Raw genomic sequence first — 113,184 nt, forward strand, 5'->3', positions numbered from 1 at the left:
CCGTGCAGGTGCGCGACGCGCTGGGCCGCGCCGTGAGGCCGGAGCAGCGCCTGACGGTGGCGCCCGACGGCACCGGGGCCGCCCGCCTGCCCCTGGCCGGGCTGGCGCCCGGCGTGTATGCCGTGCGCGTGCAAGTGGCCGGCACGTCTTTCACCAAAAAGCTGGTGGTGGAGTAGGCCTGGGGCAGCGTGCCCGCAGGACGTAAAAAACCACAGAACGTCCTACTGAGCGCAGCCGAAGCATCTCGCGGGTGGTAGTAATCCAATCGTCAGGAATACCATTGCACGCGAGATGCTTCGGCTGCGCTCAGTAGGACGTTCTATTGTTATAGGCCTGTTCTGACGCCGCCGGGCTACGGCTTAGGCCTGGGGCGGCGAGCCCGCGGGGCCCTGGTCGCCGCCCTTGCCTTTGCCCTTGCTGCCTTTGCCCTTGCTGCCCTTGCCGCCGCTGCTGCCCACGCGGCGGGCGCGCTTGTAGGCGTCGTAGAGGGGGCGGTTGAGGAAGCGAAAGACTTCCATGGGCTTGTCGAGCTCGTAGACTTGCTGCATGAGGTCGGCCAGCAGGTCTTCGGCCGATTGATTGCCCTCGCTGCGTTGGTCGATGAGGCTGGCCGTGCTGCGCACGGTGCCGGCAAAGGCCGTGTGCAGGCCCCGCATCTGGGCCAGCACGGCCTTGCTCAGGCCGTAGGGGGCCAGCGCGGCGGCGCGGGCGTCGGCGGCGGCAAAGAGGTCCCGGCTCACGTCGCGCAGCTCTTCGGGCTTCATTTTGTCGAGCTGGCGGGCGCTGAGGGTGGCGTGGGCCAGCAGGGCGGTGTCGTGGGTTTTGGTGGCGATGCTGCGCAACGGGCCCAGCAGGGCCGGCAGCACGGCCAGCAGGTCGGCGCGGGCGGTGGTGGCCTGCTCGGTCACGGGCTTGGTGTTGACGGGGGTGCCGCCCACGGCCGCGGTGAGCAGGGCGTAGGCCGGGGCGATGTCGGCGGCTTCGGCGGCGGCCACCTCGCTGGCGCCAATGGCTTCGCCGTTGTCGTCGATGAATTTGACCAGCACCGTGGTCATGGCGTATTGTTTTTCCTGGGGGGCATCCATACAAACAAAAGAAAGAGGTGGCGTCGGCCGGCCTGGCGCTTCCAGGCGGCGCACAAGTGTACTGATTTTCCGGCACTTTCCACCTAGGCTTGCAAAAAGCACGCAGACCCGGCTTCGGACGCTCACGACCCAGCTTCGGACACTCACGACCCGGCTTCGGATGCTCACGACCGCGCTTCGGACACCTGCGACCGGGTTTCGGACGCTCACGACCGGGTTTCGGACGCTTGCGACCCGACTTCGGACGCTTACGACTCGGCTTCGGACGCTCACGACCGGGCTTCGGACGCTTGCGACCGGGCTTCGGACGGCTCGGGCTAGGTTTCGGACGTATCGTAGCCGCGCGCTGGTCCGGCGTCCCGTTCGTTCCGCCGCGCCCAACCCTTTGCCTCCGCGCGCGGTTTCTTCCCGACCTTTGCCCCCACTTATGGACCCCACCACTTCCGCCACCAAAACCGGCCAGGTCTTCGACTGGGCCGTGCTGCGCCGCCTGCTGGCCTACGTGCGCCCCTACCGGCGCGTGTTCATCGGCCTCATTGTGCTCACCATCGCCACGGCGGTGCTGGGCACGCTGCGCCCCTTCCTCATCCAGCGCATGGTCGACGTGAGCATCGAGCAGGGCGACATGCAGGGACTGAACTTCATGTTTCTCTTGCTGCTGGTGTTGCTGGTGGCCCACGCCGGCGTGAGCTATTTGCAGACGTACTACGGCGGCTGGCTGGGCCAGTACATCGTGCGCGACATCCGCACCGACCTCTACCGCCACCTGCTCGGCCTCAAGCTCAGCTTCTTCGACCGCACCCCCATCGGCGTGCTCGTGACGCGCAACATCTCGGACGTGGAAACCCTGTCCGATGTGTTCAGCGAGGGCTTGGCGGCCATGGTGGGCGACATCCTGCAGCTGCTCTTCATCATGGCCTTCATGTTTTGGATAGACTGGCGGCTGACGCTGGTGAGCCTGTCGGTGATTCCGCCGCTGCTGTTCAGCACCTACGTGTTCAAGGAGAAAATCAAGGGCTCGTTTCAGGACGTGCGCACGGCCGTGGCCAAGCTTAATAGCTTCGTGCAGGAACACCTCACGGGCATGAACGTGGTCCAGATTTTCAACAACGAGGAGCGCGAGTTCCGCAAGTTTGAGCAGATAAACAAGGAGCATACCGACGCCAATATCCGCTCGGTGCTCTACTACAGCATTTATTTCCCGGTAGCGGAGGTGCTGGCTGCCATCGGCGTCGGTTTGCTGGTGTGGTACGCGGCCCAGGGCCAGATTGAGGGCACCATCTCAAAGGGCGCGCTCATTGCCTTCATCATGTACAACGCGCTGTTCTTCCGCCCCATCCGCCAGATTGCCGACCGCTTCAACACCTTGCAGCTGGGCCTCGTCAGCACCGAGCGCCTGCTCAAGCTGCTCGACAACCAAGACATCATCGCCACCACCGGCACCTACGCCCCGGCCGAAATCCGGGGCGACGTGGAGTTCAAGCACGTCCGGTTTGCCTATAATGAGCCCGAGTGGGTGCTCAAAGACATCAGCTTCCACGTGAAGCCCGGCCAGACCATTGCCTTTGTGGGCGCCACCGGCGCGGGCAAAACCAGCATCATCAACCTGCTGAGCCGCTTTTACGACATCCAGGAAGGCAGCATCTGCATCGATGGCCGCGACCTGCGCGAGTACGACCTGAGCCTGCTACGCCGCCAAATCGGGGTGGTGCTGCAGGATGTGTTCCTGTTCGCCGGCTCCATCCGCGACAACATCACGCTGGGCAACAAAACCATTACCGACGCGCAAATCTGGGAAGCGGCCGACCTTGTGGGGGCGCGCCGCTTCATCGAGCGCCTGCCCGACGGCCTCGGCTACCCCGTGATGGAGCGCGGCGCCACGCTCTCGGTGGGCCAGCGCCAGCTCATCAGCTTCGTGCGGGCCATGGTGTACCAGCCCCGCGTCATCGTGCTCGACGAAGCCACCTCCTCCGTCGATTCCGAAACCGAAGAGCTCATCCAGTCGGCCATCGAAAAGCTCATGCAGGGCCGCACCTCGCTCGTCATCGCCCACCGCCTGAGTACCATCCAGAAAGCCGACAACATCATCGTGCTCGACAAGGGCGAAATCAAAGAAACCGGCACCCACGAGGAGCTGCTGCGCATCGAAGGCGGCTACTATGCCCAGCTGTACCGCATGCAGTACGTGGTGGCGAACGAGTCGTAACCCCTGCGCAAAACCACCGTCATGCAGAGCGGAGCGAAGCATCTCTACCTCGATAGTAATTCTCTCGATTGAGTTAGTATCAAGGTAAAGATGCTTCGCTCCGCTCTGCATGACGGCCTATTATCCACCCAGATACCATGACCCGTTACCTTTTTCTGGCCATCATCCTGCTCACCCTCCTGGCGGCCGGCACCTACGCCTACCTCGGCGGCACCCGCAGCCCCCAAATAGCCCTCGAAACCAGCGCGGCGCCGCTCTACCTGGCCGGCCAGCCCTACCACGGCGCCGTAACGGGCGACGCCTTCGGCCGCCTGTTTCGCCAGGCCAAAGACGCCCAGGCCCGCCTCGGCGGCGACCTCGCCAACCTCTACCTCAACGACCCCGAGACGGCCCACGACACCATCACGGCCTTCATCGGCCTGGCCGTGGCCGACACCGCCCGGCCCCTGCCAGCTGGCTTCCGCTACCGCTTTGTGCCGGCCGGGCAGCGCGTGGTGGCCGCCCGCCTGCAGGGCGTGAGCTACCTGCTGGCCCCCAACAAGCTCTACCCCGCTGCCCTCGACGCCATCAAAAACCAGAAACTCACCCAGCGCGGCAATTTCTACCTGGAGCGCTTCGGGGCCAACGATGCCTCCGAAGTCTGGATTGGGGTGAAGTAGCCCGGCCTACTTCCGGCGGGGTGGGGCGTCGGGCAGCGAGACGCCCAGGCTCAATGTGTAGGCCGAAAACTGGTTGAACGTACCAAAGGAAGCCCCGCCGTTCCACTGCCGGTAGCCGCCGCGCAGGGTCAGCCAGGGCGCGTTTTTGCTTTTCAGCTTGTAGGTGGCGGCCAGCCCCACCTCGCTGACGGGCGCCGCGGTCATCGCAATGCGCTCGGCATGGGTGCAGCCGCAGCCCCCGCCTTTCACCGACACCTGCCGGGCGTTGTCGTAGAGGTTGGCGCCGCCCAGGCCGGCCCCGGCCTGCACCGCCAGCCGCCAGCGGGTGTTGTCCTTCAGCAGCAGGTTGGTGCTAAAGGTGACGCTGTAGAGCATTACCCGGGGCTGGGCGGCGCCGGCGTACACCTCGGCCGGGGCGCTGGCCACCGGCATTTCCGCCGTTAGCGTGCCGCGCAGCCCCGCGCTCCAGCGGGGCCCCACCCAGTAATACCCTTCCAGGTCGAAGCCCGCGTAGGGCGTGCCCCGGCGGTCAGTGGCGCCTAGCAGGCCCGCGTAGCCGGCCCAGCGGCCCGGCACCAGCGGCTTGTCCACCGCGCAGGAGTCGCGCTTCTGATGGCAGCTGTGGTAAAAAGCCGGCGAATAAAACGCATGGCATTGGGCCCGCGCGCGGGGCGCTCCAAGAGCGGCGCCCAGCAGCGCCAGTAGCGTAAATGTGGTTTTCATGGGCTCTGGGGTAAATGATTTCCTGAAAATACGATTTAAAATGATTTTCTGAACTCATAAAAAAGCTCTGGCTGCTTTCGCAGCCAAGACTCTGCGCCAAGGCCCGGATTCCCTATTCGCGGCCGAAATAGTACGTGCCGCCGAACTGCAACTGGCTGAAGCCGAAGGTGGCGCCGAAAGTACTCGTTTCAGACTGGTGTCCGGCCGGCGTTACAATGTTGAGGCCAGTAGGGAAATTGTAATCGAACTGGCTATAGCCGAGCGAACCAATAGAAGCGCTGAGGCCAAGTTTCGCGATGGGAAAAAATACGATAGCAGGCGTGACGCTAGCATAGATGCCGGAGCCCTTTAGTTCGAGTACGGTCGTGCCGTTGCCCCCATTATCGTACCCATACGCGTTGGACTTCTGATAGCCCGCGCTCAATGTGCCTAATATGCCAAATTGCGCACTCAGCAGTTTATAGTATTGAAAGTACGGGCCTATTTGCAACGTTATAGTAGCGGGAAGCGCTTCCCGTGGTGGGCTCGGGGCGGAAGTAGTGGATACATCCTTAGATGCCTGATAGCCAAGATTAACCCCGACCGCTATATTGTCAGCAATGAAGTACCCCACTACTGGCGAAAAAATAAAGCGCGTATTTGTCGTTTCAAATGAATATGTGGTTGTGGAGATGGGAATGGTGTTGACATTATTGGAGGTATTGGTCGTATTTGTAGTAGTGCGGCTGTAGCCCACACTGCCACCCAGCGAAACAGTGCCGGCCTCGATGCTTTGGCCCCATGCCGCTTGGATGCTGGCAGCTAACAGGACAAGGAACCCTATTTTTTTCATGCGAAAAAGGTAGAAAATCGGTGATGCTATAAAAGTACAGCCTGTTGCACCGGCTAATCGGGCCCTCTCTTTATTTCTCCGTATTAAAACGGAGCCGCACGTACGCATCTGCCGAACAAGTACTGAATTCCGCCGCAACGGCCGCCCAAACAGAAACCCTGCCCGGCGCAGGCAGTACAGCTTGAAGTCCTGCCGGACTTTCGAAAAGAAAATGCTTTTTTTCCAGAGCCGGCTCTTTCCACATTTATTTAAAGGAGGTCACCATGCTAGCAATGGAATTCAGGGGTCCCAAAAGGGTCCGCGCCGTTCAAAAACCCATGCCCACCATCATGCATCCCGAGGATGCTATTGTGAAGGTGCTGCGCTCGTGCATCTGCGGGTCCGACCTGCACCTGTACAACGGCAACGTGCCGGACACCCGCGTCGGCACGACGTTCGGGCACGAGTTCATCGGCGAAATCGTGGAAGTCGGTGCCGAGGTGACCGAAGTAAAAGTGGGCGACCGCGTGATGGTGCCCTTCAACATTGCCTGCGGCCGCTGCATCTTCTGCAAGGAAGGCATGTACGGCAACTGCCACGAATCCAACTCCGAAGCCACGGCCGTGGGCGGCATTTTCGGCTACTCGCACACCGCCGGCGGCCACAACGGCGGCCAGGCCGAGTACGTGCGGGTGCCCTACGCCAACTTCGGCCCCACCATCATCCCGCCCACCATGGACCTAGATGATGCCGTGATGCTTACCGACGTGACGCCCACCGGCTACCAGGCCGCCGAAATGGCCGGCATTCAGAAGGGCGATACGGTGGTAGTATTCGGCGCTGGCCCCGTGGGCATCATGGCGGCGCGCTGCAGCTGGCTGTTCGGCGCGGGCCGCGTCATCATCATCGACCAATACGACTACCGCCTGGAGTTTGCCAAGAACTTTGCCAAGTGCGAAGCCTATAACTTCCGCACCGACATGGACGACCCGGTCGAGTTCATCAAAAAGCAAACCGACTGGATTGGGGCCGACGCCTGCATCGACGCCGTGGGCGCCGAAGCCGCCGGCAACGCCATGCAAACCATCACCGGCCGCAAAACGCTGTTGCAGGCCGGCTCGGCCACGGCCGTGCACTGGGCCATCAACTCGGTGCGCAAGGGCGGCGTGGTGTCCATCGTGGGCGTGTACGGCCCGACGGACAACCTCGTGCCCATCGGCAACGTGCTCAACAAAGGCCTCACCGTGCGGGCCAACCAGGCCTCGGTGAAGCGCCACCTGCCCCGCCTCATCGACCACGTCATGAACGGCATCCTCAAGCCCAGCCTGCTGCTCACGCACCGCATTCCGCTGGAAGAAGTGGCCGACGGCTACCGCATTTTCTCGGCCAAGCTTGACAATTGCATCAAGCCCGTGCTCATCCCCCCCACCGCCAACAGCTAAGGCCCCGCTATCATGGAAAAAACCGCCCAAGACTTCGCTCACATCCCCGGCTGGGGCATCGATAACGACCCTCGCAACGAGCCCACCTATCCCATGCGCCAGCGCAACGGCCAGGAGCACGAGGGCTACACCTGGCAACGGCCGGAGCAACAAGTGCCCGACCGCGAAATCCTGCACTCCACCGAGCGGCCCAATCTGGCCGCCGTCACCGGCAACTCCCCGGCGCCTTCCGGCCTGAGCGGCATGATTCGGCGCTTCGCCTTCAAGTACAGCGAAAACGAGTACCTGCACTGGCTGCCCCTGCTCATGGCCGACAAAGTGAACGTGGTGGAAGGCATCATTGAAGACCTAACCCACGGCACCGTGCCCAACATCTGGGCCGAAAAAGGCTACCCCGCCGAGTGGAAGCACGACAAAAAGGGCATGATTGTGAAGCTGGCTACCTTCGCGGCCGTGGTGGGCGGTGGCATCTTCCTGCTCACCCGCAAAGGCGACAAGCCGCGCCGCCGGGAGCTAGGCCGCCGTTACGCTTCGGCCAGCCGCTAGCGGGTAGCCAAGCGGTTTTTGGAAGAACGTCATGCTGAGCTTGTCGAAGCATCTCGCGTGCTATGGTAATCATTTACTAAAGCGCGCGAGATGCTTCGACAAGTTCAGCATGACGTTCGATTACAAACCCATATTAATCTGCTTAAAAGCCAAAAGGCCCGCTGAACTTCTGTTCAGCGGGCCTTTTCAGTTTGTTTTCGAGTCGGGGTGGCAGGATTCGAACCTACGGCCTCGTCGTCCCGAACGACGCGCGCTACCGGGCTGCGCTACACCCCGAAAGCCGGCCGATGGGGCGACCGGTTTTCTAGTTTCCAATTTGCGGCCGAAAAAAGCCCCCGAACCCGAAAGTTCGGAGGCTTTGTGAGCGGCTGCTCTTCCGTCGGAGTGGCAGGATTCGAACCTACGACCTCCAGCACCCCATGCTGGCGCGATACCAGGCTACGCTACACCCCGATTGGTAATTGGAGCGACAAAGGTAAGACTTTTTTTGAGAGCGGTGCAAGCCGCGCCCAAAGAAAGTTTCGTAAATAATGCCTCGGCGGTTATTGCCGCCGCCATCTAGAAGCTCTGTGCCCTTGAAGCGGCCCCAGAATTGCTTAGCTTTACATAGGTCGTTTTACTCCATCCTGCTCTTATCCTACTTATGAAAAAGTTATTACTATTTGTGCTTGCCAGCGCCCTGGGTTCGGGGGCTGCCTACGCGCAAACTCCTGCCCCGACCGCCGCTCCCGCGGCCAAAGAAGAAGCCATTTTGCCTAATGGTGCAGTGGCCGCGCCAGCCCCCGCTGCGGCTCCCGTAGCCGCTGCCAATCCGGGCCTCATCGCCCCGGCCCCCGAAACGCCCGCCGCCAACCCCAACGCCATTAAAGTAAAAGCCGAGTCGGCGGCGGGCAAGCTCACCGTGAAAACGGACAACCCCGGCCCCACCCGCGTGGAAGTATCCGACGCCGGCGGCCGCCCCGTCATCACCCACACCATGCTCAATGGCCAGATAGCCGCCGTGCTCAACGTGAGCCAACTGCCGGCCGGCGCCTACATCGTGCGCTGCACCGCCTACGAGAAAACCGGCATGCGCCGCGTGATGATAGGGCAGTAACCAGCTAGCCCCGCGGCTGCAGCAAGTCCCACTTGTTGCCGTAGAGGTCCTCAAACACGGCCACGTGGCCGTACACTTCGCTGCGCGGGGTTTCCAGAAAATGGAGGCCCCGCGCTTGCATTAGGGGGTAGTCGCGCCAGAAGTCATCGGTATGCAGGAACAGCCACACGCGGCCGGCGCCCTGCTGCCCACGCCGCGTTTTTCTTCCTCGGTTTTGGCTTCGGCCAGCAACAAGCCGCAACCAGCCGGACCGGGCGGAGTGACAACTACCCAGCGCTTGCCTCCGCCCAGGTTTTGGTCGGCCGTTAGCTCGAAGCCCAGCACGCTGGTGTAGAAGGCAATGGCCTCGTCGTAATCACGAACGAGTAGGGTGACGTGGGCCAAACGTTGGTTCATGAGATGTAGCCTGGACTCTGTGAGTCCGGGCATAAAAGGTTGGTCATGCACAGACAAGCGCGGACTCGCAGAGTCCACGCTACGACCCTACGCTTCTTCCGTTTGCAGCTGCCGCTCGTACAGTGCCCGATACAACCCATCAGTTTCCGCCATCAAAGCATCGTGGGTGCCGTGCTGCACAATCACGCCATCATCGAGCACCAGGATTTCATCGGCCAGCTTTACCGAGCTCACGCGGTGCGAGATAATGAGGCTGGTGCGCGCCGCCATGATGCGCTGCAGGCTGCCGAGAATGGCGTTTTCGGTTTTGGTGTCAACGGCGGACAGGGAGTCGTCGAGAATCAGGATTTTCGGCTCTTTCACCAGGGCGCGGGCCATGCTCACGCGCTGTTTCTGGCCGCCGGAGAGCGTGATGCCGCGCTCGCCCACTTTGGTGTCGAAGCCCTCAGGGAAGGCCAGGATGTTTTCGTACACGTCGGCATCTTTGGCCGCTTGCAACATCCGGGCTTCGTCGGGTTGGTCGAGGCCGAAGTTGATGTTGTTGCGGATGGTGTCGGAGAAAAGGAACACATCCTGCGGCACGTAGCCCACCTGACCGCGCAGAGCCGTGAGGGAGTAGTCGCGCACGTCGGTACCGTCCACGCTGATGGCGCCTTCCGACACGTCGTAGAGGCGGCAGAGCAGCGCGGCCACCGTGCTTTTGCCCGAGCCCGTGTTGCCGATGACGGCCAGCGTCTGGCCCGGCCGCACGCGGAAGCTCACGTCTTTCAGGGCCTGAATGCCGGTGTCGGGGTAGGTGAAGGACACGTGGTCGAACACGATGTCACCGGCCAGCTCACGCGCCACATTCTGGCGCGAGACGATGTCGGTTTTCTGGTCCAGAAACTCGTTGATGCGCGCCTGCGAAGCTTCGGCCCGCTGCACCAGCGAGGACGTCCAGCCCAGGGCCGTGACCGGCCAGGTCAGCAGGTTCACGTAAATCAGGAACTCGGCGATGGTGCCCGTGGTGATGGTGCCGCGAATGACTTCCTGCCCGCCCACCCACACGGTGATGAGCGTGCTCAGGCCGATGAGGAACAGAATGAGCGGAAAGAACAGCGAGTTAACGAAGTTCAAACTCAGCGACTTCTCCTTGTACTCGTTGCTGGCTTTGGCAAACTGCTCGTGCGAGTCGGCCTCCCGCACGAAGGATTTCAGCACCCGGATACCCGAAAAAGCCTCCTGCACGAAGGTGGTCATGCCCGACAGCGCCTTCTGGATTTCGTCGGACTTCCGCTCAATCAGGTTGTTGACGTAGAAGATGCTGACCGACAGAATGGGCAGCGGCAGCAGCGTGTAGAGCGTCAGCTTCACGTTCACGAGGAGCATGAGCGGCACGATGAGCAGAAACAGCAGCACCAGCTGCAGGAAGTACATGATGGCTGGCCCGAGGTACATGCGCACGCGGCTTACGTCCTCGCTGATGCGCGACATGAGGTCGCCGGTGCTGTGGCGGCGGTAGAAGCTGAGCGGCAGCGACTGGTAATGCAGGAAAATCTGGTTCTTCTGGTCGTTCTCGATGTGCCGCGACATCACGATGAGCGTCTGGCGCATGAAGAACAGGAAGATGCCGCGCAGCAAGGCCAGGCCGATGATGAGCAGGCCGTAGAACAGCACGTTGCGGCCGAACAGCTGGTACACGCCGCTCTGGGCCTGCGTGCCGGCGTAGAGGTGGTAGAGGTCGATGCCCTCGTTCACCAAATCGAAGGCGTAGCGCACGAGCTGGGCCGGAAAAATGGCCAGCAGCGTGCTCAACGCCACAAACAGCACCCCGGCGAGGAAATGCCACTTGTAGCGGTAAATGAAGGGATTGACAGCGGAGAGGGCGCGCACGGGCTGGGTGGGAAAGGGGCCGGTTCGGGAAAATTGGGGTACTTTTGCGGCCTGAAAGAGAAACTAGAACGTCATACCGCGTATGGTCATGCAGAGCGGAGCGAAGCATCTTTACCGCGGTAGTAAAATGAATTACGTTGCGCGGTAAAGATGCTTCGCTCCGCTCTGCATGACGTTCCGGCTTTTGCGTATAAGACCCAACAAAGTTACGCTGCACTGTTCCCAACCCATCCCACAATTCCCACCAACCCCATTCACTCATTCCCATGATTGAAGCCCAAACCCTGGCCCCCGAGGCCATTTTCGGCCAGATTGCCGAGCACCAGCACGAGCAAGTCGTGTTTTGCCACGACCACGAGACGGGCCTGAAGGCCATTATCGGCATCCACAACACTGTGCTGGGCCCGGCCCTGGGCGGCACCCGCATGTGGCACTATGCTTCCGACATGGAAGCCCTCAACGACGTGCTGCGCCTCTCGCGCGGCATGACCTACAAGGCCGCCATCTCGGGCCTCAACCTGGGCGGCGGCAAGGCCGTCATCATCGGCGACGCCAAAACGCTGAAGACCGAAGCCCTGCTGCGCAAGTTTGGCCGCTTCGTGAAAAACCTGAACGGCAAGTACATCACGGCCGAGGACGTGAACATGACCACCAAGGACATGGAGTACATCCGCATGGAAACCAAGCACGTGGCCGGCCTGCCCGAAAGCATGGGCGGCTCCGGCGACCCCTCGCCCGTCACGGCCTTCGGCACCTACATGGGCATGAAAGCCGCCGCCAAAAAGGCCTTCGGCTCCGAGAGCCTGGCCGGCAAGCGCATTGGCGTGCAGGGCGTGGGCCACGTGGGCACCTACCTGCTGGAGCACCTGCAGAAGGAGGGCGCCAAGCTCATCGTGACCGACTACTACGAAGACCGCGCTTTGGAAGCCGCCGCCCGCTTCGGCGCCAAAGCCGTGGGCCTGGACGACATCTACGACCAGGACATGGACATCTACTCGCCCTGCGCGCTGGGCGCTACGCTCAACGACGACACCATTCCGCGCCTGAAGTGCCAGGTGGTGGCCGGCTGCGCCAACAACCAGCTCAAAGTAGAAAACCAGCACGGCCCCGAGCTGGTGCGCCGCGGCATCGTGTACGCCCCCGACTTCCTCATCAACGCCGGCGGCCTCATCAACGTGTACTCTGAAGTGACGGGAGCCAGCCGCCAGGGCGCCCTCACCCAAACCGAGAAAATTTACGATTTCACCCTCCAGGTGTTGGCGAAAGCCGAAGAAGAGCACTCGCACCCGCAGGCCGCCGCCATCAAGCAGGCCAAGGAGCGCATTGCCAACGTGGGCAAGGTGAAGTCGACCTACTAAAGGAATTATGAATTATGAGTTGGCTGGGGCAGATTCTCGGTCAACTCATATTTAGTTGATTCATAGGCTTAACTCATAATTCCTAACTCATAATTCATAATTAACACCCCATGCTCAACCGCCGCCTCCTCCGTATCAAAGTCATGCAGTCGCTCTACTCCTACCACCAAGCGGTGGGAGCCGATTTAATGCTGGCTCAGGACCGTATTGCGGCTGCTTTCGAGCCCGACCTGACCGCCAAGGAAGCCCCCGACCGCCGAAAGCTGGAAGGCCAGCGCAAGCTGGGCGAAGCCCAACTGCGCGACTGGTACCGCACCGGCGTGACGCTCGAAAAGACCGATGATAAGGCCGTGGACAAAGCCGTGACGGACGCCATCAACTCCTTCCAGAACCAGGTGAAGAAGGACGCCGAACTCTACGCCGGGCAGCTGCTGGTGGGCGCCGAAAGCATTCACGACCAGTACCTGCACCTGCTCAACCTGCCCGCGGCGTTGCTGGGCGTGATTGAAGAAGAGCAGAGCCGCGAGGAGCGCCGCCGCCTGGGCCCGCGCGAGGATGCCTTGGACGCCAACCGCCTGCACCAGAACAAAGCCATTGCCAAGCTGATGGCCAACGAGCAGTTGCAGAGCACCACCATCCGGCGCAAGCTGCAGTGGGAAGGCGCCGAGGAAACCGAAGCCCTGCGCGCCGCCTGGGAAGAAATGAAGGCCGACGAAACCATCCGGACTTACCTGGCCGGCAAGGACACCGGCGCGCCCGAGCTGGACTATAACACCGACCTGGAAATCCTGCGGCACCTCTACAAAGACTTCGTGTTCAAGGGCGACGCGCTGCCGCGCCAATTAGAAGCAGCCGACCTGAACTGGGAGGAAAACCGGCCCATCGTGCGCAACTTGGTGCTGAAGACGCTCAAGATGCTGCCCCACGGCGCCGACGAAAAGCAGGAGCTCATGAACCTCTCGGCCAACTGGGCCGATGACCGCGAGTTTGCCGAAACGCTTTATAAGCAAACGCTCATCGAGGACGACAAGATGGAGAAGCTCATTGCCGGCTCGGTGCAGAACTGGGACGTGGAGCGCGTGGCGTTGCTCGACAAAATCATCCTGAAAATGGCCCTCACCGAGATGCAGCTCTTCCGCGGCATTCCGGTGAAAGTGACCATCAACGAATACATCGAAATCAGCAAGCTCTACAGCACGCCCAAGAGCAAGCAGTTTGTAAACGGCATTCTGGATAAGCTGGCCACCGATTTGGCGGCCAGTGGCGACATTCGCAAATCGGGCCGCGGCCTGCTGGACAACCAGTAAGATTGCGAGAACAACACCTAAACGTCATGCCGAGCGCAGCGAAGCATCTTTACCTCAATGGTAATCAATGCTAACCGCAGCGAAGCAGTAAAGATGCTTCGCTACGCGCTGCATGACGCCGCGTTTGTCAGTTCTGGGCGTTCGCAAATTCGGCCCAATTAGCCACCTTTGCACCCACGGCCGGGTTTCTGCGTACTCAGGCTCGAACTCATTTCCCACCTTCTCCCTCATCCCGACGACCATGGCCAGCAAAACCACCACCGGCATCTTGTGCTTCGCGGGCGGCGCCCTCACCGGCGCGGCCCTTGGCTTGCTCTACGCCCCCGAACCCGGCAGCGAAACCCGCTCCTGGCTCAGCTACCAGCTCGAAAAATACCGCTCCGTGCTGGCCGACCTCACCGACAGCCTGGTGACCAGCCGCGAAGGCGTGGGCCAGTCCTCGGCCAAAAGCGAAGGCCAGCGCGTGATTTCCGACGCCAAATCGAAAGCCGAACAACTGCTCGGCGACGTCGACCAACTCATCAACCAAATTAACTCCCGCAAGGGCAATTAATTTGCTGATTTCATGATGTGCTGATGTGCTACGCCAGACCTTTGCAGCCGCTTTCGGCTCATCGGTACCGCCATTCCGGCATGGTAGGCTAGCCGGCAGCACATCAGCACATTAATCCATCAGCACTTTAACCAGATGCACGTAGTAACCCTCATTCCCGGCGACGGCATAGGCCCCGAAATCACGAAATCGGTCACCGATATTTTTGCCGCGGCGCAGGTGCCTGTGCAGTGGGAAGAGCAGAACGCCGGCCAAACCACCTTCGACCAATCGGGCGAGCTGATTCCCACCGCGCTGCTTAAGTCACTTGAGAAGAACAAAGTAGGCCTGAAAGGCCCCTTGACCACCCCGGTCGGCAAAGGCTTCCGCAGCATCAACATCACGCTGCGTCAGAAGTACGACCTTTACCAGAACGTGCGCCCCGCCAAAACCACGCCGGGCATCAAATCCCGCTACGAGGGCATCGACCTGGTGCTGTTCCGCGAAAATACCGAAGGCCTGTACTCGGGCCTCGAAGTGTACGACGAGCGCCTGGGCATTGCCGATTCCTTCAACCGCATCACGGTGGAGGGCTCGCGCAAAATCTGCCGCGCGGCCTTCGCCTACGCCGCCAAGCACGGCCGCAAAAAGGTGACCCTGGCCCACAAAGCCAACATCCTGAAAATGGCCGGCACCCTGATGCTCAACGCCTGCAAAGAGGCCGCCAACGAGTTTCCGCACATCGTGTTCGAGGATAAAATCATCGACAACATGTGCATGCAGCTGGTGAACAAACCCGAGCAGTTCGACGTGGTGGTGACCACCAACCTGTTCGGCGACATCCTTTCCGACCTCTGCGCCGGCCTCGTGGGCGGCCTGGGCGTGGTATCGGGCGCCAACATCGGCGACAACATGGCCATTTTTGAAGCCGTGCACGGCTCGGCCCCCGACATTGCGGGCCAGGGCAAAGCCAACCCCACCGCCCTGCTCCGCTCGGCCCTGATGATGCTGCACTACCTCGGCGAGCACGCCAAGGCCGACCAGATTGAAAAAGCGCTGGAAGCTACCCTGCTGCACCCCGAGCAATGCACCGGCGACCTCGGCGGCCGCGCCAGCACCAGCGAGTTTGCCCAGCACATTATCGATAAGCTGTAATTGTTCAGCATTAGTTTGTCATCCTGAGCGCAGCGAAGGACCTCTCACCCTGGAACAACTCGTTCTAACTTGATAAGGTCCTTCGCTGCGCTCAGGATGACAAATGCCCCTCCTGTCTCCGCATTATGAAATACCAGATTATCCTTGCCACTGCCCTCCTGCTTGGTGCCTGCAACCGCGACAAAAACGAGGTGGGCACCGAAGGCATGAACGCGGCTGCCACCGAAGCCTCCGACGCCGCGGCCAATCCCACGGTGGACAACCCCAACGTGGTGAGCGAAAACGAAGCGGTGAACCCCAACGCCCCGGTGATGAAATTCGCCGAGGAGGAATTTGACTTCGGTGACATTCAGCCCGGCACCAAGGTGCACCACACCTTTACGTTCACCAACACCGGCAAGTCGGCGCTACTGATTGAGGACGCTACCGCTTCCTGCGGCTGCACCACGCCCAGCTGGACGCACGAGCCCGTGGCCCCCGGTGCCCAGGGCAAGATGGAAGTGCAGTTCGACAGCCACGGCAAGCAGGGCATCATCAGCAAGCAGGTGGCCATCCGGGCCAACACCCAGCCCAACATCACGACCATCCTCATCAAAGGCAACGTGTTGACGGCCAACGAGCAGAAAGCCCTTTAACGCATCCCTTTTAATTGTAAGCCATGCTGTTGACCTTGCTTTTACAGGCCGCCGGGGGAATGGATTTGACCTCGTTGATTTTCCCCATTGCCATTGGCCTGGTGATTTATTTTTTCATGATTCGGCCCCAGCAAAAGCGCACCGCTGAAGCCAAGGCCTTCCGGCAGGCGCTGGCCAAGGGCGCCCGCATCGTCACCATTGGCGGCCTGCATGGCCTGGTGGTCGACCTAACTGAAGACACCGTGGTGGTGGAAGTGGACCGTGGCACCAAGCTGCGTTTCGACCGCTCGGCCATTGCCCGCGAGGTGGGCAGCAAGGCCACCACCGGCACCGAGGCGGCCACCAGCTAGTCATGGACGGGCCCCTGAACCGGGCAGGCCGGCTGCTGCGCTGGTTCGTGCGCCCCTTCGCGGGCCAGGAGCCCAGCTTCTACCGGGCCGTGACGGCCTGCCTGCTGGCCGCGGGCCTGTTCTGGCAAATGAATGCCCTGAACAAAACCTACACCACCCGCCTGAGCTGCCCCTTGGCCTGGCACTACGATTCGGCCCGCTACGTGCCGCTGCGGCCCCTGCCCACGGCCCTGCCCGTGACCGTGACGGGCCAGGGCTGGCGCCTGCTGCGGGCCAACATGGGTTGGGGCGTCCGGCCGGCCGACTTGCGCCCCGTTCCTCTGCCCGGCACCCGCTACCTGCCCCCCGCGGCATGGCGCCGCGGCCTGCAAAACGCCCTGGAGAACGTGCAGGTAACCGAGTGGGCCGGCGACACCCTGCGCCTCACCTTCGACCGCTTTGCCACGCGCCGCCTGCCGCTGGTACTGGTTTCTGACACGGTTCCCGCTCCGGTCGTGCGCTTTAGCCCGGCGGTTGTGGCGTTTCGGGGGCCGGCCACTTTGATAAATTCACTGCCCAACCCCTACCCCGTGGCCCTCCCCCCGGGCTCGAACGACCCCGAAGGCACCGAGATAGAGCTGGTTGTTCCCGCACGGGTGCGGGCTTCGGCATCGGTGGTGCGGGCGCAGCGCGCCGGAGCGCCCGTGGCGCCTGCGCAACGGGGCCGGCGCCGCGCTTCTCACACTTCCCCTCATTGATTATGCTACGCATTGGCATCACCGGCGGCATTGGCTCGGGCAAAAGCATTGCCAGTCGCTTGTTTCAGGCCTTGGGCGTGCCCACCTACGACGCCGACTCCCGCGCCCGCTGGCTGATGGAAAACGGTCCCGCGTTGCGCCAGCAGCTCGGCGCCGCCTTCGGCCCGGATACGTACGATGCGGCCGGCCGCCTCAACCGCCCGGTGCTGGCGGCCACGGTTTTCAACAACCCCGGCCTGCTGGCCCAGCTCAACGCCCTGGTGCATCCACACGTGGGCACCGACTTTGAAACCTGGGCGAAAACTCAGGAAGCCGCCGGGCACGCGTACGTGCTCAAGGAAGCCGCGCTGCTCTTTGAGGCGGGCTCTTATAAGCAGCTCGACCGCATCATCACGGTGTTTGCGCCGCTGGCGGTGCGCGAGGCGCGGGTGCTGCGCCGCGACGCCCACCGTTCCCGGACCGACGTGCAAGCCATCATGGCCAAACAGCTGAGCGAGGACGAAAAGCGGCAGCGCGCCGACTACGTCCTCACCAACGACGACGTGCTGCCGCTGCTGCCGCAGGTGCTGGCCCTGCACGCCGCGTTCAGCGCTCCGCAGGGCACGTAAAAAAGGCTGCCTCTTGCGAAACAGCCTCCTTCTGGTAGATTGATGAGCTTGCTCCGGTTACAACCGGCCCGAATAGTCCTCCAGGGTATCAATTACTTTCAGCAGTTGGGGAACGGCCAAGGAGTAATAAATCTTGGTACCCACTTTGCTCGACTTCAGCACGCCCCGGTCTTTGAGGGTGATGAGGTGTTGCGAAGCAATGGCCTGCGGCAGGTCGAGGGCTTGGTAGATATCGGTAACGGACATTTGGCTGTCTTTGCCTTTGGTTTTGCCCAGCAGGTCAACAATAGCCAGTCGTTTGGGGTGCGAGAGAACCTTGAGCATAGCCGCGGCACGGTCCAACTGTTGCGCTTCAACACGCGAATGCAATGGTTTCATGAAATCAATAAAAAGTGAACGGAAAAATGGAAGCGTAGAATAAGTGCAATACAGTTGTACTACTCAGGTAGTTCCTAAGCAGCCCGCAAAATAGGGAAGAAAGAACCTATTTTGCGCTGCAATACTTGAGTATCTAAAGATTTTATTTCTGCGCCAAATGCAATTCGGTTTTCGGGACCGGCCGTGGGCTGGGCCTTACCTTTGCGGCTCTGCTTTTGGAGACGCTTTTTTGTGCCCCGCCGATGCTTGACCTGCTTACCAAGTTTGAAAACAAACGCCCCGAAATCGTTTTCGAGTGGCAAGACGCCGAAACCGAAGCCGAAGGCTGGGTGGTCATCAATTCCTTGCGCGGCGGCGCGGCCGGGGGCGGCACGCGCATGCGCAAAGGCCTGGACAAGCGCGAGGTAGAAAGCCTGGCAAAGACGATGGAGGTCAAGTTCACGGTATCGGGGCCGGCAATTGGCGGCGCGAAATCGGGCATCAATTTCGACCCGCAGGACCCGCGCAAGCGCGGGGTGTTGGAACGCTGGTACCGGGCCGTCATTCCGCTTCTGAAGAACTACTACGGCACCGGTGGGGACCTTAACGTGGATGAGATACATGAGGTTATCCCTATCACTGAAGAATACGGTCTTTGGCACCCGCAGGAGGGCGTCGTAAACGGCCACTACCGCGCCACCGAACCCCAGAAAATCCAGAAGCTGGGCCAGCTGCGCCAAGGCGTGGTGAAGGTGGTGGAAGACGCCGCTTTTTCGCCTGACCTGGCCCGCAAATACACCGTGGCCGACCTCATCACCGGCTACGGCGTGGCCGAAGCCGTGCGCCACTACTACCGCCTCTGGCCCGGCACCGACGTGCGCGGGCAGCGGGCCATCATCCAGGGCTGGGGCAACGTGGGCGCGGCGGCCGCCTACTACCTGGCCGGCCAGGGCGTGCGCATCGTGGGCATCATCGACCGGGCCGGCGGGCTGCTGAGCCCCGAAGGCTTCGGCCTGGAAGAAATCCGGGCGCTGCTGCTGGCCCGCCAGGGCAACGCGCTGACGGCCGACAACTTACTCTCGTTCGAGGAAATCAACGAGAAGGTGTGGTCCGTGGGGGCCGACATTTTTATTCCCGCCGCGGCCTCGCGCCTCGTGGCGCGGGCGCAGGTGGAGCAGTTGCTGGCCGGCGGCCTGAAGGTGATTAGCTGCGGGGCCAACGTGCCCTTCGCCGACCCCGAAATTTTCTTCGGTCCCACCGGCGTCTACGCCGACGAGCGCGCGGCCGTCGTGCCCGACTTCATCGCCAACTGCGGCATGGCCCGCGTGTTTGCCTACCTCATGGAAACCGGCGCTGAAATCACCGACCAAGCCATTTTCGCCGATACGTCGCGCATCATCGGCGCGGCCTTGGAGCGCACGCACGCCGAGGATGCGCAGCCCACCGGCATTGCGCAGCGCTCGTTTGAAATGGCACTGCGGCAGCTGGTGTAAGGCAAAATGCACTCAGGAGAATAGCAACCAGTCAGGTCGAGCTTGCCCGCAGTATTGCTTTGGCCCGCTGCAATCGATTGTAGCGGACCGGCAGCCCGGGCAGGCTCGGCATCCGGCTCTTATTCAAGCGCTGAAACTTCGCCCACGCGTGTTTATTTGCCAACAAATCGATATCTTTGACGCCCTACTTTTGATTCGCCCCGGTCCGGGGCGATTTTGTTTTGGTAGGAATTCCCACTTGTACTTATGTCTACACTCAAAAAACCCAAGACCAGCAAAACCAAAGTCGCCGACGAGATGCTGAACGCCGGCAGCGGCAAAACCATCAAGCAGCCCAACGTCAACGACGACAAACTGACCTCCATCACGGAAATGCGCCAGACGCACGGCGAGCCGGCCATGGCCCTCGAAGACGAGCAGCGCCTGCGCAAAGCTTTCGTGGACAAGGACTGGAACGAAATTAAAATCGCCGACAGCTGGCAGATTTTCAAGGTGATGGCTGAGTTTGTGGAGGGCTTCGAGAAGATGTCCAAAATCGGCCCGTGCGTGAGCATCTTCGGCTCGGCCCGCACCAAGCCCGACAACCCGTATTACCAGATGGCCGAGGAAATTGCGGCCAAGCTGGTGCGCCACGGCTACGGCGTCATCACGGGCGGGGGCCCCGGCATCATGGAAGCCGGCAACAAGGGAGCCCGCTCCGAGGGCGGTAAATCGGTGGGCCTCAACATCGAGCTGCCCTTCGAGCAAACCCACAACATCTACATCGACCAGGACAAGTGCATCAACTTCGACTACTTTTTCGTGCGCAAGGTGATGTTTGTGAAGTACGCGCAGGCCTTCGTGGGCATGCCCGGCGGCTTTGGCACGCTCGACGAGCTGTTTGAGGCCATGACGCTGATTCAGACCAAGAAAATCAGCCGTTTCCCCATCGTGCTGGTGGGCTCGGCCTACTGGAACGGCCTGTTTAAGTGGGTGAACGACGTGATGCTGCTGGAAGAAAAAAACATTTCGCCCGAGGACATGAATCTCGTGCAGATTGTGGACGACGCCAGCGAGGCGGTGAAAATCATCGACGACTTCTACCACAAGTACCTGCTGTCGCCGAACTTCTAAACCGGCCCGGCAACATCGTGGTTACCCAAAGCCGCTTCTTCGGAAGCGGCTTTTTTGTGGGTAGCTTTCGCCTTCCGTTGCCGTTGCCTATGCCCTCCCCCGCTTTCGCCGCTGATGTTGACTTCGACTACCTCGTTGTGGGCGGCGGCGCGGCGGGCCTCAGCCTGGCCTTTCACATCGCGCAGGAGCCGCGCCTGGCCGATAAAAAAGTGCTGCTCATTGAGCCCGAAGCCAAAGAGCAGAACGACCGGACTTGGTCGTTCTGGGCCGATGCGCCCACGGTGTTCGACGGCATTGTGGCGCACGAGTGGCGGCAGATTGCCTTCCGCAGCCCCGGCTTTGCGCGGGTCATCGACCTTGGGCGCTACCGCTACAAAACCATCAACGGGCTGGATTATTACCGCTTCGTGCGCCGGGCGCTGGCCGATAATCCGCAGTTTACCTTGGTGCGCGGCGCCGTGACCGGGCTGGAAAACACCCCCGCCGGTGCCCGAGCGCACATGGAAATAGCCGGGCAGTCTTTCACGGCCCGCTACGCCTTCGACAGCCGCCCGCCAAACCTGGCCAAGCAGCAGCCCACGAAGCACCGCTACCTGTTGCAGCACTTCGTGGGCTGGGAAATTGAAACCGAAACCGATGTTTTCGACCCAGCCACGGTGGAGTTTATGGACTTTCGCGGCGAGCAGCATCATGAGGCGCGGTTTATCTACGTGCTGCCCTTCTCGGCTCGCAAAGCGTTGGTAGAGTACACGTTATTTTCAGAAAAAGTATTGCCTAAAGCGGAATACGAAGCGGCTATTCGCGACTATCTAAGCCACACGCTCGGCTTGAAATCTTACCACATTGTGGCCGAGGAAGTGGGCGCCATTCCGATGACGGACCACCCGCTGCCGGCCCGCAACGGCCCGCACATCCTCAACCTGGGCACCCGCGGCGGGCGAGCCAAGCCCAGCACCGGCTACGCCTTCAAGCGCATCCAGCAGCACTCGGAGCGGCTGGTGGCGGCGCTGGCCAGCACCGGCCGTCCGCCCGCCGACCCCACCGGCGACAAATGGCAGTTCCGCCTCTTCGACACGCTGCTGCTCGACATCATGAAGCGCCGCGGCGAAACCACGCGGGACATTTTCCGCCAATTGTTTGAGCGCAACCCGGTGGAGCGCATCTTCCGCTTTCTGGACGAGGAAACGTCGTGGGCCGACAACCTGCGGGTGATGAACTCGGTGTCGGCGGGCCCGTTCATGCGGTCCATTGCGCAGGTGCTGCGGGGCCGGCCGGGCCAGCGCGAGTAGCCTCCAAGGGCTTTCTACCGTTGCGGGGCCAATTCCAGGCAGGTGCGGGCGGCTTGCACGGTGGCGGCCGAAATGGGCCGCAGCTGCGGCTCGGCTTCCGAAAGGTTGAGCAGGTAGCCGGACAGCTCGGGCAGGTTGTCGAGGTCGTGGGTGCTGCACAACACGGTTTTTCCCTGCGTGGTGGCCCACTGATGCACCAAGCCGAACACTTGGCGCCGGTAGTACACGTCGAGCTGCTGGGTGGGCTCGTCCAGCAAATACACCTGGGCATCCTGCAGGCTGAGCTGCGCCAGCCACACCAGCTGCTGCTCGCCGCCGGAGAGCTGGGTAAAGTCGCGCGCGGCGAGGTGGGCCATGCCTACCTGGGCCAGCGCGGCATCGGCCAGCGCGTAATCGGCCGGAGCATAAGCGCTTAGCAGGCCGTGGTGGCGGTAGCGGCCCATCACCACCAGCTCGCGCACGGCAACGGAGAAATCAATGCTGCCGCGCTGGGGCAGGTAGCCCAGCAGGCCGGCAGCGGCAGCCCGGCGCAAGCTGCGCACTTCCTGCCCCAGCAACTGCACGCTGCCCTGGTAGGGCAGCTGCCCCGTGAGCACCCGAAACAGCGTGGTTTTGCCGCTGCCGTTGTGGCCCACCACGGCCACGAAAGCGGGCGCGGGCAGGCACAAAAAAAGGTTGCGAACCAACACCCTTCCGGGGTAGCCCGCAACCAGATTTTCTATTTGAAGTGCTTGGTGCTTGGTTATCAGTGCTTGGCTCATTGCTGGCAGTTAATCCTGGAAATAGCCAAGCACCAACAACCAAGCACCAGACACCATTAATATTCGTCCTCGTTGAACATGAAGTCCTCCTTGGTGGGGTAGTCGGGCCACACTTCCTCGATGTTTTCGTAGGGCTGGCCGTCGTCTTCCAGGGCTTGGAGGTTTTCCACCACTTCCATGGGCGCGCCCGAGCGGATGGAGAAGTCAATCAGTTCGTCTTTGGTGGCGGGCCAGGGAGCATCTTCCAGGTAAGAAGCCAGTTCGAGTGTCCAATACATAGGAGTCGGATAAAAAAAGGTGGGCGAAGGTAACTATTTCCGGGCAAGATACAAGCCCGAAACGAGGGCCTTGTGGGCGGTATTTCCGGCAACGCAAAACGCGGCCCAAAGTTTTAGCCAGCCGCCTGTGCCTGCTGGGTAAACAAGGCAATCAGGTCGTTTTTCGTGCGAATTTTGCGTTCAAACGACCGGATTTTGGTTTGCAGCAGCTGCCGGAACGAGTCATTGGCGGCGCTGGGGCTCAGCTTGTCGAGGTTGTCGCGCAGGGTGGCCAGTTCGGCGTGGTCGTCGGTGAGCATCTCGCGCAGGGTGCTGGCCCGGAAGCGCGCCCGCTCGGCCGGGGCCGTGGGCAGGGTTTCGGTGGCGGCGCGCTTGCGCAGGTGGTACTCCAGGGCACTGAGCTCGAATATCTTGTCGCAGGCCACCATGAAGCGCTGCCAGATGCGGTCGGACTCTTCGCCGCGCACGGTGCCGACCTGTTTCCATTCGGCCTGCAGGGCTTTGGCCTGGTGAATGGCTTCCTGGGGCGGTACGGCCATCAGGGCTTCGGCACGCTCGGCGAGGACGCGCTTGCGGGCCAGCAGCTGCTCGGGGGTGGCGGCGGCACCGAGGCCGGCGGCCTGCTGGGCGGCAATGTGGGCTTTGAGGCGCTCGAAGAAATGATTGTTGGCCGCGCGGAAGCGCGTCCAGAGCTCGGAGGCCTGCTTTTTGGGCAGGGTGCCGTTTACTTCGCGCCAGGCCTGCTGCAGCAGCTTGAGCTGGCGGGAGGTGGCTTCGAACTGGTCGGAGTTTTTTAGGTTTTCGGCCTGCTGAATGAGGTCGCGGTAGCGATTTTGCACGCGCGCCGCCATGGCCTTTTTGTCGGACTGGAAAGCCTTGCGCCGGTCGAAAAATTCCTGGATGGCGGCCTGGAAACGGGTTTCCAGTTCGTCGGTCAGGGCTTTGTCGATGGGGCCGGTTTTGAGCCAGCCCTGGCGCAGGTCCTTCACCTTTTCGCTGGCCGACACCCACTCCACGCTGTCGCGCAGGGCTTCGGCCTCCTGAATAAAGCCCAGCTTGGTGGCCAGGTTTTTCTCCCGGTTTTGGCTCACGGTCACGCCAATGGCCTGCTCGGTCTCGGTGAGGCGGCGGTGCAGGCTCTCGAAATCGCCGAGGCCGTCGAAGGTCAGCAGCTGCTCTTTGAGGTGCAGCGCCTTCATCAAAAACGACCCTTTGTTTTCGCTGGCGTCCATTTTGGCCAGCAAGGCGTCTACTTTCGCGCGTAGCGTCTCAAAGCGGTGAGCGAAGTAGAGGAGGGCGGCTTCGTCGGTTTCTTTGACCAGGCCAATCTGGCGGGCGGGCTGGGCAAGCACGGGGCGCAGCCACACGCCGCCGGCTTCCACGTAGCCGTAGCGCTGGGCTTCGGCCAGCAAGTGGTCGGTTGGTTCCATACTGATGTGTAAGCTCGTGGGTAGGAGGGCGAGGGGGAAGAGGGAAAAGGAATGAAGTGGCTGAAAAGGGAAGGGGAAGGGAATACAAGTTTACGGTAAAAAGGTGATGTAATGATGTAGGCCCCGGGAAACGGGCCCGAAAGCGGGTTCGATGTCGCCCCGCGGCCGACGCATGGGCCGCAAAACCCGGCGGCCGAGGCATGGCCCACAAGCCGGGGTTGTCGTTCTTTGCGGCTGCAATTCTTTCATTCGCCCTTTCCCCACGATTTCCCATGAGCGACCAGACCATCATCTTCAGCATGGCCGGCGTGAGTAAGATTTACCCGCCCCAGAAGCAAGTTCTCAAAAACATCTACCTCTCGTTTTTCTACGGCGCCAAGATTGGCGTGCTCGGCCTCAACGGCTCGGGCAAGTCGAGTTTGCTGAAAATCATTGCCGGCGTCGACAAGCAGTTTCAGGGCGAAGTGGTGTTTTCGCCGGGCTACTCGGTGGGCTACCTGGAGCAGGAGCCGCAGCTCGACCCCACCAAAACCGTGCGCGAAGTGGTGGAGGAAGGCGCCGCCGAAACCGTGGCCCTGCTGAAAGAATACGACGAAATCAACGAGGCCTTCGGGGCCGAAGACGCCGATTTCGACAAGCTGCTGGACCGCCAGGGCAAGGTGCAGGAGCGGCTGGACCAGCTCGACGCCTGGAACCTCGACACCAAGCTGGAACGCGCCATGGACGCCCTGCGCACCCCGCCGCAGGAGGCCGTCATTGGCAACCTTTCGGGCGGCGAGAAGCGCCGGGTGGCTCTGTGCCGCCTGCTGCTACAGGAGCCCGACGTGCTGCTGCTGGACGAACCCACCAACCACCTCGACGCCGAGAGCGTGCTGTGGCTGGAGCAGCACCTGCAGCAATACAAAGGCACGGTCATCGCCGTGACCCACGACCGGTACTTCCTCGACAACGTGGCCGGCTGGATTCTGGAGCTGGACCGCGGCTCGGGCATTCCGTGGAAGGGCAACTACAGCAGCTGGCTGGAGCAAAAAACCGCCCGCCTGGCCCAGGAAGAAAACCAGGAAAGCAAGCGTGCCAAGACGCTGCAGCGCGAGCTGGAGTGGGTGCGCATGTCGCCCAAAGCCCGCCAAAGCAAGGGCAAAGCACGCCTCGCCAACTACGACAAGCTGGCCAGCGAGGAAGCCAAAGACAAGGAGCAGAAGCTGGAGCTGTTCATCCCCGACGGCCCGCGCCTGGGCGCGCAGGTGATTGAGGCAGAGGGCATCACCAAAGCCTTTGGCGACAAGCTGCTGTTTGAGAACCTGAGTTTCTCGCTGCCGCAGGGCGGCATCGTGGGCATCATCGGGCCGAACGGCGCGGGCAAAACCACGCTGTTCCGGCTGATTACGGACCAGTTGCAACCCGACGCGGGCACGTTCGAAGTCGGCCCCACGGTGCAAACCGCCTACATCGACCAGCAGCACGACACGCTGGACGGTAGCAAGTCGGTGTTCGACACCATCACGGGCGGCACCGAAACCATGCTGCTGGCCGGCCGGCCGGTGAACTCGCGCGCCTACGTGAGCAAATTCAACTTCGGGGGCGGCGACCAAGAGAAGAAAGTGGCCATGCTCTCGGGCGGCGAGAAAAACCGCGTGCACCTGGCCATGACCCTCAAGCAAGGCGCCAACCTGCTGCTGCTCGACGAACCGACCAACGACCTGGACGTGAACGCCATCCGGGCCCTGGAGGACGCGCTGGAGAACTTTGCCGGCTGCGCCGTCATCATCAGCCACGACCGGTGGTTTCTGGACCGGTTGGCCACGCACATTCTGGCGTTTGAGGGCGACTCGGAGGTGGTGTGGTTCGAGGGCAACTTCTCGGACTACGAGGAAGCCAAGCGCAAGCGCCTGGGCGACGTGGAGCCGAAGCGCGTGCGGTACAAGAAGCTGGGGTAGGCAAATGTGGCGGCAGTGATGTAGCTTGGCGCGTCCCTTCAGCCCTGCCATGAACACTGCCGACCATTATGACCAGGAAGCCGATGGTTTCGGCGAACAGGCCCGCATTGCCGAGGAAACCGAAGCCCGGCTGGCCGCCGACCCGGCCGTGCAGGCGTGGCTGACGCAGTTCTACGGCGATGGCAGTGGCCTGCTCGCTCATTATGCCGAAAAAAAAGCCAGCTACCTCGTGCACGGCCCCGGCTGGCTGGCGGCTGAGGAAAACCGCGCCCTGCGGCCGCTGACCGAAGCAAACGAGCGCCTGTGGGAAATTCAGCAGAAAAAGCTGTTTAACCTGCAATGCGAGTGGCGGGCAGGCCTGCTCGACCTGCCCGGTGTGGAAACCGGAGCGGAATTTGCCGAATGGGGCCGCGACATTACCCGCTGCCCGCTGCTGTCGCCCATCAGCGCCGAGGACGTGGACCTGTACCGGGCCTACCTGCTCAGCGACGACTGCGTGGACGTGGGGGCGGGCGTTACCGGGCAGCTCGTCTGGCAGGAATACGACATGTTCCGGCAGTGGCACCGGCTGGAAGAGGCGGGCTCGGACTCGCCGGGCCACGACATGGGCCGGGCCCTGCCCGAGGGCCTGCAAGACTCCTTCGGCAACCTCTTCAACCTGCTTTTTCGCTACCCGGAGTGGTACGCTTACTACGACCTGTACAGGGGCACCGGCCCACTGCTACGCCTGCCCGACGAGCGTAGCCCGGCCCCGAGCCCGGCCTTGCCCGCCGCGCCTGTGCCGCCCGAAACCCCAACGGAACCGCCGGAACCGCCGCTGCGCCACCTAAGCGCCACCGATTTGGCGTTGTCGGAAACCCTCATCAAGCGGTTTGAAAGCCGGGAGGTGCTGCGGTATATGCGCGTCATGGAGTTCCGGCCGGAGCAGGACGCCGAAACCGAAGCCATGTACGGCGTGTACGAAGAGCTGAGCGAAGCCCGCGAACCCGTGCCCGTGGCGGCCGGCCCCGACTGGCGCGAATGCCTGCGCCGGGCCCAGGTGGCCCACGGGAAGCGGACCCTGGCCGACGCCCTGCCGGCGGCCTACCGCGACTACTGCCTGCGCGAACAGGCCGGCATTGCCCACCCGCCGCTGGGATAGCCGGGGCTGAGAGTTCGAGCCGTTCCTTTTATACCGCTGTCCATGCCCTCTGAAATCACCCGGAAGCTGGCCGCCGAGCGCCGCCAATTGGCCCAACTGGTGCGCGACACCGAACACGAGCTGCGCACCAACCCCGACTACCAGTCGTATTTCGCCGGCTACACCCCGGCCAGCGTGGCGGCGTTCATCGAAGCGTATGCCCAGCGCAAGGCCCGCTATGTGCTGCACGGCCCCGTTCAGGCGCAGTGGCGGGAGCGCCACGCCGCCGAGCTGCACACCGAGGCCTACCAGCGCCTGTGGGACATTCAGCAAAAAAAGCTGTTTGACCTGCAGTGCCGCTGGCGGGCCAAAGAAATCGACTTGCCGGGCGTGAACATCTACCAGCAGTTTGGCGAGTGGGAGGGCCACCCCGAGCGCTGCGAGTTCCTGCCCCCCATTGAGCCCGACGAGGTGGAGCTGTACCGGGCCTACCTGCTCAGCCCCGAATGCCTCGACGCGGCCGACCACTACAGCGACTGGCGGCCCGACAACTGGCAGAACTACGCCGACGCCCACCTGACCGCGGAGCCGGACTACGACCCTGACGACTTTTATGCCGACGACGAGGCCAGCCAGAACAACTTCCACCCCGGCTACCTGCCCTGGTACCGCTACCACGACCGCCACCACGGCACCGACATGCTGGCCCTGCCCGACCTGCGCGGCGCGCGCCAGAAGCACTACGCCACCCTGTACCTGAAGGCCGCCCACGCCCGGCAGGCCGCCGAAAAAGCCGCCGCCCTTGGGGGCGCCCCGGTGGCGGACACCCTGCCCGCCGTTATCGCGGCCATCGTGGCCGACCCGGCTGCCCCGGTGCCCGACCCCGCGGCCGGCCACGACCGGCGCACCATGTGGGGGCATTGCGACTGGGACGAGCTGTTTGACGAAATCGCCGAAGCGTTTGACCCCACGCCCCGCCTCCGGCAGCTCAAGCAAGCCATGGATGCCGGCCTGCACCACCGCGACACCGACAACGACGAAGTGAGCAACGCGTTTGACGTGCTGATGGAGGCCGAGGAGCTGGTGCCGCTCGAAGCCGGGGCCGACGACTGGCGCGCGGCCCTGGTGACGGCCGCCACCGACCTGCGCAAGCGCTGGCTGGCCGAGGCCCTGACCACGGTGTACGAGCAGTACCGCCAGCGCCTGGCGCTGGGCCTGCGCCCCACCCCGCCGGCCGAACACGAGGGGATGAGCCGCGAGGACTACGAGAAGCACGTGCTGAACGTGCAGCGCGAATGGGTGCTGGGCGGCCGGGCCCTGTGCGGCGAACCCCAGGATTTCAACTACTAACCGCTCTTTCCTGCCCCAACCCATGCCCGACGACGACCCATCCCTCCGCTACCTGCCCTACCACGACCCCCGGCGCGCGGCGGCCCGCCACCGCGAAATGGTGCGCCTGCAGGCCGAAACCCTGGCCCGGCACCAGGACAACCCCGCCGTGCAGGAATGGCTGCGGCAGTTCCGCGACGACGGCCGGGGGTTTCTGGAATCCTACGCCGACAGCCGGGCCAGCAGCCTCACCGCCGGCCGCAACCAGTTGGAGTACGAGCAGCGCCTCGACCAAGAACTGGCCCGCGAGGCCAAGCACCGCCTGCGGGAAATTCAGCAGCGCAAGCTGTTTGCCGAGCAGGTGCGCTGGCGGGCCGGCGAGGCCACGGCCGCCGATGCCCACGTGCACACGGCCGCCGACTTCCGGCATTGGGGCTATAAGATAAAAAAGTGCCACTGGCTGCCGCGCATCACTGCCGAAGAGGTGGAGGACTACCTCACCTACCTGGCCAGCCCCTACTGCGCGGACGCCGACCCGGAGGCGGTGCAGCCCGATGACTTCCAGGACTACGACGCTTTCCGGCGCTACCTGCTGCTGCGGGGCGACGACTATGACCCCGCCGGGGTGTTGCGCCGGCGGCGCCCCGCCCCCCTGGCCGGGGAGGCACTGTGGTACCCCGGCTGGTACGCTTGGTGCGACCAGCGCGACGGCCCGCCCAACCTGGTGCTGGCCCGGCCCAACCTACGCGGCTTCGCTAATGGCCCCGACGACGACGACGCGGAGGAGGGCGACTTCTCCGGCCTTTTTCGGCCCGCCTTGCCGCCGCCGCCGCCGCCCACCCCCGAGCCCACCGGGCCCGCGCCCCTGCCCTGGCTGGGCTACGCCGCCTACGCGGGCCTCACCGCTACCCTCATGCGCGAGCAGGAAACCGCCGAGCTGCAACGCTACCACCAGGCCTGCCTGCCCCCGCCCACCGAGCCGGAAGCCCCGGCCGTGGCCGAAGTGGAGCGCCTGCTCAACAACGCCGGGCACGAGGCCGGCCGGCGGCTGACCGAGATTCCCGAGCGCCTGCCCATCGCGGCGGCCGAGGACTGGCGCGAAGCCCTGCACCTCACCTGGCTCGACCACCGCAAGCGCTGCCTGGCCACGGCCATTCGCGCGGCCTTCGCCACGTACCAGGCCCGGCAGCCGGGCCACTAGCGCGGGCGCTTTCCGTTGTTTATTCTCTATCTCACGGCTTTTTTTGGTTACCGTATGGCTACTAATTATCACCTCAACGCGGCCGAAGAAGCAGAACGGTTTGCCCGGCAGCAGCGCGACTTCGAGCACGAGCTGCGCACCGACCCGCGCTACCAGCCCTACCTGGCGGGCTACGAGCCGGCCAGCGTGGAGGCGTTCATTAAACACTACGCGGCCCACAAGGTGAAGTGCCTGCGCACGGGGCCGGGCATGGTGAAGTTTCGCTTCCACCAGGTTATCGAGTACCAGGAAAGCGCCTACGAGCGGCTGTTCGACATTCAGCAGAAGAAGCTGTTTGACCTGCAGGTGCGCTGGCGGGCCGGTGAAATTGCCCTGCCCGGCGTGCTGGTGGGCGAGCAGTTCAACCGCTGGAGCCGCTACATTCACGCCTGCCCCTGGCTGCCGCCCATCACGCCCGCCGAATTTGAGCTGTACTGCGAGTACCTGGCCAGCCCCGCCTGCCGCGACGTGGGCGACCACCCCGACCACCGCCGCTTCGACAACTGGCAGGAATACGACTGGATGCGGGCCGGGTGGCGGCAGCAGCAGCCCCACCCGCCCACCCTGGAAGCGCACGACGATTATTGCGCCTACCCCGACTGGTACGCTTACTACGATGCCCGCCTGGGCGCGCCCGCGGGCTACCCCTTCGCCACCCACCCCAACCACAAAGGCGAGCGCCAGGAGTACTACGAAGACCTGTACTTCGCCGACAAGCACACCCGCGAGCCCCCAGCGCCCTACGTGCCCGACCCGCGCCCGTCTTACTACGACCACGCCCCCGAAACCGCCGACAGCGCGCCCGACGAATACATCGAGCAGGACCCGGCCCGGTTCGAGGCCTTCGCCCGCGCCTTCGAGCCCGACCCCGAACCCCTCATTGCCTACCGCCGCGCCTGGCTGCGGCTGCAGGGCAGCCACCACAGCCACTACACCGAACGGGCCGACACCAGCCGCGAAAACCTGTGGGCGGCCCCCAACCCCTGGCCCGTGGCCGCGCACGCCGACTGGCGCCTGGGCATCGTGGCCGCCGCCCAGGAGCTGGACCGCACCCGGCTGCTGGCCGCGCTGCCGGCCGTGTTCGATGACTACCAGTTCCGGCTGGCCACCGGCCTCGCGCTGGCGGCTCCCGACGCGTACCGCGCCTACCACGATGCGAACGGCCCCGAAGACGACGATATGGAGGAATATTGCGCCACGCCCACGTACCTGACCACAGCCATCCTGGGCGGCCGGGAGCTGGCCGGCGAACCGCGGGATTTCAACTATTGAGGCGGGGCGGCTGGCGCGGGCTGGTCAGGCCCCGGGTTCCAGCGTCAGGGTCAGCGCGTCCACCGTCACCAGCACTTGGCCGGGGCCGGCGGGGCGCTGGGCCTGCACCTCCAGCCACACCGCTTGTCCGCCGTGGGCCAGCCTGAGTGGGGCAAGCAGGGCAAGAAACTCTTCGCCTTCGCTCACTGCTTCCTCGCGCAGCAGCAGCGCCTGCGTGGTGCCGGCGGCTTTGAGCTGCACGGTGACGCGCGCACCGGCTGGCTTGTACACGAACAGCCGCAGCTCGTGCCGCACGGTGGCCGCCGCGCCCGCGGGCAGCGCCAGCGGCTGGTGCAGCCCGAAACGCCACTTCCCTTCCAGTTCCGGGCCGTGGGGGCGCAGCTCGCACACCAGTTCGCGGCCGAAAGTGAGGCGGCAGGCGGGGCCGGTGAAGGAGCAGGAGACGGGGAAGGTTTCGGGCGGGGTGGTGCCGAGGCGGAAGAGGGTGGCGGGGCCCCAGGCGGGGAGGAAAGCAGATGGCATCGGATGCGGTCGGGTGAAATGATTGGCAAGCTAGCCGGGTACCAGTTCCCGAATCGAAAGAGCTACAAAAGAAACTGATAGCGCAGCTTCGCGCCGCCCGCGCCGCCGCCCACGAGCTTAGGCGGGAAGCCGCTTCGCGCACGGCGGCGGATGCGGCGTTTGTGGGGCGGTGTTTGGGGGGCTTGAAAAAAGCCCCGGCCGCGTGGGGCGCGGCCGGGGCATGGGTTTACCAGGAAAAGGGGGTTGCGAGAGGAGGTAGCTACTTTTTCACTTTCTGCTTGTTGCCCTTGACCTTCTTTTTAGCAGGTGCCGTTTTAGCCGACATTTCCAGCTTAAGCGTCATCTCAGTGGCGGTGGTGGAATCGCTCGGAGTGCTTGGCTTGGGAGTAGGGGCAGCATCTGGGGCGGGCTTGGGTTTCGCTTTTTCGGCTTCGGCTTTCGCCTTTTCGGCTTCGCTCTTGGCTTTCTCAGCTTCGGCTTTTGCCTTTTCGGCTTCGGCTTCGTCTTTTACGGCGGCGGCATAGGTTTTCAGGGTGGACTGAAACAGTCGTTCGTACATGGTGCTGCCCGACGTTGTTGCATCGGGCTTGCCATCGGCCGGACAGCCGCAGGTATAGAAAGCGTCCGGCTTATTGTTGGCTCCCTCGGCTATTCGATATAGGGCGTCCCGTAGCATATTCACGTTGGCGGTTCGCTGGCCAAGCTGGGCGATGGTGGAGGCCGTTTTCAACTGGGCCTCTGCGTCTACCTTGTCCAGTACTTTCGCTTTGGACAGCAGGTCCAACGATTTTTGCACAGCGGCATCCGGCGTTACTTCGGCCAACACCGTCGTAGTGCCGTCGGCTTTCGCGTTGATAATGGAGGAGCGTTTGGTGGCGTCGAAGTGAGACCAAAAGAGCGTGCCGTCTTTGGAGTCGTCGCTGACAAATTTTCTAGCGCGAACAATTCCTGCCCGACTGTTTGCCGTTGAGCCTCTAAAAACATTCCCCGCTATTGTGCAGCCCGTCAACAGGCCAACGCTGGGTAGCAGCAGGAGCAGCAGCAACTGCGGAAGAGGGAGCTTTGTGAAATGTGACATGGCGGTTTGGTCTTTGCAAAAATTGGCGTTTGGTTAAGCAGTTGTGTTGTCCTGGCCTGTCTCCCTCCCCACCAGCCGCTTGGCCTTCTTCTTTTGATACGCCGCGTCATCCACCTGGCTGGCCTCGCGCAGGGCCTTGTAAGCGTCCTCGTGCGTGTCTTTGAGCAGCTCCATGCCGGCGCGCAGGTCGTCTTTGAGGAAGACGTTGAGGGCGCTGAGGGTGGATTTGGCGGTGGCGCCTTTGATTTTGGCGGCGTCGATGGCCAGCTGGGGGGCGCTGAGCTGGGCGGCGAATGCTTGGGCAGCGTCGGCCAGGGCCGTGGTGGCGTCGGTATCCCAGTTATATTCTTTTTTGAGCACCGACGCGTGGGCTGCCGCGCGCCGGGCCAGGTCGGTGGCTTCGGCGGCCAGGGCCTGGTCGGTCATGGCGGTGTAGTCGCTGGCGCGGCGGTGCAGCCCGGCGGCCTCGGCGACGTTGGCGGGCTCCTCGGCTTTGTAGAGCAGGTAGAGGGCGTTGGCGGCTTTCACGAGGCGGGCGATGAGGGCGGTGCCGACGGCGGATTTGGCCAGGGTGGCGCCTTCGGAGGCCACGCCCTTTTTGCGGGCCGTGCCGTCGAGCAGCCCCAGCTGCGCCTGGTACTGCGCCGCGAGCCTGGCGAAGGCGGGCACGGCGGCCACGGCCGTGGCATTATCGGCGAGCACCTGTTGCACCTTGCGGTGGCGGGCGAGGCGGGCAAGCTGGTCTTTGTTCATGGGGCTGGGGGGCGAAAAGCCGGTGGGAGAATGATGTTTTTACAAGAAAGCGGGCCAGAAAGGGCCTGGGTTAGGCCCCGGAGGGCCCGGAGCGGTTGGGGCAGGCTTCGGAGTAGCCGGCCCGCCGTCCGGCGCGGCACACGGCGGGCCCGGAGCAGGACAAAAGGGGTCGGGAGTTGGATACTAACGGTCCGGAGCGGCTGAGAAACGGTCTGGAACTGCGGGCGGAATGTCCGGAGCAGGATAAAAGCTGTCCGGAGGTGGACGCCGACGGTCCGGCGCAGTGGGAAAGATGGGCGGAGTAGGACAACAGGCATCGGGCGGGGCGCAGAAGCCGTCCGACGCGGCGTTCAGGTCACGGGCGGGTCCGGCGCGTGTTCGCCTTCGTGGCGTTTCACCAGCAGGGCCTGCACGGCGTCCCTGAAGTCACCCTTTTTCACCGGGCCGCCGGGCCGCTGCGCCAGGCTGGGCACGGCCGCGTTGTGCAGCACCCCGAAGCTGGGCCGCCACGCCAGCCAGTGCAGCCGATGGCAATATTGGTCGAACGCATCCGGCGTGAAGCTGGCCCCAATGATGCCTTTCCAAGTACCCATTGCATTACAGAAAAAAGGGTGAAGGCCACCGGCCTGCCATTGCCGGACCCTGGTGTAAAGCACGGCATTCCCGCTGCCCACCGCATCAGTGCCAGCACTGAACTTTGCCCCTCACACCCAGCCCTCGCGCACGGCCCGGGCCGCCAGCCCCACCACCGTGCGTGCGCCCGTCTTCTGCAGCAGGTTGCGGCGGTGGCTTTCCACGGTGCGCACGTTGATGAACAGGCGGGCCGCAATTTCCTCGTTGCAGCAGTCTTCCACCACCAGGCGCAGCACCTCCAACTCGCGGCGGCTAAAACGGCCCACAACGGCATAAGGCGGCACTATCTGGGGCGGCCCCGGGCTGTAGTTCCCGGTCGGGGCGTGCAGCCAGGGCGCCAGCGCCGCCGCCAGGGCGTGCGGCGGCACGTGCGCGGGCATGAGCAGGCGGGTGCCCGGCCAGGCCCGCGCGTCGGCGCGCTGGGCCGGCGTGCCCGGGTCGGCCAGCACGAGCAGGCGCTGGGCAGGCCGGGCGCGGCGCAGGCTGGCGAGCAGCGCCGTCAGGTTGAGCCCCGGCAGGGCGCCGTCGAGCACCAGCAGCCCAAAGGCGTGTTGGGTCATCAGTTCGGCAGCCTCCGCGGCGTTGGCCGTGAGGGTTAGGCGCAGGGCGGGGCATTGCTCCCGTAGCACGGCCAGCAACCCCTGCCGAAACAGGGTAGGCATGGCGGCCACCAGGGCCGTTGGGGTAGAACTAAGCATGGCGGGCAGAAAAGAGGTTCAACCCCACCGCGCCGCCGCGCCGCAAAGCGCCAGCCGAAGCGAAGGGTTAGTACAGGAAAGGTCTGCGCAAAATATGCATCATAATTTAATTATCAATAATTATTATTTTATATGTACTAATTTTAAGAATTGTCTGTTGCGGGCATATTTGAGTGGGTTGAAAACAACCGGACACAAAAAACGCCGCCCTGCAAGCAAGGCGGCGTTTTTTGTGCCCAGGAGAGCGAATGAGCTAGTTGCGGCGGCTGCCGCCCAGGAAAATGCTGACGTAGTACAGCAGCGTGGCCAGCGAACTGATGGCCGCCACCACGTAGGTCATGGCAGCCCACCAGAGGGCGTCTTTGGCCATGGCGTGCTCCTGGGTGGTCACCACGCCGCGCTGGTCCATCCAGGCCAGGGCGCGGCGCGAGGCGTCGAACTCCACCGGCAGGGTCACGAACGAGAACAGGGTGGTGAGCGAAAACAGCACAATGCCCACGCCCAGCGGAATTACGGAGCGGTTGACCATGTACACGCCGGCTATCAAAATCCAGGGCATCCACTTCGACACGGCGCTCAGGGCCGGCACCATGGCCGAGCGGAACTGCAGCATGGAATACGCCGTGGCGTGCTGCACGGCGTGGCCGCACTCGTGGGCCGCAATGGCCGCCGACGCCGCGCTGCGCTCGGCGTACACGCCCTCGCTCAGGTTCACGGTTTTGTCGGTGGGGTTGTAGTGGTCGGTGAGGCGGCCCTCGGTGCTGATGATGCGCACGTCGGTGATGCCGTGGTCGGCCAGCATGAGCTCGGCCACCTGGGCACCTGTCAAATTGGCTTGCAGGCCTACTTGGGCGTACTGCCGGAACTTGCTGCGCAGGCGCCACTGAATGCCCGCGCTCACCAGCATCAGCAGAATCAATAGGATAATCATGACAAAAAGGGAGAAGGTGAGAAACGCTACGAGGAGTGCAAAATGCGCTCCACGATGCGGGACGTGCTGTAGCCCGGCACCAGGGGCACGGTCAGCACTGCGCCGCCCCTGTTCAACACCACTTCGTGCCCCACAATTCCTTCAATGCTGTAGTCGTCGCCCTTCACCAGCACGTCGGGCTGCACCAGCTCGATGAGGGCCAGCGGCGTGGGCTCGCCAAACAGCACTACCGCGTCCACAAACGCCAGGGCGGCCAGAATCCGGGCCCGCGCATCTTCGTCCTGAATGGGCCGGCCCGGCTTGAGGGCGCCCACCGACGCATCGGTGTTCAGGCCCACCACCAGGGCGTCGCCCAGGTGCCGGGCCCGCTCCAAGTAGTCGACGTGGCCGAGGTGCAGCAGGTCGAAGCAGCCGTTGGTGAACACCACTTTGCGCCCGGCAGCGCGCCACGCGGCCACGGTGGCCGGCAGCTGCTCACGGTTCAGAATTTTATCTTTGGTCCACATAGGAATTGAATTATGAATTATGAGTTAGGAATTATGAATTGAGTCCTGAGCACCTTGACGCAACAGTGGCACAACTCATAATTCATAATTTTCAATTCATAATTCTGTTGTCAGCGGTTCGTCGGCAATGGCTTCGGCTTCGGCGGCTACGCTGCCTTTGTCGGCCGCGGCCACGGCGACGAAGCTGATGCCGCCCATGAGCACCACTAGCAGCGTTTGGGCGCCGTGCACCACCAGGGCATAGGCAATGCCGGCCTCTTTGCTGATGCCGTACACAATGAGCACGCCCTGCACCAGCACGTGGAAAGGCCCGATGCCGCCCGCCACCGGCGCCGCCATCCCAAACGCCCCGAACGTGAGCACGGCCAGCCCGGCGCGCATGTCGAGGTTGTAGGTTTCGGGAAAGCAGAAGAACGCCAGGTAGTCCATCAGGTAATATATGCCCCAGGTGAAGAGGGTGTGGAAGATGAACAACCACTTGTTTTCCAGCTTCAGCACGCTGAACACGCCGGCCAGCAAGCCCTTCACAAACAGCACCGCTTTGTTGAAGAAGGCATTCTGCCGCAGCCGCTCCAGGTTGCGAAACAGCGCAAAGCCCGCCACAATCAGCAGAATGAAGCCCACCACGGCCGCGATAACGAGCGGCAGCGGGTTGCGGGCCAGCGTCTCGTAGCGCCCGCCCAGGATTTCCACCGTCACGAATTTCCAGAAGGTTTGGAAATCAAGCAGCAGCAAGGTGCTCAGCAGGCCCAGCAGCACTAGCACGTCAATCACGCGCTCGGTCACCACCGTGCCGATGGCCACCTGCACCGGCACGCCGCTCGTGCGCCGCAGCACCGAGCAGCGAATGACTTCGCCCATGCGCGGCAGCACCAGGTTGGCCAGGTAGCCCACCATCATGGCGTGGTACACGGGCCAGTAGGGCGCTGGGGTTTGCGAAGCCTTGAGCTGCATCTGCCAGCGGTAGGCGCGGCTGAAGTAGCCCAGCGTGGACAGCGACAGCGTGAGGGCCAGCCAGAAATAGTTGGCCGTGGCGATGTAGTGCCCGATGCGCGAAAGGTCCTGCCCTCGCACCGCGTACCACATCAGCGCGCCCGAAATGCTCAGCAGCAGCGCGTATTTGAGAATGTTTAGAAACGCTTTCAATCGAAAATCAGAATAACCAATGGCGCAAATGGAGGAACAGGAATCGCCGCAAAGGTAAAACGCACTTGCCCCGGCACCGCGGCCCTCTCTATTCCACCACCACGTTGTCAATCAGCCGCACGCCGCCCAGGTGCGCCGCCAGGCACAGCACCACGGCCCGGCCGGCGGCGTAGTCGGCCAGCGGCTGCAGGGTTTGGGCGTCGGCCACTTCCACGTACTCGGGCGTGAGCAGGGGCTCTTGGGCCAGGGCGGCTTCGGCGGAGGCGCGCACCTGGGCGGGCGGCACGCCCTGGCGCACCTGGGCGGCGGCGGCCTGCAGCACTTGGTGCAGCAGCGGCGCGGCGGCGCGGGCGGGCGCATCGAGCCGGCGGTTGCGCGAGGACATGGCCAGCCCGTCGGCCTCCCGAATGGTCGGGCAAGTCACGATTTCGAGGTCAAAGGACAAGTCGGCCACCAGCTGGCGGATGACGGCCACTTGCTGCCAGTCCTTCTGCCCGAAATACGCCCGGTGCGGCCGCGCCATGTGGAACAATTTGCTCACCACCGTGGCCACGCCGTTGAAATGCCCGGGGCGGTGCGCCCCTTCCATCACCCGCTCCAGGTCGCCAAAATCGAACCGCAGCACGGCCGGCTGCGGGTACATTTCCTCCACCGAAGGCACAAACAACGCCGTGCAGCCGGCGGGCTCCAGGAGGGCCGCGTCGGCTTCGGGCACGCGGGGGTAGAGGCGAAAGTCTTCGGCGTTGTTGAACTGCGTGGGGTTGACGAAAAGGCTGACCACCACCACGTCGCAATCAGTTCGGGCGGCTTGCACCAGCTGCAGGTGGCCGTCGTGCAGGGCCCCCATGGTGGGCACCAGGCCGATGCGTTGGCCGGCCCCGCGGGCGTGTTCGGTGTAGGCGTGCAACCCGGCGGCGGTCGTGAGTATCTGCATAGAAGAGGAAGGCTATTGGACAGGCCCCCGGCATGATTTATGTTGATTTTCCGCCCAAAATTGTTTAATTTTGTGCACCCATAGCATGGCCTTGTCCCATTCTCTTCAATAATCCATTATGTCGAAGCTACGAATCCTCTACGCGGCCACCGAAATTGACCCCTTTCTGCAGACCACGAAAGTGGCTGAAATGCTCCGGCGCCTACCCGCCAGCATGCAGGAGATGGGCTGCGAAATTCGGATTTTTGTGCCCCGTTTCGGCATCATCAACGAGCGCAAAAACCGGCTGCACGAGGTAGTGCGCCTCTCGGGCATCAACATCGCCGTGGGCGATGACGAAAAGCCCCTGGTCATCAAGGTGGCCTCCATTCCGACGGCCAAGTTGCAGGTTTATTTTATCGATAACGAAGACTATTTCCACCGCAAGTCGGCGCTGGTCGACAAAAATGACAAGTTTTACGCCGACAACGACGAGCGCGCCATTTTCTTCTGCAAAGGTGTGTTGGAGACGGTGAAGAAACTAGGCTGGTCGCCGAATATTGTGCACTGCTCGGACTGGATGACCGGTTTGATTCCGCTGTACCTGAAAACGACCTACAAGAAGGACCCGGTGTTCAAGGACGCCAAGTCGGTGTTCTCGATTTACAACAACGAGTTCAACGACAAATTTGAGGGCAACATCTTGGAAAAAGCGAAGATGCTCGACATCGACGACCAGATGCTGGCCTCGCTCAAATCCGCTGATTTCAGCGGCTTTATCAAAATGGGCATGGAGTACGCCGACACCGTGGTGCGGTCCGACGAGGACTTCAGCGAAAACATGAACGGCATGTTCCACGAATACGCCCTGCACAACAAGCTCAGCCAGGTAGCCACCGACGAAAACCTGCACACTTCCTACCTAGCGCTTTACAATGAATTGGCTAACTAGCCGCAGTGCCCCCCTCGTGGCTTTGGCCGCCTTGGCGCTGGCCAGCTGCGACACCGGCACGGACTTGAACGTTGACCTGCCCGACACCACGGCCGTCAGCACCGAATACAAAGACATTCCCCTGGAGGTGAGCACCGTGCGCTTGTCGCCAGTGGAAACCATCAAAACCAATCAATTTCTGGTGGGCCGCCTGGCCGACAACGTGGCCGGCCTGACCACGGCGGGTGCGTATTTCAACGTCATCGACGCGCGCGATGTGAATACGGCGTTGGCGGTCACCGGCATTGTTCCCACCGATTCGTTGCCCTCAGTGTTTACTGCACCGGCGCTGGACTCGGTAGTGCTGGTGATGGGCTACGACCGCGTGTATGGCAGCGCCGTTACTCCGGCCCGCTTCGACCTGTTCAAGCTCGCGGCACCGCTCGACGAGCGGGAAGTGTACAACAGTAGCAGCACGGCAACCCGCGGGGCAACCATCGCGCAGGACCTGCGCAGCCGCCTCGACCGGACCCAGACGGTGGCCACGGCCGCCGTCGACGCTACCACCACCACGCCGGCCATTCCGGCGGGCACCACCGTGGTGCCCGACCCCACCGTGCGACTGTTATTGCAACGCACGGCGGTGCCGGCTTCGGGAAGCACCCCGGCGATTCCGGGCGTTACCTCGGGGTTCTCCAGCGATTTGTTTGACCAACTCAAAGTGGCCGGCTTCAACCAGACCAAGCTGGACGCCCTTCTCGGCGGGCTGGCCGTGCTGCCCAATGCCAACCACACCGGCAGCATTATCAGCTTCAGCAAGGCGTATAAACAGCGCATTCTGCTGTATTACCATCACAGCAAATCCCCTCCTACGTATTCCAGCACGTATTCCATCTACTTTGGCCCGGCGTACAGCAGTATAAGCTCCGGCTACACTTCCTCGCGCGACCCGCGCTACTTCACCAACATCGAAACCATGCTGCCGCCGGCCCTGTCGGTCCTGTCGGCGCGCTCGGGGGCGGTGCCTCCTGCCGTGCTGGGCGGCACCAGCTACGTGCAGGAAGGCACCGGCCTGGCCACCCGCGTGCTGATGCAGGGCCGCGTGACACTGAAACGCCTGGTGGGCTCGGCCGATACCACGGGGGTCATCATCAACCGGGCCGAAATCCTGGTGCCCATCAAGCCCTTCACCAATGCCTTGTACGGCAACCCTAGCCAGCTGTATGCGGTGGAAGTAGACGCCAACAACAACGTGTTGCAGCGCATCATCAACTTCCTGCCCACCGACCGGGTTGTGCAGGCCGACGGCGCCGACCCGCAGTCGGCGGGCGCCCCCACATTGGGTGTGCTCAACGCCACGGGGGCGCAGTCGTACTACGCGGTGCCGGTCACGTCCTACATGCAGGCTTACTTCTACAACAAGTTGGGCACCGTGCCCGCCGCCCTGGTGCTGGCGCCCAACATTCGGGCGTCTACGGGGCTGGCACTGAACCGGGCGGCACTCGACGCGGCCAACATCCGGCTCCGCGTATATTATTCAAAGAAACAGTAAGTGCCCGGCAACGCCGGCACGGCGCAGGCCCGCTTCGTTTTAATTTTTACCCTTACTTAATCCCCATTTGCCATGTGCGGCATTGTCGCTTACCTGGGCCATCGCGAGGCCTGCCCCATAATTCTCAAAGGCTTGCACCGGCTCGAATACCGGGGCTACGATTCGGCGGGCGTTGCGCTGCTCAATGGGGAACTCAATGTGTACAAGAAAAAAGGCAAGGTCAGCGACCTCGAAGCCTTTATTGCTGAGAAAGACACCCACGCCAAAGTAGGCATGGGCCACACCCGCTGGGCCACCCACGGCGAGCCCAACGACGAGAATGCCCACCCGCACTACTCCACCTCGGAGCGCATTGCCATCATCCACAATGGCATCATTGAGAATTACGCGGCCCTGAAAACGCACTTGCAGCAGCAAGGCCACGTGTTTCATTCGGACACCGACACCGAAGTTTTCGTTAACCTGATTGAGGAAATTCAGAAGCAGAACTCCTGCTCGCTGGAAGAAGCCGTGCGCCTGGCCCTGCACGAAGTGGTGGGCGCCTACGCCATCGTGGTGCTCAGCAAGGACGCCCCCAACCAGCTCATTGCGGCCCGCAAAGGCTCGCCCATGGTCATCGGCATCGGTGAAGGCGAGTTCTTTATTGCCTCCGACGCGACGCCCATCATCGAGTACACCAACGAGGTGGTGTACGTGAACGACTACGAGATTGTGGTCATTCGCGAAGGGCAGCTCGAAATCCGCTCGAAGGAAGACGTGAGCCAGACGCCTTACATCCAGAAGCTGGAAATGGAGCTCGACAGCATCGAAAAGGGCGGCTACGAGCATTTCATGCTGAAAGAGATTTTTGAGCAGCCCCGCTCCATTCTCGACTCCATGCGCGGGCGCCTGGAGCTGGCGTCGGGCCACCTGAACATGGGCGGCATCCGGGCCTACGAGCAGAAGTTTGTGAATGCCCAGCGCATCATCATCGTGGCCTGCGGCACGAGCTGGCACGCCGGCCTGGTGGCCGAATACCTCATTGAGGACCTGGCCCGCATTCCGGTGGAAGTAGAGTACGCCTCGGAATTCCGCTACCGCAACCCGATTATCACGGAGCGCGACATCGTGATTGCCATTTCGCAAAGCGGCGAAACGGCCGATACCCTGGCCGCCATCGAGCTGGCCAAGAGCAAGGGCGCGACCATCTTCGGCGTGTGCAACGTGGTGGGCAGCAGCATTGCCCGCGCCACCGACGCCGGCGCCTATACCCACGCCGGCCCCGAAATCGGGGTGGCCTCCACCAAAGCCTTCACGGCCCAGGTGACGGTGCTCACGCTGCTGGCCATGATTATGGGGCAGAAGCGCGGCACCATCACCGATACCAAGCTGCGCGAGTTGATGGTGGAGCTGGACACCATTCCGGCCAAAGTGACCAAAGCCCTGGAGCTGGACACCCAGATTCGCGAGATTGCCGAGGAATTCAAAGACGCCACCAATTTCCTGTACCTGGGCCGCGGCTACAACTTCCCCGTAGCCCTGGAAGGCGCGCTGAAGCTTAAGGAAATCAGCTACATCCACGCCGAGGGCTACCCCGCCGCCGAGATGAAGCACGGCCCCATTGCCCTAATTGACGAAAACATGCCGATGGTGGTGATTGCCACCCGCGACAGCTCGTACGAGAAGGTGGTGAGCAACATTCAGGAAGTGAAAGCCCGCAAGGGCCGCATCATCGCGGTGGTGAGCGAAGGCGACAAAGTAATTCCGGCCATGGCCGAGTTCGTGATTGAAGTGCCCCACACCAGCGAAGTGCTGATGCCTTTGGTATCGGTGGTGCCGCTGCAGCTGCTGAGCTACCACATTGCCGTGCTGCGCGGCTGCAACGTGGACCAGCCCCGCAACCTCGCCAAATCGGTGACGGTGGAGTAAGCGGTGAGTTGGTGAAATAGTGAAATGGTAAGCTTTTGATGCTTGCCTCAGGAAGCCGCTTCTGGAAACAGAAGCGGCTTCTCGCGTTATTTGCGCTGCCTAAACTCACCATTTCACTATTTCACCGACCCACCGCATGTCTCATCAGATTATCCTTACCGACCAGGCCCCCGCGCCCATTGGCCCCTACTCCCAGGCCGTGAAAGCGGGCAACACGGTCTACGTTTCGGGCCAGATTCCGCTGGATGCCGCCGGGCAGTTGGTGCCCGGCGACGTGGCCGCCCAAACCCACCAGGTGCTGAAAAACCTGACCGCCGTGCTGGCCGCCGCCGGCCTGAGCCTGCCCGACGTGGTGAAGTGCAGCATTTTCGTGAAGGACCTCGGCAACTTCGCCACCATCAACCAAGTGTACGGCTCCTACTTTGACGACGCCACCGCACCGGCCCGCGAAACGGTGGAAGTAAGCCGCCTGCCGCGCGACGTGGAAGTGGAAATTTCCTGCATTGCCGTCGGGGCATAATAAGCCGGCGAGGGACGCGTTGTGCGGGATTGTTTCACCCCATTTCCCTTCCCGCATGAAAGAACTTGGACTCGGACTGCTCATCATTGGGCTGATTTCGTTGGTGTTGCCGCTCGTCAACCCCAACCTGCACTACGTTTTTCTGACCTGGATTGACAAGGGGGGCCCGGCCGTGGCGTGGGGCATCCGGGGCGGCATCACGCTGCTGGGGCTGGTGCTCTGGCTGGGCTTTAAGAACCGGGATTAGCGCGGGCATTTTGGGATGCTGATGGAAACAGGGGCAGCCGTCATCCTGAGCGCAGCGAAGGACCTTCTCCTGTTAGAATGATGCATTCATCGGTGAGAAGGTCCTTCGCTGCGCTCAGGATGACAGACGCTTGGTTTCTCCGTTCTATTATCTCCTTGATAAGCAATAGGTAGCGCCGTCAAAATAAGCTTACTACCAAAGCTGGGCATTAACCCCGTGGCGGGCGAAGGCGTAGGTGGCAACAGGCTTTTCGGGTAAATCCGAGGCCGTTTTGCCACCTGTTCTTTCGCCCGCTTCCATGGAAAACAAGCCCACCACGCTGCCCCCGCAAACCCAGGACCAACAACCCGGCCTCGAAGCCGAAATGACGCCGGCCCCCGAATACATCCGGGCCAATTACCGCGGCAGCGGCAAGCTGCAAGACAAAGTGGCCCTCATCACGGGCGGCGATTCCGGCATTGGCCGGGCCGTGGCCGTTCACTTTGCCCGCGAAGGCGCCGACGTGGCCATCACCTACAAGCCCGAGGAAGAGGAAGACGCCTACGCCACCCGCCAGCTGGTGGAAGCCGAAGGCCGCCGCTGCCTGACCCTGCCCGGCGACCTGCGCGACGCGCACTACTGCGAGCAGCTAGTGGAGCAAACCGTGCAGGAGTTGGGCAAGCTCAACATCGTGGTGAGCAACGCAGCCGAGCAATTCGTGAGCACCGACGTGGCCCAGCTCTCGAACGAGCAGTTTGAGGACACGTTTCAGGTCAATTTCTTCGCCATGGTGCGCGTGGTGAAGGCCGCGCTGCCGCACCTGCACGCGGGCGACTGCATCATTGCCACGTCGTCCATCAACGCCTACCGCGGCAACCAGCAGCTGGTGGATTACACCTCCACCAAGGGCGCGATTACGGCCTACATCCGGTCCATTGCGCAGCAGCTGGCCGAGAAGAAAATTCGGGCCAACACCGTGGCGCCGGGGCCCATCTGGACGCCGCTCATCCCGGCTAGCTTTCCGCCGGAAAAAGTTGCATCTTTCGGCAAGGACACCACCATGAAGCGCCCCGGCCAACCGTCGGAAGTGGCCCCGGCCTTCGTGTTCCTGGCTTCCGAAGATGCCTCTTACATCACCGGGCAGGCCATTCACCCGAATGGCGGCGAGGTGCTGAACACCTGATTTGAGCTACTTGAGCTGAGCGCTGCGAAGCTGAATTTCCGTTCTGGGCGGCGTTTTATTTTTTGCCTTTCACCGTTTTTTCTCCCGGTTATGGCAGCTCCGTTTTTGACCCATCCGCTGCGCAGCGCGGCCGACCTTAGCCTGGTTATGGCCGCCATTGGCAATGCCCGCGTGGTGCTGCTGGGCGAAGCGTCGCACGGCACGCACGAGTACTACGCGTGGCGCGCGGCTCTCAGCAAGCGCCTTATCCAGGAAAAAGGTTTTCGGTTCATCGCCGTGGAGGGTGACTGGCCCGACTGCTTTGAGGTGAATGCGGCCATCAAGCAGGATGAAGTGAGCTACGGTTCGGCCGCCCAACTCCTGCAAACCTTCAACCGCTGGCCCACTTGGATGTGGGGCAATTGGGAAACCGCGGCGCTGGTCGACTGGCTGCACCAACACAACCAAGCCCAGGCACCCGAGCAGCGCGTAGGTTTCTACGGTCTCGATGTGTATAGCCTCTGGGAATCGTTGCAAGCCGTGCTGCACTATGCCGAGCAGCGGGGCGACGGCGCCATTTCGGCGGCCCGCCAAGCCTTTCGCTGCTTTGAGCCCTACAGCGCCGACCCGCAGGAGTACGCCCGCGCCGTCGCCTTCGTGTCGGAAGACTGCCAGGACGAGGTGAACGCCGTGCTGCGCGCCCTGCGTCGCCAGGCCGCTGAGCGCTTCCCCGCCAACCTCCCCGAGCGCGAGCAAGCCTTTGCCGCCGAGCAAAACGCCCTGGTAGCCGTGAACGCAGAGCGCTACTACAAGGCAATGCTGCGCGGCGGCGGCGCCTCTTGGAACGTGCGCGACGAGCACATGATGGAAACGTTGAATCGCCTGCTCGACCTGCATGGGCCTGAGAGCAGAGCTATTGTGTGGGCCCACAACACCCACATCGGCGACGCCCGCTACACCGACATGCGCCGCGAAGACATGGTGAACCTCGGCCAGCTGGCCCGCGAGCAGCTAGGCCGGCAGCGGGTGTTCAGCATCGGCTTTGGTTCCTACCAAGGGGCAGTGATTGCGGGCAGCGAATGGGGCGCGCCAATGGAACGCATTACGGTGCCCGCCGCCACCCGCCGCTCCTGGGAAGACCAGCTGCATGAACACACCAACGGCACCGATGCGCTGCTGCTGTCGGCTGAAAACAAGCAAATTCCGCGCCTGCAGCAGCCGCTGGGGCACCGCGCCATCGGGGTGGTGTACCGGCCGCAGTTTGAGCAATTTGGCAACTACGTGCTGTCGGACATTCCGGAGCGATACGACGCGTTTCTGTTCATCGACCAGACCCGGGCGCTGCACCCACTGGCCATTCACCCCGAAGCAAGCGGCCCGCCCGACCTGTACCCCTGGGGCGAGTAGCGTAGCGTGGACTCTGCGAGTCCGCGCTTGGGCGAACGGGCTGCAATGCGCGGACTCGCAGAGTCCACGCTACAGTTCATGCCCTTACCTTTGCGGCGCGTTCCGAGAACCGGGACGCGCTTTTGCATGCTTATGACTGAAAGAGAAGTTCGGGTGCGCTTTGCGCCCTCGCCCACCGGGCCGCTACACATCGGCGGCGTGCGTACCGCGCTGTATAACTACCTGCTGGCCCGCAAGCTGGGCGGCAAGATGCTGCTCCGCATCGAGGACACCGACCAGAACCGCTTCGTGCCCGGCGCCGAGGAATACATCCTCGAAGCCCTGGCCTGGTGCGGCATCGTCATCGACGAAGGAGTGGGCGTGGGCGGCCCCCACGCGCCCTACAAGCAGAGCGAGCGCAAGCCCATGTACAAGCAGTACGCCGACCAGCTCATCGCCGACGGCCACGCCTACTACGCCTTCGACACGCCCGAGGAGCTGGACGCCATGCGCGCCCGCCTGCAGGCCGCCAAGGTGCCCAACCCGCAGTACAACAGCATCACGCGCGCCCAGATGCGCAACTCCCTCACCCTGCCCGAGGACGAAGTGAAGCAGTTGCTCGACAGCGGCGCCCAGTACGTCATTCGCCTGAAAGTGCCTCGCAAAGAGGAAGTTCGCTTTCAGGATTTGATTCGTGGCTGGGTGGTGGTGCACTCTTCAGCCATTGATGACAAGGTGCTGATGAAGTCGGACGGCATGCCGACCTATCACCTGGCCAACATCGTGGACGACCATTTGATGGAGATTTCGCACGTCATCCGGGGCGAGGAGTGGCTGCCGTCGGCGCCGCTGCACGTGCTGCTCTACCGCTATTTGGGCTGGGAGAAGACCATGCCGCAGTTTGCCCACCTGCCCCTGCTGCTGAAGCCCGACGGCACCGGCAAGCTGAGCAAGCGCGACGGCGACCGCCTGGGCTTCCCGGTGTTCCCGCTGGAGTGGCGCGGCATCGACGGCGAAACCGGCGAGCCCACCGTGAGCCGCGGCTATCGCGAAGACGGCTATCTGCCCGAAGCGCTGGTGAACTTCCTGGCCTTCCTGGGCTGGAACCCCGGCACGCAGCAGGAGATTTTCTCGATGGACGAGCTGATTCAGGCCTTCTCAATTGAGCGCGTGAGCAAGTCGCCGGCCAAGTTTGACCAGAACAAGGTGAAGTGGTTCAACGAGCATTACCTGCGCGCCAAATCCGACGCCGAACTGGCGCCCTACCTGCTCACGGCCCTGCAGGAGCACGGCATTGCCTGCGACCAAGCCAAAGCCGAGCAAATCGTGAGCGTGATGAAGGAGCGGGTGAGTTTCCCGAACGACTTCTGGCAGGAAGCCAAGTACTTCTTCCAAGCGCCGACGGAGTACGACGAGGCCGTCGTCAGCAAGAAGTGGAACACCCAGGTGAGCGCTGCGCTGGCCGCTTACGCCGACGGCTTGCCCGACAATTCGGAGCCTAGCGCCAACGCCGAAGTGCTGAAAAGCATTTTCAACCAGATTGTGGAAGCCCAGGGCATGAAGCCCGGCCAGGTGCTGCAGGCCCTGCGCGTGGCCGTGACCGGCGCGGCGGCCGGCCCCGACTTGTTCGAGACGCTGGCCATTTTGGGCAGCGGCGAAGTGGCCACGCGCCTGCGGGCGGCCGTGGAGCGGCTCGCGGCTCGCGCCTAACGGCGACGGCAAGGGCAAAGCTGGCGCTTCGGTTTATGCACCAATGGAAAAAGGCTGGCCTTCAGGCCAGCCTTTTTTTATGCCCGAATGGTTTACCCGAAAGCATTAATTCGCGTAGAGCGGTAGAAACTGCCCCACCTTCCCGTCATGGCCAAGAAACCCGTCAAACCCAAAAAAGCCGCTGCCGACCCCGAAAAAAAAGCCCGCGTCCACAAAGAGCTGGAGGGCTTTGAAATCGGCGTGAACCCGCTCGGCGAAATCACGTCCAACTACAGCATCGAGCAAATCAACCAGTTTCTCGGCCGCCACGTGCGCGACAAAAAGCTGGTGGACCGCGCCGGGCAGTTCGGCGAAAAGCCCGCCCCTGGCGAAACCGAAGACGAAGCCTTCCCCATCGCCGACGCCGAGCACTCGCCCGAGCCCGAGGAAACCGACGAGGAATTCATGAAGCGCACCAGCCGCGAGGCCAAGCGCAAAAAAGCCGTAGAAGACCCCGACAAAGAAGCCGCCGAAACCCGCAGCGAGCTGCCGCTGGAAGAATAGTCTGCTGGCCTAAAGCGTGTTGGTGGTGCCCGTGCGAAGGCCCTTCTCAAAGGTTTCGACTTTGAGCAACTGGCCGTCCTGGTAGGTTTCGGTGCGGGTGGCCTTACCGGGCTCGTAGGTTTCTACCTCGGTCAGCTTCCCGTTTTCGTATTTCTCGGCTCGCGTGATGGTGCCGTCGGTGTAGGTTTGCACGGCCGTAATCTGGCCATCCTCGGCGTAACTCGTCCAGGGGCCATACCAGTAGAAGCGGGGCAGCTTGTCTTTGCCGGTCACCCACTGCGCGGCGCCGCGACGGGCCACCTTGCCACCAGGGTACCAATAAGTTACTTCACAGAATCCCTCGCGGGCGTACGACTCAGTGCGGTCCAGGGCACCTGTCGGCGCGTAGTAGCGGAAAGTGCCCACGGGGCGCCCGTGGCGGTAGCGGCCCGAGGTGTACAGCAGCTGAGTGGCCGAGTCCTGGTAGGTGCGCCAGCGCCCTTTCGCCAGTCCGTTGCGGTCGGAGCGATTGGCCTTGGACGCGCTGCGCGAACCAGCGCAAGAGCCCAATACGGCGGCCAGGCAAACAACTAAAAACAGCGAAGGGAGACGCATGAACTGAGAGCGTTAGGGCCAACGGTACAATTGGTTGACCAAGGCTTTTCAACGCAACTCCCGAAAAATATTGTGTGTTCCGCGCCGCGGCAAAAATGTAGCAGGGAATATGTCAAAGGCCCTATCTTTGGCAGCATCTTCCGCCTTTGCTTCGCCCCATGCCCATGCACTCCCACGACGTTGACTACCGCATTCTTGGCTCCGACATTCAGGTTCTGGAAATCGAGCTCGACCCCAACGAAACCGTGATTGCTGAAGCCGGCGCCATGGTGTACATGGAAGAAGGCATCGCGTTCGAAACCAAGATGGGCGACGGCTCCGAGCCCGACCAAGGCTTTATGGGCAAGCTATTTTCGGCGGGCACCCGGCTCATCACCGGGGAGTCGTTGTTTCTCACGCACTTCACGCACCGCGGCGGCTATGGCAAAAGCCGGGTGGCCTTCTCGGCGCCCTATCCCGGCACCATCATCCCCGTCAACCTGGGCGACATGCCCGCCGGGCTCATCGTGCAGAAAGACGGCTTTCTGGCCGCCGCGCGCGGCACCAAAATTAGCCTGCACTTCAACCAGAAGCTGGGCGCCGGGCTGTTTGGCGGCGAGGGGTTCATCCTGCAAAAGCTCACCGGCGACGGCAAGGCCTTCGTGCACGCCGGCGGCACCATCATCGAGAAAAAGCTGAACAACGAGTTGCTGCGCGTGGACACCGGCTGCGTGGTGGCCTTCGAGCCCGGCATTGATTTCAGCGTGGCGCGGGCCGGCGGCCTCAAGTCCATGATTTTTGGGGGCGAGGGCCTGCTTTTGGCCACGCTGCGCGGCACGGGCCGCGTCTGGCTGCAGTCCATGCCCGTGAAAAAGCTCATCCGGGCCCTGGCGCCGGGCGGCGGCAATGCGCAGAAGGAAAGCGGCACCGTGCTCGGGGGCCTGCTCGGCAATATACTCGACGAGTAGGGCCTTACTCGGCCATGCCCTTGATGGCGAAGGCCACGGCTACCAGCAGCAACAGGCCCACGCCAACGGCCACGCGAACCAGAAATTTGACGTCGCCGTTTTCGTCGTGCTTGCGGCGGGCGGCTTCCCGGCGCTGGCTCCGGGTTTTATAGGGGCGCTGATAAACCTGTTTCTTGGTCACAGGTGCTTGAGTCGTATAGGACATAGGCGGGAATGTTAGGGTAATATTACTACATATCCCGCAATTGTTTCCTTTATTATTTCAGATAGTCGGCTAAAAGTCGGGGGCGATTCGCCGAATCGCGCCTTTTTATCGACCATCACGGCTTTTGAACTTACCAGCAGCGGGTTATCGGCTTGGTTCGGGCGCCACGGCCGTGCGCAGCACGGCTTCCAGCACCTCACGGGTGTTGAGCAGGCGCGGCACTTTGTGCTGGCCACCCAGCTTGCCCTGGCTGGCCAGCCATGCCTCGAAAGTGCCCGCGGGCACGGCCCGCAGCCGCGGGGGCGCCAGCGCCAGGCTGCGGTGGCGCTTGGCGGCGTAGTCGGAGTTCAGTTCGCACAGCGTGGCGTCGAGCACGGCGCTGAAATGCGCCAGGTCGGGCGGGATGGCGGCGGGCGCAAACTCCACGGCCCACTCGTGCCCGCCGCGCGAGGTGGCACTATCGGCCGAGAACCAGACCGGTGCGGCCGTGAAGTCGCGCACGGCGGCGCCGGTGGCCTGGCTGGCTGCTGCCACCGCCGCTTCGGCATTTTCGATGACGACCTCCTCGCCAAACGCGTTGAGAAAGTGCTTGGTACGCCCCGTAATGCGCACCCGGTAGGGCCGCAGTGAGGTGAAGCGCACGGTGTCGCCCACGAGGTAGCGCCACAGGCCTGCATTAGTGCTAATGACCAGAGCGTAGGGCCGATGCAGTTCCACCTCGGCCAGCGGCACGGGGCGCGGCTCGGGCGCGTCCCATTGGTCGGCGGGCAGAAATTCATAATAAATGCCGTGGTCGAGCAGCAGCAGCAAGTCTTCGCTGTCGGGCTGGTCCTGCAGAGCAAAGTAGCCTTCCGAGGCGTTGTAGATTTCGAGGTAGCGCATGCGCGCGTCGGGGATGAGCTGGCGAAACAGCTCGCGGTAGGGCCCGAAGGCCACGGCGCCGTGCAGAAACAGCCGCAGCCGGGGCCACACCTGCGTGATGTCGTCGGCGCCGGCCAGGACCACCACGCGACGCAACAGCACCACCATCCAGGTGGGCACGCCGGCCAGGGTGCGCACGTCCTGCCGAAGCACGTGCCGGGCAATGCGCTCTATTTTCTCCTCCCACTCGTCCAGCAGCGCCAGGCGCAGCGGCGGGGTACGCAATTGCTCGGCCCACCACGGCAGTTGCTGCATGATGACGGCCGACACGTCGCCGGCCCGCGAGGCGGGCTCCGCTGGCCGGAACGGGTTGTGGGCGTGCGCGCCGCCCAGCGAGAGGGTTTTGCCGGCCAGCAGCCGCTCCTGGGGGTAGAAATGCGTGCTCAGGGCCAGCATGTCGCGGCCGGCTCGGTAGTGGCATTCGTGCAGCGCCTCGGTGGTGACGGGGATGAACTTGCTGCGGGCGTTGGTGGTGCCGCTGCTTTTGGCAAACCAGCGCGGCCGGCCGGGCCACAGCACGTCGGGGCGCCCGCGCAATACTTTTTCCAGCTCGGGGTACAACTGCTCGTAGGTGCTCACGGGCACGCGCCGGCCAAACTCAGCCGCCGTCGGCGCCTCCCCAAAGCCGTAGCGCCGCCCCCATTCAGTGCTTTGGGCCCGGTGCAGCAACTGCGCCAGCAGCCGCGCCTGCAACGCTTCGGGCTGCTCCCGGATGCGGGCCAGCCGGGGCAAGCTCCCAAGTTGAACGGCGCGGGCGAGTAGCTGGTCGAGCATAGGCAAGTGAAATGAATGGACAAGCAGAAAACTAAAGAACGTCATGCTGAGCTTGTCGAAGCATCTCTACCGGGTGCGTAAATGATTACTCTTCGCGGCAGAGATGCTTCGACAAGCTCAACATGACGTTCAAAACCATTCCATATTACACGTTGCGCTTGAGCTCGAAATTTTTGCCCAGGTACACGCGGCGCACGGTTTCGTCACCGGCCAGCTCTTCGGCGGTGCCGGCTTTCAGGAGCTTGCCCTCGAAGAGCAGGTAGGCGCGGTCCACGATGCTGAGGGTGGAGTTCACGTCGTGGTCGGTGATGAGCACGCCGATGCCGCGGTGCTTGAGCTTGGCCACGATGCCCTGAATTTCTTCGGTAGCGATGGGGTCAACGCCCGCAAACGGCTCGTCTAGTAGCACAAATTTGGGGTCGACGGCCAGGGCGCGGGCTATTTCGGTGCGGCGGCGCTCGCCGCCACTCAGCACCTTGCCCAGGTTTTTGCGCACGTGGCCGAGGCTAAATTCTTCCAGCAGCTCTTCCACTTTGGCCTGGCGGGCTTCTTTTTTCATGGCAGTCATTTCGAGCACGGCCATGATGTTTTCCTCCACGCTCAGGTCGCGAAACACGCTGGCTTCCTGCGCCAGATAGCCCACGCCCAGCCGCGCACGCTGGTAGATGGGCATGGTCGTGATTTCGGTGCTGTCGAGAAAGATGCGGCCGGCGTTGGGCTTCACCATGCCCACCATCATGTAGAAGCAGGTGGTTTTGCCGGCGCCGTTGGGGCCCAACAGCCCCACAATTTCGCCCTGCTCCACGGTCACCGACATGTCGTTGACGACGGTGCGGGCTTTGTATTTTTTGATGAGGTGCTCGGCGCGAAGAATCATAAAGCAAAGGTAAGGCCTTGCGGCATGGCGGATGAACCGGCGAAACCAACGATTGCCGGACCCCAATTATTCGGCTTGCCTAACAATTGACTTGAATTTTTCCGTTACTTTTAACCCCACAACTCAACCCACCCCAAATTTTACTTTATATGACGGTAAAAACCCTACTCCTCGCGGGAGGCGCGCTGCTGGCCAGTGCCTCGGCGGCATCCGCCAGTGGCTTCCAAGTGAACCTGGGCGGCCAGAAAAACGTGGGCATGGGCGGCGTCGGCGTGGGCTTATCGCTCGACCAGGCCGCCATGTTCTACAACCCCGGCGCCCTGGCCATGGTGCGCGACAACGGCGTGCAGGTTGGCGTGAACGCGGCGATGGCCCGCATCAGCTTCCGCAGCGAAAACGGCGGCGACCAGCGCGCCCTGCAGAACAGCGTGGTGACGCCCTTCAACTTCTACGCCGGCTTCGGGCCCAAAGACGCCAAGTACAAGTTCGGCGTGGCCGTGTACACGCCCTACGGCAACAAGGTGAAGTACGCCGACGGCTGGGAAGGCCGCTACGCCCTCACCGAAATCAACCTGCAGTCCATCTACGTGCAGCCCACCTTCTCGTACGCCATCACGCCGCAGCTGAGCGTGGGCGCCGGCCTGATGATTCTGGCCTACGGCTCGGTGAACCTGCAAAAGGACCTGCCCCTGCCCACCGGCCCGGGCCACATCGAACTCGACGGCAAGGCCAAAACGCAGTTTGGCTACAACGCCGGCGTGTTCTTCAAGCCCTCCGACAAGCTGAGCGTGGGCGTGAGCTACCGCTCGCAGATTAACGCCGACGTAGAAAACGGCAAAATCACTTACACCGGCCTGCCCACCGGCGCCAGCGCGGCCCTCATCAATTCGCAGTTCACGGCCAACAAGTTTGCGGCCACGCTGCCCCTGCCGGCCGTGGCCAGCCTGGGCATCGGCATCATGCCCACCGACAAGCTGACCCTGGGCTTCGACGCGGCCCTGACCTTCTGGAGCAAGTACCGCACCCTCGACTTTGCCTTCAGCAGCGACAACGGCGGCACTGGCCTGGTGGGCAACCGCCCCACCAGCACCTCCGTGCGCAACTACCAGGACGCTCTGGCCTTCCGGGTGGGCGGCCAGTACCTGGTGAGCGACAAGCTGGCCGTGCGCGCCGGCGCTTCCTACGACTTCTCGGCCGTGCGCGACGGCTACGTGAGCCCCGAAACCCCCGACGCCAACCGCGCCATTGGCACGCTGGGCCTCTCCTACCAGGTGACGGACCACCTCGGCGTGGACGCTTCGTTCCTGTTTGAAGCCCTGATGCAGCGCAGCCAGAGCCAGCAGGACCTGCTGAACGTGGGCACCACCGACCGCGTGGCCGGCACCTTCCGCACCAATGCCTACATCCCCGGCATCGGCCTGCACTACAAATTCTAATTTCCCACCCGAACCTAAGTCTTTGCTTTTATGAAACTGTTTATCAAACGTTCGGCGCCCGTGCTGGGCTTGTTGGGCCTGGGACTGGCGGGCTGCCAGCCCAATATTGACGAACCCAAAGCCAGCGCCGGGCAGGCCAACTTTGCGACGTACATCGCGGTGGGCAACTCGCTCACGGCCGGTTACAGCGACAACGGACTGTACCTGGAAGGCCAGCAAAACTCCTATCCGTCCATTCTGGCACAGCAGTTTGCGAAAGTAGGCGGCGGCCCCTTCGTGCAGCCCCTTTTCGACGGGGCCAACCAGTCGAACGGCAGCGGCTACCTGAAAATTGCGGGCTTCGTGAACGGTTCGCCCTCTTTGGCTCTCGAAACCAGCAGCTTGGCGGTGATAAGCGGCAGCCAAGCTGCCGGCACCAACCTATTGGCCAAGGCGACGGCCAGCGCACAAAACCAGAACCTCGGCGTGCCCGGCATCCGCGTGGCCGACGTGCAAACGGCGGGCTACGGCTTCAACAACCCCGCGGGCTTCAACAACTATTTTGAGCGCCTGCTCGGCAGTGCCAATGCCACGGCAAGCTACCAGCAATACGTGCAGGAACGGGTCAATACGCTGAAGCCCACCTTCTTCACCAATTGGTTGGGCAACAACGACGTGCTCGGGTACGCCACTTCTGGCGGGGTTGCGCCCATGACGACGGAGGCCGAGTTTACCCTCAAATACAACGCCATCACCGACGTGCTGACGGCGGGCGGCGCCAAAGGACTGCTGGCAACTATTCCGAACGTGGCCAACGTCCCCTTGTTCACCACTGTGCCCACAGCCGCCGTTATTGCTCAAATCAACGCTACGCCCATTCCGGCGACGCTGGAACCTACCATTAAGGCCGCACTGGGCCTGCCCCAGACCTCGCCGCTGCCGGCGGGTCTGCGCTTTGGCTTCTACATTACCACCGGCGCCGGTGTTAAGCGCCTAGCCACCCCCAGCGACCTGCTGCTCCTGACGGCCCAAGCAGCTATCAATGTGCCTTCGACCAACCCCATGCAGCCTTTCCCGTCGGGCGTGGGACTCGAAATCCCCGGCGCTCCTGCCGCTACGGTCACGGCGCTGGCGGCCTCGTCTAATGCATTGGCCACCAACTTCGTCCTCGACCAGGCTGAGGTGGCTGCTGTGCAGACCCGCACGGCGGCCCTCAATGCCGTCATCACCACCACGGCCAATCAGAAAGGGCTGGCGGTATTTGATTCCAACACGTTCTTCAACGGCGTGGCTACCAATGGCCTGGTGATAAACGCAGTAAATAATTCGGCTGCTTTTGTTACGGGCAACCTATTTTCGCTGGACGGCGTGCACCCCACGCCCCGCGGCTACGCCGTGGTAGCCAACGAGATGATTCGGGCCATCAACGCCAAGTACGGCTCGGCCGTGCCCGGCGTGGACGCCACGCAGTACCGCGGCGTGAAATTCCCGCAGTAGCACTGAAGCCGCTCGGCTTCATTTAATAAAAAATGCCTTCTCCATTTGGGGAAGGCATTTTTGTTGGTTCTAGAATACCGCTTTGCATATTGCCTACGCTAGGAGTGTAGCAACCCTAGGAGCCAAGTACGCCGCAATGAGCTGGGCGTGGTGCCGGCCGTTTTCGATGAACCAGCGGCTGGTGGCCCGGCCGCCGCACACGGTGCCGGCCACGAACACGCCGGGCCGCGTGGTTTCGTGGGTAGCGGGGTTGAAGAGCGGGGCGCGGGCCTCATCCTGCGGGTCGGGCTCGATGCCGAGGCGGCCGAGCAGGGCCTCGTCCGGGTGGTAGCCGGTGAGGGCGTACACGCAACTGCTGGGAATGGTGAGCGGGCCGTCGGGCGTTAGCACGTCGATGGCCCCGGGCCCAATGGCGGTGACGCAGGTGTTAAAATGCGCCGTGATGCGGCCTTCGGCAATGCGGTTGACGAGGTCGGGCCGAATCCAATACTTCACCGATTGGCTGATTTCGGGGCCGCGCACAATGAGCGTGACGTGGGCGCCGGCGCGGGTGAGCTGCAGGGCGGCTTTGGCCGAGGAATTTTTGGCGCCGATGACGACGACTTCCTGGCCCACGTGCTCGTAGGGCTCTTTGTAGTAGTGCCGCACGTGAGGCAGGTCTTCGCCGGGCACGCCCAGCGGGTTGGGCAGGTCGTAGAAGCCGGTGGCTACGATGACGTTGCGGGTCGGGATTTCGCCCTGGTCGGTGGTCACGGTAAAATTGCCTTGCTCGCCGTCGAGCTTCAGCACTCGCTCGTAGAGGCGCAGGGTCAGCTTTTCGGCGCGGGCCACGCGCTGGTAATAGTCGAGGGCGTCTTCGCGCAAGGGTTTGTAGTGGGCGGTGGGAAAGGGGTAGCCGCCGATTTCGAGCAGCTCGGGCGTGGAGAAAAACTCCATGTTGGTGGGGTAGCCGATGATGGAATTAACCAGCGCGCCCTTTTCCACAATGGCCACTTGCAGGCCTTTGCGCTGGGTTTCGAGGGCGCAGGCCAGGCCCACGGGGCCGGCCCCGATGATGAGAACGTCGAGCATATTTAGGTGTCCAACTTGCAGTTGGAGAATTGTTGAGTGAAGTAGCGCGAACTTTGTAGTTCGCGTCCCCGCGCCGTTAACAACCGGATTGGCGGTAGTCGTTCTGGGACGCGAACTACAAAGTTCGCGCTACTTGCGCGCTACCTCTATGCGTACCTGCGACCTGTGCGGCAGCACCGATTTCAAAAAGCTGCCTTTTTACTACGAATTCGAGGGCCAAAGGCTGCAAGGCACCCAGTGCCGCAACTGCGACCTCATGTTTCTGGACCCGCAGCCCACGCCGGCGCAGCTGGAACGGCTCTACGGCAAAGACTACTTTACCGAGCGGCCCAACTACGACCGCACCCAGCAGGATGTGGTGTTCATCGAGGAAGGCCAGAAGCAGGAAGCAATAAACCAGCTCCGGCCCGACAAGTTCACCAACTACATCCTGGCCAAGTACCCCGGCCGCAAGTTCCGCTACCTGGAGGTGGGCTGCGGCCCCGGCTACACCCTCAAAAGCCTGGAAGCCATGGGCTGGCAAAGCCACGGCCTGGAAATATCCGAGCACGCCGCCGACTTTGCCCGCCGCGAGCTGCACCTGCCGGTGGTGACGGGCAACATCGAAACCACCGAAGATTTCCACGAAAGCCAGTTCGACCTGGCCTACATGGGCGACGTGCTGGAGCACCTGCTCTCGCCCAGCGCCACGCTGGCCAAGTTTCACCACATTCTGGAGCCGGGCGGGCTGCTGGTGCTGGCCCTGCCGGCCACGCTCAACCTGCCCACCGTGCGCCTGGGGTTTGCCGCTTACGGCGTGCTGGGCAAAGAGCGCAAAATGGACATTCCGCCCTACCACCTGTTCGAGTTCACGCCGGCCACCATCACCAAAACGCTGAAGAAGCAGGGCTTTGAAGTGGTGGAGCTGCTGAACCCGGTGAAGCCACCCAAGAACATTCGCCTGGGCGGCAGCGTGGTGGAGAAGGTGAGCAAGCTGGCCGGGCAATACCCCACGTATTATTTGAACAAGCTGACGGGCCGGTTTGGGGACAGAATGTTTGTGGTGGCGCGGAACGTGAAGTAGCGCGGACTTTTAGTCTGCGAGTATGTTGCTTGAGTTAAAAAGCTAACAATGCAAAAAAGCCTGAGGCATAGCTGCTTCAGGCTTTTTGCAACAGTCTTACGGGTTGAAAATCCGCGCTACAGCTTGATGGTCCGCTTGGAAACCACTTGGCCATTAATCGTGACGGCGGCCACGTAGAGGCCGGCCTGCAGGCGGCTGCCGTCCACAGCCACGGAGTGAGCGCCGGCGCTGAAGCCCTTGTTGGTCAGCACGCTTTGCACACGGCGGCCCATTTCGTCGAACAGCTCCACCGTGACGGCGCCGGGCGCGGCCAGCGTGAAGGCAACGTCGAACTGGTTGAGGAAAGGCACAGGGCTGAGTTGCAGGTCGGCTTTGGGGTCGTTGTTGGCGCGCAGGCCAAGGGCGGTGCCAAAGGCGGTCAGGCCCAGAAAATCGGCCATGATGGGCGTGATGGCGGTGTTGTCGAGCAGGCCGCGGCCGCTGAGCTGCTGGGCGTGGGTGTTGGTGTTGTCCTCGGCACCCACCCAAATGTCCTGCGGGGTGTGGTTGCCGGGCGTGCCGCCCTGGTTGCTGCCCACGCCGGTGCTGGCGCGGGTGCCGTTGCCGTTGGTGAGGGGATTGGAGCCGTAGGCCACCACGATGCGCTTGCCCGTGGCCGAGGCCGGCTGCGGGTAGTCTTTGCCCTGAAAGCTGTTCATCACGTAGTCGGGGAACCAGCCGCCGGCGCCGCCGTCGCCGCGCACCAGGTTGGTGGGGGTGGCGTAGCCGGCTTCGGCCGCCACCGATTTGGTGATTTGGCCGGAGTAGGTCCGGATTTTGGTGCCGTTTTGTTGGGCATCGGCTTCGTCGTGCAGGCCCGTCACGGCAAAGCCACCGCACTCGTGGTCGGAGGTGCTAAAGATGAGCGTGTTGCCCGTAGTGGAGCGGGTGCCGAGCAGGGCGCGGCCCTCGGCCACAGCGTAGTCGAAGGCCAGCACTTCCTTAATCATGTAGTCCGACGCGTACACGTTGGCGGTGCGGGGTGTGGTGGGCGTGGCCGTGTAGTTGGCTTCGCCGCCGCCCGGCGCATAGGTCGGCTTGTCCGAATCCACGGTGTATTGGTTGGTGCCGGCAGTGGCGCCCGCCACCACCGTGATGCCGCCGGTGTTGGCGTGCTCCAGGTGGTCGATGCGGCCGGCTTCCACCATCAGAAAGAAGCCTTTGCCGTTGCTCTTGGCCTTCAGCACCTCGATGGCCATGTGGGTCATTTCGGCCAGCGAGGGCTCCCAGGGGGCACTGGTCTGCCGGTCCTGCTCGTAGTTGACGTGCGAGGCGTTGAACAGGCCGAGCAGTTTCTTGCCACCGGGGCCGAACTGGCTCAGGTTGATGTTGTTGAGGGCGTCGCGGCTGTTTACGTAGGCGTAGTTGCGCTGGCTCACGGCGTAGCCCACCACGTCCACGTCGTCGGCCCGGTTGCCGCGCAGGGTGGCGGGGGCGTTGGTGGCGGGGTCGATGATGGCGGTACCGTTGCGGTCCACGACGGTTTCGTAGGCGCTGGCAGCCGTGCGGGTGCGGGGCAGGAAGTGGCGGGCGCCGCCGCCGAGCACTACGTCCAGTTCCACGCCCACTTTGGGGGTGGGCAGTTCCCAGTCGCGGTTGGCCTGGTAGCGGAACGAGGCCGTCGGGCTGGCGTTGAACAAGCCTTCGTACTGCGCCTGCGTCGAGGCAATGTACTGGGCGGCAATGTAGTCTTCCAGGTCGCGGTACCAGATGTGGCTGGCAAAGGCGGCCGGCGTGGCGTGCGTGATGCGGGCCGTGCTCACGATGCCCACGGCGTAGCCTTGCTTTTTGGCGGCTTCGAGGATGGTTTCGATGGAGGCACCGGTGGCGGGGTTCAGCGAGATGACTTCGTTGTCTTGCTTGCCGGGCTTGCCGCAGGCGTACACCGACGCGCCGGGCGCCGAGTCCGTAATCCACGAGTTGAGCGAGTGCGTGGTGACGGTGGCGTTGTACTTCAGCTTATCCAGCGCCAGCACCTGAAACCCGGCGTCCGAGGTAAAGCGCTTGCCCGTGGTGCCCTGGCCCATGGCCATGCGGGCGGCCGTTTTGGGCGCCAGCCCGAAGCCGTCGCCGATGTAGATGATGACGTTGTTGTTGGTGGCCGCGGCTTGCGCACGAACCTGCTGCTGCGCCGCCATGGCAGCCAGCAGCAGGCCCCCCGTGAGTAAAATTTTCGCTTTCATGTAATCCGGTGTGTTAGTGAAATGAGCAGTTACCGGCCGCAAAATTGAGCGGGTGCCATGAGGCCGGTATTACGGCTCCGTCACGGCTACATTACAAATTCAGCCGCCGCCACCGGCATTAGTAATCATTGCATAATCAACGTGGTAAGACTCAACTTCTACCTTTGCAGGCAGTCTTTTTACGCCTTCAGCCCATGCCTTTGCCCCACCCTTCTTCTTCGTTTTTCAGCCTGCTGCTGGGCTTATTTTTTCTGGTTCTGGCGCCTTCGCTACAAGCCCGTCCCCGGCCGCTCTGCGCCTTGCCCGGCCATGAAAAACCCGTGGCGCTGCTGCGGGCCGGCAAGGCCACCTACCTCGTCACGCAGCGCAGCGTCTTTCGGCTCGAAGGCTCGGCGCTGGTGCGCAAATACCAAGGCACGGCGCCCATTCAATGCGCCGCCCTGGCCGATACTGTGCTGTGGCTGGGCACGGCGCAGGGCCTGCTGCGCCTCAACACCCGCGCTTTCCGGCCGCGGCCGGTGGCACTACCGGTTGCTGGCGAAGCAGGGCCCAGCATCACCACGCTGCTGCTCGACCAGCGCGGCACGCTCTGGGCCGGGGCCTTTGGCCACGGCGTGTTTCGATGGGCCGCGGGCGCTTTTGTGCAGGAGCTGAACACGCCGGCCATCAACGGCGGCGCAGCCATGGCCGACAGCTCCGTGTGGATTGCCACCAGCATTGGCCTCAACCGCCGGGTGGGCGCCGAGTGGCTGCGCTACAACGAGGAAGGCGTGGCCAACCACGAAATCCCCGACAACATCGTGGAAAAGCTGCTGCCCGACAACGCCGGCAATCTCTGGGTCATCATGTCTGACGCCATCTGCGTGTTTGAGAGCGGCGCCCAACGCTCGGCGGCCGAAGGCGAGCTGCCCACCGTGAAATTCCTCGGTCGCCCCGGCAACGAAGTCTACGGCGTGGCCTACGTGCCCGGCACCGGCCGCGTATTTGCCACCGCCATGGGCCTGTTGCTGCTGCCCAACGAGCCGACCGAACACGTGACCAGCTTCGCTCCTTCCACCGACAAAATTGAGCAAAAGCGCCTGCTGCTGCCCCTCGCTCCCTTGCCCGGCGCCGGCAACCCCACGCTGCTACAAGTCGACGCCCGGCAACGCCTGTGGCTGGTGAGCGAAGCCGGCATTCAGGTATTGACAGCCAAAGAGTTTCGACGATTTGCCCAAGCCGGAAAGGACAAACCGGCCGCAGGCACGGCGAAGCTGTAGGCTGCGGCCGGCTTTTGTACGGCATGCAAAAAAGGCGCGAAGCAAATGCCTCGCGCCTTTTTTATCATTCATACCCTGCGCAAACTCGCCGAGTCCACGCTACAGCAGCTCGGTGCTGCGCTTCACGAACTGGGTCAGCGCCTCGCCTTTCAGCAGGCCCTGGGCCAGAAGGGCCAGGTCGAAGGCTTGCTTGGCGATGGTTTCGCCGCCGTCGGCCAACACTTTTTGCGTCAGCGGGTGGTTGGCGTTCACCGTCACGTCGTACGACTCGGGGAAGGCGCCGAACATCTGCATGCCGCCTCCGCCGCCGGTGCGCTGCATGTCCTTCATGCGGCGCATGAACTCGTTTTGGGTGATGACCACGGGCGCGTCCTGGGGCGAGAGGGCGGCTACTTTCACGTGCATGGCCGGGTTGGCAATGGCTGCGGTGAAGGCTTGTTCCAGCTTTTTGGTGTCGTCTTCGCTCAGCACGCTTTCGGTGGCATCGTCCTTTTCGATGAGCTTGCTCACCGTGTCGGCGTCCACGCGCTTGAAGCTGGTTTTTTCCAGCTTCTGCTCCAGCAGGCCCACGAAGTGCGGGTCGAGCACCTGGTCGAAGTTCAGCACGTCGTAGCCGCGCTCCTGGGCGGCGGCCACGAAGCTGTGCTGGGCCTCGGCGTCGTTGGTGTAGAGCACCACCGTGTTGTCGTTCTTGTCTTTCTGGTTGGCCTGCACGTGCTCGGTGTACTCGTTCAGGGTGAACAGCTTGCCGTCCACATTCTTGAGCAGCACGAAGTCCTTGGCCTTGTCGTAGAACTTGTCGTCCGACAGCATGCCGTACTTCACAAACAGGCCGATGTCGCCCCACTTCTCCTCGTAGCCGGCGCGGTCCTGCTTGAACAGGCTGCTGAGGCGGTCGGCCACCTTCTTGGTGATGTAGGTGTTGATTTTCTTCACCGCCGCGTCGGCCTGCAGGAAGCTGCGGCTCACGTTCAGCGGGATGTCGGGCGAATCAATCACGCCGTGCAGCAGCATCAGGAACTCGGGCACCACGTCCTTCACCTCGTCGGTGATGAACACCTGCCGCGAGTAGAGCTGAATCTTGTTGCGCTGGAACTGCAGCTCGTCCTTCACCTTCGGGAAGTATAGAATACCCGTGAGGTTGAACGGGTAGTCCACGTTCAGGTGAATCCAGAACAGGGGCTCGTCCAGGCTCATGGGATAGAGCTCCTGGTAGAACTTCTTGTAGTCCTCGTCGGTCAGCTCGGAGGGCTGTTTGGTCCAGATGGGCGTGGTGTCGTTGATGAGTTGGCCCTCGAACTCAATCGGAATGGGCAGGAACTTGCAGTACTTGGTGAGGATGGTGCGCAGGCGGGCCTCCTCCAGGAATTCGTCGGAATCTTCGGCCACGTGCAGCACCACGTCGGTACCGCGCTCGGCTTTGGCGTGCTCGCCTTCGGTTTCTTCGAGGGTGAACTCGGTGCTGCCGTCGCAAGTCCAGTGGGCCGTCAGGGTGTCGTCTTTGTACGACTTCGACCAGATTTCCACTTCCTTGGCCACCATGAAAGCCGAGTAGAAGCCCAGGCCAAACTGGCCGATAATCTGGTCTTTGGTGTTGGCGTCCTTCTCCTTGTACTGCTCCACAAACTCGGTGGCGCCGGAGAAGGCAATCTGGTTGATGTACTTCTTGATTTCCTCGGCCGTCATGCCCAGGCCGTGGTCGGAAATCGTGATTTTGCGGGCTTCTTTGTCCACGGTCACGCGCACTTTCAGCTCACCCAGCTCGCCCTGGTACTCGCCCAGCTGGGCCAGGCTTTTCAGCTTTTGGGTGGCGTCGACGGCGTTCGAGACCAGTTCCCGCAGGAAAATCTCGTGGTCGGAATACAAGAACTTCTTGATAATGGGGAAGATGTTCTCGGTGTGGATGGAGATGGAGCCGGTTTCTTGCATGATGGTTTGGATAGGAACGGTTGGTTGCGGACGAAATGGCCGGGCACGGGAGGCTTGGCTGCGTTCCGCACGGCATTCAAAGCTTGTTCCAAGCCGAAACAGCCTGTCAGACTGACAGCGGGCCAGCTACTTCCGCTAGTATTCCGGAAAGAGTTGGAATGCGACCCGGGGCTCGCTCACGCCGCCGTGGGCGGGGCCGCGGCCGTGGGCGGCGTCCCACTCGGCCAGCAGGGCTGGCATCCGGCCCGAGTAGTCGCTGAGCCAGTGCAAGCCCGGCGTGGCGGTGGAGAAAAACTGGATATCGAACCTGATGAAGGGACGAAATAATGCAATCAGCGAGTCGATGGCCAATTGGTTGTGCACGCGGCGGCGATGAATGGCCAGCACCACGCGCTCCAGGGGCAGCTTCACGAGAATCGGCATCCAGCTCACGCCCAGCCACACCTGGTCGTACACCGAAATATCCGGAAACGTGTTCATTTCCAGCAGCATGTTGCGCACGCCGTGCTGGTTCACCAACTGCAAAAGCTGTTCGGCGCTGCTGCGGAACGAGCGCATGTCCTCGCCCGCCGCCCATTCCACGCGCAACAAGCTCAAGGCTTCGTCGTACTGAAGGGAGAGGTCGGGAATTGTGGTAATTATCACAAAAATACAGGTATCAACCGGCCCGTCGTCAGGGCCCGAAAGGTTACGTAAGAACCGTCCTTTCCGGATTGCCGGATTCCGGCTCTGAAGCAACTTTTTTATTGGGGGGCAGCTTTTGCTGTTTCCGCCCATCTTTGCACCGTGCAAGCCCTGCGTTCCCACTTAGCCCTGTTGCTGTTGCTGTGTCTGACCCGGACCCTGCTGCCGGAGGCGTGGATTCTGGCCTTGCACCCGCACGAACACACCACCGACGAACCGGCCCACGAGCTGGCGTTTCGGCACAAGGGCAAGGCCGTCATCAGCAAACAGCACAAGCATTGCCCGGTCGAAGAGCTCTACAACGTGCCTTTTCTGCCCAGCGCGCCCGTGCTGACCCCGTTGCCGGTTGCCCGGCCGTGCTTTGCCACCGCGCCCGTGCCCACCGTGGCCACGGCGCCCTGGATAGCCCAGCAGCCGGCTCAGCTCCGCGGGCCGCCCGCTGCCTAAGCGGCACCCAGCTTCTGTTGATTTTTAAGCTACGCCCTGCCCCGACTGCGCCGCGGTCTGGGGGCCGGCGCCTGCGCTTATGCCGCCTTGGCGCGGCCCTCACTTTTGTTTCATGTTTGCTTTCGTATCGAAACCTGATTTTCTAAAAATCCGCCCCACTGCGTTCACAGTGTTGGGCTTACTGAGCGGCTCCATTGTGCCGGCCACCGCCCAGACTGGCCAGAATGCCCCCGCTCCGGCCGCTGCGGCCACCCGCGGCCGCGCGGCCGCGCCGCCCCTGACGGGCCGCGTGGTAGATGCCGCCAGCGGCGAAGCCCTGCCGGGCTCCACCGTTTTGTTTGACGACCTCAAGCAGGGCGCCGCCACCGGGCCCGATGGCAGCTTCAGCTTCGCCAGCCTGCCCCGCGGGCGCTTCACGCTGCAGGTGCGCTCGCTGGGCTACAACACCGTGACGCAAACCGTGGACACGGGCAGCGGCCAGCCGCTGGAAATAAAGCTAACGGCGGCGGCCACCGAAATCGGCCAGGTGGTGGTCACGGGCGTGTCGCAGGCCACGCAGTTGCGGCGCTCGCCGGTGCCCACGGCCGTGGTCGACCGCACACGGCTCAACCAAACCGCCGGCGCTAACCTCATCGATGCCATTGCCCACACGCCGGGCGTGGCCCAGATTACAACTGGTGCGGCCATCAGCAAGCCCGTGGTGCGCGGGCTGGGCTACAACCGCGTGGTGACCCTCAACAACGGCGCCCGGCAGGAGGGCCAGCAGTGGGGCGATGAGCACGGCGTGGAGATTGACGAGTTCAGCGTGGACCGGGCCGAGATTATTAAGGGGCCGGGCTCGCTGCTGTACGGGTCCGACGCCATGGCGGGCGTCATCAATTTCGTGGCGCCCGACCCGGTGGCGGAGGGACGCATCACGGGGACGGCCACGGCCAGCTACCAGACCAACAACCGCCAGCAGGGCTACTCGCTGCTGAACGCGGGCAACCTCAACGGCGTGAACTGGCTGGTGCGCGGCACCCGCAAGGTGGCCGGCGACTACCAGAACCGCTACGACGGCCGGGTGTACAACTCCGGCTTTAATGAATGGGACGCCAACGGCTACGTGGGCGTGAACAAAAGCTGGGGCTATTCGCACCTCACCTTCAGCAGCTTCAACCAGCGGCTGGGGCTGACGGAAGGCGCCCGCGACGAAGCCGGCCGCTTCACCAAGGACGTGCCCGCCGGCCAGGACCGGGCCGGGGCCGACAGCACCGCCGCCGTGCCCGTGACCGACGCCGACCTGCGCGGCTACGGCCTGGCCGTGCCCCAGCAGCAAATCAACCACCTGCGCATTGGGACGGATAACAACTTCATTCTGGGCGAAAACGGAGCCCGGCTCACGCTGCAGGTGAGCTACCAGCAAAACCTGCGGCGCGAGTACGGCAACGTGTTCGACCCCGCCGAAACGTCGCTCTACTTCCAGCTGCGCACCGTGGACTACTCGCTGCGCTATTTCCTGCCCGAAAAAAATGGCTGGAACTTGACCCTGGGCACCAGCGGCCTGCACCAGCAAAACCGCAACCTCGGCGTAGAATTTCTGATTCCGGCTTACCGCACCAACGAGGCCGGCGTGTTTGGCGTGGCCAAAAAGACCATCGGCAACCTCGACCTCAGCGGCGGGCTGCGCTACGACGTGCGCCAGATTTCGGCCGACCGGCTGTTGCTCGACGGCAACGAGCGGCCCAGCGCCGACCCCACGGCCGAAACCAAGTTTCCGGGCTTCGAGAGCACCTTCCGCAACTACAGCGGCAGCGTGGGCGCGGCCTACAACGTGAACGAGCGGCTGACGGTGAAGGCCAACCTGGCGCGCGGCTTCCGGGCACCCAACATTGCCGAGCTGGGCTCGAACGGCCGGCACGAGGGCACCATTCGCTACGAAATCGGCAACGACAACCTGGCGGCCGAAACCAGCCTGCAGGTGGACGCCGGCGTGAGCTACGTGACCGACCACGTGCGCTTCAGCGTCGATGCGTTTGAAAACAGCATCAGCAACTACATTTTCACGCGGCGCCTGCTCACGGCCAGCGGCGCCGACTCGCTGCGCGACGACACCGGCGCTTATCAGTACGCGCAGGGCCAGGCCCGGCTCTACGGCGGCGAGGTCAGCCTCGACTTTCACCCCCACCCGCTTGACTGGCTGCATTTTGAGAACTCCTTTTCGATGGTGCGCGCCCGGCAGCTGAACGTGGCAGCCGACCAGCAGTACCTGCCCTTCATTCCGGCCGACCGGCTGCAGTCGGAGCTGCGGGCCAACTTCCGCCGCCAGGGCAAGCGCCTCGCCAACCCCTACGCGCGCCTGCAGATGGAGCACACCTTCGCCCAGAACCGCTATTTCTCGGCCTTCGACACCGAGACGGCCACGCCGGGCTACACCTTGTTCAACGCCGGGCTGGGCACCGACGTGGCCAACGCGCAGGGTCACACGCTCTTCTCGCTCTTCATCACAGCCAACAACCTGTTCGACGTGGGCTACCAAAGCCACCTCAGCCGCCTGAAATACGCCGACTTCAATGCCGCGAACGGGCGCTACGGCGTGTTCAACCAGGGCCGCAACGTGAGCGTGCGGCTGGTGGTGCCGCTGGCGTTTAAGTAAGCCGCTGATGCAGTCATACCTTGTGCCTTCTGCTCTTGCTGTTTCAGGCCTGCATCTATGTCCACCGCTAACTATTTGATTGCCGCACTCAGCTGGCTTCTGCTCTTGCCGGTTGCGAGCTGTGGGCAGACGAAAGCGCCCGTGGCGGCTGGGCCCGCCGTAGCCCGCGCCAACTTACCGGCGCCCAAGCTGGCGGTCGACGTTTTTGGGCCGGCCACGCCTTCTTTTGCCCGGCAGTTGGCGGACGGGTCGCGGTTGTTTTTAGGCGTCAATCGGGCTGACAACCACAACGTGCCGGGCCTGGCCCGCTACCGGCCGGATGGCCTTCTGGACACGGCCTTTTGTCGCCGGGTAGCCCAAGTGGTGCCCCATTGCTACAAGGTGTTGGAGGCCAAGGATGGCAAGCTGTGGGTGCACGGCTCGGGGTCGGCCAGTTTTGGCGCTTTCGACCCGCCTTACATTGTCCGCCTCAACGTGGATGGCACGGCGGACGGCAGCTTCCCGAAAGTATTGTGCAGCGGGTTCAACGCCTGGTGCATGCTGCCGGACGGGCGCTTGCTGCTGGGTGGGCAATACCTGACTTTGGGCCAGCCGCAACAGCTGCAAGGGTACCTGGCCTGCCTGCGCCCCGATGGCACCCTCGACGCCGACTTTATGGCGGCCGCCGGAAACGAGCAAGGGGGTGTTTCGGCGTTGGCCTGCCAGCGCGACGGCCGCATTCTGGTGGCTGGCCAGGGACTGCGGCCGAAGGGCCAGCCAGCGGCGGTGTGTTCGCTGCTGCGCCTCACCAGCAGCGGCCAGCCCGACCCCGGCTTCCAAGTGCTGCCGCATGGCTCCCAGCCCTTGATGGCCCTCGCGGTTCAAGCCGACGATAAGCTGCTGGTGTTGCTCGGGCGCGGCGTGGGCACGTTGCTGCGGCTGCTTCCCAACGGTGCCCCCGACCCCACGTTTATTTTGCGCCTGCGCCAGCCGTTCCACATCATCAACGGCCAGCCGCCGCTGCTGGCCCTTTCCGATGGCCGCATCCTGTTTCCCGGTCACGTTTCTGAGAAGCCTCCCACCACCGGCGCGCCTTGGCGCAGCCTGCTGTGCGTGTCGGCCATCGGAGTAGAAGACACCACCTTTCGGTACCGGGCGCAGCCGAGCTGGGTGTGGTCGCTGCAGGAGCTTCCCGGCGGGCAAGTGCTGGCCGCTACCAGCTTGGTTTGCTACCCTACGGTGCCAGCAGCCCGGCTGGCACCCACCGCGGTGGTGGTGCTGCAGCCGGATGGCGCCCCGCTCGCCGGCCAGGTGCCGCCGCTACTGGGGCAGCCGGCCAGCGTCGATGCCCTGGCGGTGCAGCCCGATGGCCGGCTGCTGCTGGGCGGCGGCTTCACCGGGGTAGGCAACACGCCCGCCCGGGGTCTGGCCCGCCTGAACCTCGATGGCACTCCGGACACGGCGTTTGCCCGCCGCTGCCCAACCGATGGCTTTGTCTGGCGCATTGCCGTGGAAGCCAACGGGCGCATTCTGGTGGCGGGCACCTTCGGGCGAATCGGGAATTTGCGCCAGCCCACGCTGGCCCGCCTCCTGCCCGATGGCCGGCCCGATTCGACCTTCCGGCCGCCGCTGGCCCCCTGGACCGAGACCGGCAGCGTAACCCTACAGGGAATTGGGGTGCAGGCCGACGGCAAGGTATTGATTAGCGGGCACCTTCAACTGACCACTGGCAAGCAGCACAAACTCCTGCGCCTCACGACTGCGGGCCAGCCCGATGCCACTTTTCAGCCGCCGGGCACTTCGGAAGAGGCTGGCCCGCTGCTGGTGCAGCCCGATGGCAAAATCCTGGTTGCCAGCTCGCCGGTATTGCTGCGTCGGCTACTGCCTGGCGGGGCAATTGACCCCGACTTTGCCGTTATCCGTCATTCGGGCATTGTCACCGCCCTGGTCCAATGCCCCGATGGCCGCCTGTTGGTGGGCGGCAGTTTCCAGGCCGGCGGCTTCAGCGGTGTTCCGTCCTTGAAAACCCTGGCCCGCTTGCTGCCGAATGGCAGTGCCGACCCTGATTTTCATCCTCTTATGTTCAGTTTTAGCTATGTAAACGGCTTGGGCATTGGGCCGGATGGCCGCATTTTGGTGGGCGGCAGTGGCAACCCGGAATACCAGGACCACCGGCCCCCGCCCTACTTCAAGCTGCTGCGCTTGCTAAACCAAGGACCGCCAGACCCCACCTTTAACCCGCGCTCCGGACCCAACGGGGAAGTGAATGCCTTGGTGGTTTGCCCCAATGGCACGGCTTTCATTGGCGGCGGCTTCGCTTCGTTTGATGAAAAGCCGCACTTCGGGCTGGGCCGGCTTCCAGCTCCGCCTCCCGTGGGAACCGGGCAAGGCGCCAACCGTCCCAAAGCACCACTCAAGAGCGGAAAGAAATAGGAGGAGAAAAGCAGCCGCTTATCGATAGTGGCAAGTCCCACTCGTCCAGAATGCCCATTTGTTGAGAATACGCGCCCGGTCATTAGATAAGAAGCTTTTTCAATTGCGGCGGTGATAGTTGGGCGGAAAATGGATTAATTAGATACAACACCTTCTGCTATGGTTTTCTCGCCCCACCTCCTTTCCGCCGCCACGCTCCGCGCCGCCTTGCTCGCCAACCGCGAGCAGGCCCTGACCCGGCTCTACCGCCAGACCTTTCCCGCGGTGCGCCGCCACGTGAGTCGCCACGGTGGCTCGGCCGAGGACGCCCAGGATATTTTCCACGACGCGCTGGTGATTTTATACGAGCACGCCGTGGGCGAGACGCTGGCGCTCACCGCCGCGCCCGGCACCTACTTGGTGAGCATTGCCCGCAACCTGTGGCGGCACGAGCAGCGCCGCCGCGCCCGTCTCCCGCAAGACGCCCTGCCCGACGACCCCGGCCTGCTCGCCGCCGAAGCCGCACCCGCGCCGGAGGAAACCGGTTTCGCCGTGCTCGACTACGTGGAGCGGCTGGGGGCCAAATGCAAGAGCGTGCTGCTGGCCTTCTACTACTTTCAGCAGCCGCTGACGCAAATAGCCGAGGCCAATGGCTACCGCTCGGTGCGCTCGGCCACGGTGCAGAAGTTCAAGTGCCTGGAGCGGCTGCGGCAGGCGGTGCGGGCCGTGTTTTCCACCGAAACCACCGAGTACTAATGCGTCCCGAACTCGAACGCCTGCGCCTGATTGAGCAGCAGTTGCAGGGTGGCCCGGCAGCCCTTCCGGCCGATGAGTGGAACCTGCGCCTGCTGCTGGATGGCGAGCTGCAGGCCGATGCCGCGGCCCAGCAGCAGCTCTACCAGGGCCTGCGCCTGGCCGGCCGGCGCCAGCTGCGGCAGGAGCTGGTCGAAATTCATACCCGGCTCTACGGCCCGCCGGCCAGCCCCTGGGCGCGGCTGTGGCAGCGAATGAAGCCGTGGTAAGAGCTTCCTAGCAAAGTCTTCTTTATAACAAACACTCCGTCCGGGTTCGTCCGAGCCTTCGCCTTTTGGGCGAAGCGGACGCGCTATGCCCATTTTCTCGCTTCCCAACCAATCCATTCCAATGCTTACTAAACAGGAATTCCGCAAGTTTGCCGTGCGCGGCCAGGGCCTCAACGGCCTCGCCGTCGACCAATACCTTACCCATGCCGAAGGCCTGGCCCGCCCTTTCGTGCAGAACATGACCCGCTCCGTCATCGAGGAGCGGCCCACGCGCTTCGCCGAAATCGACGTGTTTTCGCGCCTCATCATGGACCGCATCATCTTCCTCGGCCAGGCCGTGGACGACAACATTGCCAACATCATCAACGCCCAGCTGCTGTTTCTGGAGTCGGCCGACGCCAAAAAAGACATCCTGCTCTACATCAACTCGCCGGGCGGCTCGGTCTACGCCGGCTTCGGCATGTACGACACCATGCAGTACATCGGGCCTGATGTGGCCACCATCTGCACCGGCCTGGCCGCCAGCATGGGCGCCTTTTTGCTCTGCGGCGGCGCCATCGGCAAACGCTCGGCCCTGCCGCACGCCCGCGTCATGATTCATCAGCCCAGCGGCGGCGTGCAGGGCCCGTCGGCCGACATCGAAATCACAGCCCGCGAGGTGGTGAAGCTGCGCCAGGAACTCTACGGCATTTACGCCGAGCGCACCGGCAAAACCTACCAGCAAATCCACGACGACTCGGACCGCGACTACTGGATGCGCGCCGACGAGGCGAAAGAGTATGGCCTGATTGACGAGGTGCTGACGCGGTAGTGGCAGTAGCGCGGACTTTGTAGTCCGCGTTTCCACCCAGTTCACAAATTGTAAAAACAGCGCGAGGACGCGGACTACAAAGTCCGTGCTACTGACTGCACCGAAAGCCCGGCCGTTTACGTTCTTGCGTAGCGCCTACGCTTTCCCCTCATGCCCCACGACCACTCCAGCCACGCCGGCCACCAGCACGCCGCCCCGCCGCCCGGCGGCGGTTTCAGCGCCGCCTTCGCCATCGGCATTGCCCTCAACCTCGCCTTCGTCGTCGCCGAAACCGCGGGCGGCCTCTGGGCCAATTCTGCCGCCCTGCTCTCCGACGCCGGCCACAACCTGAGCGACGTGCTCAGCCTGGCCCTGGCCTGGGGCGCCGCCTGGCTGGCCGGCCGCCCCGCCACCCGCCGCTACACCTTCGGCTACCGTGGGGCCACCATTCAGGCGGCCCTGCTGAACACGGCCCTGCTCTACGCCGCGCTGGGTTTCATTCTCTGGGAAACCATCGACCACCTGCGCCACCCCGCACCCGTGAACGGCCGCTGGGTGATGGCGCTGGCCGGTGCCGGCATTTTGGTAAACGGCGTCACGGCCCTGCTGTTCCGCAGCGGCCAGAAGGGCGACGTGAACGTGCGCGGCGCCTACCTGCACATGCTGACGGACGCCCTGGTGAGCGCCGGCGTAGTGGCCGGCGGCGGCCTCGTGCTGCTCACCGGCTGGGCCTGGCTCGACCCCGTCATTGGCTTCGCCGTCCTCGGCCTCATCGCCTACAGCTCCTGGGGGCTGCTGCGCGACAGCCTCCGCCTGGGCCTGCAGGCCGTGCCCGACGGCATCGACCCCGAAGCCGTGCGAGCCTACTTGCTGAAGCAGCCCGAAGTCCAGTCCGTGCACGACCTGCACATCTGGAGCCTCAGCAGCTCGGGCCACGACGCGGCCCTCATGGCCCATCTCGTGCGCCCCGGCGGCGCCGATGCCCAGTGGCTGGCGGCCCTCTCCAAAGGCCTGGAGGAAGAGTTTCACATCCACCACAGCACCGTGCAGGTCGAGGACGGCCCCACGCCCGGCGGCTGCCACAGCGGCTGCCAGTTGCCGGAACTAGTAGCGCACGGGCACAGCTAAAACGTCGTGCTGAACGTGGTGAAGCGTCTTTACCTCAATAGTAATCTCATAGACCGGATTCACTAGTGTGGTAAAGATGCTTTACTGCGTTCAGCATGACGTTCTTGCGGCTCGTACTACTTTTCGGCATGCAATCCACTTCCCCGCCCAAAGCCACCTTGTTCAGCGCCGCCGTCATCGTGGCCGCCCTCGGCTACTTCGTCGACATCTACGACCTCATTCTCTTCAGCATCGTCCGCGTGGCCAGCCTCACGGAGCTGGGCGTGACGCCGGGCTCACCCGCCATGACTAACCAAGGCCTGTTTCTCATCAACATGCAGATGGGCGGCATGCTGCTCGGCGGCATCCTGTGGGGCATTCTGGGCGACAAGCGGGGCCGGCTGTCGGTGCTGTTCGGCTCGATTCTGCTCTATTCGCTGGCCAACATCGCCAACGGCTTCGTCACCACCATCGACCAATACGCTTGGCTGCGGCTCATTGCCGGCATCGGGCTGGCCGGCGAGCTGGGCGCCGGCATCACCCTCGTCAGCGAAAGCCTCTCGAAGGAGCAGCGCGGCTACGGCACCATGATAGTGGCCACCGTGGGCGTGAGCGGGGCCATGCTGGGCTATTGGGTGGGCCACAAGTTTGGCTGGCGCAACGCCTATTTCGTGGGCGGCGGCCTGGGACTGGCCCTGTTGGTGCTGCGCGTGAGCGTGTTCGAGTCGGGCATGTTTCAGCAGGTGCAGGCCCAGGCCGAAGTGGTGCGCGGCAACTTCCTCAGCCTGTTCACCAATCCCGCCCGGCTGGGCAAGTACCTGCGCATCCTCCTGATTGGGGTGCCGCTGTGGTTCGTGGTGGGCATCCTGGTCACGCTGGCACCGGAATTTGGCAAAGCCCTCGGCATCACGGGCGTGGTCGATGCCGGGCTGGCGGTGTTCTGGTGCTATTTCGGGCTGGTGTTCGGCGATTTTTTCAGCGGCGGCCTCAGCCAGCTCTGGCACTCCCGCAACAAGGCCTTAAAGGTGTTTCTGGGTTTCTGCGCCGCGCTGGTGGCCGTGTATTTGTTTGGGGTGAAGGGCGCCACGCCTACTACGTTCTACGGCGTGTGCTTCGTGCTGGGCATCTCGGTGGGCTTCTGGGCCCTGTTCGTGACGGTGGCCGCCGAGCAGTTTGGCACCAACCTGCGCGCCACCGTGGCCACCACTGCGCCCAACTTCGCTCGCGGGGCCGTAGTGGGCTTGGTGCCCGCCTTCAAAGCCCTGAGCGGCGCGCTGGGCTTCGTACCAGGCGCGGCCGTGCTGGGCGGCCTCACGCTGGTGGTCGCCTTCTGGGCCGTGAGCACGCTGCCCGAGAGCTACGGCAAAGACCTAGACTACGTGGAAGAATAACGGGCGCTTTGCGTCGGGTAGGGTTTCCAACCTACGTCCTCAGAATCCGACACGCATTTCCGTCCTCGCCAAGCCTTGGTGTCGCGTTTACTTCCGCGTTTCCACCCGAAACTGGCCTGTGGTGCGCAGCGGCTCCCCTTGTTGGGTCAGCCCTTCCGTCACAATGCGAAAGCTACCGGCCTTGTCGGCTCCGACGAAAGACACGGTAGCCAAGCCGTTGGCGCCGGTTTGCACCTTGGCGTTCCAGTAGAGCGTGGCGCTGCTGCGCCCGTCCTCGGGGGCCGTCGCGCCCGTCGCGGGGCTATAAAATTCGCGCACCCGCTGCAGGCGCGGCGGGGCATACAGCGGGGGCACCGCCGCGGGGCCGGGAGCGGGCTCGGCGCCGGCTACGTAGTTGGGGTTGCCGTGCTTGGTGAGAAAGGAAATGGCCCCGGCGCCGCCCCGCTCGCCAAAAATGGCCGTCGAGCCGGGCCGCAGCACCTCCACGGCCTCAAAGTCGACGATGGGCACGGAGTTGAGCAGGGTGATGTCCACAGGAACCCCGTCGAGCAACAGCAGCGGCATTTCGGCCGTCGTGCTCGTGGGCTCGGTGGCCACCGGTGGGCGCATGCGCCCCGCGCCGGAAGCCGCCTGCAACGCCGGGCCCAAGCGCGTTGACTCGGCGCTGCTCTTGCCGCGCATGGTGATGCGCACGTTGCCCTGGCTGCCCACCACACTGAGGCCCGACACCCGCCCTTGCAGCACCTGCACCACATTTTGGTAGGTGGCGATGCCCGGAATGTCCTTGGTCAGGATGGTTACGTCTGGGCGGCCGTAGATGCGGCGGTTATCGGGCTGGAGCGGCTGCGGGGCATGCTCTTGCACCTGCACTTCGCCCAGCAAGATGCTCTTGCCCTGGTAAGCCGCCACCTGCTTTTGAATGCCCGCGAAGCCCTGCCGGGTACTGTCGGGAGCCCAGGGCCAGAGCGCACCAGTGGCGGCCGAAACGGCCGGGATATTGTCGTCGAGCAGCAACTGTGGGTGGCGGACGCCCTTGGCCGGCTGAGCTACCAAGCGCACGGCCGCCGAGTCCTGCCCGGAAAAACCGGTAAACGTGAAGCGGCCTTGCTCGTCGGCCAATACCTCATGCACCCGCATCGGCCGCAGGCGGGTGAGGCTGACGGTGGCCCCGGGCACCGGCGCCAGGTGCTTATCCACGACGCGGCCGCTGAGGCTCGGGCCCAACTCGCGCGGGTAGCGCGCATCCGGCGCCGCATTGGCCAGCACGGACTTCCACACGAAGCGCCGCCAGCCCTGGGTGAGCAGCAAGTCGTCGAGGGCGCGGCTGGCAGTGGTACTGGGAGTGGTGCCGCCAGCGAAATAGTAGCCGGGCTGCTCCACCGGCCCCTGCAAGTCAGCGGTCAGCAGCAGCGCGGTGCGGATGTCGAGGCCGTGGGCCAGCGTGGGCGCCGTAGCGGCCGTGACGGCCAAAGAGAAATTGCCGGCCAGGGGGCGTCCGGCCGCATCCTGGGCCGACACCTGCAGCGTCACTTTCTCGTGCGGGGCGTAGGCGGATTTGTCGGGCTGCACGCGCAGCTGGGCGCCGGGCCCGGAGTTGTGAAAGCTCAGCCGCTCGCAACGGGCCACTTGCTGGCCATCAAACAGGGTGACGTGCAAAATGCCGGCCGGCAGGTTCTTTTTCGGCACGGTGAACTCCAGCGGGCGGGCCGTACTCGCTTCGGCTTGTCCCACATACGCCATGGTGCTCTGGACGTGGGCGGCCAGGGTCACGCGCTCGGTGGGGGCCTGGCCGGCGTCGGCTTTGCGGCGCACCAGCACCAGGAAGTCATCGGCGCGCTCCTGCACTTGCAGGGTGAGCCCGGCGGGCTGGGCCGCGGGCAGCGGGTAGGTGGCCTCCTGCCCGCCGGCGTAGCGGATGCGGGCCGTGTAGAGGCGGCCGGGCGCAGGCTGCAGCTCAAAACGGCCCATGCCCAGGTGCTGGCTGCGCAGCTGCGCCACCACCGCGCCCTGTTCGTCCTGCACCGTGCCCTGCACCCCGATGCCGCGGCCGTTGGCGTCGGTGGCCTTGAACGCGACGGTGCTGGGTAGCCCCGTCACCAACTCGCCGCCTTCGGGAAAAAACTGCACCGCGGCGGCCGCAGCGGCCGGCTTCGTTTCCGTGGCCTTGGCTGCCGTGCCCGAGGCGGCCACCACCGGCACCACGCGGCTGAAGAGGTAGTCGGGCGTGTTGCGCATCCAGTTGGTGTAGGCCCGCAGGGTGTAGAGGCCTTCGGGCAGGTTGGGGGGCAGCAACAAGCTGCCCGGGGCGCCGCCCTCCTGCACCGCCAGGGCATGGTGCATCAGCAGCTTCTGGGTGGGCCCAATCACGTCGACGTAGAGCACCCGGCTGAGGCTGTCGGCCGGCAGGGGCGCGGCCCCGGTCACGTAACCCTTGTACCAAATGGTTTCGCCGGCGGCGTAGGCTTCGCGGTCCAGGTGCAAGTACACTTTCTCGGGACTGGCGAGGGCGTAGAAGCGCTGTAGCTGCTGCGCAAGCCGGGGCCCAAAATCATCAGTCGGCAGTTGAAAGGATGCCAACGCGGCCGGTGCGGCTACCGCCCAGAACAAGTGCCAAGGTTTCATAATAAGAGCCTAGAATAGGGAGGCCCTACAAGTATACGCGTATTACACAGTTCCGCCACGGCGCCCCCTGGCGGCGCTAGCACACTGGACCCAGCTAGCGTGTCAACGGCTTTGTTATCCGAGAGAATTGCAAACGGAGCAGGCCGCGCGAGTCGGCATCGGCTTTCGCTGCAGCTCCGACCTGCTGGCCTCGTTCGTTGCACCTGCTTCCCCAACTCTACGGCTGCGCTTACCGATGCACCGTTTTGTTTTACTCTAGCTCCTACTTCGTGCTGCTGGCAGCAGGATTACAACAATAGCCCGGAACACATGCAAGAATAAAAGGTTCTGAAAATCAATAAATAACCAACTTCCGTCCCGGCCCTGCGTTTGAGGAAGCAGCCCGCCGTTGGCCGGCCCTAACCCTTCCCCATGAAAAACATCCTCTTCGGCGCCGCCTTCCTCGCCGCCCTGGCCACCGCCACCGTGGCCCGCGCCCAAACCGCCCCCATGCCCGCCCCCGCCGACCCGGCCGCCCCCGCCCTCACCCCCGAGCAGCAGCAGCAGCGCGCCACCGACGCCAAAGCCACCTACGACACCCAGAAGCAGCAAAGCAACAACAGCGACCAGGCCGTGCGCGACAGCCGCCACCAGCTCAAGGAAAACGCCAGCCAGCAAGCCGACCTCAAGCAGCAGCTCCGCGCCCAGCGCGCCCAGGAAAAAGAGCAGAAACACCAGCTCAGCCAGCAGCGCGACGCCGCCAAAGCCGCCAAGAAGCAGGAGCGCGCCGCCCGCGACCTGGCCAAAGCCGAAAAGCAGCGCGCCAAGGACATGAAATAACGGCCCTAGCTTTCCGTCTTATTGAGAAAACTCCGACGAAAGCCGGAGTTTTTTCTTGCCCGGCTTTTTGTCCGAGTCCGGCCCCGCCGCCCTACCTTTCGCTTCACCAGTCAGCCCGTTCCCTTATGGCCACGCCCACCAAAAACACCGTTCAATTCTACCCGTGGCACCATTTCGTGCTGCTGCCGCTGGCCCTGCTCATGGCCGGCTACGCCGTGCTGCGCTACACCAAAGTAGCCGGCGACGACGACCAGACCGCCCGGCTGTGGTTCACGGTGGCCGCGCTGGCGGTCATCGGCCTGGGCGTGCTCGTGATGCTGCGCCAGCACTACGCCCTGCAATTGCAGGACCGCATTTGCCGGCTCGAAGTGCGCCAGCGCTATTTTGAAGTCAGCGGCCAGCGCTTCGCTCCGCTCGAAAAGCAGCTCAGTCTCAAGCAAATCCTCAGCCTGCGCCTGGCCGGCGACGCCGAACTGCCCGCCCTGGCCCAGGCCGCCGCCACCGAAAAGCTTTCACCCAAAGACATTCAGGCCCGTATTACCGATTTTCAGTTCGACGCCATGCGCGTCTGATTTGGTGGATTGGTGGGGTAGTGGATTGGCGGATTACCCTGCCGCATTTTCCTTTCACAAAATCCACCTTTCCACTACCCCACCCATTTGCCCCCGAAGTATGATTCTCTACAACGTCACCAGCAGCATCGAGCCCTCCGTGGCCGAGGAATGGCTCGACTACATGCGCACCACCCACATGCCCGAGGTGATGGAAACCGGCTTCTTTCTCAAAAGCCAGCTCTGCCGCCTGCTCAACGAGGAAAACGATGGCATCACCTACGCCGCGCAGTACTATTGCCTCAGCGTGGAGCAGCTGGAGCAGTACCAGCAGCTGTGCGCCCCCGCCCTGCGCGCCGACATGGAAAAGCATTTCGCTGGCCAGTACGTTTCCTTCCGCACTGTGCTGGAGGTGATGGACTAAGCCGTGGCGTATGAGGTCGGTTTAGACCAGTTGCCAGGCACGAAAAAGGCCCCAGTGCTGTTAAAAAAGCACTGCATGAAAAATATCATCTTCTTCGGCGACAGCCTCACCGCGGGCCACGGCCTGCGGGCCAACGAAAGCTTTCCCGCGCTGCTCCAGCAGCGCCTCGACCAGCAAAACCTTTCCTATAAAGCGTTCAATTACGGCGTGAGCGGCGAAACCAGCGCCGGCGGGCGGCAGCGCCTGGCCGCGGTGCTGGCCCGCCACCCCGTCGACGTGTTCGTGCTCGCCCTGGGGGCCAACGACGGCATCCGCGGCATTCCCGTGCGCGAAACCACCCAGAACCTGCAGTTCATCATCGACGCTGTGCGGCGCCAGTTCCCGCAGGCCCAAATCGTGCTGGCCGGCCTGGAGTTTCCCTTCGACCTCGGCCCGCTGGGCGGCCATCGCCTGGCCAGCTACGCCACCGAGTTCAAAGCCCTGTTCCGCACCCTGGCCGAGAAAAACAGCCTGCCTTTCGTGCCTTTCCTGCTGCAAGGCGTGCTGGGCCGCCGCGAGCTCAACCTGCCCGACGGTGTGCACCCCAACCCGGCCGGCCAGAAAATCCTGGCCGAAAACGTGTGGCAGGTGCTGGGGCCGCTGTTGCAGCAGCCGGTTAGCTCGTAAGTGTAAACGTCTGTCATCCTGAGCGGAGCGAAGGACCTTCTCACGGCAGAACGTTTTAACGTGAGAAGGTCCTTCGCTCCGCTCAGGATGACAGGCAACTAAAATGGTGCGGCTTAAAACCCAAACAAATTGCCCTGCACCGGCTGCGGGATGACGAACGGCGGCGGCACTACGATGCCCGTGAGCACGCGCATCTTCTCCAGAAAATACTGCGCGAAGACCGGCGCGTGGCGCACGTCCTTCTGGTGGATGAAGAAATAGATGTCGTGCACGCCCTGCGCTACCCAGGCAGCCAGCCGCTCGGCCCAGGCGTCGGCGCGCTGGTAGTCGGTGCTGTGCAGGCCGTGGCCGTTGAAGCGGATGAAGGCCACGGGCGTGGTCAGGCGCATGGGCAGCACGTCGCGCCGGCCGGCCACGTCGGTTATCACCAGCGTTTTGTTGAGGGCTTCGAAGGTGGCGAATACGGCATCGGCCAGCACCGGGTCGGCGAACCAGCGCGGGTGGCGCAACTCCACGGCCAGCGGCACCGATTCGGGAAAGTCGAGCAGAAACCGCTCCAGCCGCGGCAGGTGCTCGGGGCCGAAATGCGGCGGCAATTGCAGAAACGCCCAGCCCAGGTTTTCCTCCAAGGCCGAAAAAGCCCGCTCCATGGGCACTACCAGGTCATCGGCCTGAAACAACTCCCGCTCGTGGCTGATGCTGCGCGGCAGCTTAGGGCAGAACTGGAAATTCGGGCCCACGGCTTCGCGCCAGCGCCGCACCGTGCCCGCGTCCGGAATCCGGTAGTGCGTGGTATTCAGCTCAATGCTATTGAACTGCTGCGCATAGTAGTGCAGGTAGTCGGGCTCCTTGATGCCGGCTGGGAAGTAGCTGCCCAGCCATTCCTTGTTGGTCCAGATGGGGCAGCCCACGTGCAGGCGGGCGGGCGCCGGCTGCGTGGGGCGGGCCCGGGCCAGCACGTGGGCGGTTTCGGGGTGGTCGGGCGGCAACCGAAAATCAACGTAGCGCAAGTCGGGCAGACGGCCGAAATCCATGGGGCAAAGGTAGGGCCCAGGACGGGGCAGCGGGGCACTGCTCTTACGAAAAATCCGGGACTTTCGCAACCGGGTTTCGAAGATGCCCGGGCGGCCGATGCCCAAATTTTGTACGCGTCGCATAATCTAATTTTTGCACCTGCGCAATGGATTGGGTCGGTTTCGGCAAAATATAGTTTGAGGCGGCCTCACGGCTACTTTTCGGGCCAACATGAAGATTAATTAAATGCAAGTTTTCGGGGAAAAGGACAATTTTTGACCTAACTCGGTTAGTAGCTGGATTGGAAATTTAGCAATTGCCCGGCGGGTAGGCCTATGTTTGTTTTGCTCACCATCTGCAAAACGCATGATTTTATTTCGTCGCTCTACAGTGCTCGTCCTTTCCAGTTGCTTTTGTTTTCTGCTGACTTTCCTGGGCGCTCCGGCGCACGCCACCACTGCCCGTGGCACCCACAAAGCAGCTTCTTCCGCCCCCAGCGTCGGCACCACGGTGCTGCGCGGCCGGGCCTCCTGGTACGCGAGTAGCTTTCAGGGTCGACGCACCACCAGCGGCGAGCGTTACAACCGTCACAAATACACCTGCGCCCACAAAACCCTGCCTTTCGGCACCCGCCTGCGCGTCACGAACGTGAAAAACGGCAAGTCAGTCGTTGTGCGCGTGTCCGACCGCGGCCCCTTCCGTCACCAGCGCATCCTCGACCTTTCTGAAATTGCCGCCCGTCCGCTGGGCATCACCGAGTGCGGCGCCGCCACCGTGGTGGCCGAAGTGGTGGCCGAAACCACGCCCCTGGGCCCGGCCACCACGCCCGACAACCTGGCCGCCCTCTACGCCGCCGACCCCAACCCCGACGCTGCGTTCACCACCTATATAGTACCCCCCGTTGCTGATTCAGCCGCTTCGGAAGTGAAGCCCGCGCTGCTGGCCGCCGCGTCCGTCAGCAAGGGCCAGGCCATTAGCCCGGCCGAGGCCGTGAACTGCCCGGTGGGCTTCCTTGTCCAGGCCGGCTCGTTTGTGGATGCCGCCAACGCCGCGGCCGTGCAGGCCCGCATCAAGTCCCTGCTGCCCGACGTGAGCGTGAACATTTCGCAAGAACTACTTGATGGCCGCCAGCGCAGCCGCGTGCTCGTGGGCAACTTTGGCGAGAAGCCCGAGGCGGAAGCCGTGCGCCAGCAGCTGCTGGTCTGGGGCATCGGCGGGCTGGTGCGCGAAGTGGCGCTGCGGTGATTTAGTTATTTATTTTTGGTTGTCAGCTGTCAGGCTGGTTTGTCTGATGGCTGTGTTTGGTTACTGGTAAAGCTTCGCGTGAAGGCCAATTGACGGCGTTGTCGTTACTTGGCCTTTGCTTTTGCCCGAAATCCTGACAGCGAACAACGGATAACTAATATGATTAAAGCCCTGTTGGCCCTAGCCACCAGCCTTACCCTCGTGTGGGTGCTGAACACCAAGCACGGCGACTTTCCGCCGCTGGGCAAGCTGCTGAGCCCCTACCGCGGCTTCTGGCAGAACGGCGAGCGGCCCGGCGACTTTCCGGCGCAGCAAACGCTGGCGCTGGCTGGCCTGCAGGCCCCCGTGACGGTGCGCTACGACGACCACCGCGTGCCGCATGTTTTCGCCCAAAACGACCACGACCTGTACTTTGCCCAGGGCTACCTCACGGCCCGCGACCGGCTCTGGCAGATGGATTTCGTGACCCACGTGGCCGCGGGGCGGCTGGCGGAAATCGTGGGCCCGGCCCGGCTGGAAACCGACCGGTTTTTCCGGCGCATGGGCCTGCCCTTCGGCGCGGCCAACTCACTGAAGGTGATGATGGCCGACCCCACCACACGGGTGGTGCTGGATTCGTACTCGGCGGGCGTGAATGCCTATATCGGTCAGCTCACGCCTAGCACATTGCCCTTTGAGTACAAGCTGCTCGACTACCAGCCCGAGCCCTGGGAGCCGTTGAAATGCGCATTGCTGCTCAAGTACATGGCTTGGGATTTGAGTGGGCGCACTGACGACCTGCGCATGAGCAACATCCTGCGCAAATACGGCCCGGCCGTGACCAAGGACCTATTTCCGGACTACCCCACGCGCGAAGACCCCATCGTGCCCGTGGGCGCGCCGCTTGATTTCAAGCCACTGGCCGCGCCGCCGGTGCCCAAATCGTTTGAGGCGGCCTACGCTGCTCAGCAGCTGCGCGACGAGCCCGACCCGGAGCTGGGCTCCAACAATTTTGCGGTGAGCGGCGAGAAGTCGGCCTCCGGCTACCCGCTGCTGGCCAACGACCCACACCTGCAGCTCAACCTGCCCAGCATCTGGTACCAGGTGCAGCTGAGCGCGCCGGGCGTGAACGTGTATGGCGTCACCATTCCGGGGGCGCCCACGGTCATCATCGGCTTCAATGAGCAGGCTGCCTGGGGTGTGACCAACGTGGCGGCCGATGTGCTTGATTTTTATCAGCTGAAGTTCAAGGACAAGACCATGCGTGAGTACTGGCACGACGGGCGCTGGAAACCCGTGCGCCGCGTGGTGGAACACATTAAGGTGCGCGGGCAGCCCGACCGGCTCGACACCGTGCTCTACACCCACCACGGCCCGGTGGTGTACGACAAGCCCGAAAAGCCCTTCCTGAACCAGACGCCCATTGCCCACGCCATGCGCTGGACCGCCCACGACGGCGCCAACGAAGTCCTGACCTTCTACCAGCTGAACCGGGCCCGCTCCTACGCCGACTACACCGCCGCGCTCACGAGCTACGGCTCGCCGGCCCAGAACTTTATATTCGCTGATAATGAGCGCGACATCGCCATTTGGCCGAACGGCCGCTTCCCGCTGAAATGGCGCGACCAGGGCAAGTTCATCCTCGACGGCACCGACCCGGCCTACGACTGGCAGGGCTGGATTCCGCAGGCCCAGAACCCGCACGTGAAAAACCCGGCCCGCGGCTTCGTGAGTTCGGCCAACCAGTTTTCGGCCGGCCCCGACTACCCGTACTACCTCAACTGGAGCTTCGGCAGCTACGAGCGCGGCCACCGCATCAACGAGCGCCTCGCGGCCATGACGCAGGTGACGCCCGACAGCCTGCGCCAGCTTCAGAACGACGTGCTCGACCTCAACGCCCAACTCATGCTGCCGCGCCTGCTGGCGCTGGTGAGCGAGCACGGGACCACTCCCCCCGCCAACTCGCCCGAAGGCCGGGTGCTGGCCGAAATGCGCCGCTGGCGCTACCAGTACACCGCTGATGCCATCGGGCCCAGCGTATTCAACCTGTGGTATAATGACCTGGTGAAGCGCCTCTGGGACGACGAATTTCCCCTTACGCCCGATGGCCCGGCCTTCCGTTATCCGGCCCGCGACCGCACCAACAACCTGATTCTGAATGAGCCAGCGTCGCCGTGGATAGATGACCGACGCACGACCGCCAAGGAGACCCTGCCGCAGCTGGCGCTGCAAAGCCTGCGTTTCGCCACCGACTCGCTCACCCGCAAGTTCGGGCCGCTCTCGCCCAAGTGGCGCTGGGCCAGCCAGAAAAGCACCGACGTCCCGCACCTGCTCCAGCTCCCCGGCTTCGGGCAGATGGACGTGGACTGCGGCGGCGGCGCGGGCATCGTAAACGCTACTTCTGAGCGCAACGGGCCCTCCTGGCGCATGGTGGTGGCGCTGGGGCCGCAGGTGAAAGCCTACGGCGTGTACCCGGGCGGCCAGAGCGGCAACCCCGGCTCGCCATTCTACAACAACATGCTGGAAACCTGGCGCGTGGGCAAATTGGATGAGCTGGTATTTCTGCGCTCGGCCGATGAGGCCAACCCGCGCGTGCCCACGGCCTGGACCTTGCAAGGCTCGGGGGCACATACAACTTCCCGTGTCCACAGCCCCGCGCCAGCATCCGAAGCCGGGACCATCGTGTGCTCGTTTCCGGGGATGCCGCACTTGCCGAGTGGCGGAAACGCTGCCCTGGCCGAAGCCTTGGCGAAGCACCTGGTATATCCGGCGGCCGCTGTGCGAAATAATATTGAAGGCCGGGTTTTTGTGGGTTTCACCGTTGAAGCCAATGGCTCCGTGCGCAATGCCAAGGTCCTCAAAGGCATTGGAAGCGGGTGTGACCAAGCCGCTCTGGCTACCGTTCGGCAACTGCCTCGCTTCGTTCCGGCCCACGAAGGCGGCCGGCCGGTGGCAACAAGCTTCACCGTGCCCATCACCTTTAAACTGGACTAAACTAAACCGGCGCGTCAATAAATTTGCGGCATGGGCGTCTGCTGCATTCTTCCCGGCTCCACCAAAACCGGCCTGACTTCTAAACAGTTGCGGCTGGCTTTGCTTTTGGCAGGCTTTGGCACCGCCGCCCACCCGGCCACGGCCCAGGTCTACGGCCGCTATGGCGTCGATACCACTCAGATATTCAGCTACGTGGAGCAGCTGCCTGCCCTCCCCGGCGGGGGCGGCAACCTGGCCCTGGTAAAGGCCGTGCAAAAGCAGGTGCAACTGCCCGCCGAAGTGCGCGAGGGCCACGTGGAAGGCCGCGTGTTCGTGCGCGTGGTGATTGGCGTGAGCGGCGTGCCCCGGCAGGCCAAAGTCATCCAGTCGCTCAGCCCCGCCTGCGACGCCGCCGCGCTCGCGGCCGTGAAGCGCCTGCCGCGTCTCGTGCCGGGCTTCTACAACGGCCAGTCGGTGGCCACGCTGCTCACCGTGCCGGTGCTGTTTCTCTCGCTCCGGCACGTGTACGCGGCCAACGAGGTGACGCGACCGGCCCAGTTTCCCGGCGGCGAGGCGGCTTTGGAACAATACCTGCAAAAAAACCGCGTGACGCCGCCCGAAGTCACGCAGCGCGACTTGCAAGGCCGCGTGGTGGTGCGCGCCGTGCTCAAAGCCGACGGCCGCGTGGGCGCCTGCGAAGTGGTGAACCCGCTCTGTGCCAGCTGCGACGACGAGGCCCTGCGCCTCGTGCGCGGCCTGCCGCGCTGGCAGCCCGCCCTGGGCTACGACGACCAGCCCGTGGCCATGGCCCAGACGTTCAGCATCTGGTTTCAGCCCGCAGCGCAGTCAGCCGGCATGGCCCCGCCCGTGCCCGAAAACCAAGTGTACAGCCAGGTGGAGCAAATGCCCGAGCTGCCCGACCACCCCGGTCCCGGGGCCCTGCAATCGGTCTTGCAGGAGCTCATCCGCTACCCCGAGCGGGCCGCCAATGGCGAAGGACAGGTCAGCTTCGTGGTGGAGCCCGACGGCCGCGTGACCCGGCCGGTGATGCTCAAGAGCATTTCCGGGCCCGTGGACGACGCGGTGGTGGCGGCCACGCTGCGCCTGCCACGCTTCACGCCGGGCCGGCAGCACGGGCAGGCCGTGGCGGTGCGCCTGGTGGTGCCGGTAGTGGTCGATATCCGATAAGACGCTTCTCGATAAGACACAAAAAAAGCGGCATCTGATTAAGATGCCGCTTTTCTGGGTTCGCTGGCGAACCTATTTCTTGTCCTGGTCTTTGCCGCCGAGCTGGCGCTTGTTGTCGCCTTTGCTCACGTCGCGGGCTTCGCCTTCGTGGTCGTCGCTGCTGGCGCGGTTGATGAGCACCACGGCCACGGCGGCCAGCGCCGCGATGCCGACCACCATTTGGGTGGGCGAGAAGCGCTGGGCGGCTTTGCGCAGCAGCACGCCGCCGTTTTTCAGCAGGTCATCCATGTGCTCGTGGTTGCCCTGGAACACGTGGTAGGCACTCTCAAAGGTCCGGGCGAGGTCTTCGGGCAGAATTTTTTCCAGTTGTTGTTCGATTTGCGCTTCCATAAAGAAGGTGTTGAAGGGGGAGGTGAAAGGAAACAGAGCGCAGGGCTCCGAAAAATCCTCTACGCAAAAGGAACCGGCGGGGCTGCTTTTTCGCCCATTTTCCCACAAAAAAACCGGCAACAGCCCGGCGGCCTACGAAAGGCCCAACCACCGCTATTGCCGGTTATTATCTGATGGTTAGCCTTCTTCCCTATTCAACCACCACAATGCGCGAGCCGGTGCGGCTGGCTTCGCGCACTTGGCAGTAGTAGGCGCCCGGGGCCAGGCCGCTCAGGTCCAGCGGCAGTTGCTGGGCCCCGCGCGGCAGCTCGCGGTCCACGGCGCGGCGCACTTCGCGGCCCAGCGCATCGAGGAGCACCACTTGCACGTGGCCGCCGGCGCTGTCGTAGGCCACGGTGGCGCGGCCGTCGCGCGGCGCAGGGTTCGGGTACACCGTGAAGTCGGCCACTTCGGCCTTGCTGGCGGTGGCCAGCAGGGCGCCGGGCCGCAGCACGGGCACGTAGGGGAAGCTGCGCCCAAAGAGCTGCGTGAGCGTGGCCGGCGTCACCTGGAACCAGTCCTGCAGGATGCTGGTGTAGACGCTGCGGAAATCGAACTGCATGGCCACGTTGTCGTTTACGCCGGCGCTGGCGGGCAGCGTGGGGTTGGGGCCGTGCACCATGGGGTTCACCTTGGAGCCGAACACCAGCAGCGGGGCCGCCGCGCCGTGGTCGGTGCCATTGCCCGAATTGGACTTGATGCGCCGCCCAAACTCCGAGAACGTGAGGCCCACCACCCGGTCTTGCACCGCGTGCCGTCGCAAGTCGTCCTGAAAGGCATTCACGGCTTCGGCAATCTTGCCCAGCAGCGTGGCGTGGGTGCCGGTGGTGGGGCTGCCCGTGGTGGGCACCTGCAGCGTGTGCGTGTCGAAACCACCCAGAGTGCACACGTAAATGCGCGTTTGCAGGCCGCCGGCCACCAGCTGGGCCACTATTTTGAGCTGGTCAGCCAGCGAGTTCTGGCCGGCGGTGGGGTACAGCGGCGAGAGCGTTTGGGCGCGCCCGGCGGCGGCCTGAATGGCCGTGGTGTACACCTGCGTCTGGCTCACCACTTGCCGGATGAACGTCAGCTCGTGCCCGGCGGGCGTGTTGGGGGCCACGTCCACGCCGCCGCTCAGCAGCTGCAGAAACGACGAGGTGCTGGCAATGGCCATGCCCATGTTCACGCTGGGCCCCTGCACGCAGTTGCTCACCACCGAGCCGATGCTGATGGCCAGCGGGTCGGGGTTCTGGGCACTGGGGAAGCCGGTGGGGAAGCCGGGGTACTCGCCGTCGAGGTAGCGGCCGGCCCAGCCCGTGGTCAGCGTCACGTTCGAGTCGGAGCCCGAGGTCCAGATGTCGGTGGCCCGGAAGTGCGAGAAGTTGGGGTTGGGGTAGCCCACGCTTTGCACCACGCCCACCTGCCCGTTCTGGTAGAGGTTGTGCAGCGCCGCCATGGCCGGGTGAATGCCCGTGGCCGTGGTGAGCGGCAGCACCTGGTTCTGGGGCAGGGCAATGTTGGCGCGCGCCGCCATCAGGGCCGGGTACTGGTCCAGCGGGATTATCATGTTCAGGCCGTCATTGCCGCCCTGCAGCTGAATGATGACCAAGACTTTATCCGACTGGGTGGTGGCGTTGGTAAGCGCCGCCAACTGGGGCGAGTAGCCGTAGGCGCCAATGGGCACGCCGGCCAGCAAGGCGGTGCCGGCCGTAGCGGCGGCCGTGGTCTGTAAAAATTCGCGACGCTTCATGGGGTTGAACTGTCATTGCGAGGAGGCACGACGAAGCAATCCGTCCTGTCTACTCCAGACACTTTTAGGAAGTGATGAATTAAAGCCCTTGCCAAAAGGCATTTGTCACAATAGTAGGCGGGTCGCTAAGACCAGGACGGATTGCTTCGTCGTGCCTCCTCTGACAAGCGTTACGACAAATGGTATTCGGCCAGGCCCATCAGGGCGCGCAGCATGGCTTGCAGCTTGGTGGTCACGGCGGCTTTTTTGGCCGTGTTGGTGGGCGCAGCCAGGTACTGCTGCCACTCCACGGTCCACTCAAAATCGGGCAGGCCGGGCAGCAGCGTCGACTTCAGGAAAGCAATCTGATTGGCCGTCAAATCAATGGGCACCATCAGCTGCACAAACTCGGCGATGAGCAGGTTGCAGTCGGCCGCCGTGGCGGCGGGCAGCGACTGGGTGAGTGCCAGCGGGTCAATCACGATTTTGACGCTGTTGCGGGTGTAGCCGTTGCCGATGAACAGGTCCGTAATCTGGTTGCGGCGGGGCAGCGTCACGGCGTTTATCCACAGCTCGTGGTACTGCGGGGTTTGGTAGTAAGCCGCCCAGCCGGCCACGTTGGGCGGGTCGCCGAGGGTTTGCTGCTGCAGGGCCACCACGCCGTTGAGGTAGTTCCACATGCCGTACTGGGCCACCACGCTGCTGGCCGCCGTCGGAAACACCATCTGCATTTGCCGGCACAAGCCCACCGTGAAATCGAGCGGGCTTTTGATGAGGCAGCCCATATTCAGCACGTCGAAGAAATGCTCGGAGCCGAGCAGGGCGCGCAGCACCGGCGTCACCTCGAAGTTGTTCTGAATGAGCAGCGTGGCCAGGGGCTGAATGACGTCGGTTTCTACTTGCGCATCAATCACATAGTACACAAACCAGCGGTAAAGCTTGCGCACCAGAAACCGCGCCGTCTCGGCCTGCTGAAAAATCAGGTTGACCAGGTCGAGGTACTCGCTGGCGCCGTTGGGCGCGATGCGGGCATTGCCAAAACACGAGGAGAACACCTTGGTGGTGCCATCGTGCCGGCTGGCGGTGAAGTAGCTGCCCACCGGCACCGTGGCCTGGTCGCGCCAGCCCGTGAGCACCTTGGCGGCGGCTTGCACGTCGGCTTCGGTGTAGTTGGTGTAGTTGCCGGGCGCAATCAGCGGGCCCTTGCCCACCGTGAAGAGTTCCAGCAGCTCACGGCCGTAGTTCTCGTTCGGGGCGCCGCCGGTGCTTTGGTTGCCGTTGAGGTAGCGCAGCATGGCCGGCGTAATGGTCACGTCCCGGGCCAGTTGCCGCACGTTGCCGAGGGCGTGCTGGCGCAGCAGCCGGCAATATTCGTAGCCCATGCGCGCGTCGTTGATGTCGCCCAGTTCCACCACGAAGTGGTTGTGCCAGAACAGCGTCATCTTCTCGGCCAGCGAGGTGCCCTGGCCCAGCAGCTGCCCCATCCACCAGTCGCGCAGCGAGTTGCGCCGCACGCCTTCAAAATTCTGGTCGAACACCTGCGTCGTCCACGTCTGGCCAATGGCCACGCTCGTGTCGGTGGTCGATACGTTCACGGGCGGAGCCGGGGCGGCGGGCGGGGCCAGCAGGCCGTTGAGCACCGCCGTCAGGTTGGAACCGGCGGCAGTCAGTATTTCCGGGCGGGTGGGCCCAAACAGGCTGCGGCGCAGCAGGTGCGCGGCCTGTTTGTAGCCCCACGGGCCGGTGTAGGGCGCCAGTGTGCTCGTGGCCCGCGACAGGCCCGTGGGCAGCGCTTTGTTGGCGTAGCGGCTCACCTTCTCCGGCGGGTCCTGCGCGGCGGTGGCAGCGGGCCTTGCTACGGCCTGCGCCCCAGCGGCCGGAGCATTCAGAACGGCGGCATTTCGTTGGAGGAAAAGTCTACGATTCATAAGCAGGCACGTAAAAATGAAGCCGGAAGCAACAATAAAAAGGCGTTTTCAGCTCAGGAGCTTTCGCTTAGGAGCCAACGGCTTAGCATTGACTCAAGAGCTGGCGGCGGGTTTAACTACAATATGCACTTTTCTTGATGCAACGGCAATCGCACCCATCCCAATGGCGCTAATTGCCCGGCGAACGGACAAAAAAAGCGCCCGGCCGTCGGGGCCGGGCGCTTTGCCTCGCTGCGTCGCAGCTTCTCGGGTTATTCGGCAGTCACGGCGGCTACCAGGGCTTCGTCGGCGGCTTTGGCGGCGCGCACGCGGCCGGCGGCGTAGAAATTGCGGTGGTAGTAGGGCTGGTTCAGCGAGCTCACCATCACGCCGCCGTTGGTGGCCGAGTGAGCAAACTTGCCGTCTTTCAGGTAGATGCCCACGTGGTAAATCGGGCCCTTGCCCCGCCGGAAAAACACCAGGTCGCCGGTTTCCATCTCGCTCTTGGCCACCCGCTTGGTGGTGCTGAACATGGCGCGCGAGGAGTGAATGAGGTTGATGCCGTACACCTCGCGAAACACGCGCGTCACGAAGCCCGAGCAGTCGGTGCCGCGGCGCGAGTTACTGCCATACGAGTACGGGGCCCCAATCCAGTCGGTCACGGTCCGGAGCAGGTCCTTGTTCTCGTTGAAGGCCAGGTGCAGGCCCAGGGTCTGCGCGTAGTAGTGGTAGGCCAGCGAGTCGCGCGAGGCGGCCAGTTCGGCGGCCGTGGGCGCCACGGGCTTTTCTACGGGTGTATTGGCGGGCGTGCCGGCGGGGTTGGCAGGGGCCATTTTGGTGGCGGGCTCATTCGTCAGGGCCGGAAGCAGCGATGCTTCGGCTACGGCCGGTGCCGCGGTGGCACGAGCCGTGGCCGAAGCATCGGGAGCACGTTCGAAGAAGAAAGAGAGGGCCAGGGAGCCAGCGGCGAGGCAATACAGAATCGTATGTTTCATTGTCCGTCGTTAGGGGGTGGGGAGCACAAATCCGGGTTCCTGCAAAGGCGCGGGAAGAGCCGGGCTAGTAGATTTCTTAGGCGATAGGCGGAGCCGTGTGGGGCCGGGTGATGAAAGGTAAAAAAGCAGTCGGACCGGGAAAATTATATTCCCTTTGGAATAGGTCGTTGGGTAAAGCTAACCTAAACTTTTCGTAAGCTCCACACTTCTGCTGAATAAAATTCAAATTTTCTTTATTAAATTAAAATTATTAGCCGAATAATGTTTTTTAGGCTTGCAACCGTACCCTGCACTTCGTCGTAATAGCGCGGCTTCACTATTCCCCTATCTTACTTTATGCAAACTCCCCGCACCTGGACCGGCTCTCCCCTTGCCCGCATTGCCCGCATGGTGCTGCGCGCCCCGCGCGTGGCCATGGTCATCGGCCAGACAGTGCACCTGAGCGGCACCACCCGCGCCGAGTTTCTGGCCGATGCCGAATGGGTGGCCCACGAAGCCGTGCACCTGCGCCAATACCGGGAGCACGGCCTGCTGCCTTTCCTGTGGAAATACCTCGTCGAGTCGGCCCGCGTGGGCTACTACCACAACAAATATGAAGTGGAAGCCCGCGAGGAGGCCCGCCGCGTGGTGCTGGCCGACCCCAGCCACGTGCTCCGGCCGCTGCCCCGGCACGCCACCCAGCCGTAGCCCAAACTTCGGTTTTTCACGCAAAAAGCTTTTTCTGAGTGCGTTGGCGTGGCGCAAAAGATTGAGTAGTAACGCAACTTATCCGGGGCGACTTACGAATAAATGCCCCCGTAGCCAGTCGGCTACTGTTCGCTTTGTCTTTCCCATTTCCACCTCCACTTTTCCTTCCTTTCGCCATGGATAACCAACAAAACCAACCGGGCTCGCCGATGGCCGGCGATGACGTTCGCAACCAGAATGCCGGCAACCCCACCGGCAGCACCGGCCTCGGCAACGACGCCACCGTGTCGGGCAGCGGCCGCAAAGCGGCTTCGGGCCGTAGCACCAGCAGCGCCCAAGATGCCTCGGCTACCCCCGACGCTTTGGCCCAAACCTCAGCCAACGCCGGCGCCGACCGCCAGGGCGAAGGCCAGCAGACCAACGCCCAGGGCGGCACGCTGCTGGACACGGCCATGGAAAGCGGCAAAAAATGGATTGAAGACTCCGGCGTGATGGACACCGTGAACCAACTGCCGCAGGGCGTGAAAGACTGGGGCACGCGGGCTCTTTCGCGCGTGAACGAACTCAGCACCACGCAAAAAGTGGTGGGCGGCGCCATTCTGGCGGCCGGCCTGGGCTGGTTGGCCCTGCGTAAGGGCGGCAAGTCGTCGTCGGACAGCAGTTCGCGCTCCGACTACGGCCGCCAGAGCAGCGGCAGCTACGGCCGCCGCAGCTACGGCTACCAGGCTCCGGATGCCTCTACGAGCCGCCGTTCGGCTTCGGGCGCCAGCAGCCGCCAAGACAGCGGCTCGCCCTACGGCAACAGCGGCAGCCGCTACGGCGGCAGCGGTTCCAGCTACGGCAACGCCAGCGGCTCGAACTACGGCAGCGGTAGCGGTAGCTACAGCAGCGGCAGCAGCTACAACAGCGGCGCGGCCAGCGCCGACCGCGGCCAGAGCTCCAGCAGCAGCGGCGGCATTCTGGGCGGCAGCAGCCGTTCCGACAGCGGCTCGTCTTCGGCCTCGGGCAGCGGCGACACGGGCGCCCGCACTTCCGAGAACAGCTACCGCCACAACGACGACTTCCGCAGCATCGAATAGACTGCCTGCATCAGGTCAACAAAAAAGCCCCGCTTCGATGTGAAGCGGGGCTTTTTTGTTGACCTGATGCAGGCGGTAATGGCAAGTATGCTAATTAATCATTAACCGCTTACTACTAGCTGTTACTTAGATGTTCATGGCCGACTCGCGGCGGCGCATCTTGCCGGCGGGAATGCCGAACATCATCTTGAAGCGGCGGCAGAAATAGGCGGTGTCTTTGTAGCCCACTTCCTTGCCAATGTCGCGGATGCTTTTCTTGGTGGTGCGCAGCAGGAACACGGCGCGCTCCATGCGCTGGTACTCGATGTAATCCTGCGGGTTGATGTTGGTCAGCATCTTGAAATACTGGCCCACGTAGTCCTCGCTCACGTTGGCCACGCCGCTCAGCACCTTGTTCGAGAGGTCGCCGCCCAGGTTTTCCTTGATGTAGTTGAACAGGTCAATCAGGCGCGGGTCTTTGAAGTAGGTGCTGTTGGTGGCCAGCTGCTCCACAAACATGTTGTTGCGCAGCACGTAGCGCACCACTTCCACCACAATGTTTTCGGTGTAGATGTTGATGAGGCGCTCGCGGCCGGGCAGGTCCTGAATGCTCTCTTCCACCACTTTAATCACGAGATTGGCCAGCTTGGGCTGCCCCGAGATGAGGAAAGCCGGCACGTCGAGCGAGGCGAAGAAGTTCACCGAGTCGAACACCTTGGCCTCGAAGCTCACGAAGCTGTGGCTTTCGTCGGCTTCGCCAATGAGGTCGAGGTTGTCGTTGGAGTGAAAGAACTTGTCCTTGTTGGTGATGAGGTCGTCGTTGGTGATGACCCGGTTTTTGAGGTCTTCGCCGTAGCTCACACGGGTGGGCCGGCCGCCGGGGATGAACAGCATCTCGCCCTCCTCTACCACCATCTCCTCTTCGCCAAAGGTGAGGCGGCCTTTGTGCAAAAGGATGAGGTTATTGCCGACGTCATAAGAGTTGCGAACCGTGAAGGGCTGGTGCAATACCAGGTTCTTCGCTTTGATGTAGCGGACGCCCAACGATTCGATGACTTTATTGTAATCTTCCATAATTCAAGGTGCCAATGCGGCCTTTTAGAGGTACGGTTCACACGGATGCGTACAAATCGCAGTGCAAGATAACACCTTGAAATTCACAAAAACTAAAAACCCAGCCAAAAAGTGGCTGGGTTTTGTGCAATGAATCTGAATTTTAGGCAATTCGCGGTCTACTTGAGAATATCCCGCGAAATCACAATTTTCTGAATTTCCGAAGTACCCTCGTAAATCTGGGTAATCTTGGCGTCGCGCATGAAGCGCTCGACGTGGTATTCCTTCACAAAGCCGTAGCCGCCGTGAATCTGGACGGCCTCCACGGCCGCGTCCATCGCCACCTTCGAAGCGAAGAGTTTGGCCATGGCGCCCGACTTGCCGTAGTCGTGGCCGGCGTCTTTGTCGGCGGCGGCTTGCAGGCAGAGCAGGCGGGCGGCGTCCACGTTGGTGGCCATGTCGGCGAGCTTGAACTGAATGGCCTGGTGCTTGGCGATTTCCACGCCAAAGGCCTTGCGCTCCTTGGCGTACTTCAGGCTGAGCTCCAGCGAGCCGGAAGCAATGCCCAGGGCCTGCGAGGCGATGCCAATGCGGCCGCCGGCCAGCACCTGCATGGCGAACTTAAAGCCGAAGCCGTCGTCGCCGATGCGGTTTTCCTTGGGCACTTTCACGTCGGTGAACATCAGCGAGCAGGTGTCGGAGCCGCGGATGCCGAGCTTGTTCTCTTTGGGGCCCTGCACGAAGCCGGGCGTGTCCTTGTCGACAATCAGCACGTTGATGCCGCGCGACTTCAGCTCGGGGTTGGTTTGGGCAATGACGAGGTAGACCGAGGCCGTGGTGCCGTTGGTAATCCAGTTTTTGGTGCCGTTCAGCAGGTAGTGGTCGCCTTTGTCTTCGGCGGTGGTGCGCTGGCTGGTGGCGTCGGAGCCGGCTTCGGGCTCGGAGAGGGCGAAGGCGCCGATGATTTCGCCGGAGCACAGGCGCGGCAGGTATTTCTGCTTCTGCTCTTCGGTGCCGTATTTCTCCAGGCCCCAGCACACCAGCGAGTTGTTCACGCTCATGATGACCGAGCACGAGGCGTCGACCTTCGAAATTTCTTCCATGGCCAGCACGTAGCTCACGGTATCGAGGCCGGAGCCGCCGTACTCGGGGCTCACCATCATGCCCATGAAGCCCAGCTCGCCCATCTTCTTGATTTGCTCGGCGGGAAACTTCTGGTGCTCGTCGCGCTCGATGACGCCGGCCCACAGCTCGCTCTGGGCAAAGTCGCGGGCGGCGTCGCGCACGGCGAGCTGTTCTTCGGAGAGTTGGTAAATGTTCGGGGAGGTGGCGGTTTGCATGGGGGCGGTGGGAATGTTGATTTTAATAACACAAAAGTACGCCTTGACGCGCCGTTGGCAAGGTGAACCGTGGGCGCGCGGTGGCAGGCATAACAGCTTGAAAGGCCTGAATGATTCAGCGTGTTTTTCTGGCCAAGGGCCCAGGCTCTGCCCCCCGACGCGGGCTTGGGCCAGTTGGAGCGTTGCCGGCTTTGGCAGTGCGGAGTATTCTTCCGATATAGCGCTACCATTTCACATTAACCCTTACCAAAGATGAAGTTACGTCTACTACCCCCCGGCGGCTACGGCCGCATTTCTCCCAGGGCCGTGCTGCTGGCCGGCTTCTGCTGGCTGCTGGCCTTTGCCAGCCTGCCCGCCGCCGGGCAAGCCCGCCCCCAGGCCGCCAACAAGCCGCTGGCCCCGAGCAGCAACATGAGTTTCCACAACCTGATTCTGTGCCAGGACGGCTCATTGAAAGGCTGGGGCTACAACACGTACGGCCAGTTGGGCAATAACCCCGGCTACGTGGCGACCCCGGTATCCATTCCGCTACCGTTTCAGGCCGGCATCGTGCGCGTGGCCGTTACTTACAACTCCAGCTTTGCCATCCTGACCGATGGCACCTTGTGGGCCTGGGGCGACAACAGCACGGGACAACTGGGCATTAACAGCAGCGTGGCCTCGACGACCACGCCCACCCAGGTGCCGGGCCTGACCAACGTGGTGGCGGTGGCGGGCGGCTTCTACCACACCCTTGCGCTGTGTGCCGACGGCACGGTCTGGAGCTGGGGCCAGCGGCAAGACGGCGCGCTGGGCACCGGTAGCGGTGGCCCCGCCATTGTGTACGCACCGCAGCAGGTAACGGCCCTGGCCAACATCCGGTCCATCGCCAGCGGCGACCAGTTCTCCATGGCCCTGGACGCCAGCGGCCACGCGTGGACGTGGGGGGTGGACGACTCGGGTGAACTGGGCATGGGCTTTCCCGCCAACATGCCCACCCGCGTGTGGACGCCGGTGCAACTCCCGCTCAGCAACGTGCGGCAAATTGAGGGCTGCAACGTGCGGGCCGGGGCCGTCCTCGCCAACGGCACGGTGTACAACTGGGGCAAGAACGACTTTGGTCAGCTGGGACTGGGCCACACCAACTACGTCAACGTGCCGACCCAGGTGGGGCCGGGCGTGCTCACCAACATTGTGTCGGTGGCGTTGAACAACGTGAGCACCTGCGCCGTGCAGGCCAATGGCGTGACGTACGTGTGGGGCAGCAACGACCACGGCAGCCTGGGCATCAGCTCGCCGGCCTACGCCGCCACGCCGGTGCCTGGCCCGGTGTTCGCACCCAACACGCAGATTACGGGGCAGTCGTACCAGTTCACCAGCATCGAGCCGAACGGCACGGTGAAACTTTGGGGCAACGGACCGCTGGGCTACACGCCCGTGAACACCAGCCTGTACGGCGGCTCCTACACCCCCACCACCCCGGGCAACCTGTGCCCGGCGGTGCCCCAGGTGGCGTCGTTCCCTTCGTGTGGCCCGGAGCGCGCGTATTTCCAGCGTAGCGGGGCCACGTACGTAGCCGCCGCGCACGGCAACACCACCTCCCCGGCCGAAATTGGCACGTTTGGCACCACCACGGTCATCGACGCCAGCCAGCCGCCCTACAACGGCAAGGTCACCTTCGACGGCGTGTACCACGTGCGGGGCAACGTGCAGTTCGTCAACGGCACGTTTGTGCTGCTCATGAACACCCAGTTTTACGTGGACGGCACCAGTGGGCAATTGGGCAACGCCCCCTTTTACAACTCCACCGCGGTGGACGTGCAGAAAGCCACGCTGCGGCTGTACGGCGCCACGCTGCAAGCCAACTGCCCCGACATGTGGGGCGGCATAGTCCTCACGGGCGACGCCAAAATCTATACCGAGGCCGTGGTGAGCGGCAAGCGCACTTACCGCAGCGTCATCCGCGACGCCACGACCGGCGTGTACAGCTACACGCCCGACTGGACCATTTCCAACACCAACGAATATTACCTGACGCAAACCGATTTCATCAACAACACCACGGGCCTCTACGACCTGGCCAAGGGCACGGCCCAACCGGGCGAGGGCGTGCGGAACTGCTCGTTCCAGGACGGCCAGTTCGGCATTCAGTTTGAGTCGGTGGACTACGCCCCCACCAAAGTATTCGGCGGCAACTACGACGCCGCGTCTTTCGACGCCAACAGCTTCAAGAACCTGCAGTACGGCATGCTGGGGCAGGCCGGGCAGCTGCACATCATCAACAGTTCGTTCGCGGACAACTACTTCGCGGGGATTTATATGTACGCCACCGCGCCTACGGGGGGCGAAATCTACCACAACAACGTGGTGGTGCCGGCGGTGTGGCCGGCGGCACTGCTGGCGCAGCTGCCGGCAAGCTACCCGGCCCAGGCCACTGGCATTATTTCTTATTCTTCCGGCGGCGACGTGGAAATTACGGCCAACACCGTGCAGGGCGCCAACCGCACGCCGGCCACCAACCCCGTGAAGCAGTTTGGCATGTCGGTGAGCGGCAACGTCCAGGTGTACGACGGCAACGTGCTGCGCTCCCTCGCCGAGGGCCTGACCGTTTCCACGAACGACAATTACAGCAACGTCTATCATTACATCGTGGGCAATACCTTCACCGACAACGTGGTGGGCCTGCGCCTCACGGGCTACCACCTCAGCGGCTACCCCACCTTCCCGGTGCAAACCACCTTGCGCTGCAACACCTTCAGCACCACCCAGAGCGGCGGAATCGGGGTGTGGGTGACGGCGGGCGCCCCGTCTTCGGCTTCAATAGGCAGCTCCACGGTGCCCAACGGCAACCGGTTTGACGGCATTGCCGACACCAAACGGTTTGTGTACGACGCCAGCGGGCCCAGCGGGGGCGGCTCCTTCGTGTATTACCGCTACAATTCCGCGCAAGAGGAGTTGGGCAGCGTGAGCTTCACCAACCCAGGCAACGCCATCTTTAAATCCGACGGCACCCTCTCGCCGGTGGCTTCGGCCACGAACACCAACATCTCGGGAAGCGGCGCCTGCGGCTCCTCGCCGGCCACGCCGGGCGTGTACCTGCGGCCGGTGAGCGAGAACCAGCCCGCGGGCGAGCAATCCGTAGCCACCGCCTCCGAAACGCGCCTGAGCACGCCCTACCCCAACCCGGCCAACGAAACGGCGGCCTTCGCCTACGCCTTGCCCTCCACCAGCCCGGCGGGCCGCGTGGTGCTGCGCGACGTGGTGGGCCACGTTGTGGGTGCTGCCGAAGTGGCCGGCGCAACGGGCGAGGTGCGGCTGCCGGTGCGCAGTTTGCCCGATGGTTTCTACACCGCTGCGCTTGAAGTGAACGGCCGGGTGGTGGCCTCCCAGAAGCTCACCGTGGCGCACTAGGCACCTTCAGCGTCCTTCATCTTCCACTGCCTGCCAGGTGCCGCAAGCTCCCGTTCGGACGCTTACTATGGCCCGGAAGGTTATACTTGGGCCAGCCACTGTCGTGGCTGGCCCATTTTTTTTAAGCTGATGATTCCTCTTCTCAGCCGGTTTGCGCTGGCCCTGCTTTTCGTGGCAGCTGGCGTCTGGCATTTCGTGCATCCGGCCACTTACCTAGCCATCATGCCGCCCCAGCTGCCACAGCCCCGGGCGTTGGTGTACGTGAGCGGTGTTTTTGAAATCCTGGGCGGCGCGGGGCTCCTGTTGGCTTCCACCCGAAAAATAGCGGGCTGGGGCCTGCTGGCGCTGCTGGTGGCGGTGTTTCCGGCCAACGTGTACATGGCCCTGATTCACGAGCAACTGGGCATTCCGGGCTGGGTGGCCTGGGGCCGACTGCCGCTGCAGTTGCCCCTGCTGTGGTGGGTGTGGCGGATTGCGCTTGGGAGGAATAAGGGATAAGAAAGAGGATATAAGAGAAAGGACTTGCCTTCACCTAGTGCCTTATCCCTTCCCTTCTTCCCAATCCCTTATTTCCTCTACTCCCAGCGCACGTCCAGCAGGCGGAGCTGCACGGCGCGCTGGCCGCGGTATTCGTTCAACTCCACCGTGTAGCAGGCACTGAAGGGCTGGCCTTCCTCAATCTGCGGCAGGTAGTCGGCCAGGCCGAAGCCAATGGCGTCCACGGCCGGGCCTTGCGCATCGGCCGAGGCCAGCCGCAGCTTGAGGTGGCCCTGGCCCACCACGCGGGCGCTGTGGGGCACGGCTATCAGGCGCTGTGAGGCAAACACCGGGTTGGGGTTGCCGGGCCCGAAGGGTTCCATGCGGCGCAGCTCGGCGAAGAATTCCTCGTTGATGCGGCCAATGGGCAGCACGGCGGCCACTTCCACGGGGCGCACGAGGTGCTCGGTGGTGAGGGTGCCGGCCACCACTTCCTCGAAGCGCCGCTGGAAGGCGGGCACGTTTTCCACCTTCAGGGTGAGGCCGGCGGCGGCGCGGTGCCCGCCAAACTGGTCGAGCAGCGGCGCGCAGGCTTCCAGGGCCTCGTGCACGTCGAACCCCGCCACGGAGCGGGCCGAGCCGGTGGCTTTGCCGTCACGTTGGGTGAGGATGACGGTGGGACGGTAGTACTGGTCGAGGCAGCGCGAGGCCACGATGCCGAGTACGCCCTGGTGCCAGTCGGCCTTGTAGAGCACGGTGGCGTGGGCGTTTTGCAGCGTGGGGCTGCCCGCAATCATGTCGAGGGCCTCCTGGGTGGTGTGCTGGTCGGAGCCGCGGCGCTGCTGGTTCATCTGGTCCACCACTTCGGCGGTGTAGCGGGCCTCCTGCTGGTCGGGGGCCAAGAGCATGGCCACGGCGCGGCGGGCGTCGCCCATGCGCCCGGCGGCGTTGATGCGCGGCGCAAAGCCAAATATCAGGCTGCTGATGCCCAGCGGACCTTCGCGCAGGGTGGCCAGCTCGCGCAGGGCGGCCAGGCCGGGCCGCAGCAAGTGGGCATCTTCGTTGAAGCGGCGCAGGCCGTGGGCGGCCAGAATGCGGTTTTCGCCGGTGATGGGCACGATGTCGGCGGCAATGCTCACGGTCACCAAATCGAGCAGGTCGTGCAGCGGCTCCTGCGGCAGCCCCAGGTGCTCGCCGAAAGCCTGCATCAGCTTAAAGCCCACGCCGCAGCCGGAAAGCTCCTTGTAGGGGTACTCGCAATCCGCGCGCTTGGGGTCGAGCACGGCCACGGCGGCCGGCAGCTCCTCGCCGGGCAAGTGGTGGTCGCAGATAATGAAATCGACGCCCTGGCCGGTGGCGTAGGCCACCTGCTCCACGGCCTTGATGCCGCAGTCGAGCGCCACGATGAGGGCAAACCCGTTGTCAGCGGCAAAATCGACGGCTTTTTGCGAGATGCCGTAGCCTTCGGTGTAGCGGTCGGGGATGTAGTCGCGCAGCCGCTCCGCGCCGAACAGGGGCGTGAGGTAGCTCATCACCGTGGCCACGGAGGTGATGCCGTCCACGTCGTAATCGCCGAGCACGAGCACCTTCTGGCCCTCGTGGTAGGCGCGGGTGAGGCGGGCCACGGCGCGGTCCATGTCGCGCATCAGCAGCGGGTTGGGCAGCTGGCGCAAATCCGGGTGGAAAAAGGCGGCCGCAGCGGCGGGCGTGTCGATGCCGCGCTGCACCAGCAGGGCGGCTATCTCCGGGGCAATGAAGAGGGCCTGCGTCAGGCGGAGGGCCGCCGACGGGTTGGTTTCGGGGATATAATTCCAGCGCTTACTCGCGGATATGGGCATCGGATACTTCGTCAAAATGGTTGCAAAAGTACGACCAAACCCGGCCCCGCGCCGGCCGCCGTACCTTCGGTGCAGGGCCCCTCCTACTGCCGCAGACCATGAGTAAGCTACGGGATTTTTATCGCCAATACCGCCAATACATTGGCACCGACGCGCTGATGTACGGCACCTTCATCCTGGTGCTGGCGCTGATGTTCGTGATTTTTAGGTAGCACTTTGCCTATACCCCGAAGCTTTGCTTCGGCCAGGCGTCATCGTTTCAGTGAACCAAAGCATAGCTTCGGGGCACACCGTTCTTACACCCCGTCGCCGCGCAGCTTGCGGAAGCGCTTGCGGGCCTCGGCCACGTAAATGCTACCGGGGTATTTGACTATTACCTGGTTGTAGAGCTCCTGCGCTTTCACCTTGTCCTTGAGGTCCTCTTCCTGAATGCGGGCCATCAGAAACAGGGCGTCGTCGCTCAACACGTCGTACTTCACGTTGTTGGTAATGCGCTCCAGCGTGGCGATGGCGCCCGGGAAGTCGCCGGTGCGGCGCTGCAGCTGGGCTTTGAGGTAATAGGTGTCGTCGGACAGCGAGTGGCCGGGAAACTTCTCCAGCAGCGCGTCCAGCCCCCGGATGGCTTCCGGAAGCTTGTTCTGGAACACCAGCTGCTCCACGGCGGCGTAGGCCTTCAAACCGAGGCCCAGCGTGTCCTCCACGGTGTTGTCCTGAATCAGCAGCGAGAGCTGCATGGCGTCGTTGGCAATCTCGCGGGTGGTGGCTTCCTTGAGGATATCCAGGTGGCTTTGAGCCAGCTTGAAATCGCCGGCGTAGTAGCTCAGGCGGGCGTTGCGCAGTTTGGCTTCGTAGCCCAGCGGCGAGTCTTTGTGCGACTTTTCCACCTGCGAGTACAGCAGCGTGGCCTCCCAGGGCTCGCCTTTCAGAATATACAAGTCGCCTTGTGTGATTTTGGCCTCGTCCACCACGTCGTCGCTGGCCCGCGGCATGTCGATGACTTCCTGCAAAAGCGTCATGGCCTTGGGCCGGTCGTTGAGCTGAAAGGCGTACAGGTTGGCCAGGTTGCGCAGCACGGGCGCCGTGTCGGGCGTGCGGCCCAGCTCGGTCAGCAGCTGCTCGTATTCTGCAACCAGGGCGCGCACTTTGGCCAGGTCAACGGGGTAGGTGGTGCTCACCTGGGCTTCGCGGGCCTGGAGCAGGCGCTGGCGGGCAAAATTGCCGTACGGGCCGTTGCGGTACTCTTTGGCCACGTAGGCGTAGCCGTCGATGGCGCTTTCGTAGTCCTTGTTCAACTGGGCAATGGAGGCCAGCTCCATCACGCGGCGGCCTTCGCCCTTGCCGCGGCGGTCGAGGGCCCGGGCCTGCACCAGCGCGCCGCTGAAGTCCTTGCGCTGCACCTGCAGCCAGAGCAGCAGCTCGCTGTAGGCCGACTGGTCGGGGTGCTCCTGGGTGGCGGTCAGCAAGAGCTTTTCCAGCGCGTCGAAGTCTTTTTCTTCGCGCAGGGCGTTTTGCAGCATATTGCGCACGAAGGGCAACTGCTTTTCGTCCTGCGCCACGAGGTGCAAGGTTTCGGCCAGCACCTGGGGCTGGTTCTGGGTTTGGGTGTAGAGCTGGATGAGTTGCGGCGCGTACCCGGTGTCGTTTTTGGCGAGGGTGCGGCCGCGCAGGTAGGTGCGCTCGGTCCACTCCGGCAGCTCGCGGCGGCCAAACTCGGTGGCCACCGGCACCACCTGCGCGGTGCTAAGCTGGGCTACCACTTTCTGCCACTGCTTGTCGGCTGTGGCCTTATCGCCCGCGGCGGCGTACACGCCCCCCAGCGCTACGCCGTAGGTGGCGTCTTCGGGGTGCAGCTTAACGGCTTTTTTGGCCACTTTTTCGGCGTCCTTATAGCGTTTTAAGGCTTGCAGCGAAGTCAGGTACACCGGGAACACGTCCGGACTCGACTGCTCTTCGGCCGACAGCTTCTCGAACAGAAACACCACTTTCTCGTGCTCGCCTCGCCGGGCATAGTCCTGGGCCAGCGCGGAGCCGCTCATGGGCGCCCATTTGGTGGGCTGGGCCGACGCCGGCAGCGCCAGCAGCAGCGAAGCAGCAATAACAAGGGAATACGAACGCATAAATCTCAGTACGAAGGAATCAGCAACCGGCGGCCCGGCTCTGAACGCAAACGCCGGGCTCCGGCGCGTTCGTTCAATGCAAGGGCCGCGGCTTGGGGCAGCGCGGCACAGCTCGGTTTCGGCAATGACGCCCAAAAACGAAAAAGGGCCGCACCCGAAGGTACGGCCCTTTTCAAGCCAGCGGCTTAGCGCCTTAGAAAAACTTGGCGCGGTTGTCTTTCACGTTGGCGTGGGCCTTGATGGCCTCGTAAATCTTGCCGTCCTGCTGCTGGGCGCGCTGCTGGGCCAGCTGCTGCTGCACGGCTTTGAGGTTGGCCGGGGCGGGGGCGGGCGTCACGGTCTCGGGCTGCACCACCAGCACGCCCTGCTCGCCTTGGATGGGGGCCGACTTCTGGCCGGGCTTCAGGGCGAAGGCTTTGCCCACGGCCAGCGGCTCAAAACCCACGTTGGTGAGGCTGCCCTGGCCGAGCACCACGTTGGGGGCCACGCCCACCTGGGCGGTGGGGCCGTACTTGGCGGCCATGTCTTCCAGCGTGCCGGCGGTGGGCAGCTTGGCCATGATTTGCTTGGCTTTTTCTTCGTTGCGCACCAAGGCGGTCAACTCGGGACGCAGGCTTTCCACGGTGGCGGTGCCTTTGGCGCGCTCGTCGGTGAGGGCGGCGATGACGTACTGGTCACCCATCTCATACACTTCCGACACGTCGCCGACTTTGGTTTCGCTGCCGTTCGGGCCGAACCCGAAGGCCCAGCGCACCATTTCGCGGGCGTTTTGCAGGTTGTTGACGCTGCGGGCGGCGGCGTCCAGGTTTTTGGCTTCCTGCTTCACCAGGGTTTTGTCCTTGGTGGTGAGGGCGCGGAAGCTGGTCAGGTCGGTGGCCTGGCCTTTCAGGTCCTGGGCGCGGGCGTAGGCGGCTTCGCGGGTGGCGTCGCTCGGGGCGATGGTTTTCTTCACCTCGGCCACCTGATAGGTTTGCTTGGTGGGCACGGCCGTGATTTTGATGATGTGGTAGCCAAACGAGGTTTCCACCAGGTTGGGCAGCAGGCCGGGCGCGGTGGCGGCAAAAATAACTTTGTCGAACTCGGGCACCATGCGGCCCTGGCCAAACCAACCGAGGTCGCCGCCCTGGTCTTTGGTGCCGTCGGTGCCGAACTGGCGGGCCATGGCCGCAAAGTCGGCGCCGGCTTTGATTTTGTTCAGGATGTCCTGGGCCTTGGCTTTGGCGGCGGCTTTGGCTTCGGGCGTGGCGCCGTCGGCCTTGATGAGGATGTGGCTGGCGCGGGCGGCGGCGTCTTTGCCCGTGCTCACGCCCGTCACTTTATACAGCGAGTAAGTGCCGGCTTCGGCGTAGGGGCCGTACACTTTGCCCTGGGTCAGGGGCAGTTGCTTGCGCAGCTGCTCGGGCAGGTCGGCGGGGCTGCGGAAGGCCTTGTTGTAAGGCTGCTCCGAGTTGGCCGACACAAACAGCGAGTCGACGGGGGCCGAAGCGAACTGGGTGGTCAGCTCGGCCATCTGGCTTTTCACGGCGGCGCTGTCTTCTTTCGAAGCTACCACCGGAATGCTGATGTATTCCACCGAGCGACCGTTTTCCACCTTGTACTTGCCCTTGTTCTTGTCGAGGTAGGCCTGCAGCTGGTCGTCGGTCACTTTCACGGCCGAGTCGGAGATGGTGGCGTAGGGCACGAACAGGTACTTCACCGTGGCCTTGCTGTTCTGGTTGGCGTCGAAGCGTTTGGCTTCGGCCGTGGTCACGTACACCGAGTTTTTCAGCAGGGCGTTGTACTTGTTGGCCAAGCGCTCGGCGGGCAGGTTGGCTTCGAAGTTGCGCCAGGCGGCCTGGTTTTCGGGCGGCAGCTTGTCAAGGTTTTTCAAGTAGTCAATCAGGCGGGCCTTGTCGAATTGGCCGGTGGCCTTGTCGGTGAAGGCCTGCTTGATGCCGGCGTTCACGTTGTCGCCCTGCACCATGTCCACCAATTCGTCGTCGCTCACGGTCAGGCCCAGCTTGTCCCACTCCGGCTGGAACGCCAGGCGGTAGATGGTCTGGTTCCAGGCCTGGTCGCGCAGGTAGCCGAGGGCCTGCTCGTCGGGCTGGCGCTGCTGCTGGGCGGCGAAGGCCTGCTTAGCCTGTTCCAGGGCGCCGTTGTAGTCCTCCAGCTCCACCTTTTGGCCGGCCACTTCGCCCACTACGTTGTCGTTGCGGTTGAAGAGGCGGTTTTTGCCGCCCACTAGGTCGCCGCCCACTATAAAGAGCAGCATGCCGATGGCCACCAGGCCCACCGCCACGCCTGATTTTTCCCGAATCGTGTTAATTAAAGCCATTTACTTGTCAAAAGAATCAGAGTCGTGTTGGTCAAAAGAGGCGCAAAATAACCAGAATTTGACCGGGAATCAAAGTTTTGCCGGATTTAAAGTCCTAAACCAGCACGCTAAAACCCACCTTGTTACCTGCGTTTGGCCCAGACGCGGCGCCCAACTTCACCCGGCGGCCGGCAGCCTAGCGGCGTTTTTTGGCCGATTTGGCGGGCGTTTTGGCGCGGTTTTGCCGGGCCAGCTTGGCTTCCTGCTCGGCTATTTTAGCCGCCAGCCGTTCCTGCTGCCGCCAGTACAGCAGCGGCATCCAGCACACCATCGAGACCATGAACAGCCAGTAGTTGCGGGCTAGGTCGTTGTAGAAAATGGTCTGGTACACGCCGATGACGAGCGCCACCACGCCCACGGCGAAAAGGACGGTGCGCAGCAGGGATTTGTCGAATTTCATAAGTAGCAGAGCCGTTCAGGCGTCCTAGATGCCCGCGCCCACCTTATCGAAGAAGCCTGTGGGATGATAAATGCGGTACAGGCTCAGGTCTTGCTTTGCCCACAGGCCATTGCCCCACAGCCTCTCGGTGGGGGTTTCCACTTGTACGGCCATGGCCGAATCGGTGTAGATGACGCCCTTGTTTTTGTCGAAGTACAGCTTTTCCGTATCCAGACGCTCGGCTTTGAGCAGGTTCACCACCTGCACCCGTCCGCGCATGGTGTAGAGGTTTTTGGCTTTTTCGTACTTGGCCGAGTCGGCCTTAATTGTGTTCACAACGGTCTTCTTCCCGTCAGCTGAATAAAAGGTCACGACCACGCCTTTGGGCCACACAAAGTCGCTGTTCTCGAACTGCTGCTGCACCGGGGCCGTGAGCTGAAACTTAAGTTTAGCCGAGTCGCTGATGAGCTCCACCACGTTGGTCGTTTCCATCAGCGGGCCGTTGTATGCCTCGAAGGGTCCGCTCACTTTCTGCTTCTCACAGCCCGCCAGCGCCAGCACCGCCAGCACGGGCGCCCCCATCCTCCCCCACTGCGGCCGAAACGTGCGCACTTTTCTGGTTGTCGTTAGAGCGTGAAGGCGGGTGCTTATTGCAGGCGCCGCTTGATGAACCAGCGGTTGTTGAGGGTGATGCCCAGCTGGCCGCGGATGTAGCTTTCCTGCACGTTGCTGGTGCCAAGGGTCGAGTTGAGCACTTCGGTGTTGCCGCGCACGCCGTAGGTGAACGCCAGGCTGATGGTGGTCGACTCCAGTGTGGAGGCCGTGGGCAGCGGGAAGCCGAAGCCCCAGCTCACGGCGCGGTCGTACAGGGTTTTGCCGCCTATCTGGTAGGGCATCTGCCCAATCGAGATGCCGGCGCGGTAAGCCACGCGCTGGAAATAATGGTCGACCGAGCCCGGGTCCGGGGCGATTTCGCCGCCCAGGCCGAAGCGCAGGGTGTTGCTCAGGGCCGGACCAGTGCTGTTGAAGTTGCGAAACTTCGACCACTGCTGCTGCGCCACGTCGAGATTGACGCTCCAGTTCTTTTCGTTGTCGAGGCTGATGCCCACCTGGGCCAGGGTCGGCACGTAGGCGCTGCCGCGCCCGTCGCTGATGGTGATGGGCGCGCTCGATAGGGTGCCGTCGGTGTTTTCGCGCTCCTGGGTGTTGGCTTGCTGCCCGTTCAGGGTGTGGCCGAAGCTGTACACGCCGCCCAGGTTCAGGGTGAGTTCCTTGGCCACCTTCTGGCGGTAGTGCGCACCGGCCCGGAAGGCAAAGTCGGAGTAGCGCGTGTGCTGGCGCTCCACCACTTTCACCGAGTTCGCGCTGTTGTCGGCCGTCACCACGGTGGTGGCGGTGGTTTCGTCTATCACGCCAAAGACGTAAGAAGCCGTCAGGCCCACGGTTAGGGCTTTGGTGATGCGCACGCCCTGGCCCAGGTAGGCCTCCGAAAGGCCGCCTTCGCCCCGGTACTGCTTCAGCGACTGCGCGGGCTGATTGGCCGGGGTGTTCACCACGTCCTGCAGGATGTTCGACTCGTAGTCGACCGCGCTCAGGGGTTTCAAGCCCACGGCCGCGCCCCACTTCGAACTCAGCGGCACCGACAGGGCCAGGTAGCCCAGCGTGCCGCTGCCGCTGCGGCTGGAAGCGGCGGCATTTTTCACCGTTTTGTACTGGCCGTTGAAGCCGGCTTCAAAGGTGGTGCGGTTGGTGTAGTACAGCAGCGCGGGGTTCAACTCGTTTACGTTCACCGCGTTCGGCGCCGCCAGGCCCACGCCGCCCATGCCCATCTGGCGCACGCCGCCGGTGTTGGCGTTGAATTCGCCCAAGCCAATGCGCGAGTAGGGCGAGTTGCCGAGGCCCTGCGCCTGGGCGCCTCCCGCCAGCAATACCATCGACCCCACCAGCGCCAGGCCCAAGCCCGTGCGCCCCATCTCTTTATTTGACAACATGATAAGCTAAAATCCGATTTAGGCCGAGCAGCACCAGCTCAGGCACAACAAAGATACGAGCCGGGAGACGGGCCGCCAGAAAAGCCGCGTCGCCCCCGGTGAGCAGCACGCCCAGCCGCGGATACCGCTGCCGGTACTGGGCCAGCAGGCCCGTGATTTCGGCCACGGTCCCGTTCACCACGCCGCTCAGCAGGCTCCCGGTAGTGGAGTCGCCCACGAGCGGAACCGTTGCATCGGCGGGCGGCAGCTCCAGCCACGGCAGCCGCCCCGTGAAGGCGTGCAGCGCCCGCAGCCGCATGCCCAGCCCCGGCCCGATGCTGCCACCGTGGTAGATGCCATCGGCCGTCACCAGGTCCAGCTTCAGGGCCGTGCCCGCGTCTACGATGAGCGTGTCCTGCCCCGGCCGTAGGCTTGCCGCCCCCACGGCCGCCGCCAGCCGGTCGGCGCCCAGCGTGTGCGGCGTGGCGTAAGCATTGCGTAGCGGAATAACCGTGCTGCCCGGCAAAAAGGTCATGAGTTCGCCCGGAATTTGGGCGCGCAACTCTTCCGCCTGCAGCGCAGCATCTTCCGCTACCGAGGAAACGATGAGGTGCTGCGGCTGCCAGTGCTGCACCAGTTCCAGCACCTGCGCCGCCGAGAGGCCGGCGGCCATTTCGCGCAAGGCCAGGCCCTCGAAGCACCCGGCTTTTACGGCTGTGTTGCCGATGTCGAGGGCCAAGGTTCGCATACCAAATGGGAGAGTTAGCGGACTGATGCGGAAGATGCTGGAAAAGGACCCGTCGATTTCTCAAAAGGTCCCGATGATTTTTTAACTCATCGGGACCTTTTGCCTGAAACAAAGGAATTGGAACCACGCTCAGGGCCGGCAAATAGGCGGCTGCTTAGCTGGCCTGAGCTTTACAAGAAATACTTCAACCGAATGACCTCCTGCTCGCTCAGGAAGCGCCACTTGCCGCGGGGCAGGTCCTTCTTGGTGAGGCCGGCATATTGCACGCGGTCCAGGGCCACCACCTCGTAGCCGAGGTGCTCAAAAATGCGGCGCACAATGCGGTTGCGACCGATGTGGATTTCGATGCCCACAAAGTGCGCGTTGCCCGCCACCACGGCCACGTCGTCCACCACGGCTTTGCCGTCTTCCAGCTCCAGGCCTTCGGCAATCTGGCGCAGGTCGTCCTCGGTCAGCGGGCGGCTGAGCTCCACCTGGTAGATTTTCTTGTTCTTGTGCGAGGGGTGCGACAGCTTCTGGGCCACTTCGCCGTCGTTGGTGAAGAGCAGCAAGCCGGTGGTGTTGCGGTCGAGGCGGCCCACCGGAAAAATGCGCTCCTTCGAGGCGCCGGCTACCAGGTCCATCACCGTGCGGCGGCCTTCGGGGTCTTCGGTAGTCGTGATGAAATCCTTAGGCTTGTTCAGCAGCACGTACACCGACTTCTCGCGGTTGAGGTTGGTTTTGCCGTACTGCACGGTGTCCTCGGGCTGCACTTTGTAACCCATTTCCGTCACCACTTCGCCGTTCACCCGGATTTCTCCGGCCGCAATCAGCGCGTCGGCATCACGGCGCGAGCAGATGCCGGCGTTGGCGATGTAGCGGTTCAGGCGCGTCTCATCGGTGCCGAAGTCGTCGGCTTCTTCGCGCCGGCGCTTGTTGCCGCGGTTCTTGTCCTGCTCGTAGTGCTTGAGGTTTTTGTAGTCGGGCGCCTCGCCGGGCTTCTCGCCGTAGCGGGGCTTGTCGGCGCGGTTTTCCTGCGTCAGCGTCCGGGCCGGGCGGGGCTTATCGGTGCCCGAGCCGTAAGCAGTACCCGAGCGACGCACGCTGCGCTCCTGCGCTTTCAGGGCTTCGCGGCGCTCGGCAAAGCTGCCGGGTGCGGGCGTCCAGCGCTCGGTGCTACGCTTCTCGTAGGCGCCGGGGCGCTCACCGGTGCTGCGGGGCGCCGCGGCACCATCGCGCCGGCCAAACGCGCCGGGCGTGAACTTGCGACCAAACGCGGCCTGGTCGGCGCGGTAATCGGCATCGCCGGCTTCATCACGGTCGGCGCCAAAGCCGCGGCGCTCGCCGCGCTCTTCGCGGGGTTGCGGCGGGTTGGCCTCGAAAGGACGCGCCGCGCGGATGGGCCGGTTCGGGCCCCGCTCTTCGCTGCGCTGGAAATCTTCCGGCTCGCGCGGCGTGCTGCGGCCGAAGTTGCCGCCGGGGCGCGGCGCGCGGTCCTCCTGCGGGGCGTTGGGGTTTTGCTTCTGGAATTTGCGGTTGCGCTCGCCGGGCAGGCCGCGCGGCACGGCCTTCTCGCCGTCGCGGCGGTAGGGCTGGCCGTTCCAGTTCTCTTTGGGCTGATATTCCCGAACGGGCCGGAGCTCGGCCGATGGGCCACGCTGCTCGCCACGGTCGCTGCCGAAGCCGCCGCGCTCGGGGCGCGGGGTAGCGGTGCGGCCGTAGCTGGTGCCGCTGCGCTGCTCCTTGCCCACGCTGGGCCGGTTGTCGCGGCGCTCGAAAGGCCGGTCGTTGCCAAAGCCCTTGCCGCTAAAGCCGCTGCCGCCTTCGCGCGGGCCGCCGCCGTAGCTGCTGCCATAGGGGCGCTTCTCGCCCCCGTCAAACTTCTTCCCCCCCCCAAAGGCCCCGCCCGACGGACGGCCAAAAGCGCCATTGGCAGCGGGGCGCCCGAAGGCGCCGTTGGTGGCCGGACGGCCATTGCCGTAGGCCGGGCGCTCGCCCCCGCGGCTGTTGCCACGGTCGCTGCCGAAGCCGCCGCGCTCGGGGCCGCGTTCATTGCTGCGGCCGGCGCTGTTGCCGAAACCACCGGGACCACCCGTGCCGGGGCGGCCGCCGCGACGGTCCGCCTTGTTGCTGTTGTCTGAGAAATGTTTCTTGCCCATGGGGAGAAAAATTTGCATGCCGTATCGCTACGGTACAGGTTAAAAAAAGGAGTCGGCACGAAGTAGCCGGCAGTCAGAAGCGGGTCAACGTCATCAACCCGAATAAAATTCTAACTGCCGGCCAGTTCGTACCGACTACCAAAAAATCGGCTGCTTAGTCGCGCCGCGCCATCTTGGCTTCAATCGAGTGCTGGGTGTGGGGCACGGCGCGCAGGCGCTCCTTGGGGATGAGCTTGCCCGTGCCGATACACACGCCGTAGGTGCCGTTCTTGATGCGGACCTGGGCATTTTCGAGCTGCTGGATGAACTTCATCTGGCGCGAAGCCAGCTGGTTCATGCTTTCCTTCTCGGCGGTGTCGGCGCCGTCTTCCAGCACCTTGGCCGACGAGGCCGTGGTGTCGGTGCCGGTGTCGTTGCTGCGGTTCAGGGTTTCCTTAATGAACGACAACTCCTTGCGGGCCGCCGTCAGTTTTTCCTGAATAATCTGGTCGAACTCGTTCAAGTCCTCCCGGGAATAGCGAATGTTGTCGTCGTTCATCGAATGGATAAAAAAGGCTGCGCTTGTGGTAAGAAAGTGTTTTCGGAGTTGCACCGGCAACGCCGCAGGCGGCTAAAAGGTTTAGTGAGGCATTCCAACGCCTAGTGCCTTTGCCTAAAGCCATTGCGGGCTTCATTTTGCGGGCGCAAAGTTACGGCTTTCGGGCCGCTTTTCCTTGTCTTGCTAAAACCCCAGCATTTGGATGGCTGCCACCGCGGCTTCCACGCCCTTATTGCCGTGTTTGCCGCCGGCGCGGTCCCAGGCCTGCTCCAGGGTGTTGGTGGTCACCAAGCCGAATATGACGGGTTTGTTAAATTTCAGCGCCACGTTGGTGATACCTTGCGCCACGGCGTGGCAGATGTAGTCGTCGTGCTTGGTTTCGCCCTGTATCACCACGCCCAGGCAAATGACGGCGTCCATCTCGTCGTGCTGCGCCAGAAACTGCGCGCCCAGGGTCAGCTCGAAGCTGCCGGGCACGGTGTTGCGAAAGATGTTTTCGGCCTTCGCGCCGTGCTTCAGCAGCGTTTCGTAGGCGCCAGCGCTCAGCACGTCGGTAATCTCGCGGTTCCACTCGGCCACCACCAGGCCGAAGCGCTTTTCGCTGATGTCAATAAAGGAGGAAGCGTCGTAGTCGCTCAGGTTCTGGAGGGCAGTTGCCATGTGATGATGCGATTAAAATGAGTCATCCTGAGCGCAGCGAAGGACCTTATCACGGTTGAACGGGGCTCGTTCGGGTGCGATAAGGTCCTTCGCTGCGCTCAGGATGACAAAAGGTAAAATTCTTACTTGGCCAGTTTGGCTTTGTACTGGCGGGCTTCGGCTACTTCCTGGGCCGTGGGGTACTCGCTGATGATGCGGTCGTAGGCTTTCACAGCCCCGTCGGTGTCGCCAGCGATTTCGCGGGCCGTGGCCTCCTTCAGCAGGTAGCCGGGCGAGAAGTACTCGTTGGCGTTGTGGTCGGCCGCTTTGGCGTAAAGGTCGGCGGCTTCCTTGGGCTTGTTGAGTTCCAGCTGCGCGTCGCCCATCAGGGCGTAGGCCCGGCTTTGCACCAAGTAGTCGTCCGAGCTGAAGTCTTCGAGGTAGTTGAGCGCCTCCTGAAACTTGCCTTGCTTGAGCGAAGCCACGCCGGCGTAGAAGTTGGCCAGGTTGCCGGCTTTGGTGCTGCCGTACTCGTTGGCCACCGTCACCAAGCCGGGCGCTTTGCCGTCGCCTTTCAGGGCTTTGTTCAGCGAGTCGGCTTCCCAGTTGTTCACGGCCCGGAACATGCTGGCCTGCGCTTTTTGGTCCTGCTGGTTGCGCCAGGTGTAGTAGCCGAAACCGCCCACCACGGCCAGCACCACCACCGCCAGAATGGTCAGCAGCAGGTTGCGGTTGTTGCGCACGAAATCTTCCGACTCGGCCAGGCGCGCGGCCAGGGCGTCCGGGTCTTCCAGCAGCGGGTTCTCGGCCGGCAGGTTTTCGGCCGGGGCCAGCGGGTCAACCGGCACGTTCTGGGTTACTTGCCCCTGGCGGGCCTGCTGGCTTTTGCCAGTATAAGGAATCTTCGACATACAAAAGAAGCGGCCCGCTATTCGGTCGTAGCGGCTGGCTTTTTATTAAAAAGTGCGATAGTTGGAGGCGCAAAGCTAATGACTAACAGCTAGTAGCTCGCCGCCATTCCCTTTTAGTCGTGGATATAAGGATAGTCGGCCTGCACGTACACGTCCTTGTAGAGCTCGTCGGGCGTGGGGAAGGGCGAGGTTTCGGCAAAGTCGACCGACTCCTGCACCTGCGCTTTGATTTTCTCGTCGATGGCTTCGAGGTCGGCCTCGGTGGCCATGTTCTGCGTCAGGATGGTGTGGCGCACGCCCTCGATGGCGTCGCGGAGGCGGTAGTCTTCCAGCTCTTCCTTGGTGCGGTACTTGGCCGGGTCGCTCATCGAGTGGCCCTTGTAGCGGTAGGTTTTGAACTCCAGCAGCGTGGGGCCTTCGCCGGCGCGGGCGCGCTCGGCGGCGCGGGCCACGGCCTCGTGCACGTCTTCCACGCGCATGCCGTTCACCGGCTCCGAGGGCATGTCGTAGCTCAGGCCTAGTTTGTAGAGGTCGGTCACGTTGGAGGTGCGCTGCACCGACGTGCCCATGGCGTAGCCGTTGTTCTCAATCACGAAGATGACGGGCAGCTTCCACAGCATGGCCATGTTGAAGGCCTCGTGCAGGGCGCCCTGGCGCACGGCGCCGTCGCCCATGTAGCAGATGCAGAGCTTGCCGGTCTTGTTGTACTTCTCGGCAAAGGCAATGCCGGCGCCCATGGGCACCTGGCCGCCCACGATGCCGTGGCCGCCCATGAAGCCCACTTCCTTGTCGAACATGTGCATCGAGCCGCCCTTGCCTTTCGAGCAGCCGGTGGCTTTGGCAAACAGCTCGGCCATCACGGCATTAGGCGAGGTGCCCAGCGCCAGTGGGTGGGCGTGGTCGCGGTAGGCAGTGATGTACTTGTCGCCTTTTTCCAGCGCCGACACCACCCCGGCTACGCAGGCCTCCTGGCCAATGTAGAGGTGGCAGAAGCCTTTGATTTTTTGCTGGCCGTAGAGCTGGCCAGCCTTGTCCTCAAACTTGCGCATGAGCTGCATCTGCTCGTACCACTGCAGGTAGGTTTCCTTCGGGAAGTTGGTCCCGGCGTTGGCCTGTTTGGAGAGGTCGGTGCCCGACGCAGCCAAGGCCGCCGCGTCGGTGCCGGGCAGCACGGGGTCGGGCTGGCCGCCGGTCATTGCGGCGTTGCCTTTTCCTTTGGTCGCAGCTGCTGCGCCGTTAGAAGCCGTCGTTTTTTTAGAAGCAGCTTTTACTTTCGTATCCGCCATAGCACGTTTAAGGAAAAGAATATTTCGCGTTGGGAGGGCGAAATTACGTAAAAGTGCTGGCAATACCGAACCTTATGACCCTCGACTCCCTCCAGCTGCTCTTTTTTAAAAATTACGACGACGCGGCGCTGCGGCTCTCCCCCGGGCTCAATTGCTTTATTGGGGACAACGGCAGCGGAAAAACGAATCTGCTGGATGCCATCCACTATTTGTCGCTGACTAAGAGCGCCATAACTACCACTG

101 protein-coding genes, 2 tRNA genes and 1 pseudogene (1 of these 104 only partly in view) are annotated in these 113,184 nt (G+C 63.2%); 56 read left to right on the forward strand and 48 right to left on the reverse strand.

Annotated features, from left to right (window positions below):
• The first annotated feature begins 8 nt into the window (after positions 1-8).
• Positions 9-176, forward strand: a complete 168-nt coding sequence (locus I2H31_RS25840; RefSeq protein WP_394368976.1) for a T9SS type A sorting domain-containing protein — start codon at positions 9-11, stop codon at positions 174-176.
• Between the two features lie 183 nt (positions 177-359).
• Here the strand turns inward: I2H31_RS25840 and I2H31_RS20130 are convergent, their stop codons facing one another.
• Positions 360-1,085: a hypothetical protein gene (locus I2H31_RS20130; protein WP_196294854.1), complete on the reverse strand. Its 726-nt coding sequence runs from the start codon at positions 1,083-1,085 to the stop codon at positions 360-362.
• A 427-nt stretch (positions 1,086-1,512) separates the two neighbouring features.
• Here I2H31_RS20130 and I2H31_RS20135 point away from each other — a divergent pair, with 427 nt between their 5' ends.
• Both I2H31_RS20135 and I2H31_RS20140 read left to right on the forward strand, forming a co-directional pair.
• The gene (locus I2H31_RS20135; protein WP_196294855.1) at positions 1,513-3,291 is read left to right on the forward strand and encodes an ABC transporter ATP-binding protein; all 1,779 of its coding nucleotides are present in this window, start codon (positions 1,513-1,515) and stop codon (positions 3,289-3,291) included.
• Positions 3,292-3,428: 137 nt separating this feature from the next.
• Positions 3,429-3,950, forward strand: a complete 522-nt coding sequence (locus I2H31_RS20140; protein ID WP_196294856.1) for a hypothetical protein — start codon at positions 3,429-3,431, stop codon at positions 3,948-3,950.
• A gap of 6 nt (positions 3,951-3,956) precedes the next feature.
• Here the strand turns inward: I2H31_RS20140 and I2H31_RS20145 are convergent, their stop codons facing one another.
• A complete protein-coding gene (locus I2H31_RS20145) occupies positions 3,957-4,673 on the reverse strand; it encodes a hypothetical protein (protein WP_196294857.1) in 717 nt (238 codons plus the stop codon).
• Between the two features lie 112 nt (positions 4,674-4,785).
• Positions 4,786-5,505 carry a hypothetical protein gene (locus tag I2H31_RS20150; protein WP_196294858.1) on the reverse strand — a complete coding sequence of 240 codons (720 nt, stop codon included), beginning with the start codon at positions 5,503-5,505 and terminating at the stop codon, positions 4,786-4,788.
• Between the two features lie 263 nt (positions 5,506-5,768).
• On the opposite strand from I2H31_RS20150, the gene I2H31_RS20155 reads away from it, so the two are divergent.
• Both I2H31_RS20155 and I2H31_RS20160 read left to right on the forward strand, forming a co-directional pair.
• Positions 5,769-6,926 (forward strand): zinc-dependent alcohol dehydrogenase, encoded by a 1,158-nt coding sequence (locus I2H31_RS20155; protein ID WP_196294859.1) that lies wholly within the window; start codon positions 5,769-5,771, stop codon positions 6,924-6,926.
• 12 nt (positions 6,927-6,938) lie between these two features.
• Positions 6,939-7,472, forward strand: coding sequence for a hypothetical protein (locus I2H31_RS20160; RefSeq protein WP_196294860.1), 534 nt, complete (start codon positions 6,939-6,941; stop codon positions 7,470-7,472).
• Between the two features lie 202 nt (positions 7,473-7,674).
• Here the strand turns inward: I2H31_RS20160 and I2H31_RS20165 are convergent.
• Together I2H31_RS20165 and I2H31_RS20170 are read right to left on the reverse strand one after the other, a co-directional pair.
• A tRNA-Pro gene (locus I2H31_RS20165) sits at positions 7,675-7,748 on the reverse strand.
• A gap of 103 nt (positions 7,749-7,851) precedes the next feature.
• A tRNA-Pro gene (locus tag I2H31_RS20170) sits at positions 7,852-7,925 on the reverse strand.
• Between the two features lie 190 nt (positions 7,926-8,115).
• Between I2H31_RS20170 and I2H31_RS20175 the strand changes: the two genes are divergently transcribed.
• On the forward strand, positions 8,116-8,568 hold the full coding sequence (locus I2H31_RS20175) for a T9SS type A sorting domain-containing protein (RefSeq protein ID WP_196294861.1): 453 nt from the start codon (positions 8,116-8,118) through the stop codon (positions 8,566-8,568).
• 4 nt (positions 8,569-8,572) lie between these two features.
• Here the strand turns inward: I2H31_RS20175 and I2H31_RS20180 are convergent.
• Together I2H31_RS20180 and I2H31_RS20185 are read right to left on the reverse strand one after the other, a co-directional pair.
• Positions 8,573-8,997 (reverse strand): annotated as a pseudogene (locus I2H31_RS20180) (VOC family protein).
• Between the two features lie 54 nt (positions 8,998-9,051).
• Positions 9,052-10,836, reverse strand: a complete 1,785-nt coding sequence (locus I2H31_RS20185; RefSeq protein ID WP_196294862.1) for an ABC transporter ATP-binding protein — start codon at positions 10,834-10,836, stop codon at positions 9,052-9,054.
• Between the two features lie 266 nt (positions 10,837-11,102).
• On the opposite strand from I2H31_RS20185, the gene I2H31_RS20190 reads away from it, so the two are divergent.
• The 8 genes from I2H31_RS20190 to coaE all read left to right on the forward strand — a co-directional run bounded on the left by I2H31_RS20190 (position 11,103) and on the right by coaE (position 17,518).
• The gene (locus I2H31_RS20190) at positions 11,103-12,194 is read left to right on the forward strand and encodes a Glu/Leu/Phe/Val dehydrogenase (RefSeq protein ID WP_196294863.1); all 1,092 of its coding nucleotides are present in this window, start codon (positions 11,103-11,105) and stop codon (positions 12,192-12,194) included.
• Positions 12,195-12,304: 110 nt separating this feature from the next.
• On the forward strand, positions 12,305-13,501 hold the full coding sequence (nusB, locus tag I2H31_RS20195) for a transcription antitermination factor NusB (RefSeq protein WP_196294864.1): 1,197 nt from the start codon (positions 12,305-12,307) through the stop codon (positions 13,499-13,501).
• Positions 13,502-13,742: 241 nt separating this feature from the next.
• On the forward strand, positions 13,743-14,054 hold the full coding sequence (locus I2H31_RS20200) for a YtxH domain-containing protein (protein ID WP_196294865.1): 312 nt from the start codon (positions 13,743-13,745) through the stop codon (positions 14,052-14,054).
• 135 nt (positions 14,055-14,189) lie between these two features.
• Positions 14,190-15,188 carry an isocitrate/isopropylmalate dehydrogenase family protein gene (locus tag I2H31_RS20205; RefSeq protein WP_196294866.1) on the forward strand — a complete coding sequence of 333 codons (999 nt, stop codon included), beginning with the start codon at positions 14,190-14,192 and terminating at the stop codon, positions 15,186-15,188.
• 125 nt (positions 15,189-15,313) lie between these two features.
• Positions 15,314-15,823: a DUF1573 domain-containing protein gene (locus tag I2H31_RS20210; protein WP_196294867.1), complete on the forward strand. Its 510-nt coding sequence runs from the start codon at positions 15,314-15,316 to the stop codon at positions 15,821-15,823.
• 23 nt (positions 15,824-15,846) lie between these two features.
• Positions 15,847-16,173, forward strand: a complete 327-nt coding sequence (yajC, locus tag I2H31_RS20215) for a preprotein translocase subunit YajC (protein WP_196294868.1) — start codon at positions 15,847-15,849, stop codon at positions 16,171-16,173.
• A gap of 2 nt (positions 16,174-16,175) precedes the next feature.
• Positions 16,176-16,910, forward strand: coding sequence for a YbbR-like domain-containing protein (locus tag I2H31_RS20220; protein WP_196294869.1), 735 nt, complete (start codon positions 16,176-16,178; stop codon positions 16,908-16,910).
• Between the two features lie 2 nt (positions 16,911-16,912).
• The gene (coaE, locus tag I2H31_RS20225; RefSeq protein WP_196294870.1) at positions 16,913-17,518 is read left to right on the forward strand and encodes a dephospho-CoA kinase; all 606 of its coding nucleotides are present in this window, start codon (positions 16,913-16,915) and stop codon (positions 17,516-17,518) included.
• A 57-nt stretch (positions 17,519-17,575) separates the two neighbouring features.
• Here the strand turns inward: coaE and I2H31_RS20230 are convergent, their stop codons facing one another.
• Positions 17,576-17,842, reverse strand: coding sequence for an ArsR/SmtB family transcription factor (locus I2H31_RS20230; protein WP_223827754.1), 267 nt, complete (start codon positions 17,840-17,842; stop codon positions 17,576-17,578).
• Between the two features lie 296 nt (positions 17,843-18,138).
• Here I2H31_RS20230 and I2H31_RS20235 point away from each other — a divergent pair, with 296 nt between their 5' ends.
• From I2H31_RS20235 to I2H31_RS20245, 3 genes are all read left to right on the forward strand, one after another.
• A complete protein-coding gene (locus tag I2H31_RS20235; RefSeq protein WP_196294871.1) occupies positions 18,139-19,368 on the forward strand; it encodes a Glu/Leu/Phe/Val dehydrogenase dimerization domain-containing protein in 1,230 nt (409 codons plus the stop codon).
• A gap of 372 nt (positions 19,369-19,740) precedes the next feature.
• Positions 19,741-20,481: an LOG family protein gene (locus I2H31_RS20240; protein ID WP_230687955.1), complete on the forward strand. Its 741-nt coding sequence runs from the start codon at positions 19,741-19,743 to the stop codon at positions 20,479-20,481.
• 89 nt (positions 20,482-20,570) lie between these two features.
• Complete coding sequence (locus tag I2H31_RS20245; RefSeq protein WP_196294873.1) at positions 20,571-21,770, forward strand: lycopene cyclase family protein; 1,200 nt, start codon at positions 20,571-20,573, stop codon at positions 21,768-21,770.
• Positions 21,771-21,784: 14 nt separating this feature from the next.
• Here the strand turns inward: I2H31_RS20245 and I2H31_RS20250 are convergent, their stop codons facing one another.
• The 3 genes from I2H31_RS20250 to I2H31_RS20260 all read right to left on the reverse strand — a co-directional run bounded on the left by I2H31_RS20250 (position 21,785) and on the right by I2H31_RS20260 (position 24,239).
• Positions 21,785-22,459, reverse strand: a complete 675-nt coding sequence (locus I2H31_RS20250) for an ABC transporter ATP-binding protein (RefSeq protein ID WP_317192250.1) — start codon at positions 22,457-22,459, stop codon at positions 21,785-21,787.
• Between the two features lie 128 nt (positions 22,460-22,587).
• Positions 22,588-22,809: a DUF2795 domain-containing protein gene (locus I2H31_RS20255; RefSeq protein ID WP_035561220.1), complete on the reverse strand. Its 222-nt coding sequence runs from the start codon at positions 22,807-22,809 to the stop codon at positions 22,588-22,590.
• A 113-nt stretch (positions 22,810-22,922) separates the two neighbouring features.
• Complete coding sequence (locus I2H31_RS20260; RefSeq protein WP_196294875.1) at positions 22,923-24,239, reverse strand: DUF349 domain-containing protein; 1,317 nt, start codon at positions 24,237-24,239, stop codon at positions 22,923-22,925.
• Between the two features lie 272 nt (positions 24,240-24,511).
• On the opposite strand from I2H31_RS20260, the gene ettA reads away from it, so the two are divergent.
• From ettA to I2H31_RS20285, 5 genes are read left to right on the forward strand one after another with little or no spacing between them, the layout of a single operon-like run.
• Complete coding sequence (gene ettA, locus I2H31_RS20265) at positions 24,512-26,176, forward strand: energy-dependent translational throttle protein EttA (RefSeq protein ID WP_196294876.1); 1,665 nt, start codon at positions 24,512-24,514, stop codon at positions 26,174-26,176.
• Between the two features lie 49 nt (positions 26,177-26,225).
• Positions 26,226-27,317 (forward strand): hypothetical protein, encoded by a 1,092-nt coding sequence (locus I2H31_RS20270; RefSeq protein ID WP_196294877.1) that lies wholly within the window; start codon positions 26,226-26,228, stop codon positions 27,315-27,317.
• A gap of 42 nt (positions 27,318-27,359) precedes the next feature.
• Positions 27,360-28,646, forward strand: a complete 1,287-nt coding sequence (locus I2H31_RS20275) for a hypothetical protein (RefSeq protein ID WP_196294878.1) — start codon at positions 27,360-27,362, stop codon at positions 28,644-28,646.
• 22 nt (positions 28,647-28,668) lie between these two features.
• A complete protein-coding gene (locus I2H31_RS20280) occupies positions 28,669-29,826 on the forward strand; it encodes a hypothetical protein (protein WP_196294879.1) in 1,158 nt (385 codons plus the stop codon).
• Between the two features lie 54 nt (positions 29,827-29,880).
• Positions 29,881-31,137, forward strand: coding sequence for a hypothetical protein (locus tag I2H31_RS20285; protein ID WP_196294880.1), 1,257 nt, complete (start codon positions 29,881-29,883; stop codon positions 31,135-31,137).
• 24 nt (positions 31,138-31,161) lie between these two features.
• Here I2H31_RS20285 and I2H31_RS20290 read toward each other — a convergent pair whose 3' ends face one another.
• From I2H31_RS20290 to panC, 9 genes are all read right to left on the reverse strand, one after another.
• The gene (locus tag I2H31_RS20290; RefSeq protein WP_196294881.1) at positions 31,162-31,659 is read right to left on the reverse strand and encodes a hypothetical protein; all 498 of its coding nucleotides are present in this window, start codon (positions 31,657-31,659) and stop codon (positions 31,162-31,164) included.
• Positions 31,660-31,918: 259 nt separating this feature from the next.
• On the reverse strand, positions 31,919-32,737 hold the full coding sequence (locus tag I2H31_RS20295) for a hypothetical protein (RefSeq protein ID WP_196294882.1): 819 nt from the start codon (positions 32,735-32,737) through the stop codon (positions 31,919-31,921).
• A gap of 33 nt (positions 32,738-32,770) precedes the next feature.
• Complete coding sequence (locus tag I2H31_RS20300) at positions 32,771-33,490, reverse strand: hypothetical protein (RefSeq protein ID WP_196294883.1); 720 nt, start codon at positions 33,488-33,490, stop codon at positions 32,771-32,773.
• Between the two features lie 350 nt (positions 33,491-33,840).
• Positions 33,841-34,083 carry a hypothetical protein gene (locus I2H31_RS20305; RefSeq protein ID WP_196294884.1) on the reverse strand — a complete coding sequence of 81 codons (243 nt, stop codon included), beginning with the start codon at positions 34,081-34,083 and terminating at the stop codon, positions 33,841-33,843.
• A gap of 111 nt (positions 34,084-34,194) precedes the next feature.
• Entirely contained in the window at positions 34,195-34,821 is a 627-nt protein-coding gene (locus tag I2H31_RS20310; RefSeq protein ID WP_196294885.1) for a helix-turn-helix transcriptional regulator, read from the reverse strand.
• 253 nt (positions 34,822-35,074) lie between these two features.
• Entirely contained in the window at positions 35,075-35,752 is a 678-nt protein-coding gene (locus I2H31_RS20315) for a zinc metallopeptidase (RefSeq protein ID WP_196294886.1), read from the reverse strand.
• A 26-nt stretch (positions 35,753-35,778) separates the two neighbouring features.
• Positions 35,779-36,258 (reverse strand): D-glycero-beta-D-manno-heptose 1-phosphate adenylyltransferase, encoded by a 480-nt coding sequence (rfaE2, locus tag I2H31_RS20320; protein WP_196294887.1) that lies wholly within the window; start codon positions 36,256-36,258, stop codon positions 35,779-35,781.
• Between the two features lie 96 nt (positions 36,259-36,354).
• Positions 36,355-37,404, reverse strand: a complete 1,050-nt coding sequence (locus I2H31_RS20325; RefSeq protein WP_196294888.1) for a lysylphosphatidylglycerol synthase transmembrane domain-containing protein — start codon at positions 37,402-37,404, stop codon at positions 36,355-36,357.
• An 88-nt stretch (positions 37,405-37,492) separates the two neighbouring features.
• A complete protein-coding gene (panC, locus tag I2H31_RS20330) occupies positions 37,493-38,338 on the reverse strand; it encodes a pantoate--beta-alanine ligase (protein WP_196294889.1) in 846 nt (281 codons plus the stop codon).
• Between the two features lie 118 nt (positions 38,339-38,456).
• Here panC and I2H31_RS20335 point away from each other — a divergent pair, with 118 nt between their 5' ends.
• From I2H31_RS20335 to I2H31_RS20375, 9 genes are all read left to right on the forward strand, one after another.
• A complete protein-coding gene (locus I2H31_RS20335) occupies positions 38,457-39,269 on the forward strand; it encodes a glycogen/starch synthase (protein WP_196294890.1) in 813 nt (270 codons plus the stop codon).
• Positions 39,253-40,800: a DUF4270 family protein gene (locus tag I2H31_RS20340; protein WP_196294891.1), complete on the forward strand. Its 1,548-nt coding sequence runs from the start codon at positions 39,253-39,255 to the stop codon at positions 40,798-40,800. Before I2H31_RS20335 ends, I2H31_RS20340 begins: the two co-directional genes overlap by 17 nt.
• 72 nt (positions 40,801-40,872) lie before the next feature.
• Positions 40,873-42,708, forward strand: a complete 1,836-nt coding sequence (gene glmS, locus I2H31_RS20345) for a glutamine--fructose-6-phosphate transaminase (isomerizing) (protein ID WP_196294892.1) — start codon at positions 40,873-40,875, stop codon at positions 42,706-42,708.
• 136 nt (positions 42,709-42,844) lie between these two features.
• Complete coding sequence (locus I2H31_RS20350; protein ID WP_196294893.1) at positions 42,845-43,228, forward strand: RidA family protein; 384 nt, start codon at positions 42,845-42,847, stop codon at positions 43,226-43,228.
• Positions 43,229-43,283: 55 nt separating this feature from the next.
• Complete coding sequence (locus tag I2H31_RS20355; RefSeq protein ID WP_196294894.1) at positions 43,284-43,475, forward strand: hypothetical protein; 192 nt, start codon at positions 43,284-43,286, stop codon at positions 43,473-43,475.
• Positions 43,476-43,773: 298 nt separating this feature from the next.
• Positions 43,774-44,637, forward strand: coding sequence for an SDR family oxidoreductase (locus I2H31_RS20360; RefSeq protein WP_196294895.1), 864 nt, complete (start codon positions 43,774-43,776; stop codon positions 44,635-44,637).
• A gap of 90 nt (positions 44,638-44,727) precedes the next feature.
• Positions 44,728-46,023 (forward strand): erythromycin esterase family protein, encoded by a 1,296-nt coding sequence (locus I2H31_RS20365; RefSeq protein ID WP_196294896.1) that lies wholly within the window; start codon positions 44,728-44,730, stop codon positions 46,021-46,023.
• Positions 46,024-46,149: 126 nt separating this feature from the next.
• Complete coding sequence (gene gltX / locus I2H31_RS20370) at positions 46,150-47,712, forward strand: glutamate--tRNA ligase (RefSeq protein WP_196294897.1); 1,563 nt, start codon at positions 46,150-46,152, stop codon at positions 47,710-47,712.
• Between the two features lie 147 nt (positions 47,713-47,859).
• Complete coding sequence (locus I2H31_RS20375) at positions 47,860-48,255, forward strand: hypothetical protein (protein ID WP_196294898.1); 396 nt, start codon at positions 47,860-47,862, stop codon at positions 48,253-48,255.
• A 9-nt stretch (positions 48,256-48,264) separates the two neighbouring features.
• Here the strand turns inward: I2H31_RS20375 and I2H31_RS20380 are convergent, their stop codons facing one another.
• Positions 48,265-48,849: a toxin-antitoxin system YwqK family antitoxin gene (locus tag I2H31_RS20380; RefSeq protein ID WP_196294899.1), complete on the reverse strand. Its 585-nt coding sequence runs from the start codon at positions 48,847-48,849 to the stop codon at positions 48,265-48,267.
• 164 nt (positions 48,850-49,013) lie between these two features.
• On the opposite strand from I2H31_RS20380, the gene I2H31_RS20385 reads away from it, so the two are divergent.
• Positions 49,014-49,796 (forward strand): TIGR00266 family protein, encoded by a 783-nt coding sequence (locus I2H31_RS20385; protein ID WP_196294955.1) that lies wholly within the window; start codon positions 49,014-49,016, stop codon positions 49,794-49,796.
• Positions 49,797-49,800: 4 nt separating this feature from the next.
• Here the strand turns inward: I2H31_RS20385 and I2H31_RS20390 are convergent, their stop codons facing one another.
• The 3 genes from I2H31_RS20390 to lptB form a co-directional block, all read right to left on the reverse strand.
• Complete coding sequence (locus I2H31_RS20390; RefSeq protein ID WP_196294900.1) at positions 49,801-50,001, reverse strand: hypothetical protein; 201 nt, start codon at positions 49,999-50,001, stop codon at positions 49,801-49,803.
• Positions 50,002-50,145: 144 nt separating this feature from the next.
• A complete protein-coding gene (locus tag I2H31_RS20395; protein WP_196294901.1) occupies positions 50,146-51,696 on the reverse strand; it encodes a GH3 auxin-responsive promoter family protein in 1,551 nt (516 codons plus the stop codon).
• Positions 51,697-51,841: 145 nt separating this feature from the next.
• The gene (lptB, locus tag I2H31_RS20400; RefSeq protein ID WP_196294902.1) at positions 51,842-52,573 is read right to left on the reverse strand and encodes an LPS export ABC transporter ATP-binding protein; all 732 of its coding nucleotides are present in this window, start codon (positions 52,571-52,573) and stop codon (positions 51,842-51,844) included.
• Positions 52,574-52,722: 149 nt separating this feature from the next.
• Between lptB and I2H31_RS20405 the strand changes: the two genes are divergently transcribed.
• Together I2H31_RS20405 and I2H31_RS20410 are read left to right on the forward strand one after the other, a co-directional pair.
• Positions 52,723-54,009: an OmpP1/FadL family transporter gene (locus I2H31_RS20405; protein WP_196294903.1), complete on the forward strand. Its 1,287-nt coding sequence runs from the start codon at positions 52,723-52,725 to the stop codon at positions 54,007-54,009.
• 30 nt (positions 54,010-54,039) lie between these two features.
• Positions 54,040-55,485 (forward strand): SGNH/GDSL hydrolase family protein, encoded by a 1,446-nt coding sequence (locus I2H31_RS20410; protein ID WP_196294904.1) that lies wholly within the window; start codon positions 54,040-54,042, stop codon positions 55,483-55,485.
• 93 nt (positions 55,486-55,578) lie between these two features.
• Here the strand turns inward: I2H31_RS20410 and I2H31_RS20415 are convergent, their stop codons facing one another.
• A complete protein-coding gene (locus I2H31_RS20415; protein ID WP_196294905.1) occupies positions 55,579-56,556 on the reverse strand; it encodes a YpdA family putative bacillithiol disulfide reductase in 978 nt (325 codons plus the stop codon).
• A gap of 148 nt (positions 56,557-56,704) precedes the next feature.
• Between I2H31_RS20415 and I2H31_RS20420 the strand changes: the two genes are divergently transcribed.
• Positions 56,705-57,619 (forward strand): class I SAM-dependent methyltransferase, encoded by a 915-nt coding sequence (locus I2H31_RS20420; RefSeq protein WP_196294906.1) that lies wholly within the window; start codon positions 56,705-56,707, stop codon positions 57,617-57,619.
• Positions 57,620-57,735: 116 nt separating this feature from the next.
• Here the strand turns inward: I2H31_RS20420 and I2H31_RS25705 are convergent, their stop codons facing one another.
• A complete protein-coding gene (locus I2H31_RS25705) occupies positions 57,736-59,841 on the reverse strand; it encodes an alkaline phosphatase (RefSeq protein ID WP_196294907.1) in 2,106 nt (701 codons plus the stop codon).
• Between the two features lie 194 nt (positions 59,842-60,035).
• Between I2H31_RS25705 and I2H31_RS20430 the strand changes: the two genes are divergently transcribed.
• Positions 60,036-61,100, forward strand: a complete 1,065-nt coding sequence (locus I2H31_RS20430) for a ligand-binding sensor domain-containing protein (RefSeq protein ID WP_196294908.1) — start codon at positions 60,036-60,038, stop codon at positions 61,098-61,100.
• 99 nt (positions 61,101-61,199) lie between these two features.
• Here the strand turns inward: I2H31_RS20430 and htpG are convergent, their stop codons facing one another.
• Together htpG and I2H31_RS20440 are read right to left on the reverse strand one after the other, a co-directional pair.
• Positions 61,200-63,029: a molecular chaperone HtpG gene (gene htpG, locus I2H31_RS20435; RefSeq protein ID WP_196294909.1), complete on the reverse strand. Its 1,830-nt coding sequence runs from the start codon at positions 63,027-63,029 to the stop codon at positions 61,200-61,202.
• A 135-nt stretch (positions 63,030-63,164) separates the two neighbouring features.
• Positions 63,165-63,674: a hypothetical protein gene (locus I2H31_RS20440; RefSeq protein ID WP_196294910.1), complete on the reverse strand. Its 510-nt coding sequence runs from the start codon at positions 63,672-63,674 to the stop codon at positions 63,165-63,167.
• Positions 63,675-63,815: 141 nt separating this feature from the next.
• On the opposite strand from I2H31_RS20440, the gene I2H31_RS20445 reads away from it, so the two are divergent.
• The 8 genes from I2H31_RS20445 to I2H31_RS20480 all read left to right on the forward strand — a co-directional run bounded on the left by I2H31_RS20445 (position 63,816) and on the right by I2H31_RS20480 (position 73,496).
• Positions 63,816-64,160 (forward strand): hypothetical protein, encoded by a 345-nt coding sequence (locus I2H31_RS20445; protein ID WP_196294911.1) that lies wholly within the window; start codon positions 63,816-63,818, stop codon positions 64,158-64,160.
• A 169-nt stretch (positions 64,161-64,329) separates the two neighbouring features.
• Positions 64,330-66,795, forward strand: coding sequence for a TonB-dependent receptor (locus tag I2H31_RS20450; protein WP_317192251.1), 2,466 nt, complete (start codon positions 64,330-64,332; stop codon positions 66,793-66,795).
• Between the two features lie 57 nt (positions 66,796-66,852).
• Entirely contained in the window at positions 66,853-69,207 is a 2,355-nt protein-coding gene (locus tag I2H31_RS20455) for a hypothetical protein (protein WP_196294913.1), read from the forward strand.
• A gap of 159 nt (positions 69,208-69,366) precedes the next feature.
• Entirely contained in the window at positions 69,367-69,942 is a 576-nt protein-coding gene (locus tag I2H31_RS20460; protein ID WP_196294914.1) for an RNA polymerase sigma factor, read from the forward strand.
• Complete coding sequence (locus I2H31_RS20465) at positions 69,942-70,208, forward strand: hypothetical protein (protein WP_196294915.1); 267 nt, start codon at positions 69,942-69,944, stop codon at positions 70,206-70,208. The genes I2H31_RS20460 and I2H31_RS20465 overlap by 1 nt, the downstream gene beginning before the upstream one ends.
• Positions 70,209-70,329: 121 nt before the next feature.
• Positions 70,330-71,019 (forward strand): ClpP family protease, encoded by a 690-nt coding sequence (locus tag I2H31_RS20470; protein WP_196294916.1) that lies wholly within the window; start codon positions 70,330-70,332, stop codon positions 71,017-71,019.
• A 150-nt stretch (positions 71,020-71,169) separates the two neighbouring features.
• Complete coding sequence (locus tag I2H31_RS20475) at positions 71,170-72,126, forward strand: cation diffusion facilitator family transporter (protein ID WP_196294917.1); 957 nt, start codon at positions 71,170-71,172, stop codon at positions 72,124-72,126.
• A 128-nt stretch (positions 72,127-72,254) separates the two neighbouring features.
• Positions 72,255-73,496: an MFS transporter gene (locus tag I2H31_RS20480; protein WP_196294918.1), complete on the forward strand. Its 1,242-nt coding sequence runs from the start codon at positions 72,255-72,257 to the stop codon at positions 73,494-73,496.
• Positions 73,497-73,583: 87 nt separating this feature from the next.
• Here the strand turns inward: I2H31_RS20480 and I2H31_RS20485 are convergent, their stop codons facing one another.
• Positions 73,584-76,118: a TonB-dependent receptor plug domain-containing protein gene (locus I2H31_RS20485; RefSeq protein WP_196294919.1), complete on the reverse strand. Its 2,535-nt coding sequence runs from the start codon at positions 76,116-76,118 to the stop codon at positions 73,584-73,586.
• A 411-nt stretch (positions 76,119-76,529) separates the two neighbouring features.
• Between I2H31_RS20485 and I2H31_RS20490 the strand changes: the two genes are divergently transcribed.
• The 4 genes from I2H31_RS20490 to I2H31_RS20505 all read left to right on the forward strand — a co-directional run bounded on the left by I2H31_RS20490 (position 76,530) and on the right by I2H31_RS20505 (position 78,578).
• The gene (locus I2H31_RS20490; protein ID WP_196294920.1) at positions 76,530-76,937 is read left to right on the forward strand and encodes a hypothetical protein; all 408 of its coding nucleotides are present in this window, start codon (positions 76,530-76,532) and stop codon (positions 76,935-76,937) included.
• 125 nt (positions 76,938-77,062) lie between these two features.
• Positions 77,063-77,509 (forward strand): DUF6526 family protein, encoded by a 447-nt coding sequence (locus I2H31_RS20495; protein ID WP_196294921.1) that lies wholly within the window; start codon positions 77,063-77,065, stop codon positions 77,507-77,509.
• Positions 77,510-77,609: 100 nt separating this feature from the next.
• Positions 77,610-77,912, forward strand: a complete 303-nt coding sequence (locus I2H31_RS20500) for a DUF4286 family protein (protein ID WP_196294922.1) — start codon at positions 77,610-77,612, stop codon at positions 77,910-77,912.
• A 75-nt stretch (positions 77,913-77,987) separates the two neighbouring features.
• Positions 77,988-78,578, forward strand: coding sequence for an arylesterase (locus I2H31_RS20505; RefSeq protein ID WP_196294923.1), 591 nt, complete (start codon positions 77,988-77,990; stop codon positions 78,576-78,578).
• 113 nt (positions 78,579-78,691) lie between these two features.
• On the opposite strand, the gene I2H31_RS20510 is transcribed toward I2H31_RS20505, so the two are convergent.
• Entirely contained in the window at positions 78,692-79,612 is a 921-nt protein-coding gene (locus I2H31_RS20510) for a DUF72 domain-containing protein (protein ID WP_196294924.1), read from the reverse strand.
• Between the two features lie 346 nt (positions 79,613-79,958).
• Between I2H31_RS20510 and I2H31_RS20515 the strand changes: the two genes are divergently transcribed.
• The 3 genes from I2H31_RS20515 (at position 79,959) to I2H31_RS20525 (ending at position 84,977) form a co-directional block, all read left to right on the forward strand.
• A complete protein-coding gene (locus I2H31_RS20515) occupies positions 79,959-80,837 on the forward strand; it encodes a septal ring lytic transglycosylase RlpA family protein (protein ID WP_196294925.1) in 879 nt (292 codons plus the stop codon).
• A gap of 159 nt (positions 80,838-80,996) precedes the next feature.
• Positions 80,997-83,810: a TonB family protein gene (locus tag I2H31_RS20520; protein WP_196294926.1), complete on the forward strand. Its 2,814-nt coding sequence runs from the start codon at positions 80,997-80,999 to the stop codon at positions 83,808-83,810.
• 30 nt (positions 83,811-83,840) lie between these two features.
• Positions 83,841-84,977, forward strand: a complete 1,137-nt coding sequence (locus I2H31_RS20525) for a TonB family protein (RefSeq protein ID WP_196294927.1) — start codon at positions 83,841-83,843, stop codon at positions 84,975-84,977.
• Positions 84,978-85,049: 72 nt separating this feature from the next.
• On the opposite strand, the gene I2H31_RS20530 is transcribed toward I2H31_RS20525, so the two are convergent.
• The 4 genes from I2H31_RS20530 to I2H31_RS20545 all read right to left on the reverse strand — a co-directional run bounded on the left by I2H31_RS20530 (position 85,050) and on the right by I2H31_RS20545 (position 90,016).
• The gene (locus tag I2H31_RS20530) at positions 85,050-85,367 is read right to left on the reverse strand and encodes a hypothetical protein (RefSeq protein ID WP_196294928.1); all 318 of its coding nucleotides are present in this window, start codon (positions 85,365-85,367) and stop codon (positions 85,050-85,052) included.
• A gap of 190 nt (positions 85,368-85,557) precedes the next feature.
• Entirely contained in the window at positions 85,558-87,135 is a 1,578-nt protein-coding gene (locus I2H31_RS20535) for a DUF1501 domain-containing protein (protein WP_196294929.1), read from the reverse strand.
• A gap of 170 nt (positions 87,136-87,305) precedes the next feature.
• Positions 87,306-89,042 (reverse strand): DUF1800 domain-containing protein, encoded by a 1,737-nt coding sequence (locus I2H31_RS20540; protein ID WP_196294930.1) that lies wholly within the window; start codon positions 89,040-89,042, stop codon positions 87,306-87,308.
• A gap of 251 nt (positions 89,043-89,293) precedes the next feature.
• The gene (locus I2H31_RS20545) at positions 89,294-90,016 is read right to left on the reverse strand and encodes a C40 family peptidase (RefSeq protein WP_196294931.1); all 723 of its coding nucleotides are present in this window, start codon (positions 90,014-90,016) and stop codon (positions 89,294-89,296) included.
• A gap of 336 nt (positions 90,017-90,352) precedes the next feature.
• On the opposite strand from I2H31_RS20545, the gene I2H31_RS20550 reads away from it, so the two are divergent.
• Together I2H31_RS20550 and I2H31_RS20555 are read left to right on the forward strand one after the other, a co-directional pair.
• Positions 90,353-90,703 (forward strand): DUF4157 domain-containing protein, encoded by a 351-nt coding sequence (locus I2H31_RS20550; RefSeq protein WP_196294932.1) that lies wholly within the window; start codon positions 90,353-90,355, stop codon positions 90,701-90,703.
• 176 nt (positions 90,704-90,879) lie between these two features.
• Positions 90,880-91,782: a hypothetical protein gene (locus I2H31_RS20555; protein WP_196294933.1), complete on the forward strand. Its 903-nt coding sequence runs from the start codon at positions 90,880-90,882 to the stop codon at positions 91,780-91,782.
• A 126-nt stretch (positions 91,783-91,908) separates the two neighbouring features.
• Here the strand turns inward: I2H31_RS20555 and I2H31_RS20560 are convergent, their stop codons facing one another.
• Both I2H31_RS20560 and I2H31_RS20565 read right to left on the reverse strand, forming a co-directional pair.
• The gene (locus I2H31_RS20560; protein WP_196294934.1) at positions 91,909-92,835 is read right to left on the reverse strand and encodes a helix-turn-helix domain-containing protein; all 927 of its coding nucleotides are present in this window, start codon (positions 92,833-92,835) and stop codon (positions 91,909-91,911) included.
• A 158-nt stretch (positions 92,836-92,993) separates the two neighbouring features.
• The gene (locus I2H31_RS20565) at positions 92,994-94,154 is read right to left on the reverse strand and encodes an acyl-CoA dehydrogenase (protein ID WP_196294935.1); all 1,161 of its coding nucleotides are present in this window, start codon (positions 94,152-94,154) and stop codon (positions 92,994-92,996) included.
• A 252-nt stretch (positions 94,155-94,406) separates the two neighbouring features.
• On the opposite strand from I2H31_RS20565, the gene I2H31_RS20570 reads away from it, so the two are divergent.
• Both I2H31_RS20570 and I2H31_RS20575 read left to right on the forward strand, forming a co-directional pair.
• Positions 94,407-97,544 carry an RCC1 domain-containing protein gene (locus I2H31_RS20570; RefSeq protein WP_196294936.1) on the forward strand — a complete coding sequence of 1,046 codons (3,138 nt, stop codon included), beginning with the start codon at positions 94,407-94,409 and terminating at the stop codon, positions 97,542-97,544.
• 129 nt (positions 97,545-97,673) lie between these two features.
• Positions 97,674-98,042, forward strand: a complete 369-nt coding sequence (locus tag I2H31_RS20575) for a DoxX family protein (RefSeq protein WP_196294937.1) — start codon at positions 97,674-97,676, stop codon at positions 98,040-98,042.
• A gap of 77 nt (positions 98,043-98,119) precedes the next feature.
• On the opposite strand, the gene recJ is transcribed toward I2H31_RS20575, so the two are convergent.
• From recJ to pdhA, 12 genes are all read right to left on the reverse strand, one after another.
• Positions 98,120-99,859: a single-stranded-DNA-specific exonuclease RecJ gene (recJ, locus tag I2H31_RS20580; RefSeq protein ID WP_196294938.1), complete on the reverse strand. Its 1,740-nt coding sequence runs from the start codon at positions 99,857-99,859 to the stop codon at positions 98,120-98,122.
• 296 nt (positions 99,860-100,155) lie between these two features.
• Positions 100,156-101,976, reverse strand: coding sequence for a tetratricopeptide repeat protein (locus I2H31_RS20585; RefSeq protein ID WP_196294939.1), 1,821 nt, complete (start codon positions 101,974-101,976; stop codon positions 100,156-100,158).
• Positions 101,977-102,169: 193 nt separating this feature from the next.
• Complete coding sequence (locus I2H31_RS20590; RefSeq protein WP_196294940.1) at positions 102,170-104,293, reverse strand: peptidylprolyl isomerase; 2,124 nt, start codon at positions 104,291-104,293, stop codon at positions 102,170-102,172.
• A gap of 175 nt (positions 104,294-104,468) precedes the next feature.
• On the reverse strand, positions 104,469-104,732 hold the full coding sequence (locus I2H31_RS20595) for a hypothetical protein (protein WP_196294941.1): 264 nt from the start codon (positions 104,730-104,732) through the stop codon (positions 104,469-104,471).
• A gap of 24 nt (positions 104,733-104,756) precedes the next feature.
• Positions 104,757-105,323 (reverse strand): LPS export ABC transporter periplasmic protein LptC, encoded by a 567-nt coding sequence (gene lptC / locus I2H31_RS20600; RefSeq protein WP_196294942.1) that lies wholly within the window; start codon positions 105,321-105,323, stop codon positions 104,757-104,759.
• Positions 105,324-105,358: 35 nt separating this feature from the next.
• Complete coding sequence (locus I2H31_RS20605) at positions 105,359-106,702, reverse strand: porin family protein (protein WP_196294943.1); 1,344 nt, start codon at positions 106,700-106,702, stop codon at positions 105,359-105,361.
• Positions 106,689-107,429, reverse strand: coding sequence for a type III pantothenate kinase (locus I2H31_RS20610; protein WP_196294944.1), 741 nt, complete (start codon positions 107,427-107,429; stop codon positions 106,689-106,691). The genes I2H31_RS20605 and I2H31_RS20610 overlap by 14 nt, the downstream gene beginning before the upstream one ends.
• A gap of 170 nt (positions 107,430-107,599) precedes the next feature.
• Entirely contained in the window at positions 107,600-109,567 is a 1,968-nt protein-coding gene (locus I2H31_RS20615; RefSeq protein WP_196294945.1) for a pseudouridine synthase, read from the reverse strand.
• 154 nt (positions 109,568-109,721) lie between these two features.
• Positions 109,722-110,105 carry a TraR/DksA family transcriptional regulator gene (locus tag I2H31_RS20620; protein WP_196294946.1) on the reverse strand — a complete coding sequence of 128 codons (384 nt, stop codon included), beginning with the start codon at positions 110,103-110,105 and terminating at the stop codon, positions 109,722-109,724.
• 183 nt (positions 110,106-110,288) lie between these two features.
• Positions 110,289-110,765, reverse strand: coding sequence for a 6,7-dimethyl-8-ribityllumazine synthase (ribH, locus tag I2H31_RS20625; protein WP_196294947.1), 477 nt, complete (start codon positions 110,763-110,765; stop codon positions 110,289-110,291).
• Positions 110,766-110,887: 122 nt separating this feature from the next.
• Positions 110,888-111,655: a tetratricopeptide repeat protein gene (locus I2H31_RS20630; RefSeq protein ID WP_196294948.1), complete on the reverse strand. Its 768-nt coding sequence runs from the start codon at positions 111,653-111,655 to the stop codon at positions 110,888-110,890.
• A gap of 113 nt (positions 111,656-111,768) precedes the next feature.
• Complete coding sequence (gene pdhA / locus I2H31_RS20635; protein WP_230687951.1) at positions 111,769-112,941, reverse strand: pyruvate dehydrogenase (acetyl-transferring) E1 component subunit alpha; 1,173 nt, start codon at positions 112,939-112,941, stop codon at positions 111,769-111,771.
• Between the two features lie 74 nt (positions 112,942-113,015).
• Here pdhA and recF point away from each other — a divergent pair, with 74 nt between their 5' ends.
• A protein-coding gene (recF, locus tag I2H31_RS20640; RefSeq protein WP_196294949.1) for a DNA replication/repair protein RecF crosses the window boundary here: on the forward strand, positions 113,016-113,184 show its start. The gene runs 947 nt beyond the window's last position; only the first 169 of its 1,116 coding nucleotides appear in the window; it begins with the start codon at positions 113,016-113,018; its stop codon lies beyond the right edge, outside the window.

The organism is Hymenobacter ruricola, assembly GCF_015694525.1.
GTDB lineage: Bacteria > Bacteroidota > Bacteroidia > Cytophagales > Hymenobacteraceae > Hymenobacter > Hymenobacter ruricola.

What these genes read in the sequence shown, in the direction of transcription:
- I2H31_RS20540 (WP_196294930.1), bottom strand. Translation starts at nt 89,042, where the DNA reads ATGAATCGTAGACTTTTCCTCCAACGAAATGCCGCCGTTCTGAATGCT.
- I2H31_RS20615 (WP_196294945.1), bottom strand. Translation starts at nt 109,567, where the DNA reads ATGGGCAAGAAACATTTCTCAGACAACAGCAACAAGGCGGACCGTCGC.
- I2H31_RS20500 (WP_196294922.1), top strand. Translation starts at nt 77,610, where the DNA reads ATGATTCTCTACAACGTCACCAGCAGCATCGAGCCCTCCGTGGCCGAG.
- I2H31_RS20190 (WP_196294863.1), top strand. Translation starts at nt 11,103, where the DNA reads ATGATTGAAGCCCAAACCCTGGCCCCCGAGGCCATTTTCGGCCAGATT.
- I2H31_RS20545 (WP_196294931.1), bottom strand. Translation starts at nt 90,016, where the DNA reads ATGAAACATACGATTCTGTATTGCCTCGCCGCTGGCTCCCTGGCCCTC.
- I2H31_RS20420 (WP_196294906.1), top strand. Translation starts at nt 56,705, where the DNA reads ATGCGTACCTGCGACCTGTGCGGCAGCACCGATTTCAAAAAGCTGCCT.
- glmS (WP_196294892.1), top strand. Translation starts at nt 40,873, where the DNA reads ATGTGCGGCATTGTCGCTTACCTGGGCCATCGCGAGGCCTGCCCCATA.
- I2H31_RS20175 (WP_196294861.1), top strand. Translation starts at nt 8,116, where the DNA reads ATGAAAAAGTTATTACTATTTGTGCTTGCCAGCGCCCTGGGTTCGGGG.
- I2H31_RS20355 (WP_196294894.1), top strand. Translation starts at nt 43,284, where the DNA reads ATGAAAGAACTTGGACTCGGACTGCTCATCATTGGGCTGATTTCGTTG.
- I2H31_RS20455 (WP_196294913.1), top strand. Translation starts at nt 66,853, where the DNA reads ATGTCCACCGCTAACTATTTGATTGCCGCACTCAGCTGGCTTCTGCTC.
- nusB (WP_196294864.1), top strand. Translation starts at nt 12,305, where the DNA reads ATGCTCAACCGCCGCCTCCTCCGTATCAAAGTCATGCAGTCGCTCTAC.
- rfaE2 (WP_196294887.1), bottom strand. Translation starts at nt 36,258, where the DNA reads ATGTGGACCAAAGATAAAATTCTGAACCGTGAGCAGCTGCCGGCCACC.
- I2H31_RS20495 (WP_196294921.1), top strand. Translation starts at nt 77,063, where the DNA reads ATGGCCACGCCCACCAAAAACACCGTTCAATTCTACCCGTGGCACCAT.
- I2H31_RS20560 (WP_196294934.1), bottom strand. Translation starts at nt 92,835, where the DNA reads ATGGAAGATTACAATAAAGTCATCGAATCGTTGGGCGTCCGCTACATC.
- I2H31_RS20360 (WP_196294895.1), top strand. Translation starts at nt 43,774, where the DNA reads ATGGAAAACAAGCCCACCACGCTGCCCCCGCAAACCCAGGACCAACAA.
- I2H31_RS20300 (WP_196294883.1), bottom strand. Translation starts at nt 33,490, where the DNA reads ATGAACAAAGACCAGCTTGCCCGCCTCGCCCGCCACCGCAAGGTGCAA.
- ribH (WP_196294947.1), bottom strand. Translation starts at nt 110,765, where the DNA reads ATGGCAACTGCCCTCCAGAACCTGAGCGACTACGACGCTTCCTCCTTT.
- htpG (WP_196294909.1), bottom strand. Translation starts at nt 63,029, where the DNA reads ATGCAAGAAACCGGCTCCATCTCCATCCACACCGAGAACATCTTCCCC.
- I2H31_RS20565 (WP_196294935.1), bottom strand. Translation starts at nt 94,154, where the DNA reads ATGCAAACCGCCACCTCCCCGAACATTTACCAACTCTCCGAAGAACAG.
- I2H31_RS20145 (WP_196294857.1), bottom strand. Translation starts at nt 4,673, where the DNA reads ATGAAAACCACATTTACGCTACTGGCGCTGCTGGGCGCCGCTCTTGGA.
- I2H31_RS20150 (WP_196294858.1), bottom strand. Translation starts at nt 5,505, where the DNA reads ATGAAAAAAATAGGGTTCCTTGTCCTGTTAGCTGCCAGCATCCAAGCG.
- I2H31_RS20130 (WP_196294854.1), bottom strand. Translation starts at nt 1,085, where the DNA reads ATGGATGCCCCCCAGGAAAAACAATACGCCATGACCACGGTGCTGGTC.
- coaE (WP_196294870.1), top strand. Translation starts at nt 16,913, where the DNA reads ATGCTACGCATTGGCATCACCGGCGGCATTGGCTCGGGCAAAAGCATT.
- yajC (WP_196294868.1), top strand. Translation starts at nt 15,847, where the DNA reads ATGCTGTTGACCTTGCTTTTACAGGCCGCCGGGGGAATGGATTTGACC.
- gltX (WP_196294897.1), top strand. Translation starts at nt 46,150, where the DNA reads ATGCTTATGACTGAAAGAGAAGTTCGGGTGCGCTTTGCGCCCTCGCCC.
- I2H31_RS20475 (WP_196294917.1), top strand. Translation starts at nt 71,170, where the DNA reads ATGCCCCACGACCACTCCAGCCACGCCGGCCACCAGCACGCCGCCCCG.
- I2H31_RS20415 (WP_196294905.1), bottom strand. Translation starts at nt 56,556, where the DNA reads ATGCTCGACGTTCTCATCATCGGGGCCGGCCCCGTGGGCCTGGCCTGC.
- I2H31_RS20210 (WP_196294867.1), top strand. Translation starts at nt 15,314, where the DNA reads ATGAAATACCAGATTATCCTTGCCACTGCCCTCCTGCTTGGTGCCTGC.
- I2H31_RS20390 (WP_196294900.1), bottom strand. Translation starts at nt 50,001, where the DNA reads ATGTCCTATACGACTCAAGCACCTGTGACCAAGAAACAGGTTTATCAG.
- panC (WP_196294889.1), bottom strand. Translation starts at nt 38,338, where the DNA reads ATGCAGATACTCACGACCGCCGCCGGGTTGCACGCCTACACCGAACAC.
- I2H31_RS20630 (WP_196294948.1), bottom strand. Translation starts at nt 111,655, where the DNA reads ATGTCGAAGATTCCTTATACTGGCAAAAGCCAGCAGGCCCGCCAGGGG.
- I2H31_RS20220 (WP_196294869.1), top strand. Translation starts at nt 16,176, where the DNA reads ATGGACGGGCCCCTGAACCGGGCAGGCCGGCTGCTGCGCTGGTTCGTG.
- recJ (WP_196294938.1), bottom strand. Translation starts at nt 99,859, where the DNA reads ATGCCCATATCCGCGAGTAAGCGCTGGAATTATATCCCCGAAACCAAC.
- I2H31_RS20380 (WP_196294899.1), bottom strand. Translation starts at nt 48,849, where the DNA reads ATGCGTCTCCCTTCGCTGTTTTTAGTTGTTTGCCTGGCCGCCGTATTG.
- I2H31_RS20205 (WP_196294866.1), top strand. Translation starts at nt 14,190, where the DNA reads ATGCACGTAGTAACCCTCATTCCCGGCGACGGCATAGGCCCCGAAATC.
- I2H31_RS20200 (WP_196294865.1), top strand. Translation starts at nt 13,743, where the DNA reads ATGGCCAGCAAAACCACCACCGGCATCTTGTGCTTCGCGGGCGGCGCC.
- I2H31_RS20335 (WP_196294890.1), top strand. Translation starts at nt 38,457, where the DNA reads ATGTCGAAGCTACGAATCCTCTACGCGGCCACCGAAATTGACCCCTTT.
- I2H31_RS20230 (WP_223827754.1), bottom strand. Translation starts at nt 17,842, where the DNA reads ATGCTCAAGGTTCTCTCGCACCCCAAACGACTGGCTATTGTTGACCTG.
- I2H31_RS20515 (WP_196294925.1), top strand. Translation starts at nt 79,959, where the DNA reads ATGATTTTATTTCGTCGCTCTACAGTGCTCGTCCTTTCCAGTTGCTTT.
- I2H31_RS20575 (WP_196294937.1), top strand. Translation starts at nt 97,674, where the DNA reads ATGATTCCTCTTCTCAGCCGGTTTGCGCTGGCCCTGCTTTTCGTGGCA.
- I2H31_RS20310 (WP_196294885.1), bottom strand. Translation starts at nt 34,821, where the DNA reads ATGCTTAGTTCTACCCCAACGGCCCTGGTGGCCGCCATGCCTACCCTG.
- I2H31_RS25705 (WP_196294907.1), bottom strand. Translation starts at nt 59,841, where the DNA reads ATGAAAGCGAAAATTTTACTCACGGGGGGCCTGCTGCTGGCTGCCATG.
- I2H31_RS20585 (WP_196294939.1), bottom strand. Translation starts at nt 101,976, where the DNA reads ATGCGTTCGTATTCCCTTGTTATTGCTGCTTCGCTGCTGCTGGCGCTG.
- I2H31_RS20385 (WP_196294955.1), top strand. Translation starts at nt 49,014, where the DNA reads ATGCACTCCCACGACGTTGACTACCGCATTCTTGGCTCCGACATTCAG.
- pdhA (WP_230687951.1), bottom strand. Translation starts at nt 112,941, where the DNA reads ATGGCGGATACGAAAGTAAAAGCTGCTTCTAAAAAAACGACGGCTTCT.
- I2H31_RS20620 (WP_196294946.1), bottom strand. Translation starts at nt 110,105, where the DNA reads ATGAACGACGACAACATTCGCTATTCCCGGGAGGACTTGAACGAGTTC.
- I2H31_RS20470 (WP_196294916.1), top strand. Translation starts at nt 70,330, where the DNA reads ATGCTTACTAAACAGGAATTCCGCAAGTTTGCCGTGCGCGGCCAGGGC.
- I2H31_RS20245 (WP_196294873.1), top strand. Translation starts at nt 20,571, where the DNA reads ATGCCCTCCCCCGCTTTCGCCGCTGATGTTGACTTCGACTACCTCGTT.
- I2H31_RS20280 (WP_196294879.1), top strand. Translation starts at nt 28,669, where the DNA reads ATGCCCGACGACGACCCATCCCTCCGCTACCTGCCCTACCACGACCCC.
- I2H31_RS20270 (WP_196294877.1), top strand. Translation starts at nt 26,226, where the DNA reads ATGAACACTGCCGACCATTATGACCAGGAAGCCGATGGTTTCGGCGAA.
- I2H31_RS20480 (WP_196294918.1), top strand. Translation starts at nt 72,255, where the DNA reads ATGCAATCCACTTCCCCGCCCAAAGCCACCTTGTTCAGCGCCGCCGTC.
- I2H31_RS20525 (WP_196294927.1), top strand. Translation starts at nt 83,841, where the DNA reads ATGGGCGTCTGCTGCATTCTTCCCGGCTCCACCAAAACCGGCCTGACT.
- I2H31_RS20135 (WP_196294855.1), top strand. Translation starts at nt 1,513, where the DNA reads ATGGACCCCACCACTTCCGCCACCAAAACCGGCCAGGTCTTCGACTGG.
- I2H31_RS20460 (WP_196294914.1), top strand. Translation starts at nt 69,367, where the DNA reads ATGGTTTTCTCGCCCCACCTCCTTTCCGCCGCCACGCTCCGCGCCGCC.
- I2H31_RS20315 (WP_196294886.1), bottom strand. Translation starts at nt 35,752, where the DNA reads ATGATTATCCTATTGATTCTGCTGATGCTGGTGAGCGCGGGCATTCAG.
- I2H31_RS20465 (WP_196294915.1), top strand. Translation starts at nt 69,942, where the DNA reads ATGCGTCCCGAACTCGAACGCCTGCGCCTGATTGAGCAGCAGTTGCAG.
- I2H31_RS20555 (WP_196294933.1), top strand. Translation starts at nt 90,880, where the DNA reads ATGGATAACCAACAAAACCAACCGGGCTCGCCGATGGCCGGCGATGAC.
- I2H31_RS20350 (WP_196294893.1), top strand. Translation starts at nt 42,845, where the DNA reads ATGTCTCATCAGATTATCCTTACCGACCAGGCCCCCGCGCCCATTGGC.
- I2H31_RS20590 (WP_196294940.1), bottom strand. Translation starts at nt 104,293, where the DNA reads ATGGCTTTAATTAACACGATTCGGGAAAAATCAGGCGTGGCGGTGGGC.
- I2H31_RS20595 (WP_196294941.1), bottom strand. Translation starts at nt 104,732, where the DNA reads ATGAAATTCGACAAATCCCTGCTGCGCACCGTCCTTTTCGCCGTGGGC.
- I2H31_RS20365 (WP_196294896.1), top strand. Translation starts at nt 44,728, where the DNA reads ATGGCAGCTCCGTTTTTGACCCATCCGCTGCGCAGCGCGGCCGACCTT.
- I2H31_RS20285 (WP_196294880.1), top strand. Translation starts at nt 29,881, where the DNA reads ATGGCTACTAATTATCACCTCAACGCGGCCGAAGAAGCAGAACGGTTT.
- I2H31_RS20160 (WP_196294860.1), top strand. Translation starts at nt 6,939, where the DNA reads ATGGAAAAAACCGCCCAAGACTTCGCTCACATCCCCGGCTGGGGCATC.
- I2H31_RS20235 (WP_196294871.1), top strand. Translation starts at nt 18,139, where the DNA reads ATGCTTGACCTGCTTACCAAGTTTGAAAACAAACGCCCCGAAATCGTT.
- I2H31_RS20485 (WP_196294919.1), bottom strand. Translation starts at nt 76,118, where the DNA reads ATGAAACCTTGGCACTTGTTCTGGGCGGTAGCCGCACCGGCCGCGTTG.
- I2H31_RS20340 (WP_196294891.1), top strand. Translation starts at nt 39,253, where the DNA reads ATGAATTGGCTAACTAGCCGCAGTGCCCCCCTCGTGGCTTTGGCCGCC.
- I2H31_RS20410 (WP_196294904.1), top strand. Translation starts at nt 54,040, where the DNA reads ATGAAACTGTTTATCAAACGTTCGGCGCCCGTGCTGGGCTTGTTGGGC.
- I2H31_RS20430 (WP_196294908.1), top strand. Translation starts at nt 60,036, where the DNA reads ATGCCTTTGCCCCACCCTTCTTCTTCGTTTTTCAGCCTGCTGCTGGGC.
- I2H31_RS20530 (WP_196294928.1), bottom strand. Translation starts at nt 85,367, where the DNA reads ATGGAAGCGCAAATCGAACAACAACTGGAAAAAATTCTGCCCGAAGAC.
- I2H31_RS20490 (WP_196294920.1), top strand. Translation starts at nt 76,530, where the DNA reads ATGAAAAACATCCTCTTCGGCGCCGCCTTCCTCGCCGCCCTGGCCACC.
- I2H31_RS20510 (WP_196294924.1), bottom strand. Translation starts at nt 79,612, where the DNA reads ATGGATTTCGGCCGTCTGCCCGACTTGCGCTACGTTGATTTTCGGTTG.
- I2H31_RS20605 (WP_196294943.1), bottom strand. Translation starts at nt 106,702, where the DNA reads ATGTTGTCAAATAAAGAGATGGGGCGCACGGGCTTGGGCCTGGCGCTG.
- I2H31_RS20535 (WP_196294929.1), bottom strand. Translation starts at nt 87,135, where the DNA reads ATGAAGCGTCGCGAATTTTTACAGACCACGGCCGCCGCTACGGCCGGC.
- I2H31_RS20610 (WP_196294944.1), bottom strand. Translation starts at nt 107,429, where the DNA reads ATGCGAACCTTGGCCCTCGACATCGGCAACACAGCCGTAAAAGCCGGG.
- I2H31_RS20550 (WP_196294932.1), top strand. Translation starts at nt 90,353, where the DNA reads ATGCAAACTCCCCGCACCTGGACCGGCTCTCCCCTTGCCCGCATTGCC.
- I2H31_RS20140 (WP_196294856.1), top strand. Translation starts at nt 3,429, where the DNA reads ATGACCCGTTACCTTTTTCTGGCCATCATCCTGCTCACCCTCCTGGCG.
- I2H31_RS20395 (WP_196294901.1), bottom strand. Translation starts at nt 51,696, where the DNA reads ATGCTCGACCAGCTACTCGCCCGCGCCGTTCAACTTGGGAGCTTGCCC.
- I2H31_RS20240 (WP_230687955.1), top strand. Translation starts at nt 19,741, where the DNA reads ATGCGCCAGACGCACGGCGAGCCGGCCATGGCCCTCGAAGACGAGCAG.
- I2H31_RS20290 (WP_196294881.1), bottom strand. Translation starts at nt 31,659, where the DNA reads ATGCCATCTGCTTTCCTCCCCGCCTGGGGCCCCGCCACCCTCTTCCGC.
- I2H31_RS20375 (WP_196294898.1), top strand. Translation starts at nt 47,860, where the DNA reads ATGGCCAAGAAACCCGTCAAACCCAAAAAAGCCGCTGCCGACCCCGAA.
- I2H31_RS20295 (WP_196294882.1), bottom strand. Translation starts at nt 32,737, where the DNA reads ATGTCACATTTCACAAAGCTCCCTCTTCCGCAGTTGCTGCTGCTCCTG.
- I2H31_RS20305 (WP_196294884.1), bottom strand. Translation starts at nt 34,083, where the DNA reads ATGGGTACTTGGAAAGGCATCATTGGGGCCAGCTTCACGCCGGATGCG.
- I2H31_RS20505 (WP_196294923.1), top strand. Translation starts at nt 77,988, where the DNA reads ATGAAAAATATCATCTTCTTCGGCGACAGCCTCACCGCGGGCCACGGC.
- I2H31_RS20405 (WP_196294903.1), top strand. Translation starts at nt 52,723, where the DNA reads ATGACGGTAAAAACCCTACTCCTCGCGGGAGGCGCGCTGCTGGCCAGT.
- ettA (WP_196294876.1), top strand. Translation starts at nt 24,512, where the DNA reads ATGAGCGACCAGACCATCATCTTCAGCATGGCCGGCGTGAGTAAGATT.
- I2H31_RS20255 (WP_035561220.1), bottom strand. Translation starts at nt 22,809, where the DNA reads ATGTATTGGACACTCGAACTGGCTTCTTACCTGGAAGATGCTCCCTGG.
- I2H31_RS20155 (WP_196294859.1), top strand. Translation starts at nt 5,769, where the DNA reads ATGCTAGCAATGGAATTCAGGGGTCCCAAAAGGGTCCGCGCCGTTCAA.
- lptB (WP_196294902.1), bottom strand. Translation starts at nt 52,573, where the DNA reads ATGATTCTTCGCGCCGAGCACCTCATCAAAAAATACAAAGCCCGCACC.
- I2H31_RS20570 (WP_196294936.1), top strand. Translation starts at nt 94,407, where the DNA reads ATGAAGTTACGTCTACTACCCCCCGGCGGCTACGGCCGCATTTCTCCC.
- I2H31_RS20275 (WP_196294878.1), top strand. Translation starts at nt 27,360, where the DNA reads ATGCCCTCTGAAATCACCCGGAAGCTGGCCGCCGAGCGCCGCCAATTG.
- I2H31_RS20520 (WP_196294926.1), top strand. Translation starts at nt 80,997, where the DNA reads ATGATTAAAGCCCTGTTGGCCCTAGCCACCAGCCTTACCCTCGTGTGG.
- I2H31_RS20260 (WP_196294875.1), bottom strand. Translation starts at nt 24,239, where the DNA reads ATGGAACCAACCGACCACTTGCTGGCCGAAGCCCAGCGCTACGGCTAC.